Raw genomic sequence first — 115,343 nt, forward strand, 5'->3', positions numbered from 1 at the left:
CTGACAACTGACAACTGACATTTAACTTCCTATTTTTAAGGCAACATCTACCTGTTTCAGCAGTGTTTCTAGGTTGTAAGTGTTATCTAACACCACATCTGCACGAGAGACTTTTTCTTCAATGGATAACTGGCTGTTGATGCGGGCTTGTGCTTGTTCTGTAGTTAAATTATTGCGCTGTATCAATCTTTGCAATTGCTGTGACTTAGAACAATACACAACCCAGATTTCTGTAACTAAATGAGTCATCTGGGCTTCAAACAGCAGAGGGATAACTAATACCAGTATTTGCGAAGATGATTGACCGATCGCATCAAGAAAGCGATCGCCTACATAAGGATGAATCAAGCTTTCTACCCAGTTACGTTCATCTGGATGCTGAAAAATAACTTCACCTAGCTTTTGACGGTTGAGGCTGCCATCTGGTAGTAGAGTTTGTTCACCATAACGTTGAGCGATCGCGTCAAGAATGGGCGAACCTACACTGACTGCATCCCTAGCATAGATATCTGCATCAAAAACTGGCAAATTGTAAGTATTAGCCAAATAATTGGCAACGGTAGTTTTGCCTGTGGCAATACCACCAGTTAAACCGATAATACGTTTAGTCATTTGTCAGTTGTCAGTTGTCAAGGACTTCTAAATAAAAAGACTAATTACGAATTAATAGAAGTTGCCCATTTGATTAGTGCTTGGGTTAACCCATCTAAAGTATATTCTTCAGCTTCTACATCTACGCGCCCGAATAAAGAATGACAGGTTTTTGAGGTTTGAGGGCCTATAGAAGCAATACAAATTCCTTCTAATTTCTTAGCCACTACAGCAGATTGATTTCCATCAACGTTATTGGCAAGTATACTACTTGCAAGTTGATAGAAAAATTGTACAGTTTTAGAACTGGCAAAAGTAATTACATCTACTGTACGATTTTGTAGAGCTAATTTTGCTGATGACGGAACAGTAGTTGGACAACAAGATTGATATGCTGCAACTTCAATTACTTCTGCACCTTTTGCAGTTAATTCTTTAACTAAAATCTCTCGTCCACCGCTTTCGACTCTGGGAAATAAAACCTTTTTCCCTGGTAGTTCTGCTGATAAATTTTCCACTAAAGAATCAGCGACAAAGTTGGGGGGAGTAAAATCTGGTTGGATTCCATATTGTTTGAGACTTTGGGCTGTTTTCTCACCAACAACAGCAATTTTGACATCAGTCAATGCAGAAGTGTCTTTACCTTGAACCTGCAATCTGTCTAAAAAATAGTCTACGCCATTAGTAGAAGTGAGAATTAACCAGTCAAAGTCAGATAAATTAGCGATCGCATGATCCAAAGCTTCCCAACTCGCAGGCGGGCCAATTTCTAAAGTCGGCATTTCAATGACTGTAGCACCACAAGCAGTCAGGCGATCGCTAAATTGACTCGATTGTCCAACTGAACGTGTCACTAAGATTGTTTTACCTGTGAGGGGGAGGTGGGGAGATGGGGGAGATGAGGGGGATGAGGAGGATGAGGGAGATGGGGAGAAGTTGGTTGACATGGTTATACTGATTTTAAAAATGATTGTGACATATAGAAGGCTGAAAAGCTCATTCAGTAGATGTTTCACAATCTAAAATCCAAAATCCGTCTTGAAAAGCTTTGATCGGAGGAAACCTCCGCTCAAACTTTTCGCAAAATCTCAAAATCCAAAATCTAAAATGGTTTCAGCTTATATTTTCTCAGGTTGTAAGTAATTGGAGAACCTGACAACTTCGCCAATTACAATTACCACCGGGGAAAGAGATAAGCCAGCAGTTTGTTCGAGAATATTGTCTAGTTGACCTGTCCAAACTTGTTGATTTGCGGTTCCAGCCCAGCGGATAATGGCAATGGGTGTTAAACGCGATCGTCCATACCGCAGCAACTGATGTAAAATCTCTGGCAGATTTTGCCCACCCATCAATATTACTAGTGTCTCTAACCTTGACAGCGTCTCCCAATCTAAAGCTTCTACTTCATGGGCGGTAAATACTGCAAAACAACGACTGAGTACGGGATCTGTCAGCGGAATTCCCGCAAGCAAAGGTGCTGCTAGGGCTGAGGAAATTCCTGGTACTACTTCAAATTCACAATTTGATGCTTTCAAAGCTTCAATTTCAGAAGTACAACGCCCAAAAATAAACGGATCGCCTGATTTCAGCCTCACGATTTGTTTACCTTGCTGGCAATATTTCACCAGTAAATTATTAATCTCTACTTGCGGTGTACTCGGTTTACCACCACGTTTGCCTACATCTAACTTCAAACAATCAGGTGGTACACAGTTTAACAATTGCTCATCTACTAAAGCATCGTAAACTAACACTTGAGCTTGACCCAACAAATTATAAGCTTTTACCGTCAGGTATGCTACATCTCCCGGCCCTGCACCTACGAGGTAAACCTTGCCCTTTGCTTCAGTCATCATTTAAATTTATGCGAATGTGTACTTATGCTGCTACGCCCAGCTATCAAAGATTTTAGACTTCAGCCAATAACTATAAATTAGAGCTAAGCATGAAATTAACCAAAATGAAAAACTAACTTGAGTTACTGCGGTGAGGTATAGTTTTATATGTGGGTAATTCCACCCCTAGTTCTTCATATTGCAAGCCCTGAGTTATTTAAAGGCAATTGATATCGTGTCAAAAGATACGCCTTCAAACTTTTTCCAACGCTGGATTTTAGTAAATGCACAAGCCAATCCTCCTCAAGAATGGCGTGACAGTTTTAAATTGATTGTCTCAGCTGCTCTAGCACTGTCTCTATGGATATTTTTAGGTGGAATTGCTGTGTTACATTTTCAGGTTTCTCGTGAATTTTCTCGTAAAATCGCTGACTTACCAGTTCAGGATAATGCCAAAGTCAACCAAATTGAAAAGGCAGCTTTAAGCGTAAATGACACAGCTAAAACACTGTATGCTCTAATCACTCCACTAGCAACAGCAGTGACAGGATATTTTTTTGCTGCTTCAAGTTCTGCAACTTCACTGATTAAGAGTGAGAAAAATACAGAGGATAATACTACGAATAGTACCGCCTCTTTAGAAAAGGAGAATAAGAAGTGACTAAGCTATTCCTGAAGTTTTTAATATCAGTTTGACTTGGCGTTGATTTGCTCTAAAAGTTGAGTAATCTTCTTGGCTTGTTCTGGTTGACGTTGTTTTTGCAATAGTTCTTGAGCTTTTTGGAGATTAATTTTAGCTTCTTCTTTTTGGTTTTCCTGCATTAAAATGTTCGCCAAACGCAAATAAGCATCTGCATTTTTGGGACTACGTTGAATTACTTCACTGAATAATGCCTTTGCTTGTTCAACTTTGCCCTGCTGATTTAAAACATCTCCTAACAACAAGCGAACGACATCATTTGTAGAGTTGATAGAAATAACTTTGCGAAAAGCTGCTTCTGCACCTTGATAGTCTTTTTGTTGATAAAGTTCAATTCCTTTTTGATAATAATCTGAGGTAATTAAGGTTTTCCAACCGAAATAACCAAGCAGGATGATACTGGAAATGACTATAGCGATCGCAACAATATCAGTTGCTGGAAATGTTTCTAGCATTGTGTTAAACCAAAAGACAAGCAATAGGGAACATCAGATATTCGAGAAAAAATAGTTTCCAAATAAATTGGTAAAATTGAGCGATCGCTCTTTTATCTTGCAAATCCACTGCGAAACTCCGCATCCACATCCAACACAGCACCAATAGATGGGTAATTACCAGAAATAGCGAATTCACTGAAGCCAGATGTAATGCACCAATTAAAATCATTGCTAGGTAGCAGATAGTTAACACCCAAAGAGCTAGATTAAACACAGCTTGTGACCCTAATTGGAGCGTGAAAGTAGTGATATTATATAAGCGATCGCCTTCCATATCAGGGATATCTTTAAAAATAGCGATCGCAAAGGTAAATACCAAAATAAATAATGTCAACACCCAAACTGTAAAAGGAATTGCTTGGTTACTTTGTAGTACCCAACTAAAGTGCAAAAATAAACCTAAATTCACAATTGTGCCACGTACTGAAAAAATACATAAAGCTGCCCAAAATGGAAACTGCTTCAAACGAATCGGTGGTAATGAATAAGCGGTACCAATCACCAAACTCAAAGCTACCATACCAAATAAAAAAGGGCCGTTTAAAAATGCTATAACTAGTGCTAAAATACCAGTTATAATCACAATTAATTGCCCTTGCGCTCTCGAAAATTCTCCTGATGCAACTGGTAAATGAGGTTTATTAATTTTGTCAATCTCAACATCTTCCAGTTGATTTAAACCGACAATATAAACGTTGCCACACAGACAGGAAATCCATGTACCCAAAAGTGAACTGAGTTGAATATAAGAAAATTCTGTAGAGCTAAGAGCAATGGCAACTAAATATAAACCCAACACACTCAGACTTGTGCCAATAATAGTGTGAGGGCGGGAGAACTTCCAAAAAGCATAAAGTGATTGAAAGGGTTTGCGTGATAAAGAACTGTTTTGAGAATGACTCATGATTAGCTGAGATGACTATTCCGGCTTGCTGTTAATCATTGTCACAGAATTTGTACCATTCATTAAATCTATACGTCTGAACGTATCTTTTATAACTTTATATAGAACAATATTCTGATCTGGTGATGACATGCGATCGCCCAAACTGGTAAAATTTGAAAGTGATATCTGTTATACTGCGTTATCCTGTGGCTCGGAACCGTTACCAAACTTCTCAAGGAATTCAGGATAATTTTTCAAGTCCTCTAAAGACTGTAATGGTGGCATTTCAATCCAGCTTGCTTCTGTGTATAACTTGTCCACATAAGCATAAAATGCTTCTTGATCTTCTCGATGTGCCAAAACATAGGCATGTAGCTCTTTTCTACTCATTGTCTGAAAGTTAGGCTGACTCATACTACATACCTCCATTTGCCATTGGGATATATTTCTATAATATTTTCTTCACCTGCCAAGAGAAACACATTTCCTGTACGTTCATCTAAGCGTACAAGGTTTATAGGCAAATACATCTTCGTCAGCCAATAACATAAGATAAAGTACTGTGTTCTTTGTTCCAGTGTGGGAATAATCTGCAAGCCTCATTATTGCTCATCGAGTCAAGCATAACATTCTCGCCTAATCTCGGTAAAATTTAAAAGCGATCGCCATTTTTAACACCCCATCATGAGCAACATTCCCCAAGCTGGACAAAAAGCACCTGATTTCTCTACTCCTAACCAAAATGACAACCTAGTCAGTTTGAATGATTTTAGTGGTCAGTGGGTTATCCTTTATTTTTACCCCAAAGATGACACCCCTGGCTGTACTACGGAAGCGAAAGACTTTACCGAGTTGTATTCAGAATTCAGCGCACTAGGAGCGACAATTTTAGGCGTAAGTCCAGATTCGGGTAAATCCCATTGTAAATTTATTGACAAGCATAACTTATCAATCACGCTCTTGAGTGACCCGGAACATGTGTTAACAGAAAGTTACGGTGCTTGGCGACTGAAGAAGTTTATGGGAAAAGAATATATGGGTGTTGTTCGTTCAACTTTTTTGATTTCACCTGATAGAATCATCGCCTATGCTTGGCCTAATGTGAAAGCCAAAGGACATGCTCAAGCTGTTTTAACTAAATTACGAGAATTAATAACTGGATGAGTAGCTAATTGCTGCAATGCTACATCAAATATATTTTCAGCAATAAAAGACATATGACTAGCCAAATTTAACAGGCAATGATTGCTAGCGCTATCATCTAAGTAAGAATGAGACTTTTTGCTAGTTGAAATCAATATGGTTCAGGTCATCCAAGCCCAAAATGTGACTGTTTCTTATTTAAAGGAAAGATTTGCTCTACAAAAATCTGAAGATGAGCATTTTTTTTCAGAGTGGTTTGACTATTTACCTGAAATTTCAGAATTAGAAAAACAATACTTAGACCGAGTTATAACTAACTATCTCAGCGTACTTGAAAACGCTCCTCTTTTGGAAGAAGCTGTAAAATTGGTGGTGCTATCTCCTTTGCTAGATTTGGCTGGTTTTTATCGTCCTCCTTTTCACATTCTTACAGAATAAATTATTGAGATTAGTGAAAATATTATTAATAATAATGGAGACAATCCAGAAATTATTAAAGGTAAAATTGATGTACTGGTTCTGCAAAATCAGTTGCGGTTTTTAGTCATTGAATCTGAGAGATCAAGTTTTTCTATGGCTAAGTAAGGCAATTCCCCAAGCCCTCACTTATATGTTGGCAAATTCTCAACGCGATCGCCCTGCATATTCATTGGTAATAAATGGGGAAGATTTCCAATTTATCAAATTGATAAAACAGGATAATCCAATGTATGCTTTATCTGATAGATTCACTTTATATAGACGTAAGAATGAATTATATAAAGTTTTGAATATATTAAGGAAATTAGGAGAAATCCTGAACTAATTATGTCTATTTGTATAACGTTATTTTCAATAATAGAGTGTTAAAATAACGTGAGTTCGATGAACCTCTCCTAAAAGGTGAGGGAGGAGAAAGCAAAAAATCACAGTTTTACTCCCCTCTCCTTGTAGGAGAGGGGTTGGGGGAGAGGTCAAAACAGCACTTGTCGAACTCACGTTAAAATATTGATAGCGTTATTTTAAATAACCTATGATTCAAGTTATCCAAGCACAAAATATCGGGCTTGCCTATCTGGAAGAAAGATTTGGTCTACAGCAAGCTAAAGATGAGGAGTTTTTTCCAGAATGGTTTGAAAATTTACCAGAAATTCCAGATTTAGAAAAACAAGATTTAGACAAAATAAAAGTTAATTTTCTTCGTTTAGTCAAGCGTCCTCCTTTATCAGAAGAAACGGTAAAATTAGTAGTTGTATCTCCCTTACTGAATTTAGCTGGTTTTTATGATGATCCTTTTTATATTAGAGGAGAGCAATCAATAGAAATTTCGGCTGAAGACGAAGGAGAAATTATTAGAGGTAGAATTGATGTTTTAGTGATTCAAGAACAATTATGGTTGTTGGTCATTGAATCTAAAAGGTCTAGCTTTTCTCTTTTAGAAGCTATTCCTCAAGCACTTGTTTATATGCTGGCTAATCCTAATCCTGATAAACCTGTATTTGGATGTGTGACTAATGGGGAAGATTTTCAATTTATCAAGCTATTAAAGCAGGATAAGCCTGAGTATGCTTTGTCTGATAAATTTACTTTATCTAGGCGAAAAAATGAATTGTATCAGGTTCTAAGTATTTTCAAAAATTTAAGTCAAATATTGAGTTAATTTATGTCTATTCGCCCTATCTACCTAGATTGCCATGCTACCACACCTGTAGATGAACGGGTCGTTGCAGCAATGTTACCTTATTTTACAGAACACTTTGGCAATCCATCTAGTATTAGTCATGTTTATGGTTGGGAAGCAGAAGCTGCTGTTAAACAAACGCGAGAAATATTAGCAGCAGCAATTAATGCTACTCCAGAAGAGATAATTTTTACTAGCGGTGCAACAGAAGCTAATAATTTAGCTATTAAAGGTATTGCCGAAGCTTATTTTCAAAAAGGACAGCATATTATTACTGTTGCAACTGAACATAGCGCAGTTATTGACCCTTGTAAATATTTAAAAAGTCTCGGTTTTGAAATTACTATTCTTCCAGTTCAAAAAGATGGATTAATTGATTTAACCGAATTAGAAAAAGCTTTTCGGCCTGAGACAATTTTGGTGTCGGTGATGGCTGCAAATAACGAAATTGGTGTGTTGCAGCCATTGGCAGAAATTGGGGAAATGTGCCGCGATCGCAATATAATTTTTCACACAGATGCAGCTCAAGCGATCGCGAAAATTCCCCTGGATGTGCAAACAATGAAAATTGACTTAATGTCACTTACAGCACATAAAGTATACGGCCCCAAGGGTATCGGAGCGTTATACGTCCGCAGGCGCAACCCCAGAGTGCAACTTGCTCCCCAGCAACATGGAGGCGGACACGAGCGAGGGATGCGTTCTGGTACATTATATACACCGCAAATTGTCGGCTTTGGCAAAGCTGTAGAAATCGCTTTGGCAGAACAGACAATAGAAAACCAACGCCTCACCGAACTGAGACAAAGTTTGTGGTTACAGCTTTTTCAGTTAGAGGGAATTCACCTCAACGGACATCCAACCCAACGCCTAGCAGGAAATTTGAATATTAGTATTGAAGGCGTTGATGGAGCTGCACTATTGTTAGGATTACAGCCAGTAATGGCGGTATCTTCTGGTTCTGCTTGTTCCTCAGCCAACACATCACCCTCCCACGTCCTCACAGCACTCGGACATTCCCCACAGCTAGCTTATGCTTCAGTGCGGTTTGGCATAGGACGATTTAACACTCAACAGGAGATTGATATTGTAGCGAAACATGCGATCGCAACCATTCAAAGTTTACGCAAGCAGACAACATTGGTGTAGAAGAGATGGGGAGATGGGGAGATGAGGGAGATGGGGAGATGAGGGAGATGGGGAGATGAGGGAGATGAGGGAGATGGGGGGAAGATAAGTAAACCAATTCCCAATTACCAATTCCCCATTCCCAATTACCCATTACCAATTCCCCATTCCCAATTCCCAATTCCCCAATTCAATATGGATCTGAACTAAACCTTCCCCGCTGGACACTGCGGAAATAATAACCTCTATTTGGCAGGTTAGTTAAGTCGAAGGTATCGCCGCGGGGAACTCGCCAAATTTTATAGTCATAATAAGTCAGCGGAGTTCGGGGTTGACATACTTCTGGCGGATGGTCTCCCAGTACAAAATATGCTGCATTTCTCCCCACAACTTTCGCTAAACCATATTTATTGATTACAACGGATGTTTCCTCACTAATAGCTATTCCTAAAACGCTATTAGCAATACCATCCTGAATTTGACGCGCAATGAAAGCCATAATTCGACCCATTCTTTTACGAGTGTCAAAGTGGGTATCAATAATGGTTCCCCGCAAATAATTCCATTGGAAAAAATTGTAAGTAAAGGTAACATTTTGATACGGATCTGACAATGCATCTCTAGTTTCAACACTCTCTTCACAAGCGCAAGAATCATATACGTATTCGCTTTGAATCATTGCACCTGCACTAGTGCCACCAATGGCACCACCTCTGGCGTAAACTGACCTAACAGCAGCCTCCAAATTGGTACTTTTCCAACTGCGAATGTATTGACATTGGTCGCCTCCAGCAAAAAAAATTACCTCAGCATTTCTGACTTTCTCAACAATCTCAGCTTTGTTTGCATCTTGTCGATTGCTAACAATTAGCGTCTCCACAGAATTAACGCCCTTCATGTCAGAAATTACCTGATTGTAATCATGATTACCATAAGTGCGGAGAACTACAACATCAACTTTAGTAGTGCTGTTATGACCTCCCCGAACTTGGTTAATCATCCATTGAATACCTTCTTCAACATCCGGGCCACCCCCACCCAAGCTAATCACAGGCCCAGCTAAGACGGGATAGACAGTCTCAGGTATGGGAGAAGGAAAATCGGCAGTGTCGCCCAGGAAGTAGCGTTTCAAGTCTGCTATAAAATCGCCTATAAAGAAAACTACCATCCTCAACAACTTAGTTCCGACGGCCTTCAAGCGCTTGGCTACATTTGGTAATGCGTTTGTCATACTAAACTTCTGGTGCAAACTGCAATTATTGCTAACTTTCGCACCAGATAAGGTAAAATTTCCAGCGTATAGAGCTTGTACTGTTTTTTAACGCAAAATAACGCAGAGTAATCATTAATTCTCTGCGTTATTTGCTAAAATATCCACATTTTTTGTGGCGTTTAATTTGATAAATTGTTTTTTACTGAAGTTACTGATTACACAATATTAATCACCAGCCAACTTGCGATCGCTCTTGCACCACTCGGTGATAAACTTTATCTGTTTGCTCAGCTAATTTCGGCCAGCTAAAGCGCTGTCCTAAATCCTCATAAGCATTGTCAACCAGCCATTGTCGATAACCGGGATTTTTCAAAACCTCCAAAATTCCCCAAGCGAGGGAATCAGGATTATTCACCCAAGTAACAATACCTGTTTTCGTGTGTTGCACAACTTCTGGGAAACCCCCTGTATTGGAAACGACCACAGGGACGCGAGAAGCAAAGCTTTCTAAAGCAACAATCCCAAAAGGTTCGTAAAGACTGGGAAAAACGGCACAGTCAGCCACAGTTTGGAATTTATCTAAATATTCATCGGAGAGAAAACCAGTAAAATAGCACTTATGCCAAATTCCTAAATCCCAAGCTTGACGCTTGAGATGATCGGTATTTCCACCACCCACAATCACAAATTTAACGTACCCCCCCATTTCCCAAAGTACTTTGGGAGCAGCATTCAGTAATAGAGTTACACCTTTTTCGTAGGTCATGCGACCAACATAGTAAACGATTTTTTCCCCATCCTCAGCAAATTGGCGGCGAAAATCTAGAGCGTGAAAATCTTCGTGGTGCTTTTTCTTTTCAGCACGGATACCGTTATAAATCACATCAATTTTGTCCCCAGGACTGTGCAGCGCTCGTTGTACTTCCTGCCGCATATAATCGCTGCAAACGATAATCCGCCAAGCGTCGTAAGCGAGTAAGTTTTCTTTATTACTGATATAATGTTGGGTATCAGTGTGAATACCGTTATAACGCCCATATTCAGTGGCGTGGATGGTGGCGATTAAAGGTATTTTAAAATTATGCTTGAGAGCGATCGCAGCATCCCCAACTAACCAATCATGAGCATGGATTAAATCAAACGGCCCTTCCTCCTGAATTAACTTACCACCGTGATGTCCCATGCTTTGGTTGAAATTGACTACCCAGTGAAAGAAATCGTTACTATGTCCCACTGGCACCCGATGCACATGTATTCCTTCGACTACCTCATACATCGATGCTTGACCACACTCCACCGTAATCAAGTGGATTTCATGCCCTAGTTTTACTAGTTCCGGGTACAGTTCCGCCACATGACGCGCAATTCCGCCAACTATTCTCGGTGGAAACTCCCAACTCAGTACCAGTACTTTCATATACAAGATTCTCCGCTGTTTTTATAAATATCTAAAAAACTAGATTTATCTCAAAATACAAGGGTGGCGATTACAGTGGGTATGTTTACGAAAACTTTTAGATTTTTTAACAATTTTTTGTTGAAAAAGCTGTTTAAAGGTTATCAAGGCTGAGGAAATCAGCAAAGGCCATATGAAACATCCTCAGAAGATTAACCTAAAAAAGCCACACTATAAAGATGTATGTTACCCCTACCCTCCTTTCTACTAAAGGATGGCAGAGATAACTAACCAATGACAAGAATCACGCAGATTAAACAGATTGCTAATCTTTGAATTTTTTCTGCGACTTACTTAACAGCATCATTAATGTGGCATTTATTTCGTATTTTTTTTTACAAAAAATAATAGAAAATTACGTATTAAGTAGACTTGTAAACTTTAATGCGGACTATGATGTAATTTATGCTATCTAACTTATATAACCCATAGCAGTCCTAAAATAATTTGTGAAATATTTGACTGTTGGCTGTCATTAGTCATTAGTCTTTGTAATTATATAGGCACTTTGACACTGACCATTTTGAACTTTTCCTATCGTGATGGTTCTGGGAAAACTCAACGTCTTAAATAACTCAGCAATCAAATCACCGTTAAAGAGGCTCTTGCACCACCACCAAAAGTAGAAATTGATGTCAAACTAAACCCCACAGAATTGAACTTCAAAGAATGGGGAAAATTAGAAGGACAAGTCACCAATATTGGTCAAATAGCTTTAAGTAGTATTAAAGTTAGAGCCACGGGTGAAGTTGAATATAATGAGGATGTATCTTTAGGTCACTTATTAACAGGTGAAACTGTCAGATTTTCTCTTCAAGTATGTCCTATGGCAAGTGGTACTGACGTACCTATTTCCATAGAAATTAATTATATTGACCAAGTTAAACGAACTTACAATCGTAGTATTTCTACATCTTTGCGAGTTATTAACAAAGAAAAAACTGTATCAACAACCACCTTTCATAATGTTTCATTGCTTTTGAAAGCGTCACGTATCGAAAAAGCACATCAACAAAAGTACGTTAGGAAAGTAACGTACTCTAGTAGGGCGACCGGATTAAAATAGTTGATTATAACTTTCTTGTAGAAGAGGCAATATGCCTTTCTGGGGCGGGCTTCTAGCCCGCCCCAGAAGAGTTATATTTATGCACCAATCTTCATTTTATCTCTGTGTTCTCTGCGCCTCTGTGGTTTATCATTAATGCATTATTTTAATCCAGTCACGCTAGTAGTTCGTGTTGCTACCTTGAAATCAACTAAATAAATACGAAGTGAGGTAGAAAAATTCCTACTCACGACGAGTTAGCTGTAAACAATGCTTGCTGTAAAACTAACTTTGATCTAAACGCAGTACTGCCATAAAAGCTTCTTGAGGAACATCCACAGTACCTACAGATTTCATCCGCTTTTTACCTTTAGCCTGCTTCTGCAAAAGTTTCTTCTTGCGGCTGATGTCGCCGCCGTAGCACTTAGCAAGCACGTCTTTGCGTAAGGCGGGGATGTGTTCACTGGCAATCACTTTACTACCAATAGATGCCTGAATTGGCACCTTAAATTGATGACGGGGAATCAATTCTTTAAGTTTTTCCGCCATTGACCGCCCAACGTTGTAAGCTTTATCGCGGTGGACAATCATCGCCAGAGAATCAACGGGATCGCCGTTAATCATGATATCCAGCTTCACCAGCGGATTTTCGCGGTAGCCAATGAGGTGATATTCCATACTGGCATAACCGCGTGATCGCGATTTCATTTGGTCAAAAAAGTCGGTGACGACTTCCGCCAAAGGAAGCTCATACGTCAGTGTGGTACGTCCTTGGGTAAGATATTTCATATCTTTGAACACACCACGCCGATTCTGTGACAACTCCATCAATGTGCCGACGTATGTTTCCGGCGTAATCATTTCTACCTGGACGTAGGGTTCTTCGATTCTTTCGCGATCGTTAGGTGCGGGTAGATGGCTAGGATTATCGATATACAGTTCTTCACCCTTGGTAGTTATGACTTTATAAACCACTGAAGGGGCTGTAATAATCAAATCCAGGTCGTACTCTCGTTCTAAGCGTTCCTGAACAATTTCCATGTGCAGCAAGCCTAAGAACCCACAGCGGAAGCCGAACCCCATAGCGCTAGAAGTCTCCGGTTCGTATTGCAGCGCCGCGTCGTTGAGTCTTAACTTTTCTAAAGCTTCCCGCAAGTCTTCAAATTGGTCGGCATCAATGGGGAACATACCGCAAAATACCATTGGGTTGGCTTCTGCGTAACCGGGTAAAGGTTCAGCTGCTTTGGCGTTGGCGAGAGTAATGGTATCCCCCACCCGTGCGTCAGCCACAGCTTTAATTGCTGCTGCTAAATAACCCACTTCCCCGGCGTGGAGTTCTTCTACTTGCTTTTGGGTGGGAGAAAGAACGCCTAACTCGTCGATTTCATATTCCTTCCCTGATGCCATTAAATAGACGCGATCGCCTTTTTTCAATGTGCCATCCATCACCCGAAAATAGACAATCACTCCCCGGTAGCTGTCGTAGTAGCTATCAAAAATTAACGCCCGTAAGCGTTCATTTATGGTGTTTTTGGGCGGTGGTACGCGCTCCACAACAGCTTCTAAAATCTCATCAATACCGATTCCCTCTTTAGCAGAAGCCAGAATTGCACCACTGCAATCTAAACCGATAATTTCTTCAATTTCGCCGATTACTCGGTCTGGTTCAGCCCCAGGCAAATCGATTTTATTTAAAACTGGAATAATTTCCAGATTATGCTCAAGAGCTAAATATACATTCGCCAAAGTTTGCGCCTCGACACCTTGAGACGCATCTACTACTAATAATGCTCCTTCGCAAGCGACCAGACTACGCGATACTTCGTAAGAAAAGTCCACATGCCCAGGCGTATCAATTAGGTTCAATACATACTGCTGACCATCTTTGGCTTGATAATTCATCCGGGCAGCTTGCAGCTTAATTGTAATGCCGCGCTCCCGTTCCAAATCCATGTTGTCGAGAAACTGTTCCTTCATCTGCCGCTCGTCAACAGTGCCAGTGGCTTGCAGTAAGCGATCGGCCAAGGTTGATTTCCCATGATCGATGTGAGCAATAATACAAAAATTGCGAATGCGAACTGCGGGAACGTCAGTCATATACTATCTTTGCTGAAGCAGCAACCAAGGTTAAAAGAGCAAATTACTTAATGTATTTTAATGCTTTATTAGCCAAGATGCTGCTATTAGGGAATTGGGAATTGGGAATTGGGCATGGGGAATGGGGCATGGGGCATTGGGAAATAGGGGATGAAGGGCATGAGGGAGAAATAACTCTTAACTCCTAACTCCTAACTCCTAACTTCTGCCTCCTGCCTCCTGCCTTTTAATAAAAATATAAAGTCTATTTTTACCTGATGGTATTGCTCAAGCAGGAGCGTACAATAAATATATATGTAAGTACATAGTTAAACATCGTGGGTAGTTACACCCCGTAATTGCCCATAACTACTGATTTACTGACAAAACTTCCAAAAGCTATTGAAAGAGTGAGTTCTATGAAAATTAAAAATTAAAACCTGACTCTGTTATTTTGGTCGGATTTCGGGGAACTATGTAACTGTGACCTTTAAAACTTGTCAGTAAACAAACCCGAACCATGAATAGAACTACTTTACAAAGCTTTTGACAAAGCAACCTCTGAGTATATAAACCTATGAATATGAAAGAGAAAGCTACCAATGCGGATCAAAGACGAACCGAAAAGGTAGAAATCGCTGTCCGCCTAGATTCGGAGTTAGTGGAGCAAATTCAACATTTGACCAATGACCCCAGCAAAGTGATTGAGGTAGCGATCCGTCAATGGTTACGAGGTGATGTTCCCAGAGATGACGAACTGACACGCACCCCCCACCGTACACCTATTCCACCTAGGGGTGAATGGAATGATTGACAGCAATAAATAAGCTGTAAAAAAAAAATAAAATAAATGTAAAGTTTGTCTATCTGGATTCTAAATCAGCCAAAATACCCAATGTAGGTCTGCCAAAGCTGTAACATTTTATGCCAAAATTTGAGCAGCTTTAGAAAAACTGTTTTGAGTTGCTATCTATCTATCCAACTCGATTAATGACTATTACTGCCAATTCTCAATTGCCAAACTTATTTCCCCAAAATCTGGAATATATCAACAAGACCGATAGTTCATTACCAACTCTAGGAGCCGAGCTGGTATACACCCAAGATGGGGCAGGGCGCTATCTGACCTTTTATTGGCAGCAAAGCGAACTGTTAGGGTTAAATCCTGAGGAAATAGTCAATCAAGGGGATGAAAATCAAATTTTTGCCCCTGTAGATCAACTTGCCTACTTGGAACAATTGCGCCGAATTCTAACCAATTTAGTGCCAGAAAAGTTTCAGTGTTGGTTTAGCTACCACAAAGAATTATTCGAGTTGGAGTTGGTGATTTGCCCGATCATGCCGCAATTGGGAACTGCGGCTACTACAGTTTTAGTTATGGGGCGGCTATTGCAAGCAAAAGTCAACAAACAACAAGTGAATGTGGCATCAAAACCACCTACACAGATAGAGCTGGCTTTGCGTTCACAGCAACATCATAAACTGGTAAATCTGATTACCAGAAATATTCGGCGGACATTAGATTTAGATATTATTTGGCAACAAACAGTAGACAGTTTGGGGAAAGCGCTGCGGCTAGAACGTTGTATTATTTGTCCCTACCAGCCTTCTAGCTCAAGAGTGCGGGTGATAGCAGAGTATCATCAGCCAGAACGCAGTTCAATGCTTGGCTTAGAAATAGATATAGCTTCTGAGCCAGCCTTTGCTCAGGCATTAGCAACGCTAGAACCAGTTGTGATGGAGGTGTCAGAATATACTCTATCTCAGCGGCAGAAAGTTTTAGTAGTAGCAACATGCTATCAAGACCAAGCAAATGGATTAATTGCCATCAGTTTGCGGGATGAATGCTGCCCGTTGACAGATACAGAACGTGAGCTAGCAAAAGAAGTCGCAGATCAGTTGGGAACTGCGATCGCTCATGCTACTTTATACAAAGAATTAGAAGCAGCACGTCAAAAAGCCGAAGAAGCCTCACGCTTAAAGAGCGAATTTTTGGCTAATGTATCCCATGAAATTCGCACGCCTCTTAACGGCATGATCGGATTTTTGAAGCTGATATTAGAGGGTATGGCAGATGACCCAGAAGAACAAAATCAATTTTTGCAGGAAGCTCACCAGTTATCAATACACCTGCTGAACATCATCAACGATATCTTAGACATAGCCAAAATCGAAGCAGGTAAAATGGAGCTAACTTGCGCTCCAGTCAAGCTAGATGAGCTATTTGGTGATGTAGAAAATTTTATGCGTCCCCAAGCAGAGATGAAAAACCTCAGCTTCCGGATGCAATTGCCTCACACCTGCGATGAAATCATTGTCCAAGGCAATTACCAAAGGCTGCTACAAGTGATGCTCAACTTGGTGAACAATGCCATCAAATTTACCCAAGAAGGCGGCATCACCATCAGCGCTGATTTAGTACTGAAAAAAGCGAAATTCCAAGACCAGCAATTTCCAGGGATGGTGAGAGTTAGAGTAGCAGACACTGGTATCGGCGTTTCCTTAGACAAACAAGATAAACTCTTTCAATTATTCTCTCAGGTAGATGGCTCTCGCACTCGGCAATACGGCGGTACAGGTTTAGGACTGGCAATATCCCAGAAGCTAGTAGAAGCAATGGGTGGTGAAGTGCATTTTTACAGTCTCGGTGAAGGACTTGGTTCAACAGTCACATTCACAGTACCTTTGTATCAACAACCAGTAATGCTTTTATCTTTTGACAGCGACTCATCAAGCAGTGGTGAGTGGTGAGGTGCAAAGTTAGAAGTTATGAGTTATGAGTTATGAGTGATGAGTTATTTCTCCGTCATCCCCTCATCCCCTCATCCCCCTATCTCCCCACCTCCCCATCTCCCCTGCTGGGTAGACTAAACTATTCATGAGTCATCAACACATGACCTCACGCTCGTAAACTTGGCACAGAACACAATCTAGCAGCAATTAGATCTAGGATTGAGTTAACAAGCTATTGAATATAAAGTTTTTTCAGTCGCAAGAGGTCTCAAACAATGGAACTGACACTTGAAAACGTCGAAACAGTCTTAGATGAAATGCGCCCTTATCTCATGTCTGATGGCGGCAATGTGGAAGTTGTAGAACTTGATGGGCCTATAGTCAAACTACGGTTGCAAGGTGCCTGTGGTTCTTGCCCTAGTTCCACTATGACCCTGAGAATGGGCATTGAACGCCGCCTGAAGGAAATGATTCCTGAAATTGGAGAAGTTGAGCAAGTAATCTAAAACTTAGGAGTTAGGAGTTTATGAGTTAACTTATAACTCATAACTCATAACTCATCGCTCCTCACTATAACTATGTCCCATCCACTCTACGTCGCCTTCATCTGGCATCAACATCAGCCGCTGTACAAATCTCCTGACAGCGGCGTTTCGCTTTCTTCTAGCCAGCATTACCGCCTGCCTTGGGTGCGATTGCATGGCACTAAGGATTATTTGGATTTAATATTAATTCTGGAACGGTATCCCAAGTTACACCAAACGGTGAATTTGGTACCGTCCTTGATATTGCAAATAGAAGATTATATTGCTGGTACTGCTTTTGACCCTTATCTTACAGCTAGTTTGACACCCGTTGAACAATTAACTCAACAACAACGGGAATTTATTATCCAACACTTTTTTGATGCTAATCACCACACCTTGATTGATCCTCATCCCCGCTATGCCGAGTTGTATCAGCAAAGGCAGGAAAAAGGGCAATCTTGGTGTTTAGCAAATTGGCAATTGTCAGATTACAGTGATTTACTGGCTTGGCACAATCTGGCGTGGATCGACCCTCTATTTTGGGATGACCCAGAAATTGGTGCTTGGATAAAACAGGGTCGAAATTTTACTTTAAGCGATCGCCAGCGGATTTATTCTAAACAGCGCCAAATCCTCAGCCGCATCATCCCCCAACACCGCAAAATGCAAGCAGCAGGGCAGTTGGAAGTTACAACCACTCCCTATACCCACCCGATTTTGCCTTTGCTAGCTGATACTAACTCTGGTCGGGTAGCTGTGCCGAATATGACGTTACCTAAGTACCGATTCCAGTGGGCAGAAGACATTCCCCGCCACTTGCGGAAAGCTTGGGATTTATATATAGACCGCTTTGGGCAAGAGCCGCGGGGAATGTGGCCTTCAGAACAGTCAGTCAGCCCTGAGATATTACCGTATATTATTAAACAAGGATTTAAATGGATTTGCTCAGATGAAGCCGTCTTGGGGTGGACGCTAAAACACTTCTTCCACCGGGATGGGGCGGGAAACGTCCAAGAGCCAGAATTACTATATCGACCGTACCGCCTGGAAACACCAGCGGGTGATTTGGCAATTGTATTTCGTGACCACAGATTATCTGATTTGATTGGCTTTACCTATGGGTCAATGCCGCCAAAACAGGCAGCAGCAGACTTAGTAGGACACCTGCAAGCGATCGCGAAAATGCAAAGAGAACGCCAAAGTGAACAACCTTGGTTAGTTACCATCGCTTTAGATGGCGAGAATTGCTGGGAATTTTATCCCCAAGACGGCAAACCTTTCCTAGAAGCTTTGTATCAAAGCTTAAGCAACGAACCCCACCTAGAACTCGTCACCGTCTCCGAATTTCTTGAAAAATTTCCAGCCACAGCCACCATCCCCGGAGGACAACTGCACAGCGGGTCTTGGGTGGATGGTAGCTTCACTACCTGGATTGGCGACCCTGCCAAAAATCGTGCTTGGGACTACCTGACACAAGCTAGGATCACCCTGGCAAATCATCCTGAAGCCACGGAAGAAAACAACCCAGCTGCTTGGGAAGCTTTATACGCCGCAGAAGGTTCCGACTGGTTCTGGTGGTTTGGTGAAGGTCATTCCTCAAATCAAGATGCCATCTTTGATCAGTTATTTCGGGAACATCTGTTTGGCATTTACAAAGCTTTAAATGAACCTATACCATCCTATCTCAGGCAAGAAGTGGAGGTTCACGAAGCACGAGCCGACCATACACCCCAAGGATTTATTCATCCTGTGATTGATGGTAAAGGTGATGAGCAAGATTGGGACAAAGCCGGACGCCTAGAAATTGGCGGGGCGCGGGGGACGATGCACAACAGCAGTGTCATCCAGCGACTTTGGTATGGGGTAGACCACCTCAATTTCTATTTGCGAGTGGATTTTAAAAGCGGCGTTGCGCCAGGAAAAGATTTGCCCCCAGAGTTAAATTTGCTGTGGTTTTATCCCAATAAAACAATGCACAACAGCCCAGTTCCACTAGCAGATGTGCCCGATACAGCGCCAGTTAATTATTTATTCCACCATCATCTGGAGATTAATTTGCTGACACAATCGTTGCAATTTCGAGAAGCTGGCGACAGTTATCAATGGCATTCACGTTTTAGCCGCGCTCAAGTAGCTTTAAACAGTTGTTTGGAAATAGCGGTGCCGTGGGCAGATTTGCAAGTTCCACCAGATTATCCCCTACGTTTAATTTTGATTCTCTCTGATGAAGGGCGTTTTCGCAACTATTTGCCGGAAAACACTTTGATTCCCATAGAAGTACCTTAGATAACTGATGACTGATGAACGCCAGTCGCCTCAAGTCGGGAAACCATGCGCGGCAGTTGCTCATGGGGGACTCGGGGCCCCCACGACCGAAAGGGAGTGGGGATTGGGGGAGAACCCCCAAGACCGCACTGCCGACGCTCGTTCGCGTAGCGTCTCCGACAGGAGAAGACTCGCTAACGCTGCGCTAACGCTAACACCACGGCGCTGGCTCCTGATGACTGATGACAGATAACAGTTATCAGTCATCAGTCAACACATCTTTGAATGCAACTTGGTATTACGCAAAACTACGCGCTCTGTAGGGGCAATTTATAAATGTTTTCTAAGTAAAAATACGTTTATAGCAGGTGTTCATGTAAAATTTGATGTAATTAGTTTCAGACTTTATACTTCGTCCTTGAGCTTTTCTTTGCAAAGGTCAGGATTTGGCAAAATGCAGTAATCCTACTGGCGTTGGAGAATATTTATTGTTAAATTGAGGACAATATATAGTGCTGCGCTTGACTGATGAATGGCTTTCCTAAAAAAATCACTAATTTACGCGAGTACAATTTAGAACACAATCAACTGGCACAAATGTGTGGTTCCAAGCAGCTATTTCGCGATCGCTATCAAATATTGCGAATTTTAGGCAGAGGTGGTTTTGGCATCACTTTTTTAGCGAGAAATGCTGTATTACCCGGAAATCCCCTGTGTGTCATTAAACAGCTTTCTCCCAAGGTGACTAATCCCAAAACTTGGCCAAGTATATGCCAGCGTTTTGAGAAAGAAGCAAAAACTTTGGCTCAACTCGGTAGCCATTCCCAAATTCCCCTGCTGCTAGACTACTTTCAAGGCAATGGAGAATTTTATTTAGTTCAAGAATACATCAAGGGTAATACTTTATCCCAAGAAGTCAGGCAAAACGGCCCCAAGAGTGAAGCTGCTGTTAAACAGTTTTTGCAGGAATTACTGCCAATTTTGCAGTATATTCATCAAAATCATGTGATTCATCGGGATATTAAACCCCAAAATCTATTGCGGTGTCAAGATGACGGACGGTTAGTGCTGATAGATTTTGGTGCAGTGAAAGAGAAATTAGCTGACGCTTGTGAAAACTCACTGAGTAAACCTACAACTACCAACTTTGTAGGAACAATCGGCTTTGCACCTCCAGAACAGATTTCTCTACGTCCAGTTTATGCCAGTGATATTTATGCTGTGGGGGTGACTTGTCTTTATCTGCTGACTGGTAAAGCACCTTCAGAATTTGCACATGATCATTACACCGGTGAAATATGTTGGCACAAACAGGTAGATGTCAGCGATAGTTTTGCTCGAATTTTGGCAAAAATGCTGAAAATCTCTTTAAAAGAACGCTTTCATACCGTTGAGGATGTGATTAAAGCTTTGGGTACTCCAAACTATTCACCATCTTTGAGTAACTGTTTAGCTACCCAACCACTGACGAGTAATTCTCTTTCCAAAGCAGAAACTCCTCAGACATATATGCCACCCTTAGCAAGAACAGCGATCGCTATTCGCGCACGCAAAGCCAAACTCCAAGACAATAAGTAGCACATCATCAACTGCCTACACTAGCACCAATGAAAACCTTTGTGCCTTGGTGTCTTTTGTGAGGCAGCCCCCGTCTTGGTTCGGCAGTTGCTCCACTTGGGGAAACCCCAAGTGGAGCAACTGCCGAACCCGTAAGGGCGCCCTGCGTCGTTAGCGCAGCTAAGCTGTGTCTTCTCCCAAAGGGAGACGCCAAAGGCGAACGAGCGTCTGGGGGACTGCCGAACCCGTTCGCTCGAAGAGCGTTCCCGAAGGGTAGGGTGGTTCAATATTTTTTACCACTAAGACACAAAGACACAAAGTAAGTATTTTAAGTCACTATTTAAATAATATTATTAATTAGGAAATAACATTTTTTACTGGTGAAGATGTATTTTTTTATTCTTGACAAAACAAGAAAATCTACCCGAATTTAAAAAATTAAAAGACAGTTAATTTAAAATAATATATAATCAATGAAATAAGTCGTTTCAAAGCTCTCGTAGTTTTCTGGATTCAGGAAAACTGACTAGGGACTGACAAATAAAAAATATCTCATAATAATTGTTCGTTGCTGGTAGTCAACAATCAATAAGTTCAAATGAGATAATTTTTTTGTTATGGTCACTCTAGCATTTACCAGCATTGATTCTATAAGTAACTCCCCAATTTTCAACACCAGTGCTTTCTACCAACATCAAGCGAGAGCTAATTATATCAGGGAAAATGTTGGGGTAAACTTAGCATATTTTGTCGTGCAGTCGCGTCTGTCAGATTATGATCTGCTGCTTAAATCCCGATTGCCCAAATCCCCTAAATCCCAATGGAAAGAAGTTGTGCCAAACTTGTAGCACCCCCTTGGTGCAACTGTTGAGAAATCGCTTCCGCGTCATTCAAGTGCTTTCTGATGAGGGGGGATTTGGCAGAACTTATCTATCAGAAGATACAGATAAACTCAATGAACGTTGTGTCATCAAACAACTAGCGCCGAAATTCCAAGGAACTTGGTCACAGAAGAAAGCGATGGATTTGTTTGCTGAAGAAGCAAAGCGACTGCAAGAACTCGGAGAACATCCACAAATACCAACTCTGTTAGCTTATTTTCGGCAAGACAACTGTTTGTATTTAGTGCAACAGTTTATTAATGGGGAAAACTTGTTAAAAGAGTTACAGCAACGCAAAGCTTATAGACCTGGAGAAATTCAAGCAATTTTGCTCGATTTACTACCTGTGCTTCAGTTTATTCACGATCGCGGAGTGATTCACCGAGACATTAAACCAGAAAATATTATCCGCAATCGCAAAGATGGACGATTAAGTTTGATAGATTTTGGTTCCTCTAAGCAGTTAACTGCAAAAGTACAGAAGAAAATTGGCACATCCATTGGTTCACATGGCTATTCACCCCTCGAACAAATTAGAGATGGTAAGGCTTGTCCAGCAAGTGATTTGTTCGCTTTGGGCGCGACTTGCTTTCACCTATTAACTGGAACTTCCCCGTTTCAATTGTGGATGGAATATGGCTACGGTTGGGTGAATAATTGGCGGGAATATTTGCGGAGTCCATTGAATCCTGAATTGGATTTGATTCTCGATAAACTGTTACAAAAAGATATTCAGCAACGCTATCAATCAGCCGATGAAGTGATTGCACAATTGACTCCAAAACAACCACTCGCCCTACCACCCGCTGGTCAATCTTCTGGAAAACTACCAGTCACTCAGACACCATTATTACCAGCTAAATCTGCACTATTGAGAAATATAGTCTTGGTAAGTGCTGTCTTACTGTTGTTTGGATTCGGCGGATCTTGGTATCAGCAATATCGCCGTGTACAGACGATTTTATTGTCTAGGCTGAATCAATATCACAATAATTCAGACAAGAGTGAAGCATTGGTTCAGCCGCAAAATATGACCTTAAATAATACCATTGCCTTAGCTAACACTATTCAAGGTCATGAAAAATCGGTTGTATCCATCGCTATCAGCCCAGATGGTACTACCATTGCTAGCAGTGGCGATCGCGACCCCTTAGAGAAGCCACCCCAAGAAGGTCTACGCACAATCAAATTGTGGAATGCAGCCACAGGAGAGGAAATCCGCACACTGGAGGGACATTCTCAAAAGGTAAATGTCGTAGCTATCACCCCCGATGGTACAACTTTGGTAAGCGGCAGCGATGACAAAACTATCAAACTGTGGAATCTGGCAACAGCAAAGGAAATCCGCACGCTGGAGGGGCATTCTGACTCAATTCAAGCGCTAGCCATCAGCCCAGATGGTAAAACTCTGGTAAGTGGTAGTGATGACAACACTATTAAAGTGTGGAATTTAGCAACAGGACGGTTAATGCGGACATTGATAGGGCACACATTTTGGGTACGGTCAGTTGCCATTAGCCCTGATGGTCGTACCCTGGCTAGCGGCAGTTTTGACAAGACGATTAAAATTTGGGACTTAGCCAAGGGAAAAGCAATCCGTACATTTAGCGGGAACGCCAACACTATCACATCCATTGCTTTTAGTCCCGATGGTATGATTCTTGCCAGTGCTAGCCGTGATCGCACCATCAAACTCTGGAATTTAGCAACAGGAGAGGAAATTCGCACACTTGTAGGTCACGCCAACACCGTCACATCCATAGCCTTTAGTCCAAATGGTAAGACCCTCGCCACTGCTAGCCGCGATCGCACTATCAAACTGTGGAATCTCTCTACAGGAGAAGAAATTCGCACACTCGTAGGTCATGCCGATACTGTGACATCTGTTGCTTTCAGTTCCGATGGTAAGACCCTCGTTAGTGGTAGCGAAGATAATACAATCAAGATTTGGCGTTTGTCTGGTCAATAATATTACACAAAGGCAACTCTAGATGTAATTAATTTTCCTTAATCAGTTTATAGCTATACATAGCGGTTTGCTAAGATTCTTGGCGAACCATCTATACTTTTTGTCTCAAATCCTCAAATAATATCAAGTTCGGCTAATTACTTAGGATATAGTCGGTTTGCCTGGTAATAGGTAATAGGTAATAGGTAAAAAAAATACAGTTTACCAATCACCAATTCCCCTTCGGGTGACGCTCCTTCTCCCAAGGGGAGACGCTACGCGAACGTCGCTAACGCTCTTGAGATCGCCAGTCGCTCATGGGGGACTCGGGGCCCCCACGACCGAAAGGGAGTGGGTCTTGGGGGTTCTCCCCCAAGACCCTTACGGGTACTCTTCGAGAATCCCTTCGGGGAACGGCAGTTACTCCACTTGGGGAGACCCCAAGACCGTACTGCCTCACCGCGCTGGCTCACCAATTCCCAATTCCCAATTCCCGACCTCCAAAAGTCTATTTGTTAAATAAATTAGATTTTTTTGAAAAATGCATAAATTTTACTGTATTGAGTCTATCTAAAGGCTGAAAAAATAGCTAGCCTAAATAAACTAAAACGTCTTGATTCTTCACAATTTCCTCCAATTTTTTTGATAAGTTTAAGATAAAGCCAAAACAATAACGCTTTGGCTTTTAATTCCTCGATCAAAAACGAAGGAACGAGATATGGATACTGCTGTTAAATATGACATTGAAGTTATCAAGGACGAAGTACGCCAACTAGTTAAAAAGGGACTTGTGAACCGTCAGCAACCAATTTATACACTCTGTAAATATATTCCCAATCGTGACTGGGTGTGTTTTGAGCTAGAACTAGAAAAAAACGAATTTTTGCTCAGAGATAGGGTTATTGACCTATTGGGTTGTGAAACCTGGGAAGAAGATTGAAGCTACCAGTAGAAATTACTTTTTCTCAATAGCATCCCATTTAATAAAAATTAAAAATAAAAGCAAAATATAAAACCCTCGAAAAATTCGAGGGTTTTAAGCAATAACTTGTGAAATTTGATTTTTTGGCATTTTAGTATCAAATATTTTTAAATACAGCAAATTGCAGGTTTATGTCCTACAGTAACAGCAGTTTGTAAACCAGTTTTTTAGATATTTAGGATTGATTAAATCGAGTGCTATAGCAATAAGAATATCAATCATTTTTCATGAAATTATTATCATTATTTATAAATGTATTCATTGAGATGCTCAAGCATTTTTACCTTTATTGAGTGTCCAAAATAACTTTATTTTTAGTAAATATATTTTGAATGTTGTTTTTATAACGTTAAATAATATACGTATTCAGTGTTTAACCTGGTAGGTGTGATATGGAAGGCACTCACAGGCGCGATTGATTAACGCTGTAGCAAAATATGAAAAAAGCACATTTTATGATATTTTTTAAAGCCTTACTGTATAACGGTTCTAAAATGTGCAAATTAAGAAATCATGAATTGCTATAAACCTGTTGCATATCAGTTGTAATTGAGCATCAAAAAGGTTATGTTATGCTATAAATCATGTCAATCCATACTGTTAGATGGAAAAATAACATAAATATAAAAATAAAAGTATACAAAATATGATTGATATTGCAGTTATTAATTTAAGGTGATTTTTAGACTAAAAAATAAATAGTTATTGAATTGTAAAATTGCCAAGAGGTTATATGAATGGATATCCAAAGGTGATTGTTTTTGGCGCGGGAGGTTTTCTTGGTGAACATATTATTCAGCAATTGGTAAACAACAATTTTAATGTTTATGCAGCTCTAAGAACTAAGCCTAAATATTCTACAGATAGCTTTAGCCATAAAATAACCTATTATGAAGGAGACCTAGAAGACTATCAATATATCCAGAAATGTTTGGAGGGGATGGATGCAATCATCTTTGCAGCAGGATGTAACTGGAAACCTGGTTTAGCTATTTCAGAATATTTTCGAGGTAATGTTAAAATTACCAAGAAATTTTTTACAGCCCTCGATAATCATCAAGATGTGCGTGTAGTGTATACCTCTTCTATGTCTGCTATTGCAGGTAGCAAGACCCCGTTAATCTTTTCTGAAATCTCTGACCGCAGTCATGTTAGTAAAAGTTATTTGAGTCCTTATGATTGGGCGAAAATTGAGTGTGAACAAATAGTACTCGACTACGCCAGAAAAAATCATAACATTGTAATACTCAATCCAGGTTTTATGTTGGGGCCGGGGGCTTTTAGCTGTTCAAAGATTACTACATCAGGCCTGGTTTTGAGGTTCTGTCAGAAGAATTTCCCATTTTATGTAAATGGAGGACATTCATTTTGCGATGTACGGGATGTTGCAAAAGCTCATGTTGCAGCACTTACTCGTAGACATAGTGGCCACTATATTGTTGCTGGACATAATCTCAGCATGGCAGAAATTTATCGTCTCATGGTGATGATAACTAGCTTCAGCAGTCCTAGGCAGTTACCTGTTAGCATAGCCTATTCATTGTCGTTGCTGCTTGATAAATTATCTTGGCTGTTTCCCAATATATTGAAAACCTCATATCATCCAGATTTTGTTAAATCTTCTTGCCTTTATTATTATGGTGAATCTCAAAAAAGCATCAGTGATCTTGGCTATAATATAACTCCAATTGCAACGACTCTTTTAGATACAATTAAATACTTTGACCGCCAAGGTCTGATATCTGAAGATATGCTATTTTTAGAAGCCATGAATAATAGTAATATCGAAGCGATCGCTTATCTCCGAGAGATGGCAATGTGTCATGCGTTCTCGGATTTTCTCCTACCAAGAGTTCCTGAAATTTATAAAATTTGTGAATCTAACTGTTATTTAAATAACCTGTTGCTAGATTTATTATCCAATAGCAGCTTTAACTCCAAAAAAGTTAAATTTCAGTTGAATCAAGCTAACTTTAAAAAGTACCAGAAAACTCTTAACAAGCTTTTTGAATATATCTATTTTGCGTCAGATGATTTTCTTACAGAAGTATTATGAGTGTGGATATGAGTCTAGATAATAATTTTTTGGGCAAAAAATGGGACATTTGCATTGTCGGTACTGGTGCAGCAGGAGGCATATTAGCACATACATTAGCTATAAATAATTTTTCAGTACTTTCCTTAGAGCAAGGAGACACAATTGATAACAACTACTTCTCAAACCAATTAAATCCTCAACATGAGCATAATTTCGGAATTGCTGCCGATATGCCTTGGCCTTTACAACAATCAGAATCATTTCACTATGACAATTTTCAAGCAAACCAGCTCTATGCTAAAAATGACATATTATCGACTTCATCCCGTTCCGCAGCAGTTTTTCATAACCATCAGATTTTTCGACTTAATGGCAAGCAGAATCTATGGAATGGTGTTTGCCTAAGATATTCAGAAAGAGATTTTCGTGGTCAAGATTACGGAGATTCTGATTCAAACTGGCCAATTAGCTATGCAGATATTGAAAGTCACTACACAGCAGTTGAAAGATTAATAGGTGTTTGTGGTACTAAAGAAGGTCTCGATAGTTTACCTGATGGAGAATTTATTCCAGCCAAACCACTTCGTCCTGCTGACAAAATTATCATGGAAGGAGTAAAGAAAATCAGTGGAGTAAATATTAAAGCTATTCCCAATCGGAAAGCGGTCGAAACACGTTCAGAATTCGCCCATCACTGTCAAAGTTGTGGTGGTTGTTATTATGGCTGTAGTTCTGGAAGTATTTATAAGTTTTCTAGTCATTTATTACCACGAATAATTAGCCTAAGTAATTACCAAATTATATCTAACTGTAAAGTCATACGTTTGCACAGAAAAAAAGATTCCAACCAAATTGATGCTGTCGAATGTATAGACACCAAAACACACAATAAGTTCCAAGTTGAGGCTAAGATTTTTATCCTGGCGGCTGGCGCTCTTGAGACACCACGAATACTATTTAATTCCAAGGATGATTTTTACCCACAAGGATATGCAAATAGTTCCAAAACTTTAGGATGTTACCTACAAGATAATATTAAAGCCAACGTAGGTACCTCTTTACTGAAGTTGGTTCATAGGCGTGAAAAATACGATGTTGGCTTTGGAGACAACATATTAATACCTCGATTTTTGTTCGACAATCAAGACTTTCGTGGTGGGTATATGGCGCAATATCATAATGCCTACCCTAAACGCCCTTACTACCTAGATGGATTTGATAATTTCCCAGGATGGAGTAAAAAGTGGCTAGCAAAATTACTGTTTAACAGCTATGCTGTACTACTTTTTCAAGGGAAACCTGATGTTAAGAAATCAAACCGCGTTGTCCCCAGCCAAGAGCAAGATATTTATGGAATTCCCAAAATTGATGTTTATTATGAAATGACAGAAAATGATCGACGTATGCAGCAAAGTATGATTCTATACGGTAAGCAGATCCTACACAAATGCTCAGGAACTTTAATTTTTACATACACATCACAGCCAGGAAACTCAATTCACTATGCTGGTACGTGTCGCATGGCAAAAAATAGTTATGAGGGAGTTGTGGATAAAAATTTAAGGTCGTTCGACCACGAAAATCTTTACATTTGCGATGGTAGTGTCATACCTGAAATATCTGAAAAGAACTATACATTGACAATTATGGCTTTAGCTCATCGTCTGGCATCATATTTATCTAAAAATTGCAGCTATTTGGCTGTAAATTTGTACAAATAGTATAGCGAAAATCTTCGTCAAATCTTGTTTCTTCTTCTTCAAGTGATACTCATATTTGTCTTGTAAATAGTGGTATTGCTGTTAGCACGGGGCATTATACTATTTCTCTATAAAATTGAGCTTAATTCGACCCTCCTATAGTCCCACCTTGCCAACGGTAGGTAATTATTAAGCGCATTTTTGCAGAAAATTAGTATTAGTGAAGTTATGATTTTAGCCCTACCTCAAAATACAAAGTAATTTAGGTATCATGATCATGAATAAGCAACGTCTTCGTATTGCGATTATTACAGGATTATACGCGCCTTTTTTATCTGGAATTTCGATAGGAGTACATCAACGGGTTAAATGGTTATTACAACAGGGTCATGAAGTCTTTCTTATCCATCCTGGAGTTAATGAATTATATTCCCAAGAGATTTTTAAGCGTTCCATACCGGGTATTGAAGAAGTTCAATCATTCTCCAATTTTTCTTCTTATACTTATCCAACTCAACCACTAATTTTTTATAAGTCTCTTCCTGTACCATTGCACTATTCCTACTGGAATGATACAAAGTTACTCTTAAATTTTGAGCCTGATATTGTGGTTGTTGAAGAAGCACCACAAATGATCGGTTATTATTCATTTTTTTTTCAAGGTTATGGTCGTCTCATTGGTAGTGAATATGCAAAGCTAACTGGTACTCCTACGATAACTCTCTTCCATACAGATATAATTGCCTATATTAAATATTACTTAGGCGATCTATTTTTCTGTTTGATTAGTCCTATTATTCCTACTCTGATCAAACATTTTAGTGAAGCTTATGATGTCAATTACTTTTCTTCTCAAGAACAGCTTGCTCGATATAGAAAAATGAAACTCCAGCGTGGAGAATATCTTCCTTATCAGGGGGTCGATTGCAACAAATTTCATCCCCAAAACATTTGTTATGATCCAATTCCTGATGATCATCGACCAACCCTGTTATTTGTTGGGCGCATTAGTGCAGAAAAAAATGTCAGCCTACTTTTACAAGCATATCCACTCATTGCTGCTAGAATTCCTGATGTTCATTTAGTCATGGTCGGTAGTGGCCCCCTATACTCCAAAATCCAGCGACACGCTCAAAAATTTGGTTCTGGTATTACTATGTGGGGTGAGTCTTACGGTAAACAACTGTTAGGTTGGTTTGCTCGTGCTGATGTCTTTGTGAATCCCTCTGTGAGTGAAAACTTCTGCACTACAAATAACGAAGCACTTGCTTCTGGTACTCCTGTAGTTGCAGCACTCGCCCCATCAACCGCAGAACAAGTAACTCCCGGTTACAACGGTTTTTTAGCTGAACCTAATAACCCAAAAGATTTTGCTCAAAAGGTGATTACTATTCTGGAGAATCCTGACTTGAAAGCAAAGATGACTCAACAAGCTCGTCCTTCCATACTCAAGTTTGATTGGTCAGCATGTATGGAAAAGTTTGAAGACAAGCTTTACCAGCATATTAACTCCCGTTTGCCCAGATTTGCCCGCACTGCTGACTCAATTCGCCAGGATGATAGTCGCAAGTATCACAATAAATAAACTGGCTGAATGAGACCACATAGGTATCAGAGACGGGGGAATAGCTTATTCCCCCGTCTCTTTCGTAGCGAATATGGTACTCAGACAGTAAATTCTTCCTAGTGTAGGTACTTAGTTCCATCTGCCGAGGCAATTTTAGCATCACCCCAAACTGACGGAAGATTTAAAGCATTGTAGCGGTTAATAAGTAGATCAACTTTGAAAAACGTAAAATAGAGTTTTTGCGATTACTTCGCTACACTTCGTTGCGCTAGTAATGACATTTCACGTTTAATTAGGTTGAGCTACTTATGTACAACAGTTGCTTGAATGCATTTACGATTCATTTTGATGAAAACTAGGGTTTGATGACTGATGACTGTGATTATTCATCGGTCAACTACTCTGACAGATGATTATGCAATTTAGATGTGTTTGAGCTTTGTTGAGCAATAACCCGATTTTGTCGTCTTATGCTGGCACATTTTGTACCCCGATCCAGCCAGTTACAGTTTTGCGCTTGGTATTGTAATTTCTGGTATTGGTATTTTCCACTTTCTCAAGATTTGTAGATAATTCATTTACCACAACCTCTGCCAATGAACCAGAATGAATTGCACTAAATACTGGCATATCTTGCCAACAATGACGGCAAAACCAGGAGATTTCGGAACCACGTACATGTTGTAGAAGTAATCCAGAACAGCAAGGACAGTAATTCATATTTTTTGAAACCCTGATTGTAAAAAAGTGTGTTGGATATGAAAGCGGTCAGTTGACAAGCCAGCAGTAATTCAAAGAACTATTTATACTTCGAGGATAGCTATCAAATATGAGGAAGTTGTGAAGAAAATCATATTATTCAATTTATTTTAATATTTATACATAATTGATTAAGTAATCACCCTTAAATAGCGTTTTAAAGTTTTACATCTACGGTTAACAGTAGTGATGTTTTAGACTTAGCGTATGCTTGATGCTTAGTTGCTAGACTCAATTTCAAGCAGTTCACAAGACATTAGCTCTTCAACACCAAATGATCCCAAGATTTCTGGTCTCTCCTACATGCCAAATGTGAATGTAAGTTCCTACTAGCTTTATCCTCACAAGATCCTCAAATTAACTCCCTATAAAGATGAAGGGTGAAACTTAGAAGTAAATTAAATTACTACACAGCTTTTAAGTATTTTGATTCTTATGGAACTCACAGGGATGTTAGAAATACTTGTACATTCAAACAATAAAAATCCAATCTCTAAAGAACAAGCCTTGGTTTTACCTTTGAGCAATGTAGGGATTGCAGACATCCCATTAGTAGGCAGTAAAAACGCTTCTCTCGGTGAAATGATGCAGCAATTGCGGCGCAAAGGAGTGAAAGTTCCTACAGGCTTTGCCACAACTGCTCATGCTTATAGGTGTTTTATTTCTTCAACAGGGTTAGAAGCAAAACTGAAAGAGATATTTGTAAACTTAGATGTCGAGAATCTCACAAATCTAAGGCAGTGTGGCAAAAAAGCCAGACTACTGATGCTGCAAACTCCCTTGCCTCAAAAATTACAGCAAGCGATCGCTCTTGCTTACCACAAACTCTGCCAAAATTATGGTGCTGATACTGATGTCGCAGTCCGTTCTAGTGCCATAGCTCAAGATTTACCCGATGTTAACTTTGACAGTCAGCAAGAAACTTTCTTAAATGTCCGTGGATTAGAAGCTGTCTTAGAATCCTGCCACAAATGTTTTGCTTCAATATTTACAGACCGTGCCATTTTCTACCGACAAATCAAAGGCTTAGACCACTTTAACATCGCCCTATCGGTAGGCGTGCAAAAAATGGTGCGTGCTGACTTAGCAACTGCTGGTGTCATGTTCTCCATCGACACAGAGACAGGTTTTAAAGATGCTGCCCTGATTACCGCAGCTTACGGTTTAGGTGAAAATGTTGTCCAGGGAACAGTTAACCCCGATGAATATTTAGTATTTAAACCTACCTTACAACAGGGATACCGCCCAATTATTAAAAAGGGCTTGGGTACTAAAGAAATTAAAATGGTCTATGACCTGGAAGGCTTCAAATTAACTAAAAATATCTCCGTTCCAACAAATGAACGTATTCTATTTGCACTTAACGATGACGAAATTTTACAACTGGCAAACTGGGCTTGCATCATTGAAGAACACTATTCCCAAGTGTATGGTACTTACACACCTATGGATATTGAGTGGGCAAAAGACGGCTTAACTAATGAATTGTTTATCGTCCAAGCACGGAAAGAAACGGTGCAATCACAGAAGAAGGAAAACGTGCTGCGTAGCTATTGGCTTGTAGGGGAAGCAGGGGAGAAGGGGTGCAGGGAAGCAAGGGTGCAGGGGTGCAGGGGTGCAGAGGTGCAGGGGAGCGAATTCTTGAATAATTTCTCCTCATCCCCCCATCCTCTTGTGACTGGTAGTAGCGTTGGTGAAACGATCGCCCAAGGCAAAGCTAGAGTCATTCTAGATATACATCAACTCCACCAGTTTCAATCAGGAGAGGTGTTAGTAACAAATCATATCGACGCTAATTGGGAACCGATTATGAAACGCGCCAGTGCTATTGTTACCAATTTTGGCGGGCGAACTTGTGACGGGGCAATTCTTGCTAGGAAAATGGGAATTCCGGCGATCGTTGGTTGCGGTAATGCTACTAATATTTTAAAGACAGGGCAAGAAATCACCGTTAGTTGTGCCGAAGGTCAAACTGGAAAGGTTTACCAAGGTTTATTGCCCTACGAAGTCCAAGAAGTGCCATTGGAGAAACTACCCCGCACCCAAACCCAAATCATGCTCAATGTCAGTAATCCAGAAGAAGTCTTTGGCTTGACTAATATTCCCAATAATGGGGTAGGATTAGTGCGGATGGAATTGATCATTGCTAACCAAATTAAAGTACATCCTCTGGCGTTGATTCACTTCGATGAATTAGAAGACCAACTTGCCAAATACAAAATTACTGAATTAACTGCTCAATATGCAGACAAAGCACAATTGTTTGTAGATAAATTAGCACAAAGTGTAGGTGCGATCGCTGCTGCTTTTTACCCCAAACCTGTAATTGTCCGCTTCTCAGACTTCAAAAACAACGAATACGCCCATCTCTTGGGTGGTAAGCAGTTTGAACCCACAGAAAAAAACCCCATAATTGGCTGGCGTGGTGCTTCTCGCTACTACGATCAACGCTATCGTGAAGGTTTTGCCTTGGAATGCCAAGCAATGAAGCTAGTACGCAATCAAATGGGCTTAACCAACGTCATTTTAATGATTCCCTTCTGCCGTACTCCCCAAGAAGGTCGGCGCGTGCTAGCAGAAATGGCAAAATGTGGTTTGGTGCGGCGAGAAAATAACTTGCAAGTTTATGTGATGTGCGAGTTACCTAGTAACGTGCAACTAGCAGATGAATTTAGTCAAATATTTGATGGCTTCTCCATTGGCTCAAATGACTTGACACAATTAACACTAGGAATAGATCGGAATTCTGAGTTAGTAGCCCATCTGTTTGATGAACGGGATGAAGCAGTGCAGCGAAGTATTGCTTGTGCGATCGCTACTGTCAAACAGTACGGACGTAAAATTGGTATCTGCGGTCAAGCAGCTAACGATTATCCAGAATTTGCTCGCTTTCTAGTAGAACAAGGCATTGATTCCATCAGTCTTAACCCGGACACGGCACTCAAAATACTACTAGAAATTGCCGCCACGGAAGAACGCGCTCATTAATTATAGTAGAAAAGTTGCAGGTCGATACATTAATTGACTCTCCGGGGCGTACAGCTGTACGCCCCAAAGAGGTATCGGTTGGATTCTTTTTTCAAATTGCGATGATGTTAAATTTAATTCTTAACTTTTGACTTGATCTTTTCTAACTTTAGTCAGAGGGTAATATTTTAGAACTCATCACAATAGGTAGTTATCTTCTACACTCTACTCAAAGTTAGCAGATTATTTGACAAGCAATTTATTTACTTTGGCAACTATCAAGGTACAGTTGCCAAAAATTACTTCACCAGTTTCGCTAAATAAATTGTAGTTGTATTTACAAGTGAGGAAGTGCAATTACCGTGTCTTCGTCAGAAACTTTTGAACAACAGCAACCACAAATCCAGACTTCACCTAGTTTCGAGTTTTGGAGACAAGTAGGACAAATTACTGGTGGTACTCTCTTAACAATCGCGATGTTGACAACTTCTGTTGTCGCTGGAGGATTGGTTGGTTTAGCCATTAGTTTCCGTAATTTACCACAGGTTGGACAAATGCGGAACTTCACACCCGCAGAAACAACTTACATTTATGACATCAAAGGCAAACTTTTAGTTGGTTTACATGGAGAAGCCAACAGAAAAAATGTTCCTCTAGATCAAATTTCCCCAAATTTAAAACGCGCAGTCTTAGCCAGTGAAGATAGTTATTTCTACCACCACCACGGTATTGATCCAGGAGGTATCGGACGTGCTGCGATAGTGAACTGGACAGCAGGTGGTGTGCATGAAGGTGGTTCTACCATCACCATGCAATTGGTGAAAAATATCTTTTTATCTCAAAAACGTGCTTTTACCCGCAAAATAGCAGAAGCGGTACTAGCAATTCGCCTAGAGCAAATTCTCAGTAAAGACCGGATTTTAGAAATGTACCTCAATCAGGTTTATTGGGGTCATAATAACTATGGTGCAGAAACAGCAGCACAGACTTATTTTAATAAATCAGCTGTTGATTTAACTTTGGCCGAATCAGCAATGATGGCGGGTTTAATTCAGGCCCCAGAAGAATTTAGTCCTTTTGTGAATAAGAATTTGGCTATAGAAAAGCAAAGGCAAGTATTGGGACGGATGCTAGAATTGCAATGGATTAGCAAGCAAGAATATGATGATGCTCTCCGGCAAGAAATTAAACTTGGTAAAATTAAGTCATTTCAAGCTAGTCTCTTTCCTTATGTTACCAATGCAGTGTCGCAGGAATTAATTAAAAAGTTTGGGCGTGATGCAGTGCTTAAAGGGGGAATGCGGGTACAAACTACCGTAGCCACCGATTTGCAAATGCTGGCAGAACAAACTATCAAAAAATGGCATAAAACTCTTGAAGAGCAAGGGTTAAATAACAATCAAATGGCTTTAGTGGCTATTGACCCACGTACCCACTTTGTCAAAGCATTGGTAGGTGGTGTGGACTCAAAAAAGAGCGAATTTAACCGCGCAACTCAAGCGCAGCGTCAGCCAGGCTCTTCTTTTAAGCCGTTTGTTTATTACACTGCCTTTGCTAGCGGCAAGTTTACACCAGATACAACGGTGCTTGATACCCCAGTCAGCTACCCTGATATTGATGGTTTGTACTCTCCACACAACTACGATAATACCTTTAAGGGTGAAATATCGATTCGTACTGCTTTAGCACAGTCTCGGAATGTGCCAGCAGTGAAGATTGGCAAAGCGGTAGGAATAGATAAAGTTATAAAAACTTGCCGTACTTTGGGAATTATGAGTCCGATGGAACCCGTGAGTTCTTTGCCATTAGGTGCCATCGGTGTTACTCCATTGGAAATGGCTAGTGCTTATGCTACCTTTGCTAATTATGGCTGGCGATCGCCCCCAACGCTCATTGCTCGTGTTAAAGATAGCAGTGGTAATGTCTTACTAGATAATACTCCTAAGCCTAAGCTAGTTCTTAACCCTTGGGCATCAGCCACAATTTTAGATGTGATGCAGTCGGTAGTTAAAGAAGGAACTGGTAGAGGTGCTGCTATAGAAGGTCGTCCAGTCGCAGGCAAAACTGGCACAACTTCTTCAGAGAAGGATATCTGGTTTATAGGTACAGTACCACAATTAACAACTGCCATCTGGGTAGGAAGAGATGACAACAAACAATTAGCTCACGGTGCCACAGGCGGAGGTATGGTTACTCCCATCTGGCAAGATTTTATGCAGAAGGCACTTAAAAATGTACCAGTCAACAACTTTAAGCCACCTTCTCAGTTTTCTCGCCCCAAATCAATTAAAAAGGCTCAAAATTAACTGTTGTTAGGTAAAACACAATTAATACCATTTTGGATTTTGGATTTTGCGGAAAGTTGTCAGGAGGGTTTCCCTCCTGACAACTTTCCAAGACGGATTTTAGATTGTGAATCCCCTTGTGCATTCGGGTTTTATAAATCAATCTGTCGCAATTATTTTTAAAATTGGTATAAGTTGCATAACTTATCTAGTTGTTTTTTGTCATTAGTCATTAGTCCTGTGTCTTTTGTAAATACAAATGCATAATGACAGTCTTAACCAGATAATTTGCAATTGAAATGCACATTAACTCGTAGATTTTACCAATTTGAAAAATGATTGGAACAGATGGATAGCTGGTAGGGGCGGGTTCACCCAGATCATCATTAAATTAATATTGATAATATTTTTAAACCCGCCCCTACTGAGTTTTACAATCCAAAATCTAAAATCTAAAATCCAAAATAGTATTAGGGTGGAGTCAAAGTCATAGACACACCTGCTGAGTGTTTTTTCCAAACAGGAACGCTGCTGCACATTTTTTCCACAATGTACTCTGCAAGAATAGTTTCGGAGCATTTATTATTCCACCAATCCAACGACTTTTCGTGCATTTCTTGCATAAGTTGCTCGTTGTCCAGCAGATTTATTAATATTCCTTCCAAATCTTGCCAATCCTTGATTTGAATAATAGGCGACCCATCCAAATACCACCGTGAAGGCAAAGCTTCTGCTACCACAATGCATCCATATTTCATCGCCTCAAACAAACGAGTTGTTTCAAAAGACGTGCCTCTAGGAACTAGACATATTTTTGTATCCATCATGATTTCGCAATAGCTACGTTCATCTTCAATTGTTCTATTACGAAAACCACCAGTGATTGATAATTCAACTTTAAAATCTGGATTTTTTCTCTTGAACTTATTTACACTCGCTATCATGAGTTTTCTAGCAAGACTTTTTGGAGTTCCTAACCAGTACTTCAAAGACCATAAAGGATAAGGTACGTGTACTACGCTGCCAGAAAAATAAGTATTATAGAGACGCTCTTGAATATTCTTAATTGGCATATCCTTGGAATTGTTGTAACCCAAGGGAATATCGTAGATAGGAGTTATTGGATTTTTACCTAATAGCAAACTTTTGAAGTTGTGCCAATGATAATTTAGGAAACCAGGTACGCAAACAACTAAGATTCTGATAAATTGAATCAGTGTCAACAAGTTGAGAAGAGAAGGCTTGAGAAGAGGATTACATCCAAGGATAGGGCGTGTACCTATACATTTAAATACTGCCCTTACTTTGTGAGCATATTTGGGGATGCGATACCACTCGTCTCCTAATACAAAAACAACAACATTTTGTCCATATGATGGCAGTTCATCAATCTCATCCCAGGTTACATAAAATATTAAACCACTGACTTTCAGACTTTTCTCTATAGACTGAAATACTTTACCAAAATAAGTAGTTAAGCCAAAGTTAATCGGTGGATGAGTGTCGTATATATTCCAAGGAATCGGTTGTTGTCCTCGTCTGACATAGAGATAATATTGATTGGCAAGTGCAGTAATTACGGACATATCAGTGATTTCTTCTTCAAGATATGGATTGATTTGTTGAGTTAACAAAAACTGCTACAGGTTTCTTAAAGAGGATATGAACAATTGGATGTCTAAGATATACATAAAACAGAGCATCTTTGTTCACAACTCTAATAGGATTTATCTCATACCAATTCTCAGTGAAGCTGCACATTATTTTGACCACTCCCAACCTTCCACCCCCCTTTCATCCCCCCTTGGCAAGGCAGGAGGACAGAGGGGGTTGCTGCAAGCGGTAGGGTTATTTTTATGGGTCTTCGTATAGAAATGGTATAAGCTGTTTTATTTTTGTTGAAATTTTCGGAATGATGATGCACATGGCTAGAGAAAATTTTTTTAAATTATTTCTCTCAGTAGAATAATTTAACGGCAATTATTTAACCTTTTTATAAAGAAAGGGTAAATTCAAATATTTAATGTATGAAATTTTTATAAATATCGATTTTGTTAATATTGATTGAGTTTCATAAATTTAATATTGGAGAAATATAAAGTATTTTTTATACAAAAAAAGTTTGTACTTGGTATACCTTGAAATATTGATAATTCTATAGTTATAGGGCAGTTATCTTATAGATGAATTGTTATGTAAAAAACAATTATCAAGTAAAGTAAATTACTAAATGTAGAGTAATTTAAAATACACTACTGAATTATACTCAAACAGCATTCTTGATATGTGGCAATTCTAGTTAAGTTGTGCCATATTCATTTTTATTGAAAGAAGGAACCCAGGAAACTAATTATCCAAATCTCCTTTTTCATGAATAATTTAGAATTGCTATAGGTAATTAATGTTAATTGACGCACGTACACTACCTCTAGATGAAACTATTGAAACTGAAGTTTGCATTGTTGGTGCTGGGCCAGCAGGTATTACTTTGGCACGAGAATTAGCCTTTGCAGACTTCCGGGTTTGTCTTTTAGAAAGTGGTGGAATAGATTTTGACAAAAATGCTCAATCACTTTCTCAAGGTGAAAGTGTAGGGAATCTTTTTGGCAGACTAGACGAACAACGTCGTTTTCAGTTTGGTGGTACAGCCAACTCTTGGAAAATTCGATTGGGTAACAATCAAATTGGTGTTAGGTACGTACCTCTAGACAAGATAGATTTTGAGAAACGCGACTGGCTACCATACAGTGGCTGGCCTTTTGAAAAATCTCACCTCGATCCATTCTACGATCGCGCCCAAGCAATTTGTAAACTCGGAGCTTTTGCTTATCATGCTGAGGCTTGGGAAGATGCTGAAACTCCTCAGTTACCCTTGGCTGGTAATGTCGTCACCAGCATGTTTCAGTTTGGCCCTCGTGCTGTCTTCACCCATGAGTACCGTGAAGAAATTAATCAAGCGAGTAATATTACTACCTATCTCAACGCTAACTTGATGGAAATTGAAACTGATGAAACAGCCAAAACTGTAACTCGCTTACGAGTAGGTTGTTTATCAGGTAATCAATTTTGGGTTCGTACCAAAGTTGTAATTTTAGCTGCCGGTGGCATTGAAACCGCACGTTTACTATTGCTATCAAACAAGACACAAACAGTTGGTTTAGGCAATCAAAACGATTTGGTGGGTAGATTCTTTATGGATCATCCTTTAGTTGGTTGTGGTAAATTAATTCCTGCTAATTCAGACCTTTTCAAACGTACAGCTTTATATGATTTACGGCGGGTAAATAATGTACCTGTAATGGGTAAGCTAACTCTCACTGAAGAAGTGATGCGGCGTGAACAAATATTAAATAATAGTACATTGCTATTTCCCATCCCTAAACCATATCAATTAAAAGCTATTAATTCGCTGAAAACATTGCTTTCTGTAAGACATAATTCAGATGCCCGTAAAGATGTACTGAAACACTTAACAAATCTCATGATTGGTCTTGATTATATCTTACCTGCTGCTATTGGGGCAGTTAGCAAACAGCAACCATTTATTCCTAGTCTGGCTTGGGGTGGTTGGTCGTATATTCGAGGTCATGAAAAGCGATTTGTTGAGTTTGAAGCCCTGCATCAAACAGAACAAGTACCAGACCCAGACAATAGAATAACGCTAATTAGCGATCGCGATCGCCTCGGTCGTCAGCAAGTCAAGTTACACTGGCGTTGGAACGATATTGATATCCACAACATTAAGCGAACACAGGATATCCTCACTGAAGAAATTGCTCGTGCTGGAATCGGTCAATTACAAGTTGAACGAGATGGCAACCTACCAAACTTAATTCATCCTGGTACACATCATCACATGGGAACGACACGTATGCATGATGATCCAAAACAGGGTGTTGTAGATAAAAATTGCCAAGTCCACGGCGTTTCTAATCTTTTCATCGCCAGCAGTTCAGTTTTTCCTACAGGAGGCTATGCTAATCCCACACTCACCATTGTGGCTTTAGCAATTAGGCTCGCAGACCATGTGAAAACAATTATGGCATCAAAGCCAATAGCGGAAATTATCAGCTAATGGACATTTAAATTGTATAAGCACTCGTGTAAGCGTAGCGTCTAGGTCAAAAGAAAGCTGTTGACTGATGACAGTCATCAGTGAAGGTATTTCCAACAAATAAATTATCCTCTATTGTGGGGTGGGCATCCTGCCCGCCCTTCAGACAAAGGACGGGTGGGGACACTTTGAAGTTTGCAAGGGCGGGTGGAACTTCTTTCCATTCCACAAGAAAATTTAGGATATTTTTGAGAATGGAAGTCCCCAACACAATCTCTTAATTTTAAACCCTACGTTGTGGCGAATTTTTGACTAAAAAACGCCGCTTAGTAGCACCCAAAGCCAACAGCATCCCTAAACCCAAAACTGTAGTAGGTTCAGGAACAGTTTCGATTCTAGCGTTAGTCACTTCCAAAGCAGATGTCGTGTCAAAACCATCCACATCCACCACACCGAAAGCAAAGGTGTAAGTTCCAGCATTACTAAAAGTATAAGAACGCAACCCTGTTTTTTGCCCAAAAGGACTGTCAGCTTGAGTTGCGTTAGTGAAGTCTGCCAACTTAATCAGTGTGTTGTCCACTAACAAAAAAGCAAAATCCTTATTTTGCGTTTCATTAGTGCGGAAATTCCAATCAAAACGCAATACATCACCAGCTGCAACAGTCACAGTATTTTTAATCGCAGACCCTTCCACAGCTTCGCCTTCAACATCCAGTGCTTCGGGTTGCAAACCGAGAAAATCTTGTAAATCTGGAAAAGGACGTGCAGAACCAGCAGCATTGCCAGAGTAATTAAAATTAGTATCTGCTAAAAAATCTTCATCTTGTAAAGCATTATTAGACAACTTAGCTTCACCCAAAGCTGTTGTAGTTACATCTCCAAATTGTTGCCAACTGCCCAAGTCAAGCAAAGCAGCATCAGCAGCACTAGGAGTCATTGCCAAACCACAGAAACTGCCAAAGCTGACAAGACTGATTTGAAAAATTGAATTTTTGCTCAAAGTGCAGAATTTCATGATGTTTTATGTGGAATAGTAATGAGTGTCCAGTGAAACAGAATAGAGTCGCAGCAAAAAGGGCAAGCAATCTTGCCACTACAAATTAGAAAATATTAGAAAACAAAGTTATCAGCATTGGCTAAAGTATTTGATGATACATCCAATACTGTTAACAAATTCATCGCTACAGCGCGACCAGTTAAGCCATCTGGGTCAATCAAGACAGCGGTATTATTGCCCTGAGATCTAAAACTCAAGTAACCTTGTGCAGTAGCAGTTTCATAATTGAGACTGCCTAAGTTAAAACTGGCAAATAAATCAGTCAAAACAATCTTGTCTGCACCAGGCGAAAAATCAGTGATTTTGTCTTTGGCATCGCGGATACTGTTATAGACAAACAAGTCATTGCCAGCGCCACCAGTGAGAACATCACTACCAGTGCCACCAATGAGAATATCATTACCAGCACCACCAGAAAGCTCATCATTACCACCAACACCATCAATAATGTTATTGCTGGCTGTTCCGATGAGGACATCTCTACCTCTAGTTCCGGTGAAGTTGAGAGGAGTAACTGTTAAATCAAAGCTTTCACTCACACTTGCATTGCTGCTATCAGTAGCAATTACTTTCAGGCTAATGGTGCCCACATCTGTATCATCAGGTGTGCCGCTAAAAGTGCGGGTGTTAGCGTTGAAGGCTAGCCAGTCGGGTAGAGGGCTATCATCAACTAGGGTAGCAGTGTAGGTGAGAGTGTCACCTGCATCGACATCACTAAAAGTATCAGCATCAAAGGTGAAACTGAAAGCGCTGTTTTCAGTGGTAGTGATATCTGCAATGGCATTGGCAACAATGGGGGCATCATTGACTGGTTTAATGTTGATGTTAAAACTACCATCAATACTGCCGCCATTACCATCGCTGACAGTGAACGAGAAGCTGTCAGTGCCGCTGTAGTTGGCATTGGGGGTGTAGGTGAAGTAGTCGTCATCGGTGACGCTGGGTGTACCGTTGTCGTTAAGTGTGAGTGTGCCATTGCTGGCGTTAGTAAAGGCACTAATGCTTAAAGTATCACCATCATTAATATCTGTGTATCTACGTAGAATGTTGTTGGCAAGGATGTTAATGGGCGTATCTTCGTTAGTAGTAGCCGCAGTCGCAAAGCCAAACACTACGTAACTCTTACCAGCATTGTACTGCCCGTTGGGGGAGGCATTTGGTGCGCCAATAATCAAGTCGTCGATACCGTCATCATTGATGTCTCCTGCACCGCTGATTGAGAGGTTTCTCCTGTCAAACCCATCAATGCCTCTAATCACGAAGCCGTTGCTGCCGTCCAGGGATGAGAGGTTGAAACTGGCACTAAAGCCACTACTCTTGCCAAACACCACGTAGGCTTGGTCAGAATCTAATGCCCCAACAATCAGGTCATCGAAGCTATCACCATTGATGTCCCCCACACCGGTGACGGAAAAGCCTAATCGGTCATAGGCATAAATGCCTCTAATCACGAAGCCGTTGCTGCCGTCCAGGGATGAGAGGTCGAAACTGGCACTAAAGCCACTACTCTTGCCAAACACCACGTAGCTCTCCCCAGCATAAGGCTGATCGGTGGGGTTGACACTTGGTGCGCCAATAATCAGGTCGTCGAAGCCGTCACCGTTAATGTCCCCCCCATTGCTGGCAGATCTGCCTGAGTTGTCAAACACATCAACGCCGTTAATCACGAAGCCGTTAGTACCATCCAGGGATGAGAGGTTAAAAGTGGCACTAAACCCGCTACTCTTGCCAAACACTACGTAGCTCTCTCCAGCAAAAGGCTGACCGTTGGAGTCGGCATAAGGTGCGCCGATAATTAGGTCGTCAATGCCGTCGCCGTTGATGTCCCCTGCACTGCTGACAAAGCGGCCTGAGCGATCCGCATCAACGCCGTTAATCACGAAGCCGTTGCTACCATCCAGGGATGAGAGGTCGAAACTGGCACTAAACCCGCTACTCTTGCCAAACACTACGTAGCTCTCTCCAGCAAAAGGCTGACCGTTGGAGTCGGCATAAGGTGCGCCGATAATTAGGTCATCGATGCCATCGCCGTTAATGTCCCCTGCACTGCTGACAGATTTGCCTAAGCTATCATCCGCCTCAATGCCGTTAATCACGAAGCCGTTGCTACCATCCAGGGATGAGAGGTCAAAACTGCCATTAAAGCCACTGCTACTGCCAAACACTACGTAGCTTTTCCCAGCACTAGACTGACCGTTGGGGTCGGCATAAGGTGCCCCGATAATTAAGTCGCCGATGCCGTCGCCGTTGATGTCTCCGGCATTACTGACGGAGAAGCCTGAGTTGTCAAACGCATCAATGCCGTTAATCACGAAGCCGTTGCTACCATCAAGGTCAGATAAGTCTAGGCTGGCACTAAAGCCACTGCTACTGCCAAACACTACGTAGCTCTCTCCAGCAAGAAATTGTCCGTTGGGGTCGGCATTTGGTGCGCCAATAATTAGGTCGTCGATGCCGTCACCGTTGATGTCTCCGGCATTGCTGACTGAAAAACCTGAATAGTCACCCGCATTAATGCCGTTAATCACGAAGCCGTTGTTGCCGTTAAGGGTGGAGAGAAAGAAATTTGAAATAACTGCTGTGGGTGCGTCATTCACTCCGTTGATGGTCAGGTTAACCGTAGCTGTACTAGTAAAGCTGCCATCACTGACAGTGTAGGTGAAGCTGTCGCTGCCGTTTTCACCGACACCCAAAGTGTCAAATTGACCATTAGGGTTGTAAGTGAAAGTGCCATCAGCATTGAGGGTGAGAAAGGCACCCGAACTTAAGAAAATGGAAGTGCCAACAGCGATCGTATTACCGTTGACAGCCGTTACTGTTAGAGGATCATTGTCCGGGTCGCTGTCGTTAGCTAAGACCGAAATGTTAACAGCAGTGTCTTCATCGGTAGTAGCCGTGTCATTAACCCCGACTGGAGTTTGATTAGTAGTGGGAGTCGCAAAGCCAAACACTACGAAGCTTCGCTCAAAACGTGAGTTGACAATCACGTCGTCAAAGCCGTCGCCGTTGATGTCTCCAGCACCGCTGTAAGAGTAGACATCGTAGTTGCCTGTGCCACTGATCACCAATCCATTAGTTCCGTTGAGGTCGGAGAGGTTGAATTCGGCTCCAAAGCTACTGCTGCTGCCAAACACCACGTAGGTCTTCTGAGAACCGTAGACACCAGTATCAATACCCATATAAGATGAGCCGATAATCAGGTCGTCAAAGCCGTCGCCGTTGAAATCCCCTGCGCTGCCTACAAAGGAGCCTGACAGACCAGACGTATCATTGCCGTTGATCGCAAAGCCATTGCTGCCATCCAGGTCAGATACATTGAGGCTGGCACTAAAACCACTGCTACTGCCAAACACCACGTAGCTCTGACCTGCAGCAGACTGTCCGTTGGGGGAGGCAAAGGGTGCTCCGACAATCAAGTCGTCTATGCCGTCGCCGTTGAAATCCCCAGCATTAGCGACGGAGAAACCTGCACCGCTGATCGTGAAGCCGTTGCTGCCATCCAGGTCAGATACGTTGAGGCTGGCACTAAAACCACTACTCTTGCCAAACACCACATAGCTTCGCTGAGCAAACGGTGCCTTAATAATCACGTCGTTAAAGCCGTCGCCATTGATGTCCCCACCATTGTTGACGGACAAGCCTATAATGTCATAGCTTACTCGGTCATAGCCATCAATGCCATTGATGACGAAGCCGTTACTGCCGTTAAGAGTTGAGAGGTCGAATCCAGCACTAAGGTCATCGCTGCTGCCAAACACCACGTAGGTTTCTTCTGGGTCATAAGTATTGGCGTTGGCACCTGGAATTATAGCGCCACGATTTATCCTGATAATTAGGTCGTCGAAGCCGTCACCGTTGATGTCACCCCCACTGCTCACGTCATTGCGTGCGAAACTATACCTATCAATGTCGTTGATCACGATGCCGTTGATCGTAAAGCCGTTGCTGCCATTCAGGTCGGAGAGGTTGAATTCGGCTCCAAAGCCACTGGTGTTGCCAAACACCACGTAGCTAGTTCCAACATTTAAATTGTTAGTGTTGTAGGCACTACTATTAGCCCCGATAATCAGGTCGTCGATGCCGTCGCCGTTGATGTCCCCCGCACTGCTGAAGGAGGAGCTTGTGCCGTTGATTACAAAACCGTTACTGCCATTCAGAGACGATAAGTCGAAGCTGGCACCAAAGCCACTACTGTTGCCAAAGACCACATAGCTTTTACTACCATTAGCCTTGATAATCAGGTCGTCAATGCCGTCGCCATTGATGTCCCCAGCACTCCTAACAATGCGGCTTGTGCCGTAAATCACAAAGCCATTGCTGCCGTCTAGGTCAGAGAAGTTAATATTAGCCACTTTTGTTGATTCTCCAAGTTGTTTTGGTTGTCTTGTTTGTAAGGTGTGGAGAGGTGAAATTTGAAGTTTCTATAGGGTTGAATTGCTGCTCATCCCACTGTCACCATCCGCCGAATTTCGTCATTACGAAACCCGATCGCCATCGGACAACGCACCTGTGGCAGTACTACCACATCGTATAATTCCAGCACCACCCCCTCTAGTCTTAAACTATGAACAATATCTCCACTTCGTAGGTCAATCACTAGCAATCCACAACGAGGTTCGGCTTTCTTTTGCTGCAATTTTTCATCCAAAGGCAAGCCGCTGAAGGTTTTGTTATGTCTGGGTTGGGAAATTCCCACGATCGCAAAGTCTCCGTGAAAAGCACAGCCACGCATGTATCCTGGGCAAAAGGTCACGGGTTGAAATTCTCCCCGTTCTAAATCAGCAAAGCCAAACTCGCCGGTGCCAGAGTTGAGTATCCAGAGTTTTTCTTGATACCACCTAGGAGAATGGGGCATGGACAATCCTCTAAGTATGATTTCATTGCTCTGTACATCGATGACACAACCCCCATCCACCCGATGCTCCCGCCAGCCTTCTGCTACGTCTGACTCGCTGACAGCAGTAACATATCGAGGTTTGCCGTCACGCATAGCTAAGCCATTGAGGTGACATCTGTCTTCTGCCCCCAGTTTGCTAATAAATGGCGGCTGCCACAAAGGCACGAAACTATGGGTTTCGCTGACTGTGGCTAAACAACTAAATAAGGTATTGACAAAAATGATTTGTCGTGTATCTAAGGTTTTTGGGGAATTGCTTAAAACTATGTCATGAATATCTAAATCGGCAGTGACATAACCTACCTGGGGTAAATATACAGCATCGTAGTTTTGGTAGGTTTGTCCTGGTTCGAGGATGTTTTCAAACCGCCACAGTTGATACAGCGAACTCATGTATAGGCTGTTACCCTCAGCATATAATCCCATGCACCGCTCAAAGGTGCGTTCAAAGACTGACAGTTTGCCATTGGGTTGCAACCCGATGAAAAACAGTTTCCCCGCTTGATAGGTGGTAAATGCCAAACTCAGATTTTGCTCGTTCAGCCAAGGGGTAAACTGGCGGGAAGCATTGATTTCTAAGGCAGGAACCGCAGCCTGAGATGATCCAGAGGTAGGGGAAATTGCATTGTGTGAAGAATCGAGCAAGGTAACTATTCCACTTAGTTTTTCTCAGTAATTACCCTACAACAATTCTTTTTTATTCCATCGCTCTTCTTCAACTCTTTTTATTATGGCCGCTCTTCTTCAACTGCGCTTTACTATTAGTAAGTTAAGATACAGAGTTTTTCCCCTTCTGTGGTTCTGTTCCTGCTCGCTGTCGTGCCAAACTATCAATAGCATCACCCAAAGCGGTGGTCAGGCTTTTACGAGTTTGGGCGTGGTTTTCTTGCTCAGTTTTTAAAGCTTGCAATAAGCGATCGCGTTCTTTGGTGACTGCAATCAATTTAGCTTGTAATTCTTGTACAGATTGGATTTGCTCGATTTCTTGAGTAATTGCTGTGGTTGTTTGACCATCAACAAGTATTGTGCCATCAATGCCTTTGAGTTTGTGAAGTTCTTTCTTCAACGATGCGATCGCCTTTTGGGATAGATCAGCATCTGTACGGCGTTGCTCTGCTTCTGTATTATAGAGTTTGCGCCATTTCTCAGCACTTTCCCAAGCGGCATCGCGATCGCGTTGCTGTTCTATCAACTGCTGTTTGAGTGCCTGAATTTCCGCTAACCACTTTTGTGTTAAAACTGCGGTATTATCATTAATTTCAGCCATTTTAATACTCTTTATCTACTAATTTAGGATTTTTATCAGTCGAAAACCTCAAGAAAAAGAAATTTGTAATGGCAACAAATATACTACCTGTGTACCAAAGACATACCATAGCATCTTTACATGAAAGTTTATTACTTCTAAAAATTATGGGACAGCCTCGTTTTGTCCGTTTCTTTCGCCATCTCAATTGGCGCACAGTCAAGAAAACTATCACCAGAACCATCGAAAGGCGACTTTTGGGGCTTGCCTCGGAAATTGCTTTCAATGCTATGTTATCGTTGTTTCCAGCGATTCTTGCTGTCATTACAGCCATAGGCTTGTTTGAACAATCCTTGCAAGACACTTTTAAACAACTGGCAATTCAACTGAGTCAAGTTGTACCAGAAGAAGCCTTGAAGCTGATTCGAGATTTTGCCACAAAAGAAATTACCAACCCGAAAAATAAAGGTTTGTTTTCTTTAAGTTTTGCGATCGCGATTTGGACTGCTTCAGGTGCAATAAGTACCGCCATGACAGCCTTAGATCAAATTCATCAAATTCCCCCACAACGCACGCGTCCCTTTTGGCAAGCCAAACTTGTCTCTCTTGGATTAACAATTGGGACTATTTTGCTGTTAATGCTGGCTTGTTTTTTGGTATTTATGAGTGACTTACTATTAAAAATGGTGGTGAATGAAAATGCTTCTTTGGTCTTTTTGTTACATCTTTGGCAGTTACTACGGTGGCCTTTAGCTTTAGGCATAGTTGCAACCGCCTTTGGCTTTGTCTATCGCTATGGCCCTAGTGTGTGGAATTCTGGTACACCGATGATGCCTGGGGCAATCTTAGCAGCTGTCTTCTGGGCGATTCTGTCTGGTTTGTTTCGGACTTATGTGGCAAATTTTGGTAACTACAACAAAGTCTATGGTGCAGTGGGAACTGTGATCGTTTTAATGCTGTGGCTGTGGATGAGTGCTGCTGTGATGCTAGTGGGCGATCAATTAAATGTATCTGTTGCTGAGGATATGCGCTCAAAAGGAACTAGTGACAAATGACTAATGACTAGTAAAATATTAGACTATTCTACTTAAAATGAGCGATCGCCTTATGCCTGATTCTTATTCACGATTTTCTGATATTGATCCCAAGCTTCATGCACCTACTTTACAAAGGCTACGTCAGCTTAGCCGCCTCCTTGATAAAGTGATTGCTGTTCCCGGAACACCAATTGCTATTGGTCTAGATCCTCTTATAGGATTTATACCTATTGGTGGCGATGTTTTAGGATTGTTACTTTCTAGTTACATTATCTGGGAAGCATCTCGATTAGGTGTACCTAAAGCTACTTTAGGTAGAATGCTCTTAAATGTGATCATCGATAGCTTGGTAGGCACTATTCCTGTATTCGGAGATTTGTTTGATTTTGCTTGGACAGCAAACGAGTATAATCTTAAGCTATTGGAAGAATACTTAAAGTTTCGTCGTTAACAACAAACTGTAGACGCTATATTTTTACTAATTGTTATTGTCTTATTAGCATTATCATGCTAATAATTATAATGCTGTATTGTGCCAAAACTGGCGCAGAAATTAGTCATTGATAAACGAATGAAAGATTGGTGGCAAGCCACTTTTCCTAAAGGGCGGCAAAGTCTAGTTATTACCGATGCTAAGGGGTATCCTGTACAAATTGCCTATGGTGAAAAAGGTACAGGTAAGCCACTAATTTTATTACATGGTATAGGTAGTTGGAGTTACAATTGGCGTTACAGCGTTGCCCCCCTATCTAAATATTTTCGGGTTATTTGTTTTGATGCTAAGGGCTATGGTTTTTCAGAAAAACCCTTGTCTCGTCACGAACATCAAGGTCATCAACTGATTGAATTTGAGAGAATTATTCAAGCATTATGTGATGAACCCGCAGTAGTAGTAGGTGAATCTTTGGGTGGATTAATTGCTCTTGGTCTTGCTCAAAAAAATCCTGAATTAATCGAGCGTTTAGTAGTAGTAAATGTACCTATTTTCACTGAAGGTCTACCCAGTTTACCTATGTGGTTGCTGGCCCAAACGCCCATAGAAGTAATTCAAACAATTGACTTTTTGCGTTTAGCATATCTGTTTGCACCTATATTCAGACAAATGATGGCTTTAGAAAGGCGGGCGGTGCTTTTTGATCCTTCAATATTGACTGAGGAAGATATCTATTGGATATCTTACCCCTTTATTGAACTGCCTGGTACTTTTGCCAAAGTCGCTGAAGAGTTACGAATAGCAGCACGAGAAATTGAGAATTACCAAGCCAATAAGCCAAATATGCTCAGTGACATTCAAAAGAATTTGAGTAATATTAAGTGTCCGACTTTAATTTTATGGGGTGAACAAGATACTTGGTTTCCAGTTGCTCATGGTCAAAAATTGCATCAACATATCCCTCATTCTCAGTTAAAAATTTTACCTAACTGTTGTCATGATGCTTCGACTGGTGCTTTCAAATTGGTGAATGCAACTATTGTTGAGTTTCTCCAGAAGACAAATTTTTTGTAATTTACAGCAGTTTTCATATTTTTAACGTGAGTCTCCAACGGAGGCGAAGTTGCAACAAGAGCGAAAGAAACATATTTTGTTTCTTAGAAGTTCGACAAGCGCTGTTTTGACCTCTCCCCCGACCCCTCTCCTACGAGGAGAGGGGAGTAATATCAAGTTCGGATGAATACTTATACAGATCTACAGCAGTTTGCAAGTAAATGAAGTACACATCTTAATATGATAAGTCTTGTGGGGGAGCCACTGCGTTGGGCGGGTTTCCCGACTTGAAGCATGTGGCGTTGGGCAGGAAAGCCCGCCCTGGTGTACCTCATTCAGATGGAATGCGCTGTAAATAATCTTTGCGACACATAGATTAACTGTGGAGGCGTACAGCTGTATGCCCTTACAAGATATCTGTTGCATTCTTTTTTCAAATTGTTATTATAATTAACATGATCGCACTTTGCGACATTATTTAGGCATAAAACGCATTAGCATTCGCCTTCCTAATTCACTAATAATTTCCTGTCCTAATCGCTGGGCTTCTGGTCGCACAAACACTTGAGATAATTCATAGAAAGAGTTGAGGTTTAAAGGCTTAGTCACTAATACTTTATTAATCACTTCTTGCATATTCTGCAAAGTTGAATTTAACTTTGTCGTTGTAGGGAAAGGAGTAATTATTGATCTTGACCAAGCCATAACATCATCGAAAGTTTCTTGTGAGAGACTTTCTATATTTGTAGCAATTTCATTAACCAAAGCGGAACGTAATGAGTTTCCTTGAGGAGAATATAAAAACTCTAACAGCAGTTCTAATGTATAATTGAGATTAAAATCATCACTTTGATAAATATTCTCTAATACATCTGAGACTTGTTCCCACTCGATAGTCTGATTGCTTAACCAAAAACTTTTTAGGGCATCCCACAATACAGGCGATCGCTTGGTCAATAACCATTCTGTAACATAAGGATATCCTACCTTGTAAACCTGAAAATCAGGATTAACTTTCAAAGCTACTCCTTCTAAGGTGGCAAAGCAGCGGAAAATCATCACATAGTATGTGGGTGTTTGCCAAGAATATTCGTAGATCAAATCAAATAGCTTACTAAAACTTTGCTTGAAGCCAAATTCAGCGACACTAGCTTCCCGGATATTACCAAATATCTCAGCTAGTTTAGGAACTAAGTAAGTTAAGTCAGTTTCTGGAGGCAGAAATTCTAATAAAATATAGTCTTCAGCAAGTGCGGCAAAATCACCAGTAATCATATGTAACAAGGAGATAATCAACAGGTCACATACCTCTGGTGGAACTTCGCTCATCATGCCAAAGTCCAGGTAAGCTAATTTTCCATCCGAGGTGACTAGCACATTACCTGGGTGGGGATCAGCATGAAAAAAACCCCCTTGCAGTAGTTGGCGTAGAGAACACTTGAAACCTACGCCAACGAAGTCAGCAGGTTCTAATCCTTGGGCGCGAATAGCTTCTGTTGAAGTTAATTTAATGCCATTGACCCACTCCATTGTTAGAACTCGATGGCTGGTATATTGAAAGTAGATGCGTGGCACATGAATCTGTTCCAATTTACCGTAAAGTTGGGCAAATTTTTCAGCATTAAAAGCTTCTTGTACATAGTCCATCTCTGCGAACAGGCGAGTAGCGAGTTCATCACTCAAAGCTACAAGGTCGCTATGAATTAATGAAATATTTTTTTGCGCCCAAGCCGCTAATTGACGCAACAAGTATATATCCAGGGTTATTTGTTCTATGATTCCAGGGCGTTGAATCTTTACAGCTACGATTTCACCCGTCTGGAGTTTTCCCTTGTAAACTTGTCCTAACGAAGCAGCGGCTACAGGTTCAGGAATCAGTTCAGCATAAATTTGGTCATGGGGATATCCCAGTTCTTCTTCAATTATTTGATAAGCTTGCTGATTGGGAAAGGGAGGCAATTTATCTTGCAGATTTGCCAGTTCGTCCAAATAAATAGTTGGAATAATATCAGGACGGCAGGAAAGAAATTGCCCCAACTTGATGAATGTAGGGCCCAACTCAATCAGCTTTTGGCGCAAAATGCTGGCTCGTAGCCGCTGATTTTGTAACAAGCGACGCGTTAACCAATCCCATGCTAGAAGTATACTAAAGGAGAGAAACGATTTCAAAATAGTCAGCCTACGCGCCCAAAGTTTCCCCGGCTGCTTTTTATAGTAGGACAGATTGATCGCTACATTATTTTGTAAGGGTATTGACCTAGCTTTCATATATGACTATTCTCGTACAAATGATTCAATCTGAACCTATTAATTTACCAAGACAAAATTGGGCTTGTGTAGCCTGGGAAAAGGTTAAAGGGAAAAGAGAAAGGGATAAAATACCTTAACCCTTTACCCCTTTCCCTTGACCTCGCCGAACTTGGCGAACTACTGGTTTAGGCAGCTTTGAAATTGGCTCATCGCTCTTTACTGCTAGAAGCCTTCAATTTCAGCAACTAAAACTCCATTTTCATCAAATATAAATGCATCAGAAGTTGCAGTATCCTGATTACTAATGTTTTGGTGCGATGTTCTAACTTGACTCCACAAGTGAGGACTATAACAACGATGTAGTTTTAAGCGCTTTATCTCTATCTTAATTGGCAGATACGTATTTATGGAACTACCTTGCTCAAGGTCTAGGGTAAGATTATAGGCAGAATGCAAGCAGGCATCTAGTAAAATAGGATGTATTTTGTATTTTTTTGCTTCTTGCGAAAGTTCTGGTGATAACTCAATGAAACTGAGGCTTTTTTCTCTACTTCTCCATAGGTTTTTAACAGCTTGTAAGTTGGGCCCATAGATGATACCTTCTTTTTCAAGTTCTTGATAAAAAGTTTTAATAGCAACTTGCTCAGTATACTGTTTTTGCAGAATAGACAAGTCTATAAAACCGGGTTCAGGTGTTTCCTGACCCTTCATTACCTTACCAGAAGCGTGGAGCGTAGAAAAGATATTTTCTTGATCTGTACTAAAGCTGAAAATTTCAAATGTATAAGTATCGGTTTCTAAAGGTTCTAAAACGACTTGGACTGTCTTGACTTCATCCTCTGAAAAGATTAAAACTTCATGAATAGTTATATCTTCCAGAATTAAATTATCTGTTTTAAAAGTAGCAGAACCTGCGGCTAAAGCCATTTCTAAATAAGCACTTATAGGTAGTACTGGTTGTCCAAAAAGCCTATGATGGCTGAGATAAGCGAGTTCAGAAATACTTAACTGAGATTCAAAACGCTGCTGTTTTTCTAAGCCTGCCAAGTTAAGTTTTTTACCCAGTAAAGGATGGAGATTTTTATCTTTTGGCAGATATTGCTTTTGAGTGGGAATGGTGTCCACCTCCAGCCAATAGCGTTGTCTTTGAAACGGATAAGTGGGTAATACCACTTTTTGACGCCTATACTCTCGGTCAAATTCTGACCAATCTACTTTGACTCCAGCTACATACAACTGTCCTAAACTAGAAAGTATCACCTGCCATTCGTCTACACCAGAACGCACAGAAGGCAACCAAAGTCCTGGATTTTTTGCCCGATATTGACGCCCCATGCCCAATAAAATCGGCTTAGGGCCAATCTCTAAGAAAATTTCATACCCAAGCTGATGCAAGGTTTCTATACTAGTAGCAAATCGCACTGCTTGGCGTACATGATTCACCCAGTATTGTGCTGTGGTGATGGACTGATCAGCAAGTTGTCCAGTGACATTGGATATAAGTGAAATTTGGGGCTGATTATAGGTAACTTGATTGGCTATGTCTGCAAATGTACCCAACATTGGTTCCATCAACGGGGAATGGAAAGCATGGGATACTTGCAATCGTCTGGTTTTCACTCTCTGTGCTTCGAGTGTGTGACAAATTGCAGCAACATCTTCACTAACTCCAGAAATTACCACACTTTCGGGGCCATTTATGGCAGCGATCGCTACTGTTTGATGATATGGTGCAATCGCTTCTCTCACCAATTCTTCTGTTGCCATCAATGCAACCATCTCACCACCAGATGGTAACTGCTGCATCAATCTTCCCCGATGGGCAATGAGTTTGAGTCCATCTTCTAGGCTAAAAACCCCTGCCACACAAGCAGCTACATACTCACCAACACTATGCCCCATGACTACATCTGGTTGAATACCCCAGGATTTCCACACCAGATACAAGGCATATTCAAAGGCAAATAACGCTGGTTGCGTATAGGCAGTTTGATCTAATAATGATGCAACTTGTTCTGTTGCTTGTTCAGGATATAATACCTCTAATAAAGAATATTGCAGATATGGGCGTAAAATTTCATTGCATCGGTCAATTGTTTGGCGGAAAATTGGCTCTTGTTCGTACAGCTGACGCCCCATGTTAATATACTGGGAGCCTTGACCAGTGAACAAAAAGGCTATCTTTTGCTCATTTTTGTCAATTTGAGAACTGTTTAATCCGGTGGCATCTTTCCCAGTTGTAAAAGCAGCGAGTTGCTCGATTAATTGCTCTTTTGAGTCAGCTACAACTGCTAGACGGTGGTTAAAATGCGTTAGCGAAGCGGCTCCTTTGGAGCTTCGCCCTGTATTGGCAGTAAAGCAAATATCTGCTAGTGCTTGCTTGGGATTAGCCTCTAAATGACTTTGGTAACGACTAACCAATGCTTGCAGAGCTGGTTCTGTTTGTGCCGATAAAGTTAATAAATGAAAAGAACGCTCCGGTAAATTTTGACTTTTGACTTGAGGGGGCGCTTCTTCTAAAATTACATGGGCATTAGTACCGCCAAAACTAAAGGCACTAACCCCCGCTAATCTGGGTTGTCCTTGGGACGGCCATTCCTGGAGTTCTGTGGGAATTTGAATAGGAGTATTTTTAATTCTAATATAAGGATTTAACTGCTTGAGGTGGAGGTGAGGCGGAATCTGACGATGTTGTAGTGATAATACCACTTTGATGATGCCGACAATGCCCGCAGCAGCTTCTAAATGACCAATATTTGATTTAACTGAACCAATCCAACAAGGCTGATTTGCTTCCCTACCTTCCATCAGCACTGTTTTTAGGGAATTCACCTCTATGGGATCTCCCAAAGGTGTGCCTGTACCGTGAGCCTCAACATAACTAATCTGCGCTGGTTTCACCCCAGCATTTGCTAAGGCTTGGCGGATAACTGCTTGTTGAGCAGGGCCATTGGGGGCTGTCAGTCCATTACTTAAACCATCTTGGTTAATTGCTGAACCTCTAATTATTGCCTGGATATTGTCTCCATCTCTAATTGCATCAGCAAGACGCTTGAGAACAACTATTCCACATCCTTCTCCTCTAACATAACCATCGGCAGCAGCATCAAAGGTTTTGCAACGACCATCTGCTGCCATCATCCTGGCATGAGAAAAGGTAATTGTCATTTCTGGAGAAAGAATCAGGTTCACTCCTCCAGCAAGACATACATCAGACTCTCTAGTTTTCAAACTCTGGCAAGCATAGTGAAGTGCTACTAAAGAGGAGGAACAAGCTGTATCTAAGGCAACACATGGCCCACGCAGATTGAGCAGATAAGATAATCGACCAGGAATAATAGATGGATGGGTACCAGTGCCGCTGTATGCTCCTATGTCAGAAATATCTCTATAAATTAATGTATGATAATCGATGTTTGTAAATCCAATGAAAACCCCCGTCTGACTACCAGCTAATCTTTCTGGAACTATTCCAGCATTTTCCAATGCTTCCCAAGCCACCTCCAGCACCAGTCTTTGCTGAGGATCTATATACTCAGCTTCGCGGGGGGCAATACCAAAAAAGCTAGGGTCAAATTCATCTACTTTTTCTAGAAAACTGCCCCAGCGAGTGTTCATTTTTCCTGTGGTAGCGGCATTGGGGTCATAAAATGCATCAATATCCCATCGGTCTTTGGGTACTTCTGTGATTCCATCTTTGCCATCATGCAGAAATTCCCAGAAAGCTTGTGGTGTCTCTGCTTGGGGAAAACGGCAACCCATGCCAACAATTGCTATATGTGTTGATTCTAAGTTCATCAAACAATTAGTATTTAATTTATATTATTAAGACTATATTTTATTTTTGAGATAGACCTAGGGTGAATTTCATCCACCGAAATTGAGTAGTATTTTACACAGCATTTATAATTACCATAATTAGTTTTGTTAATTTATGTTTAAAGCAGGGTGACAATTACTTGCACCCCTACTTAGTTTACATTTAGCTAATTGCTACTTTTCAATCGTACTAGAAAATTTCTTAAAAGCTTTGATGTTATTGTTCAGAGCTTTTTTGATTGAACCTGCGGAAGCCATCAAACGCATTTCCCGATTTACAGACCACAAGTAGTCAATATCTTCTGCAAATCTCTGCATATTTGCTAGTAGATGATTATGCACTTTTAAATTGTTATGAAAACCTTCGTGTTCATAACATAAGCACTTTTCTAGCCAGTGAATTGCTTCTTTTTGAGACATGTCAAACACAGGACTCTGCAAGAGTTTCATAATAAAGCTGATGGCATTACTATCACTCACAAAGCGGTTGGGTATCATTCCAGAAAGACCATTAAGGTTTTCACGTTGTGTCTGTAATACAGCTAAATTCGCCATTAATTTCTCAAAATTTGAGGGTTTCGGCAAAGATTTATAAAAGTCTCTAGCAAGATACAGAGAAGTGGTTGTATGAAAAGCCTCGTCTAAGAAATGATAGTGAGATATAGCTGTTGGAGCCGGGATAAAATCCTTAGCTTTTTGCAATTTTCTACAGTATTTATGTATCTCAAATTCATTATTCTTGACCACTAGATTTGCCATGTAACGCACGACATAAAAATTAGCAGCCAAAAATGGATAACTTCCCCAGCTCAAAGGAAAGAATTTTCTAACCGATGTATCGGTATTTCCTAAATAGCCATTGAAAAAGCCACTAGTAGGAGTAGGACTGGTAGGATTAACAGGAGTTGAAGATGCAATAGATTTATTCAAATCTTGCAAATCTTGCAATTCTATCAGTTTTTGAGAATAATTTTGTTCTTTATCTCTGAGTAAAATCTTACCAATAAAGTTTGCAGTATTTAATAAATAATCTATGACATGAAAACTTTTTGGTTCAAAGGAAGTAGAATTATCGGAAGCAGAATTAATTAAAGCTTTAGTACCTAGCAAAGCTTTGATTGTTTGGTAGTTGATTTTAGCAAAAGAATGAATGTGCTTACGCTCTTGATAAGTTTCATGATTGAGCATGTCTGCAATAAATGCATAATCTTTATTTGCAGCTAGCAAGCAATCTGCTGTGATTGTGTTGTAGAAAGTCAGTTCTGTTTCACTATCAGCAACTACTTTGTAAAAGCCTACCCAATGGAGATGATTGAGAGCGATTTTTTGAGATGGAGAAGCTTGTTCATAGAGTGGTGTGCCATAAAGCACTGACTGTTCTGGCTCACTCCAATAATGATTGCTGTTACTTTTATAATTAAAGTTTTTATCTAACTCTTCTATCTTTTCAGTGTAGTCAGATTCCAGATTATTGTCGTAGTTCTTTTCTAAAAACGGAAGAATTCTGTTGACTTTGGATGTTAGGGAATCTTTAACAATAGTCTTCATGACAGGTTATTCTTTTCAGGTGTAGCTTCATTCTGGTCATAGAGGATATCTGAACACTGGTGCAACTCAGACATCCTCTGAAAGTTTTTCTTAGCTTGCTTCAGCTAAATGTTCTGCAAGAGCAGCTATTGTGGGGTAATCGTAAACTAAGGTTGGATCTAGTTCTTTTCCTAGCCAATCTCCTAAATCTCCAGTTAGAACCATCGCTGCCGATGAATCTAAACCATAACGCTCAAAAGTATTTTTGGCATCTATTTTATCAGCTGAAATTTCTAGTAGCTCTGATAAATACTGAACTAACCACTCTTTAATTTTTGCTGCTGTTACTTGAGTGCCTTGTTCATTTACTGTTTGGCTTGTGAATAATTGAGTCATTTTACCAACCTCTATTTGGGGATATGATGTACTGCTTTAACCGGAAGAAAGCCGAGTATTTTTTTACTTAATCTTGACACACTTACAAGATTATTCAAAGGGGATTTGTCAGAGAAAATTGAATTATTTACTTTTTCTCATGGGGAATAAATATTCGTTGAGTTCTCATAGTTAAAATCAAACTTTAATGATTGAATTATCTTAACTTATGCACTCTCTTTAACATTCAGTTCCCTAAAAGTAGAATCACCTGCCTGCACTTTTGCTAAGAGTGAGTTGACATCAGCTTCTAACTGTTGAAACTTGGCTTTCTCTTCAGGACTTTCACTCCAATCTTCCACTACATTCAAACTGTGGTCTAAAAATCCACGCTTACAGGCTTGACGTTGAATCTTGCCACTAGATGTCTTTGGAATACTGCCAGGTCTAATTAAAACTGTGGCATACACTTGTAACCCGTGATTAGCTGCCACTGCCTCTGTGATATTTCCCACCACTTCGGCAACATTCAACCGTCTGAGGTAAACTCGTTCTACTTCTTGAACAATAACTAATCGTTGTTGTCCTTTTTGCTCGATTGTGAAAGCTGCACCACAATTTGGTCGTAGTGCTGGATGACTTTTTTGCACTGTTAATTCAATATCCTGGGGATAATGATTTTGTCCTCGGATAATAATCACATCTTTGAGTCGTCCGGTGATGAACAACTCGCCATCTTGCAAAAAGCCTAAGTCTCCAGTGCGGAGAAAGGGCCCCTCGCGTGTATCTGTTAGATAAGCTTGGAAAGTTTCTTGGGTTTGTTCAGGTCGTTGCCAATAGCCAGCAGCTACAGAAGTACCATGAACCCAAATCTCTCCTACTTTGCCATCTGGACATTTAGTTAAAGTTGTGGGGTCAGCGATCGCAATTTTTTCATCTAACCAGGTCTGACCACAGCTAACTATTACTTTAGTCCCTTCTTTTGGTTTGGCAACTCCTACCACCCGATTTTCCTCAAGGGCTGCACCGTCAACTGGATATAAGACAGGCGGATCATTTTTCAAACCGCCAGTAATAAATAAAGTTGCTTCGGCCATCCCGTAACAAGGGTAAAAGGCTTCGCGGCGAAAACCACAACAAGCGAAATAGTTGGCAAAGTTTTCTAGTGTCTCTGCACGCACTGGTTCCGCGCCGTTAAAAGCCACGTCCCAACTACTTAAGTCGAGAGTTGCACGCTGTTCTGGTGTAATCTTGCTGACGCACAGATCGTAGGCAAAATTCGGGCCGCCACTGGTAGTAGCTTGGTAACGAGAAATCGCTTGCAACCACCGCAAAGGTCTTTGCAGGAAAGCCACTGGTGACATGAGAATCGATGGTGTACCCAAATACAAGGACTGCAAAACATTGCCAATCAGTCCCATATCGTGGAATAAGGGTAACCAAATCACATGACTGGTTTTTTGGGTGTGTTTAAAACCTCTGGCGATCGCTATTTGGTTGCACAGCAAATTACCGTGAGAAACCATTACTCCCTTGGGTGTTCCTGTAGAACCGGAGGTGTATTGCAAAAATGCAAGGCTGTCACCTGAAAGCCTCGGTTGTTGCCAATCTAAACTGAGGTTGTTGTCAATGTCATCAGTACTTAAGCACCTCATAGTCGCCAATTCTGCATCTTCAACAAAGCGATTCTCCAGATTGGCTAACAAGGACTTGGTAGTCAATACAAACATTGCCTCGGCATCTTTGACAATCGCCAGCAACCTAGAAAGTTTCATATTGGGCCTTGGTGGATAAGCGGGAACCGCTACCACACCGGCATACAAGCAACCCAGAAAAGCGGTAATAAATTCTAAGCCTGGTGGATATAACAGTAAGGCTCGTTGGTTAGTAGCTCCAACTGACTGAAGATTGGTGGCGATCGCCCGCGCTTTTTGGTCTAATTCTTGAAAAGTCAGGCTGGTTTCTTCAATTTCTCCATCTCGCAGAAAAGTATATGCTTTCTGCTGTGGCTGATTTTCCGCTCTGTAGCTTAGGAGTTCCACAAATGTGGAAAATGTCTCTAGAGGGTTTTGCAAATCGTTCAAAGGAACATTCATAAGCCAAGGTTTTACAGGTTAGGGAGTAATGCAAGCAGATCAATTGATTTTCAGCCTTCAGCCTCGAGCCTCAGCAACTCTATTTCTCTTAGCTTCTTTCATACCTTTTGTGGGCACTTTCACATCCCAAATTAGACCGACTTTTTCTAAGGTACGAATAAACCAGGCACCTAAATCAAGTTGCCACCATTCCAAACCAAACATGGCAGAGTTGGGGAAAGCATGGTGGTTGTTGTGCCACATTTCTCCACCGGTGGGGATAGCAAATAAAAAATTGTTCCGACTGTAGTCGCCTGTATTATAGGGACGACTACCCCACACATGAGCCAAGGAACCGATAATCCAAAACCCGAAATGGTGTTGTAGGCACATCCGCAGACAACCTCCCCACAAAAAGCCTGACAAAACTCCCATCCAAGTTTGTGTCAGCAAGCCTCCCACAATACCGGGAATCACCAGACCCAATACAACCCAAAAGTAGTACAACTGGCTGATCTTGGACATTAATGGGTCTTTGATCATGTCTTTGGCAAATAAGAAACTATTGGTAATTTCGTGGTTATATGTCCAACCTGCGTGAGAGTGCCATAACCCTTCTAGAAAACCAAATTTTTTGTCTTCTTTCACATAAGGAGAATGGGGGTCTCCATAGGAATCTGCGTACTTATGATGCCGTCTGTGGGTAGCTACCCAATAGTTGAGAGGCCCTTGTGCAGCCATAGACCCAAAGATAGCTAGAATCACACGCACAGATGTGTGGGCTTGGAAGGCACAGTGGGCAAAGTGTCGGTGAAATCCTACAGTTACACCCATGAGGGTTAGATAGTACATCACCAGGAATAACCAAATATCCACGGCACTAACGCCTACTGTAAAAGCCATGACGATGGCGCCTACTGAACCGACAAAAGGAAGAATGACGTTAGTTATGCCATGAATGCGCTGGTGAGTTGTGAGGCGATCACTTTTGATTGTGATGTTCTTGATTGCCGCTACGTTCATATTGTCGTGATATTACTTTATGATTGCGTTTGATCTAAGACAGTGACCGAGCTTGGAGTTTTCTTTGACAGTTTAGCCTCGATCATCTTGGCTGAGGGAACATTTACATCCCAAACCCAGCCAAATTTTTCTAAAACACAAATGATCCAATATCCCAAATCAATCTGCCACCATTTCAAGCCAGCACTGGCTGAAGTAGGAAAAGCATGATGATTGTTGTGCCAAGACTCGCCTAGAAATGGGATAGCCATCCAGAAGTTATTTCTACTTTGATCGCCAGTCTCAAAGGGGCGAGTTCCATATATATGAAGAATCCAGTTATTGCTCAAGATTAGGCAATCTACCAGGAACATGCGAACAATTCCACCCCAGAGGAAGCCTTTAACAGCTCCTATCCAAGAAGCTTCTAAAACTCCTCCCAAGACAGCAGGTATCACTAGACCTAAGATGATCCAACTGACATAGTATCGGTTAACTTTGGCTATGGTTTTATCCCGTAGAAGATCGAGTGCATAGAAGGCAGGATTGGGGTACTCGTGATTCACCAGCCAGCCGTAGTGTGAGTGCCACACTCCTCGAATCATTCCTAAAATTCCATTTCCGTGGAGATTTGGAGAGTGGGGATCACCAAGTTCATCACTGCACTCATGATGCCGGCGATGTACAGCTACCCAGGAAATCACAGACCCTTGAGCTGCCATAGAACCAAGGATTCCCAAAGTTACACGCACAGCCTCGTTAGCCTTGAACGCGTGGTGTGAAAAGTATCGGTGGCATCCTACACTTAGTCCTGTCATGGTCAAAGCCCACATCCCAATCAGCAAGCCCACTTCTACAGGGCCGATGGGGAACCACCACAGGGAAACCATTGCAATTATGAATCCCACCAAGGGAATCATGTTGTACAACAGAAAATGACTGATTTGCAGACCTTTGATGCGGTCATTCGCTATTGTTTTTGTCTTCCGAGTTGAATTTATAGGGAAGTCTGTTTGCATGTTTTCATCCAACTGCACTAGCCCAAAATTGCTTGTAGTCATCAAATTGACCACTGAAAAAAGGTTTTATCTGGTCATCATATTCCCGTAAACTATACATGTTAGGGTTGGATGATTTCGTCGATAAGCCCCATGTTATAAAAACTTTTTGGATAGAAGGTTGCAGTATAGCGCTCTGCTCTTTAATTAATACTCTTGCAAAGTCAAAAATAAAATTTCTGCTACACAAGATTTTTACGTAAAAGAGTTGGCTATAACCATATGCTGAAAGCGCCAAACCCAGTTAATGCCTAATTTTCAGATGATTTAAGATAGATAGGTTTGGTTAAAGCAGATAATAACTTTTGGCTGTCGCCCAGCAAGCTCTTCTGCACCTAAACACTATTGTTCAAAAATTTAGACTGAGATTGGAATGGTTTTACTAGAGTGATCAATTTCCTGAAGGAATGGCTTTTCCAGAATTAAACCTAATATTCGGTTAGTGTTTAAAATTTACATCACTGACGATAACAGTGTTTGCTTGATCAGGCAAGTAGTTTTCAGTAGTTTTACTTTAAATTTATGAACAATTATAGCAATTCATCAAGCTACCTCAATGTTTTACAAGACTTACTTTTACGTATTGTCTGGGTTTCGCCCAAAAAATGCAAGGACAGATAAGACAGTTAAGACAGTTTACATATATTTTTACAAAACTTTACATTTCGCAATATTAACCTTATCATAAGTTAAAGCAATTGCTAGGCATGACTTATTATAAGTAGAATCACCAAAAGCGATGGCACACAGAGTAGAGTTTGAGCAACATCAGGATTCTAAAAAAAATTTACCCCCCAGCTAAGGCCGTCCCTCTTTACCAAGCAGGGACTATGGGGGGTTATACTCAAATACTTATGAATGGTTTAGGACTGTAATAACAAGATTACTTTTTTGTATATGAGAAGATCATATAATTTAGCAATCCTAATCGACTGAGCCATTCAGTGTTGAAAGTTTGGACAAATGCCGCGGGACTGTTCGACATCCAAGTTTGTGCAAGAGTCCAGAGAAATTTGTAGGTCGGTAGCGTATTAGCCGTAATATTGCGTTCTACGAGTGGAGCAAAACCTGTTTCGGCAGCAAGTTGACGGTAACGACTGGTTGTGTAACGCATATCAAAGTCGCCGTAAAAACTTGATTTGAAAAAGTTGAATTTAGAATTAAACCACATAAAAAGTATAGACAAATCTATAGGAACAAAATCGCAAAGAGCAAGATGGCCACCTGGTTTCAGCACGCGAAAGGCTTCCTCGAAGAACTGCCGACGATCCGGAAAGTGAAAGATGCATTCGACAGCTAACACTACATCGAAAGACTCATCAGCAAACGGTAATGCACAGGCATTACCTTGTTCAAATCGTAGGGTGTTGACATCCCGTGCTACTACTTTTTTGCGTGCTTGTATTAATTGCCGTTCATCGATATTCAGCCCCACAAGATTCATTTGTGAAAACTGTTCATTTAAACTAGCGATCGTGCCACCAAAACCACAACCTACATCCAAGACAGATTGACCATCCTTCACATTTGCAGCAGAATAAACTTCGTAAGTCAGCTGCTCGGCTGCCTTCCTAAAATCTTCTGGTGTATTTAATGCTTTTTCTGGATTCGGCCAATAGCCCCAATGTACATGACGCCCAAACGCTAGATCGATTTCAGGATGGCCATTGTCAAGCAATGTAAAAAGGGTGTCAAAATATGGCAGATTTATCTGTTGGTCAATCATGGTAATCCTCTTTTTTAAAATTAATGCAGCATAATTCACAGTTATGCAGAATTTCTCTATCTATTTACTGCTGCTCTCTAAACCAGATAGAAATTTTCCTGATTTCAATTCTTCAAGCCTTTGGCTTGAGACATGAACAAGCGCAAAAGTCGCCAACTTACCAAAGCATCCCCTTTTTGAGGCATCAGAGTTATGTTTGGTAGGTGCTTAAATTTACAGTCTTGACAATAGCAAATATTTTCCTGATTAGGCAAGTAATTTTTCCTAGGGTAAGGTAGCAACGCACTGCTGTAATTTAATAAGAGTTTGCTTGGACATTGGTAAGGGGCTTCCAAATAAAAAACATACAATTTTTATTGTGGGGTGGGCGTCTCGCCCGCCCAAGGCCCGGGACGGACAAGATGTCCACCCCACAAGACTGGTTTATTTATTTCTTGGTAATCTCTAACTATCAACCGAATTAACTTGACGTGAGTTCGACGAATTTAAAAAACCCTTCTCCAAACCTCTCTCCTTATAGGGGAGAAGCTTTTAAAACTTGATTTTTCTTCCTTAGCAAGGATCTTAAAGCCCTTCTTTGATACAGAGAGGGGTTGGGGAGAGGTTCATCGAACTCACGTTAACTGAGTACTCACAGATTTTTCCCATGTAAATTAGTCAGCAGGAATAAATCTAACTATCTTAAGTAATATAAATATAATTAAATAGTTTCTTAATAAGTGAGCCTAGCCTAAAAGAGCTAGACCATTTACTATCAATTACCTCTACAACCCAACACCTTGGTAATAAACTGTCTTAACTGTCTTAACTGTCTTAACTGTCTTAACTGTCTTAACTGTCTTAACTGTCTTAACTGTCTTAACTGTCTTAACTGTCTTAACTGTCCAAAATTCATATTTTATAATATTTATAAACTGTCTTATTTGGGATTGCTTTTTCCAGAAAAGTTTGCGAATATAGTTACGGCAATCGTTAGTGTATTTATTACCACGTCAAAACCTACGGTTTTTGCTCGTGTGTCAGATATTCTCTACTGACTCAACACTCAAGAATTTTAGTAATAAGGTTTCGGTGTACTGAAACCTTCAAGCTTGTAAACTTTATTCCATTTACTAGTGAAGCCCATGAGTATACTGCCCCTTAAGATCAAGAAAGGCTTCTCAATTGATGAAGCTATAGCCTTAACAAGGTTTTGTACACAGATATATGAACTCTATCAATATGATGATGGGGGAATCGACGACGAGGAACTAAGAGGTATCTACAACTCGATTCATCATCAACAAGATTGGAAATTTGTCCACAGTATCCGCAACGATCGCACCGCTGTCAGAGGTGTGATACTCAAAAGAGACACTGGTAATCAGTATGTAGTGCTTTTTCGAGGAACAGTTGTCACAGAACGAGGTGCGCTAGAACTGACTAACTTCATCAGTGATTTTGATTGGGAATTGGTTAGCTACGGTTCTAACACCGATGCGCGAGTGAAGGTAGCTAAAGGATTTTATGAAGCGTTTGAATCAGTTGCCGATCAGATTAAACTCTTCTTTAAGACCATCCTTGGTAAACTAACACCTAAAGATTTTCGAGAAATTGAACTGTTACCTGTCGATAGACAATTTGCTTGTTTAACAGCACTAGCAGACGCTGGCAGAATCAGATTAGATACTGAATTTCAGCAAGAATCAAGAAAGCTGATTGAGCAAGCGATCGCAGATGAAGAAATTGGTAACAATGACGAACTCAAGGGTATTTTAGAGTTTCAAGAACAGAAGTTATCAGAACTGACACCTTTGGATGGGCCTCTAGACATTTATATCACAGGTCATAGTTTAGGAGGGTCACTCGCTAAATTTGCCGCCCTTGCATTGCGACGCTTCTTTGGGCCTGAAGCGGTTTCAGGCGTAACACTCAAAGCTTACGCTTTAGGATCTCCCAAAATCGGTAATAAAGCATTTGCTGATTACTACAATAGGCAATTGGAAGAGGGAACCGTCTACCGCATCGAAAACACACTTGACTTTTTGATGTTGATTCCCTTTGCACCTCCATTTCCGTTAAATGCTTTAGCTGGTGATGCGGGCTTGCGACTAGGAAATATATATGTTGGGAACTATGCAAATGTGGGTCAATTGCACACAATTACAGGCATCGGTTCCCAAAGCATATCTTTAGGTACTGGCGGGGTTATAGACTTAGGGTTTGGAGTCCCATATCCCCACAGTTATGAAGCTTATCTACAGTTACTACAAGAACAAAAGCAATTCTGGCAAACAATATCTCAACCCTTGAGATCTATTTTCAGTCCCTTCCTCAAGGAACTGCTGCAAGAGCAATTTGAGGATTTCTTAGAGAAAACTGAGAATGATAGAAAATTGAACAAAGAAGTGAGTTCCAATGGCAGCGCTGCTACCCCAATAGAGTCTTATACTACTACAGAGGATAAAATTATCGCTTAAGCCATAACTCCAAACAATCAGCAAATCAAGAAAAGTTTGTTCAATACTGGAAAACAGCGATGTCCAAATTAACTTTCAGGCGTTGATGAAACCTCTTGTAACAGAAGTTTATAATGGATTCTACAGAAAAGATAAAATTGTTGCCCAAGCATCTGTTTGCTTTGATTAAGCAGTATCAACAACAAACATTAGGCCATGCCATCAAAGATTGGTTCTACAACTATGAATGGCAAATCAAGCCACGTCAGTTGCAGGCAATTGCAAACAACATGCAATTGCCGCAACAGGGCAAATGGTTGATATTAGCTGACCAAGGGGGAATAGGCGAAGCCCTAGCAGAGCTTTTACAACAACGAGGTCACAAGTGTATTTTGGTCTATGCTGGGGATAGTTATCAAGTAGATCAAACAAAGTCCAAGGAAAAATATTACCTCAACCCAGTAAACCTTGGAGACTTCCAGAGTCTTTTCCAACAGATTGTAGAGCCTCTTAAACTTCCTTTACATGGGGCAATTGACCTATGGAGTTTAGACGCGCAATTAACACCAGAATTGACAATTTCTGCTTTAGAAGCAGCCCAGAGATTAAGTTGTGCTAGCGTGCTGCACTTACTACAAACCATAGTCCAGCGAAGTTGGTCAGTCTGGCCGCGTTTGTGGGTAGTAACACGCGCTGCCGTAGGAGTATTAGATACAGATACTCTAGCAGTGGCTCAGTCCTCCGTGTGGGGGCTGGGAAAAGTCATTGCTTTAGAACACCCTGAAATCTGGGGAGGAATGTTAGATTTGCCTGCTAGTGGGGTGATGGATGAAGCCGCCACCTTGCTAGCAGAAATTGAGCATCCAGAAAACGAAGGACTTATAGCCTTTCGCAACCAAAAGCGATATGTAGCTCGCTTAGTGCCAACCATTCCCCCCCAACCTCAGAAAGTGTTGTTTCGTACAGACAGCACTTATTTAATTACTGGTGGTTTGGGAGATCTAGGATTGTGGTTAGCCCGCTGGATGGTAGAGATGGGGGCGCGGCATCTGATTTTAACCGGACGCCGAGGAGCATCTGCTCAAACTCAGGAAACCTTGAACCAACTAAAACACAAAGGAGCCGACATCAAAGTAGCTCAGGCTGATGTGTCTAAAATGGATGACATGGCGCGAGTGTTTGAGCAGGTGCAAACCTCCATGCCACCACTGCGAGGAATTTTTCATGCAGCTGGCGTTTTGGATGATGGCATTTTGCTTAGACAAAATTGGGAACGCTTCACCCGCGTTATGGCTCCCAAAGTTCAAGGAGCGTGGAATCTCCACATTTTGTCACAGAATCAGCAGCTAGATTTTTTCGTGTGTTTCTCCTCGTTCACTGCTTTGACCGGCAACTTGGGTCAAGGAAACTACGCTGCGGCGAACACTTTCCTGGATGCCTTGGTGCATTATCGGCACAAGTCAGGATTACCCGCCTCAAGCATCAATTGGGGCAGATGGGCTGATACGGGTATGGCACTGACAGCCCAGAGTCAGTTGGAGCAAATGGGAGTGCAGGGAATGCCGCCAGAGCAAGCCCTGGCTATCTTGGGATATCTACTAGCAGCCGGTGTCACCCAAGCAGCAGTGGCAAAAGTCAACTGGGTTTTAGAACGGGAAACCCACAAAGCCAGACAACAGCAGCCTTTGTTAGAGCGAATTTGGACGAACTTACCAGTAACACAAGTAGCTAGCCAAACCTCTATTCAACCTCCAGAAATTTTACATCAATTGCAGGCAGCCATGCCTAGCCAGCGTCGAGAGATGTTAATGGCTCATATTCAAAATCGAATAGCTAAAATTCTCGGACTCAATGACTCGCAATTACCATCTGTAGAGCAAGGTTTTTTAGAACTGGGCATGGATTCCTTAATGTCAGTAGAGCTAAAAAATCAACTGGAGAAAGATTTAGAAACTGCCCTTCATGCCAGCTTACTATTTAACTACTCGACAATCACCGCACTGGTTGATTATTTAACTTCTCAAGTACTGACTTTAGACTTTGGTACAGACCCAGTAAAATCAGAGCCAGACCAAGACAACTCTGTAACTTCTGGTGACTCTATAATTTCTACAACTGATGCAACTGACTTAGAGGAAATGTCACAGATGGAAATCGCTGAGCTACTGGCTCAAAAATTAGCCAATATATAGGAAAGTAAACTTAAACACCCACATGAGTAATGCTTCAGAAAGCCAAAATTATCGGGAATTGATGAAAAATGCGCTGCTGGGGCTGGAAAAACTGCAATCCAAGCTCAACGCCATCGAGCAGGCAAAAACCGAACCAATTGCTGTCATTGGCATGAGTTGCCGATTTCCAGGAGGGGCAAACACTCCCGAACAGTTCTGGCAACTATTGTCCAACGGAGTGGATGCGATCGCCGAAGTTCCTAGCGATCGCTGGGACGCTGACGCCTACTTCGACCCCGATTTAAGTAGCCCCGACAAAATGAATACCCGTTGGGGTGGCTTTCTGAACGACATAGACATGTTCGATTCCTTCTTTTTTGGCATTTCCTCCCAGGAAGCCGCAGCCATTGACCCCCAGCAGCGGCTGCTACTAGAGGTAGCTTGGGAAGCATTAGAAGATGCGGGTTTATCTATCCCAAAACTAGCCGGCAGCCAAACCGGAGTCTTTGTGGGCATTAGCAGCATGGACTACTTCCAAATCATCCCAGGCTCACAGCCACGAGCGGGTACTGGGGTGGCACACACCATTGCAGCCAATCGCCTATCGCATTTTTTTAATTTCCAAGGGCCAAGCATCGCCATCGATACAGCTTGCTCATCGTCCCTAGTGGCCGTTCATCAAGCCTGCACCAGCCTGAGATCAGGAGAATCCAACCTCGCACTAGCTGGGGGAGTGAATATCACCCTCGTACCAGAGACAACTATTACAGTAGCCCAGGCAGGAATGATGGCATCCGATGGACGATGTAAAACCTTCGATGCCGCCGCAGACGGCTATGTACGAGCAGAAGGGTGCGGTTTAGTACTACTCAAGCGGCTCTCAGATGCTCAAAAAGATGGCGATCGCATCCTCGCACTGCTACGAGGTTCGGCAGTCAATCACAACGGTCGTAGCAGTGTACTTACAGCCCCCAATGGCACAGCACAACAAGCACTGATTCGTCAAGCACTAACCAACAGTGGAGTAGCCCCCACTGAAATTAGCTATATAGAAGCTCATGGCACCGGCACCCCTCTGGGCGACCCAATTGAAATTCAGTCTCTCAAAGAAGTGCTGTTACCGGAGCGTTCACCAGAACAATTGTGCTGGATTAGCTCAGTTAAAACCAATATCGGTCATGTGGAAGCAGGCGCTGGCATTGCTGGACTAATGAAAGTGATTCTCTCCTTGCAGCACCAGCAGATCCCCCCCCACCTGCATTTACAACAGCTAAATCCACAAATTGACTTAGCAAACACTCCCTTAAAAATTCCGACTCGGCTAGAACCTTGGTTGACAACCCAGGTAAATCAAAAACGTCTGGCTGGCGTCAGTTCCTTTGGTTATGGAGGCACAAACGCTCATGTGATAGTTGAGGAGTACCCCCAAACCAACCAAATCACACAACAAAAAGACCAAGTGGATCGTCCGTTGCATGTGTTGGTACTGTCAGCGAAAAATGAGCAGGCCCTGAGAGAACTGGCCAGCGACTACGAGCAACACCCTTCACTACAACCAGCCGAATTACTGCCACATGTTTGCTTTAGCGGCAACACCGGGCGGTCTCATTTTGACCATCGTTTAGCAATTGTGGCCGAATCTTCTGATTTTCTGCGTCAACAATTAGCTGATTTTGCCAATGGCAAAGAGACACCCGGCACTTTATGGGGTAAAATGCCCAGCAAGAATCCGCCCAAACCGGTATTTCTGTTCACAGGACAGGGGTCTCAGTTCATAGGCATGGCACGCCAGTTGTACGACACCCAACCCAGCTTCCGCACTACCCTAGACAGCTGTGCAGAAATTCTGCGTCCCTATTTAGACAAGCCCCTGCTGGAAGTGATTTATCCCAACAGTGGAGAATATTCTCTCCTGGAAGAAACTGCATACGCCCAACCGGCTTTGTTTGCTCTAGAGTACTCCTTGGCTCAATTATGGAGAACTTGGGGCATCAAACCAGATGCCGTCATGGGGCATAGTGTAGGAGAGTATGTAGCTGCCTGCATTGCTGGAGTATTCAGTCTAGAGGATGGATTACGCCTGATTGCCGAACGTGGGCGGCTCATGGGTTCATTGCCCCCTGGCGGCAAAATGGCCGCCGTATTTGCCGAAGAAGACTTGGTACGAGAAGCGATCGCACCATACCACAACAGCGTTTCCATCGCCGCCATTAACGGTTCTCAACAAACAGTCATTTCTGGCAGTGAACAAGCACTACAGGAAGTACTAGATAACTTAGAGGCTGATTTCATTACCAGTCGTCCCTTGACTGTATCCCATGCCTTCCACTCTCACTTCATGGAACCAATTCTCGATGAATTTGAGCAAACAGCTTCTCAAATACAGTTTCATGCCCCACGGTTGCCATTAGTTTCCAACCTGACAGGCAAAATTTTCACTTCCCAGGAAACCCCCAAAGCTGATTACTGGTGTCGCCATATTCGACAACCCGTATGTTTTTATCAAGGAATGCAGACATTAGCAGGAGCAGGATATGAATTATTTTTAGAAATTGGGCCCACAGATACCTTAATCAACATGGGCCGACGTTGCCTACCCAAAGGAGTAGGTACTTGGTTAGCTTCTCTGAAAAAAGATGAAGATGACTGGCGATCGCTCCTCAGTTGTCTACAAACCCTCTATGTGAGCCGTCAAGACGTGGATTGGTCTGGATTTGATCAAGACTACCCTCGTCGGAAAGTACCATTGCCTACCTATCGTTTCCAGAAAAAACGTTGTTGGCCTGTTACCACCTAAATCAAATATCATACAAAAAACTAATTTTACAAAACAGTAATTTAAATGCCTGTAGGAATAGAAAAAATTAATCTCTATGCTGGACGACTTTATCTTGATATTGCCGAACTGGCCAAGGTAAGAGGTCTAGATGAACAGTACATAGCTAACCATTTAATGTGTACCACTCGGTCAGTTTATCCCAATTGGGAAGATGCGGTGACTCTAGCAGTGAATGCAGCCAAAAGGCTGTTGACACCAGAAGACATTCAAGATATCGAATTAGTAATTGTCAGCACCGAATCAGCTGTTGATCGGGGTAAACCTGTATCCACTTGGGTACGTCATTTTTGCAATCTCAGCCCCAATTGCCGCAACTTCGAGGTGAAATTCGCTTGTTACGGTTGTACTGGTGCTTTGAAAATGGCAGCTTCCTGGGTAGCTTCGGGAATTCGACCAGGAAAAAAAGCTTTGGTAATTAATGCCGACTCCAGCCTCAGCGATTTGCATCACCCTGCTGAACCCATAGGTGGAGGAGCAGCTGTGGCCATGTTAGTGAGCGATCGCCCCGAAATTCTAGAAATTGAACTAGACAAGGCTGGTTATTGGACAACTGAGATTTATGATACCTTTCGTCCCACAGCCAAAACAGAAATTATTAACGACCAAATCAGCCTTTATTCCTATCTAGATGCTTTGGATGGAGCTTATGAACATTATGAACAAATAGTTGGTGAAATCGATTACGATCGCCAATTCAAAAAGCACATCTATCATGCTCCGTTTCCAGGGATGACTTATCAGGCTCACCGCACAATGCTGAACCGATTTGGCGTTACAGACAAAAAAAGCATTCAGTCGAATTTCCAAACAAAAGTCGGTGAAAGCCTCTACTTTGGCAAACGCATCGGTACAGTATATGGTAGCTCTACTTTCGTCAGTTTGATGGGTTTGTTGCACTCGGCTAGTGATTTGCAACCGGGAGACCCCATATCAATATTTGCTTATGGTTCCGGTTGCCAGAGTGAATTTTATAGCGGCTTTATTGGTACCACAGCCAGCGCCAAAGTGCGATCGCTCAACCTTGACCAACATCTCAATGAGCGATTACAACTATCGGTAGCAGAATACGAAGCAATAGAATCTAGCCGCCAACAAGTAATTGAATGCCCTACTTATGAACCCGATTTATTAAACGGGTTTTATGACAAAGTTTATGCAGGTCAAAAGTTACTCGTACTGAAACAAGTAGAAAACTACCACAGGAGATACGAGTGGAGTTAACGTCAAATGTCGTGGAATATCAAATGGATTCGGGGGTGGCTTGGGTGAAATTAGCATCACCCAAGACAGGCAATGCTCTGAATGCTACCTTGATTTCCCAGCTAAGTCAATCAATTCAACAAGCGATCGCTGATCCATCTTGTCGAGTAATTGTCATCTCAGCCCTAGGTTCTGACTTTTGCAAAGGACTCCAATTTGAAGAAGCCGTTATTAATCAAAATAGTCCCAATCCCAAATCATTCGATATATTTCTTGATTGTTTAAATCTCATTTCTCGTGCTAGCCAGGTGACAATTGCCTGCGTAGAAGGTAACGTCACAGGAGGTGGCGTTGGTCTTGTAGCAGCTTGCGATTTGGTATTAGCAAAAGAAGACGTAGTATTTATGTTACCGGAAGTGATTGTTGGCATGATTCCTGCCCTCATTTCACCATTTATACTGCGTCGTCTTCCTCTTGCACGACTCAGATATATTACTCTTAGCGCTCGCGGTATTCCAGCAATAGAAGCACAAGTCTTTGGGCTAGTAGATGAAGTCGTCACAGAAGAAATATCCCACAGTTTAAACAGACAAATCCAACGACTGTTTCGGGCTTCTCCCCTGGCTATAGCTGAGAGCAAAAAATATTTTGAGCAGCTTGATTCTCTGGCTTTGCCTCAACAAAAAGAAATAGCTAGAGAACGCATCAAAACCTGGTTACAACAGCCAGATATAGTCGAGGAAATTAAAAATTTTGCTGAAGGATTCTCTCCAGCTTGGTTTCAAAAATACAAAGGTAAAATACATGTCTAAAATTTTTGTCACTAGCTTGGAAGAAGGGATTTTTCAATTAACAATTGACGACCCAGAAAACCAGAATCGAGCTACTCATGAACTTTTTCAAGAGTTGACAAACGCCTTAACAGATTTGGCTAAGGAACCGACAATTAAAGTCTTGATCATCAAGGGACGTAAGGATGTTTTCTTTGCTGGTGGAACCGTAGATGTTATCAAAGAAGTTGCCAGCAGTAATATAGATGTTAAAGATTTTTTCCTGCCCCACCAAGTTCTCAGCTTTCCTGTACCAGTGATCGGTGCATTAGAAGGTCATGCTGTGGGAGGCGGGCTATTTTTAGCCCTCTGCTGTGACATATTGATAGCTTCTGAAAGTAGTCGATATGGTGTGCATTGTACCAACATGGGATTCACCCCAGGTATGGGTACAACATCCCTTTTACCAGCATTAGTTGGATATAGCTTTGCTAGTGAAATGATTTTAACTGGCAAGTCCTACAAAGGTAGAGAACTTCGGGATAAAAATTTATTCAACTATGTGGTGAAATCAGAAGAAGTGATGGACATAGCTTTAGATATAGCTAGCCGCATAGCCGAAAAACCCAGAGTGGTTATCGAAATGCTCAAAGAGACTCTTTCTCTTCCGCGGCGACAACTGCTACAACAAGCTATTTCCCGCGAACATCTCATGCACAAAATTTGTTTTAGCAAACCAGAAATAGCGGCTCAAGTTGAGTTAACATATTTAAAATAGTTGAAAATTCCAGAGGAGAAAATATCAAATGGATAGGAAAATAATTCTCGACACAGTTATCAACAATATCAAGCTGAATGTAGATGGGATTGAAGATGTTGAAATTTCTGCAGATAAATCTATGAAAGATTATGGAGCCAGCAGTTTAGATATTGTAGAAATTGTTTCTAGCTCCATGCGCCAATTAAAAATTAAAGTCCCAAGAACACAACTTGCTGAACTCAAGAACATCGATGAATTAGTAGACGTGTTCTTTCAAGCCAAAAATCAAGCCGCCTGAAAAATCAGTAGTCATCAATAAATTCAAATTTCATAACAAACCCAATTCACACTCAAAGTAAAAAAATATGATCATAGCAGTTGCCAAAATTAAACCAGAAGCTGCAATGGAAAGTGTATATGCACTACTACCAGCAGAAGCGAAGAAAGTTTGGGAATTCCATAAAAACGAAAGTATTCGCCAAATTTTTCTCCGCAAAGACGTACCTGGCGCCGTCATTTTGCTGGAAGGTAATGATATTGAGCAAGCAAAAGCAACTGTTGCAACCCTGCCAATGGTAGAAGCCAATGTGCTAGATGTTGAGTTTATTCCTGTGGCTCCCTACACCAACTGGGAATTCTTATTCGCTAAAGAATAGGAATAAGCATTTTATCTTGATTAATTTATTCTAGTTACTGAAAAACATTCTTCAGTTAATCAAAAAGAACAAGCTAAGCGAACTATGACTGAAAACAGAGAACAAGGGAGGTGGCAAAAAGGACAAAAAGAGCCAATAGCAATCATTGGCATTGGCTGTCGATTGCCTGGTGGTGCTAACAGTCCAGAAGAATTCTGGAAACTGCTGCAAGATGGGGTAGATACTATTACTGAAGTACCAGCAGAACGGTGGAATCTAGATTTATTCTATGACTCAGACCCAGCAGAACCAGGAAAAATGTACACCCGCTGGGGAGGATTCATTGAACAGATAGATTATTTCGACGCTAAATTCTTTGGCATTTCCCGCCAAGAAGCAGCGCGAATGGATCCCCAGCATCGCTTGCTGTTGGAAGTAGTCTGGGAAGCGCTAGAAGATGCTGGACAGCCACCAGAAAGTTTGGCTAGTACCAAGACTGGTGTGTTCATGGGGATTTGCTCCAGCGACTACGGACAAATCCAAGCCAGCAGCCTCAATAGTGACTTGATCAATGCTTACTCAGCTATTGGCATAGTCAGCAGCATGGTTACTAACCGTCTGTGCTACCACTTTGACTTCAATGGCCCCAGTATTCCTGTTGACACCGCTTGTTCTTCTTCATTGGTAGCAGTCCACTTAGCTTGTTCAAGTCTCTGGAATGGAGAATGTACCCTAGCCTTGGCTGGAGGGGTAAATGCAATTTTCAGACCGGAAATATCAGTAGCCTTGAGTAAAGCATTTTTGCTTTCTGCTGATGGTCGTTGTAAAACCTTTGATGCGGAAGCCGACGGTTTTGTTCGGTCGGAAGGAGCAGGTGTGGTTGTTCTCAAACCACTATCCAGCGCTTTAGCCGACGGCGATCCGATTTATGCAGTCATCCGAGCCAGCGCCATCAGCCAAGATGGCCACAAAGATTCCATCGCGGCTTCCAAGGGTGAGGCTCAAGAAAGAGTCATGCGCGAAGCTTATCGCCAAGCTGGAATTTCCTCTCATGAAGTGCAGTATATCGAAGCTCAGGGTACGGGTACAGTAGTCGGAGATGTAACTGAAGCAAATGCCGTAGGATCTGTAGTTGGAATTAATCGTCTTCCAGAAGACCAATGCCTCATTGGTTCGGTTAAATCTAATATTGGACATTTAGAAGCAGCCGCAGGTGTTGCAGGACTCATCAAGACAGCTTTGGCTCTGAAGCATGGTTACATACCACAAAATCTGCATCTTAAAACACCAAATCCCAAAATTAACTTTGAACAATTGCGGTTGCGAGTACCACAAACTCTAGAACCTTGGCCGAATCATGGTCAAAAATCACGCCTAGCGGGAGTTAATTCCTTTGGAGTTGGTGGAACTAACGTCCACGTCATTTTAGAGGGTGCAGAAACATTTGGTGTATCCTCGAAAGAAGCATTAGCTGACAACCAACAAGAAGATGAAGCTTCAGCCGACCAGTTACAACTGTTCTTGTTATCGGCTCGTAGCCTGGAAGCGCTATCGGCTTTTGCATTGGCTTACCTGAAGTTTTTGACCACTGAAGGTGCAAATGCTAGCATTTCATTATCAGATATTTGCTACACTGTCAGCTTACGTCGAAGTCATCATCATCATCGGCTAGCAGCGATCGCCTCATCTAAAGAAGAGCTAGCAAAACTTCTACGTAGCTTTGTTGACAGTGCAGAAAGTCAGATCAAGGTGCTTTGTTCTCCAACCCTAGAGAAAAACGAGCGATCGCTTATCTTGCAATCTCTGGGTCAGCGCTATATCCAAGGAGAATCGATTGATTGGAACGTCCTCTATCCAAAACCAGGTCGTTTTGTCCGGCTACCATCATATCCTTGGCAACGACAACGTTATTGGCAAGAATCTGAAGCATCACGGCAAACAAGACTAGGACAGTTGCGATCGTCCCAAGTCAGCGAACTGCTTCCAGTCGCACAACTCGAATTGACCAGTGAATCAGAAAATAAAACTACAGGTAATAATTCTGTACAGATACCTGATGTCCAAGACAAGCACACCAAGCAGAACTTAAACCATAGAACAGCAGGTGAATTATACTCCCGTGTCATTACTTACATTCAACAGCAAGTAGCCATTACTCTAGACCTGAATGTATCTCAACTAGATCTGAAGATGCCACTACAGGATTTAGGATTCAGTTCCTTAATGGCTTTGGAATTAAAAAATCAGGTCAAAACTGATTGGGATGTAGATATTCCTCTTGTCAAACTTATAGAAAGGCCTAGTGTTGTTGAATTAGCAAAGTTCGTCAGTGACCGCCTCTCAGGAATAGTCGCCAATTCCACACTTCCATCTTGCATAGTTCCCCTTCAGCTAGAGGGAACTAATCCACCCTTTTTCTGCTTACCTCCCCTTGCTGGCGTCTCTTTTCCCTATTACGAACTAGCTTGTCTTCTGGGTAAGAAACGCCCTTTTTACGCGTTGCATTCCCTAGGAATTGATAAATCAGAACGACCTTTAACTCGAATTGAAGACATAGCACGTTACAACATTGAAGCTATACGATTAGTTCAGCGACAGGGGCCTTATTATATCGGTGGTTGGTCTTTGGGTGCTATTGTTGCTTTTGAAATGGCCAGACAATTACACCAGCAGGGACAACAGGTAGCAAAGGTAATTTTAATAGATACAGCCCCGCCTACAGCTAATAAAATTACCAATTTTTGGGTATCGTGCAATTTTTTCTTAACCTCTGCAATGCCAAACATTTGGCCTTATATCTACGATTATTTTGCTCTATCATTTGTCAACAATCAGCAGTTGAGAAAAAAACTTGGTAAAAGAGGGGTTGTACCAGGGGTAGAAAAATTATCTGGGTTAGTAGCTAGTTTGTCGAAATTATTAAACTTGCGCCAACTAGCTGCACTGCGTGTAGTTCAGGTGATCTTGACTAATAGCCAAGCCACTATTGATTACACTCCATCAACTTATCCAGGTAAAGTTTCTCTATTTCGTACTTCTAGACCACCCTATGCAACTCTCAATTTACCAGACGAAACCTGGAATTGGGGCGACCTCACGTCAGGACAAGTAGAAGTTCATCATATTCCTGGCAGCCACTTTAGCATATTGAGACCACCCCATGTCCAGGTACTAGCCGAAAAGTTGAAAGCCTGCCTTGACCAAGAATAAGCTGTTACATAACCTGAGTTCGGATAAGCTCAAACCATCATTATATCGTTGACTGAAACTCCTATTCCTTCCTATAACTAGCAGCAAAATCGTCTTAACCCTAACTGAGGTTAATTACGAATTACGAATTGGTATCAGGAACATTTACACAGATAGGACTTACGCACACTCTACGAATTCTTGGCGTTCTTGGTGCCTTGGTGAGTCCACTTGCCGTCTTGGACGCCACATCCTCCACTTGGGGAGACCCCAAGACCGGAGTGGCTCCGCTTTGCGTCGTTAGCGCAGCGTTAGCGAGTCTTCGAGCGTCTGGCAAAGTGGCGTTAGCAAAGCGGTAGCGAGGAACGAGCGTCACCCGGAGGGCGGTTCGATAAATTAAGCTTAGGAGCAATTTTTGCGTAAGTTCTGACAGATCTTGATCTGCGATCTTCCCGACAAGAAAGATAAAAAAAGAGTGGAAGAAGGCATACCAATAGCCTATAGTCTCCCACTCTGGCATTTGCCGCTGTAGCGTTCAGGAATATATGCAGACGTTGCCCGTTATTTAGGGGGCTAATGTGTATGTCAACGACAACGCCGATACATATTTCTTATTCCCGTTGCGGCAAATGTCAAGCCTGATTATTCATGTTTATTTGCTCAGATAAATAGACTTTCATTTATTATTAAAGATTTGTTGTTTATTGGATAAAAATTTTCTTAAACAGTTTTCAAAAGGTATGTTTTTCAGTTAACACATAATGTCAATCGCTCAACAATTAAATGTGCAATTTTTATGTGAAACAGTTGATTTTGGTAGCCCCTGATAACAAAACCCTTGAAGTCGTTTATCTTCTACAATTTAACTTGGAGAATCTCAGCTTGGTTGCCATTTTGGCAGGTTTTTAAATTACAAAAAGTGGGGAGTAACAAAGATGGGGAGATGAGGGGGATGAGGGAGAAATAATACCAATTCTCTAAAATGAGGCAACAGATGTGAGTCAAGAGAGCAACATATAGGTGGGGTAGGGGCGTACAGATCATTCATGTGTTGCCAAGATTTTGAGAATTGGTATAACAACTGACAACTGACTTATGACTTTAGCTACTAATAAGGGTACGCAATAAACGTACCCCTAAAAGTCAAAGGCTTCATATTAAAGCTTTTTGTGTTGCACCGATATTAAGAACTACGTAAAATTGAAGACAAAGACTTCTGTTTACGAATATCCATTAAGTCTGCCAGAGATTCTTGGTTTTTATCGAGGGGATGTGTGTGTTCTGGCGGCAGAACTGTAACTAGAGGCTTTGTTTTAGCTTGCATTGACACCATAGGCTTGATTGGTTGCAATGGCACAAAAACTGGCGGATTCTTGGGTGTCTGTGGTTCCAATCTTTGGTGACGGCTTGGTGTCACAGATGCCGGATGGTGGTTGATATGTTTGCGGACTTTTTGAGTTGGTAATGGACGGTTAAGTAATCGCAGAATTATAAAGCAACCACTCGCACAACTGAGAGCGATCGCAGCTACCATCCATAAAGGTGTAGGATTGCTAGTCTCAGAGGGTGTTTTGATTGGTTTTTCAACTACAGCTGGGATTTCTTCTGGTTGTGCTTGTTCTCCACTACCTCCAGCATAACCCAGGCTGTACAAGGCCAATGCAGCAGTCCCCAGAAACATTGTTAATAACCCAGTTAACAATAGCAAAGGATGCTGTGTAAGCAGATAAATAAAAATGTTCGAGCCGCCTACTAGTCCCGACTTACTGTTTGGCAGTTCTGGCTTTAGTTTTGTTACTTGGGTTGACTCACGCTGTACGCTCTGACTATTTTCCATGATTACTTTCAGATTTGTACCCCTCTAGACCATGATTGTACTAAAAGAGCTATCTATGAAGTATCCGTAGCTAGATTTTTGATTCTAGTAGCTTTTCTGTGCAACATATGATACAGAAAAGTGCTGAGCAGGGGAGCAGGGGAGCAGTGGAGCAGGGGAGATGGGGAGATGAGGGGGATGAGGGAGAAATAAATTTTATCTAAAACTCCTAACTCCTAACTCCTAACTCCCATTCCCCATGCCCCAATTACTGAGAATGTCTTTCTAAAGCCAGTTGAATTAATCGATCTACTAATTCTGGAAAGGATATGCCACTGTGGGCCCAGAGTTGAGGGTACATACTGGTAGCGGTAAAGCCTGGTAAAGTGTTGATTTCGTTAATTAATATTTCTCCTGTGGCTTCTACGTAGAAAAAGTCTACTCTTGCTAAGCCAGCAGCATCAACAGCTGCAAAGGCTTGCAACGCCATATCCTGAATTTGACGGCTAACAGCATCTGGTATTGCTGCTGGAATCACTAAATCTGCTTTTCCTTCAGTATATTTAGTTTCGTAATCATAAAAATCACTGTCAAAAGTAATTTCGCCAACTACAGAAGCTTGGGCTGGCTCGTTGCCCAAAACAGCACATTCTACTTCTCTAGCGACAACTCCGGCTTCTACAATGATTCTGCGGTCATAACCAGCAGCATTATCCAATGCTGCTTCTAATTCTTGGCGCGATCGCACTTTGGCAATACCCACTGATGAACCTAAGTTAGCAGGCTTGACAAAACAGGGATAGCCCAATGTTTCCTCAATTTCATCACACAATTTGGGAAATACACAAGGATTTGACCAAATTTGCGCTCTCGTTAACGCTTTGTATTTCACCTGCGGTAGTCCGGCTTGTTCAAAGGCCATTTTCATGGCAATCTTATCCATACCCATTGCCGAACCTAGCACCCCAGAACCAACAAAGGGAACTTGCATCAAGGTGAGTAATCCCTGAATTGTACCATCTTCACCATTGGGGCCGTGGAGTATGGGAAACCAAACATCGACTTCAGCGACTTGCGAGGGTGATTGCCAGCGGTTTATGGTTTGAGTTTGGGGGTTAGATACCAGATGATTTTGCTCTTCGGGTGTTGAATTTTGGGATTCCAGATGCCCAATGCCAGACCCTAGTACCTGTTGCGGAACTTCTCCGGCTAACCAACGTCCATCTTTTTGGATGTAAAAAGGTAGGATTTCGTACTTACTAGCATTTTGCTCTGCACTTAAGGCAAGTGCGATCGCCCGTGCTGAACTAATGGAAACTTCATGCTCCCCAGAACGACCGCCAAATAACAATCCCACCCTCAGCTTACTCATCTTCAGTACCTCTTGATTCTTCAAGCAGTTAGCGTATCACAAGCTGCTAAAGTTGCTATATTTTTACCTGAACTCAGGTACTTTCAATAGTATGGGATATATGGGAATGGGGCATGGGGCATAGGGCATGGGGAAAATAACTAATAACAACTGACAACTGACCACTGACAACTGACACAATTTATAAACTTTTACTAAATTCAATTAAGATATATGAATGTTACAAAAGCAGCACAAAACTCTCCCTCAACCTGGTTGGTCTTTGGATGAACGAGATCCAGAGTTCATTAAATCTATCATGCCCCTTTTGGGCTTTTTCTATCACTACTATTTTCGAGTGCAAACTAGTGGCTGGCATCATATCCCACCAAAGGAAAAAGTCTTATTTGTCGGCTCTCACAATGGAGGAATTGCAGCTCCTGATATGGTGATGGTGATGTACGACTGGTTCCGACGATTTGGTGTAGAGCGACCAGTTTACGGTCTGATGCATCCCAAGGTTTGGCAGGTTAGCCCCCCATTGGCACAACTAGGTGTTAAGGCTGGAGCAATTATGGCTCATCCTAAAATGGCTTACGCTGCTTTGCGTTCTGGAGCGAGTGTGCTGGTATATCCCGGTGGAGTAGAAGATCTGTTTCGGCCATATCATTTGCGTCACAAAATTTATTTTGCCGGACGGCAAGGATTTATCAAGCTAGCGCTGCGGGAGAATTTACCGATTGTGCCTGTGATTTCAGCCGGTGCCCACGACACGCTAATTGTGCTGGCAGATTTATACAAAGTAGCACGGCAACTTCATGAGTGGGGGATGCCTTGGCTGTTTGGCATTGATCCGGAAGTTTTTCCCATTTATCTAGGGCTACCTTGGGGATTAGCAATTGGGCCACTCCCTGATATTCCATTGCCTGTGTCTATACACACGCGGGTTTGTCCTCCAATTGTATTTGAACGCTACGGTCGGCAAGCTGCTAGCGATCGCGAGTATGTGCGTGAATGTTACGAGCTTGTCGTCAATCAGATGCAGCAAGAATTAGACAACTTGGAGCAATTAAGGTTTCAGGGTCGTCCTTCGCTCCTCCCCTAAAAACCGTAATGTATCAATCTGAAAGTGAAACGGTATTACTACACCCCACACCAAAGCTCCTTTTCCACGTACCGTGAAAAGTTAGGGTGGTCATCGAGTTTAACACTAGTCAACACTTAATGAGCGCTTGTTAATGTGACTTTTAATCACATTTTCTAAATTTTTTCCCTAAATACTGGATTTTTATGTCATCCTGGGAGATGAGAATTAATTCGGCGACAGCGTTTGTTTTTAGTATTGATGGGCTTTTTCCTTTTGGTATTTACAGACTTTTCTCCGAAATCTAAATCTCTGCACTCTCGTATGATTCTCGGAGATAATCTATGTCAGTTTATGTAGGCAATCTTTCCTACGAAGTTACAGAAGATGCGCTCAGCGCTGTTTTTGCAGAATATGGTTCTGTAAAGCGAGTTCAGCTACCCACTGACCGTGAAACAGGTCGGCTGCGCGGTTTTGCTTTTGTGGAAATGGGTACAGAAGCAGAAGAAACCGCTGCTATTGAAGCTCTTGATGGTGCTGAGTGGATGGGTCGCGACCTCAAAGTGAATAAGGCTAAGCCCAAGGAAAACAGAGGTTCCTTTGGTGGTAACCGTGGGGGATACGGCGGACGTAACCGCTACTAAGCTAAAGAGACTCAACTGTTTTAAGTGTTGTTTCTCAACTCAAAAGTTTCACTAAGTTAATTAAATTTAGCAAAGACTCAAGTAGCAATGCTTGAGTCTTTTACTTAATGATCTTTTTGACAGGTGCAATTAAAAAACTAAGAGAAATGCTTCGCTTCATTTCAATTTACCCTTTGAAAGGGCTAGAAATAGGACTTACGCATTGACAGTAAATACTAAATATGCAGTATATGTTTCAGGCATTCAAGCTAGATTTTTTGACAATTTTTAAGCGATGCCTGCGGCGGGCTACGCCTTCGCTACTAATCAAAAGATGATTGAAAAACACCTGAAACAACCTTTTATAGCGAATCCACAAAATTAGCAATTTGTACAGTGCGTAAGTCCTAATAAAATACATTCTTTCTATTCTCTGGCAATGACAATATCGTTAGACTTGATCACTGCATAGGCTTCTGTTCCCTCAGAAAGTTGTAATTCCTCTGCTGACATTCTGGTAATAATTGAGGTTAACTCAACTCTATGAACCACCTCTATTGTCACCTCACTATTTACAGCTCCAGTAACAACTCGTTTGACAACACCCTTAAGGATATTGCGGGAGCTAACTTTTAGTGGTCTCTTGGGACTAGTAATTTCTAACTCAGGCTGAACATCTTCTTTTTCCTCCTGCGTGGTTGGTAGTGATGTAGGTGCTGTTTGCTGCTTGTTGAGACCACGCACCAATTCCCGCAGAATCTCAGTTTTCGTCCGCTGAGACTGCTGACAGAACTCCTCTAGAAGCTTTCGCTCCTCTTCTGATGTTTGAAATGTGATCCATCCTTGTTCTTTTCTTGGCATAATGTTACCAATTAGGTTGGTACATATTGAATTGACGCATCGTATGATCCTACCAAGCGTCAATGGTTTGAAGAAGAATCTATCTCAGTGCGATTTTCTTATGAAAAGACGACAAATTTTTGCCTTCTTCGGCACAGTAATTGCTAGCTGGTTTTTAGCAATTGCCTTGCCATTAGTTACACCCTCTCCTGTGGTAGCGCAATCAGACACAAATCTACTTGTGTCTGCCGCTGCTAGTTTGAAAGATGCAATGGAAGAAATTAAGCTTCTCTATCAACAGAGTAAACCTAACGTCAATATTAATTATAATTTTGGCGCTTCTGGTGCTTTACAGCAACAGATTGAACAGGGCGCACCAGCAGATATTTTCATTTCTGCTGGTAAGAAGCAAGTAGATGCTTTAGAGCAAAAACAGTTATTGGTTGCGGGTACTCGCTCTATCCTGGCAAAAAACCGCTTAGTCTTAATTGTGCCCAAGGGCGTGGCTGGTGTCACAAGTTTCTACAACCTCAAAGATAGCAAAATTAAAAAAATTGCGATCGGTGAACCTAGGAGTGTTCCAGCAGGACAATATGCTGAGCAAGTACTCGATAAATTGAAAATTTTGCCGCAGGTGAAGTCGAAATTAGTTTACGCTAATAATGTGCGTCAAGTCTTAGCATCGGTAGAAAGTGGCAACGCTGATGCAGGTTTGGTTTACGCCACTGATGCTAAAATTTCTGACAAGGTGAAAGCTGTAGTTGCTGCCGACGAAAAATATCACTCCCCGATTGTTTATCCTCTGGCAGTAGTTAAAAGTAGTAAGAATGTTAGTGCTGCTAAAGAGTTTGTCCAATTTTTATCAAGCGGTCAAGCCAAACTGGTACTGAAAAAATACGGGTTTATTCTGCCTTAAGAATAGGGAGTAGGGAGTGGGGAGTAGGGAGTTAGGAGTTAGGAGTTAGGAGTTAGGAGTTAGGGGTTAGGAGTTAGGAGTTAGGAGTTAGGAGTTAGGAGTTAGGAGTTAGGAGTTAGGGGTTAGTTGTCAGTTGTTATTCTCCCCTGCACCCTCTGCTCCCCTGTACCGAAAGCACCCCATCTCCTCATCCCCCATAGTCTGATGGATAATAAAAGCAGGTGTTATCTTCTCTTTGGCTATGTATTTAACTTGGTTAGACAGCAATAGTTGGCTGATTGAAATCGGTAGCCAACGGATACTACTTGACCCTTGGCTGGTTGGCCCTTTAACTTTTGCAAATTCGGATTGGTTCTTTAAAGGCTCCCGATCGCAAGAACGCCCAATACCAGAAAATATTGATCTGATTCTGCTGTCTCAGGGTTTGGAAGACCATGCTCACACACCGACCCTCAAGCAACTTGACCGCAAAATTACGGTTGTGGCTTCTCCCAATGCGGCAAAAGTAGCACAAGGATTAGGTTATGCCTCTGTGACATCCCTGGCTCATGGGCAAACTTTCACCTTGAACAATCAAGTAGAAATCACAGCTTTTCCCGGTTCGCAAATTGGCCCTACTCTTGTAGAGAATGGTTATTTGCTCAAAGAGTTGGCGACTGGCTTAACGCTCTATTATGAGCCTCATGGCTATCATTCGCCACAACTGAAACAATTTGCACCAGTAGATGTGATCATTACGCCAATTATAGACTTGGGACTGCCTTTGATTGGGCCGATTCTGAAAGGAACGAACAGTGCATTGGAAGTGGCTAAGTGGTTGCAACCGCAAGTAATGCTACATACTGCGGCTGGGGGAGATGTGATCTTTGAGGGATTGCTGACGAAATTCCTCAAGACTGGCGGAAGTTTTGCAGAGTTTCGTTCTTCACTAGAAAAGAATAACTTGGCAACACGAGTAATTGAACCTAAAGCTGGCGATCGCTTTGAATTACAACTAGAGAAGCGAGCATTGGCAATTTAGTTAAGGGTAGTAGGGGAGCAGGGGTGCAGGGGAGAATAACAACTGACCCTTACGGGTGACGCTCCTGCGTCGAAGATCGCTGCGCTAACGCCAGTCGCTCATGGGGGGAACCCCCAAGACCCTTACGGGTTCGGCAGTTGCTTCAAGTCGGGGAACCCGCCCAACGCACTGCCTCACCGCGCTGGCTCACAACTGACAACTGACAACTGACAACTAACTCCCCACTCCCTACTCTCTACTCTTAACTTTCCAAAGTTTCTTGCGAGAACTTTTTGTGGATGGTTTTAGTTTGTTCGCTGTTAGCAGCAACTGCTGTGATGAGATAGTCGATTAAGTTGTCCGAGAAGGGGATACGGAAGTGGAAACTACCATCTGATTTGAGTGTGAGAGGATTACCTGCAATCGTCACGGTTGCACCTGGCTGTGTTGCTCCGTGGATAATTAGCTCAGCATCGGCTAGAAACCAGAAGTCTCCATCAGGAGGGCTGAACACGCGAACAATGGCTGAACGTGCTAGTTTTACCCAATGATCGCCATCTGTGACATAGCCGAGTTCTATGATGTAATCGCGATCGCTTTTAGGAATCGCCACGAAGCGCTGATGTGTTGCTTCTTCGCAGGTATACTGCTGTAATAATTGGGGAGTTTGATAACTCAAATCTAAGTCAGTCACATCATATAGTCGCAGTGCTAATGGTGAACCTGCACCGTGCAGTGCTTGCTTGTCAGTTTCAGAAATCTGCCATGAAACTTCAGCCCACAGAGGAGTCCTGGGTGTCAGTACAACACTGCTGTGTTCATCTTCTGCGGGTAGTTCATTAGCCACAGTGTCATCTGTGTGGGGAGGACTAAAAACGCGAACAATGGCTGAACGCGCTATTGTTACCCAATGATCGCCATCAGTGACATAGCCGATTTCTGCAATGTAATCGCGATCGCTTTGAGGAATCGCCACGTAGGGCTGATGTGTTGCTGCTTCGCAGGTATACTGCTGTAATAGTTGGGGAGTTTGATAACTCAAATCTAGCCCAGTCACATCATATAGTCGCAGTGCCAATTGGGAGCCAGATGCTTGCAGTGTTTGCTTGTCAGTTGCAGAAATCTGCCATGAGACATCAGCCCACAAAGAAGTCTTGGGTGTTAGCACAACACTGCTGTGTTCATCTTCTGCGGGTGGTTCATGAGTTACAGTGTCATCTATTTGGGTCAGACTGAAAACGCGAACAATGGCTGAACGTGCTATTGTTACCCAATTATCGCCATCAGTGGCATAGCCGATTTCTGCAATGTAATCGCGATCGTTTTGAGGAATCGTGACTGAGCGATCGTGTGTTGCTTCTTCGCAGGTATACTGCTGTAATAATAGGGGAGTTTGATAACTCAAATCTAGCCCAGTCACATCATACAGTAGCAGTGCTAATTGGGAGCCTGATGCTTGCAGTGCTTGCTTGTCAGTTGCAGAAATCTGCCATGAAACATCAGCCAACTGGGGATTGCGGGGTGTCAGCACAACACTGCTGTGTTCATCTTCTGTGGGTATGTCTTCATTGCTAGAATTTTGTGCCTGTACCTCTGGTTCAGTGCTGTCCTGAATGCCATAAATACTAGTCCATGCCCCAATTCCTACTCCTGTGATGGCTGCACCTTCTGCAAAATCTGCTAAGTCAGCTTGAGTAAAATCTTCTGTTTCTTCTTTTAAGTTAGAGATTGTTTCATCATCTGTAAGTTCAGCCTCGTCTGCTACCACATTGAACGCTTCTTCTGTTAGATCTGGCAGTTCAGGCAGTGGAGTTGTCACTTCTGCCGTGGGCCATTCTATTTCTGATGTTGGTTGACCAAATTCAGTTAACGGTAGTTCAGCAACATTTCCAAATTCTGTAGTCTCTCCAAATTCAGACCAAACACTTGCCGCGCCTGTGGTTGCACTTTCAGTTGCGGTAATCTCATCTAGCCGATGCAATTCTGCTTGGAGTTGTTCCGCTATCGGGTCATTTGACGCTGCAATAGCTTCATCTTGATTATCAGATGCCGCTGGCGCTATATTTGATTCTTCAGGAATTACATCCGAAAATACTTGTGTGGGCCATTCTAAATCCGGCGTGACTTCGGCAGATTCACTTGAGAAGATTTCAGCAGGATTGACTTGTGTGGTATTGTCAGTTTCTTCGGTAGTAGATGAGATATTTGCTGTTGCTGGGGTTGCACTTGCATTTGAGGTGATATCTTCTAGCCAATTCGATTCTGCCTGGGGTTGTTCTGCTGTCGGTTCTCGCGGCACTTCAATATCCCGATTTTCATCAGTTGATGCCGCTGTTGAAACATCTAGTTGATCAGAAATTGTATTTGTGTCTTCCACTGTAGACGGCTGGACATTAAACGTATTTTTAGATACATCTAATATTTGTGGATATGAAGTATTGACAACAGCCGCTGGTGCTTCTATGTCCCACGGAGACTCTCCAATGTCGTAAGGATCTACAGGATTTACTTCAGTAGCAGTATTTAAACTATCTGTAGTTTTTATTTCTTGATTAACAGCTTCTGCGTTGGGAACTGTAGTCGAGATGGCTGCTACGGCAGCACCTCCTGCTAAAGCTGCGGCTCCAGCGGTGGTAATATTTTCTCCTGTGTTAGATACGGCTGGGCTGATGGTTTGACTCAAGTTAGAGTCCGTGGCCATTTCTTTTGATGCCGAATCTGATGTTGTTTGGTTGGATGGGGTTTCAGTTAAAGCCTCAGTGACGGGAGGAGCAACGCCCGTGTTATCTGTTGGCGTGGGGGAATTGGGAGTTGAGTCTGGTGTGTTGTTTGTTTGCCTTGTATCCGATGGAATTCTTCTGAGAAGCCATGTTACCAATCCAGTGATCACAGCCAAAGGCAACAGCAACCACCAAAATTGCCCTTGGGCTATTGGATTAGAGACGGCAGGAGTTACAGGTTGCTGTTGGGTAGGTTGAAGTTCTGTGCTGGGTGTGGCAGTTGCCACTGGTGTTGCCTCGGCGCTGGGTGTAGCAGTTGCCACTGGTGTTGCCTCGGCGCTGGGTGTAGCAGTTGCCGCCGATGTTGCCTCGGCGCTGGGTGTAGGATTTGCAGCTGTCAATAATGCTTGGGAATCACCGCTAGCGATCGCATTGGCTTCGGCGGCTCTAGCTTCTTCCATAGCCTGTTGTCCTGGCTTGGCCAAGGTAAAGCCGAGAAAACCTGCTATGGCTGGGCTGGGATTTTTCTTATAAACGTAAACTATCGGTTGTGAAAAAGGATACTTAGGATCGTCTGGCAATGTTTGATGTAGCTGAAGAACTCGCAAACCAGGGTTCTTCGACACCTGACTTGCTATTGCATAGCTGATGCCGTCTTTACCTAATTGTTTGATGATTTCTGCGGTGTTATCTTCGGCGATTTGGGTAGCATTAGCACCTGTAGCAAATTGAGCAGCTTTAAAAACTGGGTAGTTGCTTAACGTTTTGCGAATCTCGCTGGTTGTGGGGCGGTCTATGAATCTAATTTTACCCGCAGCTCCTCCCAGTTGCGACCAGTCTGTAATTCTCCCCCGGAAAATCCTCGCGAATTGCCTATCAGTCAAGCTTCCCTTAAAAGGATTTTCTGCACCAACCATGAGCGCAATTTTTTCTCGGCGTAGGACGACTTGTTCTAAACCTTGTGCTTTTTCTTCAGGAGTTAAGCCGCGACTCATCCCCACTAAATCAACTTGTCCATCGACTAAAGCTTTCAGTGCGGCTTCCGTGCTGTTAGTAGCAACTTCTACCTTAGTGCCAGCAAACTGTTTCTCAAAACTTTGTTTTAAATTTTGGTTGAGTGTAGCCAAATCACTGGAACCATCAATCCGCACCGTAGTCCCATTGTCAACTGTTTGCGGCAGTGGGAAAGAGGGAGTATCAGCAGATTGTGCCAGCAGCGGTGCAGACACAAGGAGATTCGCTGCCATAGGGGTGGTAGCTAACGCCACCAATAATGCCAGATTCGCGATCGCACTATCTTTTTTTTCTTGTTGCCACATATGTCATTTATCAGGTTTAGAAACCCAGCCAGCCTTAAATTTTATTTATAAAGGAGTAGACGCGCTAATTATACATTCCTTGTCAAGTGTCTTCTCAGTTTGAGAATATACTTATGTGAATCTATATTGCGGCTGTGACTTACATCCAGCATTTTCTATAATTTTGAATTCCACGCAGCAGCTACACCCCTGGTCAAGAGCAGTTTTTATGTATAAATTAAAGCAAAGATAGTTGAATTATTACCGTAATGCAACCAACTCACCATTTTTGATCTCTAGTAAAATTGGCTTGCTTTGCGGCTTTCGTTGCGAATAAAAGAGTGGATATCTGGAATTTTTATACAGCGATAAATTGGTATTTTTCAACCTTTCAAGAATCGTGGTGCGATCGGCATTAGCAGTTAAAGCTTTAATAAAAGTTTGTGCAGCATTATAGCTGCTAGAACTACTATTTCTATTGGTAGGTATAACAGGCATTCCTGCATTTTGATATTCTGTTAAAGCTCCTTGTATCGACTCACTATAAAGCTGTCCAATTACTGCTAATACAGATTTATCTTTGACTAACTCAGCAGCCACTTCTTTTGCTATTTCTGGTTTTCTCCCATTACCATCATTAGCAATAATAATATAGAGTAATTTACCATTTAAGCCATTATTATCATTAAATTCTCGTTGCGCCTGTGCTACACCGCGCAATATTTCTTGAGCAATTTTAACATTGTTATCTGCGGGGACAACTACTGCTAAAGTAAAGAAATTGCCTTGTTGTTTAGCACGAGCATTATTATAGTAAATTAACACTTCTGGGTCTTGAGGATTATCTGCTACTGCTTTTGCAAATGATTGCATAGCAGCTTGATAATCATTGCTTTTAAAACTTTGGATACCTTGGTCACGAAAGATGTTACCTTTTATCGGAAAAAAGGTGCGATCGCCACTACTAAAATTAATACTTGGATTATTTACACAAAAAACACCAAATACTTTACTTTCACTTGCAAAGCATGGTTTTGATAAGTGGCTAATACCTACACCTGCAATGGCAGAAATTCCCATAGCCCCTGCAATTATCCCAACATTAAGACTTTTGGATAACCTCTTTTTTGCTGGGGTAAAATATACTGGTGGTTGAGACCCAACTTGTTTCGATAAATTATAATTTTGTCCAATAACTGTAGTAGCATTGGTAAAATCAACTAAATTATTCTGTTTATTTCCCTGATCAGTTAACTCTGTTGGAGCTTCGTAGCTGAAATAATTTTCTTCTTCATTGAATTTTTCTAATTCTTTAATTTCTTGCCGCAATGGATGACGTTGTAGTAACCAGCGACGAACTAATTCAATTTTGATTTTGTCACCGGTGTGATGCAGAAAATTATAGTCAACAAGCTCTTGAACTGCTTTTTCTATAACTTCAGTTTTCACTACTCCATATTTCTTTAGTAAATTTAATGGCTTCTCTGGAATCTTTTGATTTTTTTCAATAGCTATTTTTTGAGATTCTGCAACAGCAGAAAACACAACTTTTTCAGGAATAGTCAGTTGATCCCAATACCATGCTAGTCCTGCTTCTGCATTTTCAATTGCTTTATCAACAATATGATTTATATCGTGAAGATTAATATGCCATTTATCTAATTCTCTAGCTCTGACAAAAATAGCAAAGCAGATTACTTGAATAAAATAAGGATGTCCTGCTGAAAGTTCAATAATTGCTTGAATAGCTGCTGGCTCATATTCTAAAATTCCCTGGGCGGGTTGGGTAATTAGTTCTGTAGCACTATTTTGATTTAAAAAACCAATTTCACGGCTAGAAGCATCCTGAAAATAATTCAGTAGATTCGGCATATTTGCTGATTGTCTACCTGTAAAGATAATCAGAAATAATTTATGTTCTACTGCAATTAGAGAATGTAAGTAATTGAAAAATTCATCTAGCACTGAAGCAGAATCTTGCTCAATTAATGCTTCAATTTCATCAATCAATAAAACTATTTTTCTGCCTCGTAAGTAATCATAAATTTTAGTCAAAAATTTACTGTAAAAAATATATACTTCTTGTTCTAAATCTTGAATAGTAGGCAGCTTGATTTTATTTGTGTCTATTTGCAGATATTCTTGAATATCTTTAGCCAGTCCTGCTAAAATTTCATAGAGATTATTATGAGTATAATCTTCTAAATTTAAAGGAATAAAAACAAAACTGTCAATTTTAACAAATTTTGGGACATTACGAATGATAGAAGATTTACCAATACGTCTTTGACCATGCAACAAAGTGACTTTGACACCTTGCTTAAGATTACCCTCAATAAACCAAAACAAATCTTGTCGTCCAAAAAGTAGTTTTGGTTCATCGATTGGACGACCGATAATATAAGGATTTCTCCTAGATATTGATTGTGCCATACTAATAGTAGTAGTTTGATACATAATATTGTATTGTATTTTACAAAATGACAATTATTGTTGCTGTAACATAACCCACGTTCCGCCTTTTATTTGAACCAAAATTGGTTCTGTTTGTCGCTCCCCTTCGGGATTAAATTGGAGTGGATCTCCAGAAGTATTACTTGAGGAAAGGTTAACTTTTCTTAAGTTTTCAATCACTGTTGTCCGATCAGAATTATCGGACAAAGCTTGAATAAAAGCCTGTGTAGCATCGTAACTAGTTGCTGTTCGCCAACTCACTTGTTTTCCCCATTGTTTGAAAGCTTTTTGGGCAAAGTTTTGTGCTTCTGGTGCTTCTCGAAACCAAGGAACGACTATAGTTAAACCTTCTACTGCATTTCCACCTTTATCTAAGGTTTCCTGGCTGTAAAGAATATCACCACCTAAAAGCTTCAGTCCTGGTCTGGGTCGATTTTGAGATTGGGATCTCTCAACTACTTCCTGGTTTACTTTAGCAATTTTCACAGCAACATCTTTATGTAGTGCATCTGGAATCAATACAGCTGCTTGTGCTTTGTCTTCATCTCTATAAATAGTTCTGTAAACTTCTGCACTCATATCTAGTGAGGGGTCAGCTAAATTAATTTGTGGCTTGCGAAGCACCTCACCTCCCAGCTTTTCAAATTGATTTTTAAATTCTTCTCTCATGCTGTTACTGTATGAGCTATCGGGGTTAGAAAAGATCACCACTCTTCTTAACTTCAAGTTCTGGAATGCGTATTCCGCTAATTTTTTCCCTCCCGCAGCATCAGAAGGTAAACTCCTAAAAAAATTCTTACCTTGTAGTTGTGTACTGGTAGCACTGGGAGAGATAATCGCAATATCTGCTCTGTTATACTCTTCTAAGGCTGCTCTGGTAGAATCTGAACTGTAGTGACCAATAACACCTAATACAGATTTGTCTGTCACCAACTTGGCAGCTACTTGCTTTGCTTGTTGCGGTTGACTTGCATCGTTAGCAATTTTAATTTGCAACAATCGACCTTTTATGCCATTTTTGCTATTAAACTCATTCTGCGCTTGTGATACACCGCGTAACATTTCTTGAGCAAAATTAGTATTGTTATCTGCGGGAACAACTACTGCTAAAGTGATGGGATTTCCCTTGTCACGAGCCAGGGAATTATTATAGTAAATTAGTACTTCAGGGTCATTGCGATTAGCTGCTACAGCTTGTGCAAATAGCTTGATTGCTTCAGGATATTTTTTTTGTTTAAAGGCTTGAATACCACGATCGCGATCGCTATTTTTCAGTTCAGGGAAAAAAGTGCGATCGCCGCTACTTATCATACTATTATCTTCTTTGCAGAAAAAAGCAAATTCTTTTTCTTGACCTGGAGGACAGTCAGATGAGATTTGATAAGTACCATAACCTACTGTTCCCAGAATTGCTAGTACTGCTAGGATTTTTATTAAAGTTGGTGTAATAATTATTCTACTTTCAATACTTTTTATCTCTAAAAGTCTTTGTTCGGCTGGTTTGTTTTTAGGATCAACTTTTAAAATTCGATTATACTGTTCCTTTGAGAGTGTGTATACTTTTTGGATGAATAAATGATGTCCATATTCTGACAGCACCTCTAAATATCTTTCTTTATAACTAGAAGAATCAGCTTCATAAAGTTGTTTGTAAAGTTCTAAAGAATTTTCAAAATCTTTTACTTTGAAGTATTGTTCAGCCAAGAATAATTTAATATTAAAATTGTCGGGGTTAATTGCTAGTGCCTGCTGGTAATGCTGTATTGCTAGCTCGTGTTTTCCCTGTTCAGACCAAAAATTAGCTACTGCAATCAGGTTATTAACAAGATGCTCAACAGTTTCATTTTTTTGTGTTTGTAATTCCTGCATTTTTAAACTTTGTATTTCATCTTGTAAGGAATGATATTGTAGTAACCAACGACGGATTAATTCTACTCTGACTTTGCGCCCTGCATCATATAAATAACCGTTTTCTATTAGTCTTTCCCATGCTTGAGATAGCTGTTCTGTCTGTTTTATACCTTTTTTACTAAGCAAATTTAATGGCTCTTCTGGAGATTTTATTCCTTGCTCAATAGCTATCTGTTGTGCCTCTGCTACAGTTGAAATAATAATTCTTTCTGGGATAGTCAGTATCTCCCAGAAACTTTGCATGAAAGCATCAGCCTTTTCAATTGCCTTATCAAGAATAAGTTTTACATCAGTACCTTCAATACTCCATTTATCCTCATTTCTTGCTTGTTCAAAAAGAGTAGAGCAAATAACTTGAGTAAAACACGGGTGTCCTGCTGAAAGTTGTATAATTTCCTGTATTGCTTCATTTCGATATGTCAAAATACCTTGAGCAGGTTTAGTGATCATCTGTTTAGCGCTAGTATTATCTAGCAAACCTATTTCTTCAAAAGGTGCATCTTTAAATAAACTCCGTAAGTTTGGTAAATCATTAAAATATCTTCCAATTACTGGAATAATAAATAATTTATCTTGCTCTTTTGATAACTTTTTAATATATGAATAAAATGTTTGTTCTTCAACTATTTTTTCATTATTGGCAACGTCAAATTCATCAAAAAGTAATACTATTTTTCTAAAATTTATTTGTTCATAAATTATAGGTAAGAATACTTGCGAAAATAAATTTATATTTTCTTCTAATTGTGCTTGTGTCGGTATTTTTAAGTTATTCGCATCTATGTCAAATTGATAGGTAACTTGATCAGTAATCGCTATAGCTAAGTTACCTATAATATTACTTAAACTTGAGTTACTTTGATGTTGCAGGTCAAATTGTACAAAAATAAACTCATGGGATTGAATAAAATTTGAAACCTGTTGAAGTACTGAAGACTTGCCAATTCTTCTTTGACCATGTAACAAGATGACTTTTACACCTTGGTTCAAGTTATCCTCAATAAAAGCGAATAAACTTTCACGGCCAAAAAACTTGCTTCTTTCACGTATTGGACGACCAATAATATAAGGGTTTCTCAGACCATTTACTCTATTCATATTAATATTATTAACAAGTAGTTAAATTACTTTAAAATTTTATATTTCCTTTCATAGTGAGTAAATGAATGATATTGTAACAACCAATGTCGAATTAATTCAACTTTGATTTTGCGTCCTTCTTGATATAAATAACCCTTTACTCTCAGTTTTTCCCATGCTTGACGTAGCTGTTCCCTCTGTTTTGTATTATTAATGTCAAGCAAATATAATGGTTCTTCAGGAACTTTTTTTTGTTGTTCAATGGCTCTCTTTTCAGCTTCTGCTACAGTTGTAATAATAATTTTTTCTTCAATAGTCAGTGTGTCCCAAAAACTTTGCAAGAATGAATCAGCTTTTTTAATCGCTTGATTTAAAATATTTTTGACATCAGCCGCTTCAATATTAGATTTATTCTCATTTCTTGCTTTCTCAAAAAGAGTAAAACAAATAACTTGAATAAAACATGGATGTCTTGCTGAAAGTTGTAATATTTTCTTGATTGCTTCTGGTTGATATATCAAGCTATCTTTAGCAGGATTAACAATTATATTCTCAGCGCTAATATCATCTAGCACATCAATTTCTTGGTTAGGCGCACATCTAAATAACGTCGGTAGGTTGTGCAAATCATGAAGATGCGTTCCACTTACTGGAATCACAAATAAATTGGGTTGTTCATTTATCAGTTTTTCTAAAAAAAGAATAAAGTTTTCTTGTTCAACAATATTATTGTTTTTATCAGAATTATTTATAACATCAAATTCATCAAGAAGTAAAACTATTTTCTTATATTTGATTGTTTTATAAAGATGCGGTAAAAATTTTTTAGTAAACAAATTGATATCTTGTTCTAATTCTGCCTTTGTTAGCCTTTGTAATTTCTTATCATCTAACTTCAGCTGCTTAGTAACTTGTTCAATAATTGCTGTAGCTAAGTCATGTATAATACTACTTAAACTTGATCTCCTTTGATGCTCAAGGTCAAATTGTACAAAAATAAACTCATTAGATTTAATAAAATTTGGAATTTGTTGCAATACAGAAGACTTACCAATGCGTCTTTGACCATGTAATAAAATAACTTTTACATCGCCAAGAAGTTGATCCTCGATAAAACAAAATAAACTTTCACGACCATAAAATTGACTTCTTTCACGTATTGGTATACCAATAATATAAGGATTATTTCTGCGACCATTTACTCCATTCATATTACTTACCCCTACTAATTACCTGGGAAGATTAATCCTTTGGGGAAAGCAGACACGAACCTACCAAAAACCTCCAAAATTTTGGGAATTTTATCTTGATTATCCCATAGCCATTTAATCGCTTTAGTAAATTTATCCATTTGCTGACGACTCATTAAATTGAGAAAAACTTTTTCTCGTGCTTGTAACCACTCTTCATTTGTTTGCCGGAGTACTTGGATTACCCACCGCTCCATTGTTGATGAAGTGAAAGAGTAAATTTTTTTTCCTTCATTAACAGTGTGAGTCACTACACCTTGTTCTTCTAGTTTAATTAGATCCTTCTCATTTTGGCTAAAGATTAACTCAATACCACTAACATCAAATTGTTGTTGTGGTTGCTGTGTATGCAGACGACCTTTTAAACTAGAAAGAGCCATGAGCATGAGTAAAGTTTGTTCTACTTCACTACACCCTTCCCAAATATTTTGAAAAATCTGTTGCGTACCAGCTTCAAAATCTCTAACAAATTCATCTTCAGTTGGTGCATTTGCAATGACTAAATCTCTGTACAGTAGAAAACAAGATATTTGTAATAAATATGGGTGTCCGCCTGTATTGTCTTTAATTGCTTCCCGTAAATATGGGATTCTTAACATCTGAAGGAACTGGTCAATTTCCTTGTTCTTAAATGTCTCTAGTTGTACAAATAGATAGTGGTTATACCACGGGGAAGCATTGGGATTGAGCTTTGGCCCTAGTTCATTGAGACGCTTCAGGGAAGTAACAATCATTGACAGATGTTGTGCTTCCGTAGAGTGAACAGCCAAATTACGACACTCACCCAAAAATCTTTGCATTGCATCTTCATCATATTGCTCGTTCGTATCGAGTGCTACATGAAAGTCGTCTATGAGCAATACGAGATATTTATCTTGTCCTCCAAGCTTTCGTAATAGCTGTCGCAGGCTATCCTTAGTCTTATCTTCTGCAAGCTGAAATTTATCAATTTCAGCTTGCAATGCAGATTCATCTGGTAATTTATCCTTCATCAGGCTCAATATTTCTCCCCAAAAATTCGAGGGAGTAAAAGGAGTTATACTTTCGCAACTAAAACGAACTATCACCGCTTGGGAGAAATCCATATTGTGGTCTTCCCAAGCTTGGGGTGATTCTAATTTCTGCAAGAAGGAAGTTTTGCCCATACCAGCACCACCCCATATTGCTAAGTGACTGCGGTTATGAATTTGATCAAACGCAGCTGCAATTTCAGATTCTCGTCCGACGAAGCGCTCTGGAGGTACCGGTTTCCCGACAATAAAAGGATTTGCTTGCATGTAATATTGTTAAGCACGCATTTAAGTGAAATTAAGTAAATAGTATCATTTAGGTGTTAGGGGTTAGTTGTCAGTTATCAGGCAGTCCCGTGAGGTAGCCCTCGTCTTGGACGCCACTGGCTTGATGCTGGGGAACCCTTTCGGCAGTTCCCAATTCCCCATTCGCAATTGCCCCTAATCCCCACTCCCTTCAGTCGTGGGGGCCCCGAGTTCCCCATTCCCAATTCCTACATATCTAGCCATTGCTAGATGCTAAATTGATCTCGGAACCCATAATCTACAACTGTTGAACCGAGAGATTTACTTGTGGATGCCATACTAGAACGATCGCACGCCCTCAAACAAGCTATAGTTGATTTTGTCCTTGATGCTGAAGGTAAACTGGCACAAGCACTAGAAACCTATGCAGCAGAACAGTTACGCCGTGGCAGTGGCGATACTACACAGCAGGATTTAATTATCGATAGCTTTCTCACAGAAGGAAGAGTAGGTGAAAAATCACCACTAGAATTATTTATAGATAACCATCCTGATTTATCATCAAGCGATCGCAACCTGATTCACAGCTGGCATCATAGTTTTATTGGGTTATTTGCTATTACTCAAATCCTTGGTGATGGCTTTGAGTTAACTAACTGGCTGACAGATAAACATTACCTCGTCAAGCCAAACAATGCCCAAACATTACAAGCATTGTCTCGCTTGAAAGCCGGAGAAATCTTATTAACTCGCATCTCTCCGGTTACTGATAGCTACTGGACATTTTCTGGCCCCTACACACTCATGGGCAAATTAGGTAAACCAAAACTTGCTGTAGCCATTGGTAATTTCAAAGACAACTATAAAAATCAACTTTACAGCGATGCACCAGAATTACTAGAGGCAGCTTGGGAATCTGTAGCTACATATCATCAGCAGTTTGTTGACTTTTTTGGCAGTGATGAAATCACCTTACCTGGATACCAACTGAATAAAAAAATCGCTGAATTCCAAGAAATCATCACTGAGAAACACTTAGCAGCAGCAGGACTTGATACTTCCAAATCTCTCAGTGAAGTCGCAGCAGAAGCCGATATTGACGAAGAAGAAATTAAAGCAGCAGTTGCAGAAATTGGTGGTGATTCAAAAGTCGTTTCTCAGATATTGAATGCTAAAAGTGGCAACAGCAAAATGATGATGCCAAAAGTTGATTTACCTGCGGAACTGAAGAAAGCAGAACAGGTGACAGCTATTTCTCATCCCCGTTGGGGACAAATGTTTTTACCAACGTACAGTAAAATCCAAACAATTTTGTCAGCTGAAGATTGGCAAAGCGTTGAAGGGGCTGAAAAACTAATTCGCTTTTACCTCACAGACAAAAGTATTAACGCCTTTATTTGGCATCGCTTAGCCCAACAGTACCCAACTCAATTAGAAAAGGTATTGCAAACTGTTTTGCAACGTCCAGAATTTAGCCTAGAAAGTGACTTAGATACACTTTTACAAGAATTCGGCAAACCTATCCAGCCAGAGTTACCAGAAATTGCCAGTGTCCCCATACATCTGCACAACTTATTTCAAGAGGCTGTTGCAGAAGTTAACAAATCCAAGCCCAAGGGTAAAGGGCAAAAAAAGGCCGCAAAGGGTTTTCAATAGTGGGTCAGGGTCAGTCAAAGCTCAATCAAGTGTGCGATCGCTCCCAATTGGGTCGAGTGGATGGGGTGAGTTGTGGGGGAGCGATCGCCCCCAACACCTGCTACCCGAATACAAAGACACCATCAACGCTGATTAAAAAAACCAAGATTTCTGCAATTTAGTAATTAGACTACAATTTCCAGCGATCGCTATTGTTTATAGTCTGCTTTTTTCCTTTAAAATTAAGGCGGCAGCTTCGAGAGCTTGGGTGTTGTTCATCGCACTGGCCAGATTGACCAATGCGATATCCATATCGAAATTCTTTTAGTTCGGTTCCACTCTCAGATAAAATTGTGTAGCCACAAACTTAGTATCTCTCTTGGTCGGATCTAAGTTGTTCACTACCTCAGTTTTACCTACAGTAATCAAACCTTTACCGAAAATTTCTCTTGTTGCTGCTTCAATTTGTTCTGGTGTTGCACCCGTTAGACTCAAATCGATTGACGAAACTTGAGAAATCTTAGGCTTATTCAAAACAAGCTTATCTGTGGAGAAGCAAGGAGTGGTGATGCAGACAATGCCATTGTTTTTTAGTCCCACAAAAGTACCTTTCGCTGGGGTATCTGTAGCGGCTATGAAGGCTTCTTTAACTCTCAAATTCCCAAACTCACCGAATCCAGGAAATTCCACTGGAACTATGCTACCTCTGAGAATCACACGGCTACCATCATCATTTTGGATTTTTGCCAGTTCGTCAGGTGCTACTTTCAGGGAACTCCAATCAATTGCAGACACATAGCATTCCTCGCGAAAAACACCATCGATGCAAGGAGTAGCTTTCAAGTTGACCTGCTTGATGAAATATCCCCCACATATAGGAGAAATACATTTGCGAAAATCCCTTCGCACTGTGTAATATCCCCACTGAGGAAACTCTTGATTTTTGACAGTGACTGCAACAGAATCAGTAGTGTCTGGAGCAGAAATGTCTTGAGCAGATACTTTCAAGAAAAATCCGAAGCTAGCAATTAAAGCACCTAATAGGAGAATGAATGGGTATTTGTAGTCAAGTAATCTTTTGTTCATGGGATGTTTAAATTTTGTTTCCGGGTTCAATACCTTTGTCAAAATCAGACTCTAGAAAAACTGGCAAAATTCCCCATACACTAAGCGTTTAATTAACAAGGTAGGTTGGAATGTCAGAACTTTTACACTGCTGACAATACGTTAAAAAAACCTTGCAGGAAACCTGAAAGGAGTTTTTAGGACTTATTGTTTTTGCCAAACCTTACAGAGAAGGGAGTTAAATCATGAAAGCATCATCAACTCACCCTGGTAAATTGGCAGAGGTCTTGAAGGTTATAAAGGCTTTTAATAGTCAAATACAAAAAAATAATACCACCATCATCTATGTATATCTTTTGCGAATTGTTACAATTTTCAGAATGAGTAATTTGCCAGATGCAATTCAGACTAGTAGTTCACCACGCAAATTTTGACAGGTGAAGACCGGGGAAAGGGAAAAGGGAAAGAAATTAAAAACCTTTCCCCTTTTCCCCTTACCCAATCCCTGTGCCTGTCAAAATCTTTTTGGCAGACTACTAGTACTCGACCAACCCTTGCATTGCCAGGTGAGGGTAAGCAGGGGGAGCGGGCTATGCGTGATATTTTAGTTACCTTATTTTCGTATGCTCTCTTAAAATTGAGGTTACACGCTGGTGCTGTCTTAACCAGTCTTGACACACTTCTTTGCTAAGTCGAATCTCTTCCTCGGTCAGAAAGTCATCAGGGCAACCAGATGCTACGATTCTGGCGACTTTGGCGGCTTTTTGGTAATTTACGCCATATTTAACCAGTTGTGTATGAAAGAATCTTTCTCTTTCCTTAGATGAAAACATGGCTACAAGTCAACAGAAGTCAGGAACAGGTTTTGTTAAGATTTATTACTATTATTGACATTTTAATAGTCAATGTCTTCTTTCATGAGATTGATTAAGGGTTTTTTAATATTATCTAGAGAATCAGAAACAATATCATGTTCGCGCTTATCAGTTCTAAAAAGTCAGTAGACCGAAAAGTACTGCGTTCACCGAAGGTGTTGGCGAAGCCATCGCCTGTCAACCTTCTTCCTTCTGCCCTCTGCCCTCTGCGTTCTGCCTAAACCAACCCACTATTGATCACCAAAAGCTGACAAGACCCCAAATAATTAGTTGATGTACAGCTATAGCTGGGGACTGGGTGAAAAGTCTTTTTGTGTCTAGGTTTTATCATCTGTTGATGTCCTAACACTACTGGCGACAGCTATATTTGAAATCACCCTTTCAGAAAAAAGTCGTGAAACACAGTGTTTCACGACTTTTTGTGTGGTGTGAGGAGCTTAACTACATATCATGATAAAGCAACTGCAGACAGGCAATACTCTTGTAACAATTTTGGTAACAGCTTAAAAACATGGAAACTTCTAGCTTCCTGAAAAAGCATTGCTAAACAGAAGTTTCAGGTTTTCAGTGCGTCAGTTCTACTAGATACTGTGCAGGAGCAAGTGCTATGCGGTGGCGACTGCTGGAAGTGAAGCGATCGCTCTTAAGAGCAACAACCGCCTATCCCTCATTCACCCTCACCACCTCACCCAGTGCCAAGTCTGGTTATCTAGTGGACAGTTTTACATGCAGCGATCGCTCTAATTAGATGATACAAGTTGGTTACGTCCTGTAGGAAATGTTTGGACACGCAATGCACAGCCGTGGATAATTATTTCTGACTAGATGCTCAATTATCAGGGGCAACCAGAGGATATGCATTCTCTGTGGGAAAAAAGGACACAACAATCAACAAATTAAGAATTATGACTCAAGCTAAAATTGGGATTATTGGTGGCAGCGGTTTATACAAAATGGATGCCCTCAAAGATGTAAAAGAGGTGCATGTAGAAACACCTTTTGGTTCGCCTTCTGATGCTTTAATTTTGGGAACTTTAGATGAGACTAGGGTAGCTTTTTTAGCACGTCATGGGCGTAATCATACTTTATTGCCTTCAGAGTTACCGTTTCGTGCCAACATATATGCAATGAAGCAACTTGGTGTGGAGTATTTAATCTCAGCCAGTGCTGTAGGTTCTTTGCAGGAAGAGGCTAAACCACTCGATATGGTGGTGCCAGATCAATTTATTGATAGAACGAAAAATCGAGTTTCCACCTTTTTTGGTGAAGGCATTGTGGCTCATATTGCTTTTGGCGAACCGATTTGTCAAAATTTGGCTGGGGTGCTAGGGGATGCGATCGCTTCTCTGAATTTACCAGAAGTGACTCTCCATCGCGGTGGCACTTATGTATGCATGGAAGGCCCGGCATTTTCCACTAAGGCGGAATCGCATCTTTACCGCAGTTGGGGCGCAAAAATAATTGGGATGACGAACTTACCAGAGGCGAAGTTAGCCAGGGAAGCAGAAATTGCCTATGCAACTTTGGCGCTGGTGACAGATTACGATTGTTGGCATCCAGATCACGATAGTGTGACAGTGGAAATGGTGATTGGTAATTTGCAGCGCAATGCAGTGAATGCTCAAAAGGTGATTCAAGAAACTGTACGGCGTTTAAGTGAAAATCTACCCCCTAGTGATGCACATTCAGCTTTAAAGTATGCAATTTTAACTCAGTTGGATAAAGCACCGACACAGACGAAGGAAAAGTTGGGGTTGTTGTTGCAGAAGTATTTGTGAGTATCTTATATCATGTCCGGCAAATTGCCCATAATTCTTGCGTTACCCCTGCCCAACCTTCCCCTTACTAAGGCAGGGCTGTTTCATTCGCTGATGATGGGGATTTGTACTGAGGATAATCTCACGCAAAGACGAGGCAGCGCGTTGCAGGGGTTCCCACGGCAGTCCGTTCAAGTCGGGAAACCCGCCTACACGGCTGCCTTCCCGTTGTAGCGACTGCCGTCGCAAAGACGCAAAGAAAAATCGCGTATTTTTGGTTAAAAGCGCAAAAATTTTTTACTAAAATTGTGCGCTTGCTCTCAATTTTTATCTGTTTGAATCTTGCAATTTTACCTATTTTAGGGAACGAAACAGCCCTGCCTTTTTAAAGGGGGAATACTGCTCAAAGTCCCCCTTTTTAAGGGGGATTTAGGGGGATCTAAAATATTTGGCTACTAATAACAGGACTTTTAAAACATCCTCTAACGCACCACCACGCCAATACGGTGCGTTATACCATTTCACGAAAAATCTGATACAAATTTTTTCACCCCTGCTCCCCCTTTTTGTAAGGATAAAATAATGTCACACTCTCCTAAAGAAGGATGATACTCTTCCTGGGCTGATAGATATTGTTGTAGATGTACTCAAGAATCAAAACATCAATTTATGTGTGGCATAGTGGCATTATTTTCAGGACAAACGCCAATTTCTGAGTCATCTTTGAAATTAGGAATGGATTGCTTAAAACATCGAGGCCCAGACGGACACAAATTTTGGATTTCTCCTGACCGACGAGTTGCTTTAGGGCATAGAAGACTCAGTATTATCGACTTAATAGGTGGCGAACAGCCAATGAGTAATCAAGATGGAAGTCTGCATTTGATTGCTAATAACGAGTTTTATGACTTTGAACGGATACAACGTGATTTAAAGCAACGCGGTTATCACCTACAAACTAAGTGTGACAGTGAAATTGCCCTTCATTTATATGATGAATTTGGTACACAATGCCTACATTATTTACGAGGTGAATTTGCTTTTATAATTTGGGATCAACGCAATGAAGTGCTATTTGCTGCGCGCGATCGCTTTGGTATTAAGCCGTTGTATTACACCATTTATGGCAATACTCTTTATGTAGCTTCCGAAGTCAAAGCTTTGTTTGCCGCAGGTGTACCAGCTTGTTGGGATCACGAAGCCTTCTGGCAAGATTCATGGGGTGTTTTATCTTCAGGTCGAACTCTATACGCTAATGTATATCAAGTGCCTCCTGGGTATTTTTTACTAGCATCTGATGCTGGTATGAGACTACATCGTTACTGGGACTTTGATTATCCCCAAAGTGATAATTATTTATCCCAACAATGTACACAAGAAGATTACATTCAACAACTGCGCCAGACATTAGATGAAGCAATACAATTACGTTTAAGAGCTGATGTGCCAGTTGGCTGCTATCTCAGCGGTGGTCTTGATTCGTCTACAGTGTTAGGAATAGCAGCATCTCATAGTTCGGAACCCCTGAAGGCTTTTACGATCGCTTTTGAACATGAAGCTTATGATGAAGAAGCGATCGCTCGTGAAACAGCAGCATATTGTAGAGCTGATATCGAGGTTATTCCTGTTAATCAAAAAGACATCGCTGATCATTTTGCTGATACAATTTGGCATTGTGAAATGTTAAGTCTAAATGCCAATACTACTGCCAAGTATTTATTAAGTCGTGCTGCCAGAGATGCAGGCTATAAAGTTGTATTAACTGGAGAAGGTTCAGACGAAATTTTTGGAGGATATGTTCATTTTCGCCAAGATAAATTACTCTATAACCAGCAACAAGAAGATGAAGATACTATAAAATATTTATTAAAAGAATTGAGAGATAAAAATCAAGTTTCAGTTAGTTTTTTATTTGCTGAAGATCAATCAATTCCAGATTTAAATACTATTGAGCGATTGTTAGGCTTTATCCCATCTTGGATGCTAGCTGCGGCACAAAGACATCTCGATTCTATTCGGTTCTACTCACCAGAAGTGATTGACCAATTTCAAGGACAGGATGTATATCGAATGTTTTTCAATCACCTAGATGTACAAGGACAACTCAAAGGCAGAGAAATTATAAATCAATCTCTCTATTTGTGGTCAAAAACAAGTTTAGCCAATTACCTTTTGCGGATGTTGGGTGATGGCGTGGAAATGGCACATTCCATTGAAGGACGACTACCATTTTTGGATCACAAAGTTGTTGAATTAGTTCGCAATATGCCCGTTTCACTAAAAATTAGTGGCCTGACTGAGAAATATGTTTTGCGAGAAGCAGCAAAGCCATTCATCACAGATACAGTATACAAACGCCAAAAACATCCATTTATAGCTCCACCTTCAACATATAATCCCAACGAAGCATTACAGCAACTAATACAAGACTCTCTACGGAGTTCAGCAATGTCTTGTGTACCTTTTTATAATCAAGCTGCAATTATTCAATTGCTTGAAAAACTACCGACAATCAACGAAAGTCAACGTGCAGCCACAGACTTTTTCTTGTTAAGGGTACTCAGTACTTACTTTCTACAAGAAAAGTTTGCATTGACGTAAATATATAGCAAAGTGCGCTCGTGCTGTGACGCTGTTTGGTTTTAGTCCACTTTAGTGGAGTTAAGCTATTAGCCAAGAAATTAATTTCTTGGCGGGAGTTAGGGCAAATGCAAGATTTGAGTTAACCTACCTGATAACTAAAGCTGAGACTTGCCCAATTATTCACATCCAAGATATATGAGTCAGCAGCTGTACCGTTCATTTCAGCTTTGACTGTACTGGCGTTATGCAAGTCTTGTAACAAGGCTTGGGCAATTTCTAAGGGATTCACCAATGCACCAATTGGCTGTTCTCCTGCGGGATACTTAGCAGTTTCTAAGGCTTTGAGGGTTTCGCTGAAGGGGGAAGTGCTGAAAATCAGTTGATGTTCGGACTCATAAGCTGGGCCGGAAATTACCCATTCCGATGCAGTAATATTCTGTGGTAAAATTAGAGTTTCGCCTGGGGCGATGACTACTTGTTTGAGTAAAGGTTTAGTTGCTGTGTTTGCATCCTGGGAAGTTTGCCAAGGATAAAAAGCGATCGCTGTACTACTGTTTTTTAATCCCAACAGCATTAAATATACTGCGCGATCGCTATTATTTTGCACTCTATATTGCATCTTACTACCAATAGACACAGTGGGAGTGCTGAGTGCTGAGTAGAGACGATTCGCCGAATCGTCTCTACTGCTGAGTGATTTTTTTAGCGAAGTTCCTGTGTTGAGAGTTCGGACTGTTTCTCGCTGCAATACTATGCGAGGCGATATACCACTAATGATCTCTAAGGTTGCCTTGACTTGCAAGTGAGAAGAACCTTGGTTTTCTGTGAGTTGCCATAACTTAGCTGCTAGCAAGGTTGGTAACTTCGGCCCTAACCGCTGTACTGCTATTTTCACAGCTTCCTCAATTTCTCCGACAGTATTGGGAATTAGCTCACCACCTAGAGAAAATAGACCATAGCGACTAGAAGTTTGCGGTAGTTTGCCAAATACGTAATCAGCAGGTTGTTCTCCCGCCACTACCACCGAAATGCGACCAACTCCAGCAAAGGCGCTTGTAGCATCTACTCGTTCAATTCTTTCTAGTCTAGTATCCAGGGCAACTGTTAAATTAATACTTCGGGGTAATACCCTGACTGATTCTTGGAAAAGTTGTCCAGCCTGTGGGGAATTTGCTGCTTCAATTTGAGAAATTTGGGCTTTTGCAGTTAACCCAGTACGCGATCGCAATATTAACTCTTCTCCAGTTAATAATTTCAGTCGAGAATTAACTCCATAGTATTCCAATACTTTTGGAGGTAGTCCCCCCAACCACAAATTAGCTTTGCCTTCTTCTTTAATTGCAATTATTGCTCCTTCTGCACCAATATTACTATCTAATAGCAAATTCTCAATAGTTAATGCTGCCTGTTGATTTTTCTGTTCGTTCGCTAAATTGGGGTACTGTTTGTTACCCAACTGCTGCATAGAATTTCTTACATGATCAAGGCTAACTTGAATTGTTGTTGCTGGGGTGGTTTCCCAAAAGTATTGTGTCAAGGCGTAGGTAAATAACCCTGCACTAAATCCCGAAAATAGTACTTCTCTGGCTACCTGTTTGGGGTTTGAGGTAGCTGATAGCACAATGGGATGGCTGAGTGATTTCTGAGTTTTCAGTTGTTGGAGAAAGTCGAGTTCTGGTGCTGCTAGCTGTGCTTCTGGGAGTTCTGGGCGGGCGCGAATTCGTGATCCTGCTAGCTGGGCTGTGGTAGGAGCATAATAGCTAGTATCTAATACTGCTGTGACATGCTCAGTGGGGAGCGATCGCAACAACAATAATAAAGTTTCTTCTAATACATAGTTGACTATTGTCTCGCTTTGATATCCATTAGCTGGAACTAATGCATTTTGCAGCGTATCTGACGATGTTTCTAATTGAATCCGAGTACCGTAGCCGCTAAAGTGGAAAACAACTACATCTGTTGATTTAACCTGCTTACCTAAATGTTCTAAAAAAGCAGCTTCAATGGATTCCCTACTAGCTTGTTCATCAGTTAAAGTCAGAATGTCTGAGGCTAGGAAGCCAAAGCGATGCATCAACAGTTCTGTTTGCAGTTCCACATCGGTGAGACAACCACTCAAATATGGACTTTGGGGGTATTGATTAATACCTATCAATAATGCTAATTTCCGGGGATTGGGTTGTGCTAAAGCTTGATAATAGCGATCGCCTAAAGTCAACCACTCAGTTTCAGTTATACCCAACACCGCGAGTATTGAGCCAATCCGTTGTAAAAAACTCCGCCGCTTCATAATTAGCCATCAGTCCTCAGCCCTTCAGCTAACAGCTTAAAGGGCTAAAGTCTGCACTGTAAAGTTAAAGTTTATACTATTTCCCAACTCACATGTCCTAAGCCAATACTTCGATTTGCATGGCCCGCGCCAGTTCTGCTGCGACTTCAGGACGAGAAAATTCTGGTGGGGGTAATTCACCGCGACGCAGCATTTCTCTAACTTTTGTTCCCGACAGGTGAATACGTTCTTCTGGCTTGCTGGGACTAGTTTTAGTTGTCGCCATCTGCTTAGTACGCGTGCAGTAGAAAGCGTGTTCAAATTTCATTGGCACAATGCCTAATTCACTTGGCTCAAATTCATCAAAAATGTATTGAGCATCATAAGTGCCATAGTAGTTACCAACACCTGCATGATCTCGTCCGACGATAAAGTGGGTACAACCGTAGTTTTTGCGGATTAAAGCATGGAAGATGGCCTCACGAGGGCCAGCGTAACGCATCGCTGAAGGATTAATTGCCAAAATCACGCGATCGTGGGGGTAATAGTGTTCTAGCAAAATTTCATAACAGCGCATCCGCACATCGGCGGGAATGTCATCATCTTTGGTTGCCCCTACCAATGGGTGCAAAAATAAAGCATCTACTGTTTCCAAAGCGCACTTTTGGATATATTCATGGGCGCGGTGGATGGGGTTGCGAGTTTGGAACCCAACAATGGTTTTCCAACCATTTTCTCGGAATATCTGCCGTGAGGCGGCTGGATCTATTTGATAAGCTGGGAATTGAGGATGGGGATCGCGTTGCAATAGCCAGATATCACCAGCAAGGTGTATAGCACCTTGGTTGTACACTACTTGCACACCAGGATGGTTAGGATCATCGGTGCGGTAGACATTGATCGCCTCGCGGGTTTTGTCGTAACGATATTTTTGCGTGAGTTGCAAAACCCCGATAAAGTGACCTGTGGAGTTATCTAGCCGAATTAAGCCGCCTTCCTTTAATGGAGTTGCAACTTCTTCAGCTACCGACAGGGTAATGGGAATTGACCATACAAGACCGTTAGCCAATCGCATTTCTGTCACCACGCGATCGTAGTCTTCTTGGTTCATAAAACCTGTGAGTGGACTAAAACCGCCGATCGCAATCATTTCTAAATCAGAAACCGCCCGTTCATCAAGTTGCACTCGCGGCAAAAATTCCGCCTTCGAGAGAAATTCTGCCTGTTGTTCAGGTGTGGCGATGCGATTAACCAACTGTCCACCGTGGGGGGCAATGGCATCTGGATGTTGACTCAACGTAATCCCCTCTTTACTTTTACTGCTATTGTTTCAGATTATGTACATCATATGCAAAACCAGGTGCATCAAGAACTGACACTGAAAAATTGCTATTTTCTAGTACATCCATAGTCAATTGCCTGTTTACCTTGCTTTTAAGCCTCGGTTTTGCAACTAATTTTCTAGTCAAGTTTTTTATTATCTCACTAGAAGTCGCTGGACGAAAATAAAAGCGTTGGGCATGGGGCATAGGGCATTGGGCATCGTGCAAGCATAAAAAAAGAGGGAAAGTCCCTCTCAACTCACTTAATTATTAATTGCTTATCGCATTCCTAGGAAGTCTATGGCCTGTTCCAGTGCGAGTTTCGCTTTGTAAATCATCAGTAGCCTTTCTTGATCATACCTATCAGGGATATTCATCCGTCTACCCTCTAGTGAAATTCTAATCAACGCTATCTGCTCATCAGTGGGTGAATTTATCTCATCAACTGTTGTAGCAATATTCTCGAAGCTGGCGAAACTAGGAGTCCTCAAACCTCTACTTTCTTGGAATTGTTGAATCCCTAACGCGGGGAATGCCATTAAGGTAGTAATGTAGCTGACTTTGTAGCCAGCATTCCCTGTTGGTCTAACGCCGTACCTTTGGCACAATTGGCGTAACTCCTGGATGGTTTTGATTTCCAGTTCTGACCTTGTGAACATAAAATAGAAGTGTCTCGTTTCTAATGGGATATTGGTGGGTATCTCGTTCGTCAAACTTAGTACCCACCAATTAAAATTTAATGTCATGCCTACCAGAAATTCAAATTATATTTATATTTCTATACAATGCCCAATCCTAAAGGAAAGCCAGAAAATTTACAGCCGTTCACTACAGATAGAGAAGAACCCTTAACTGAAAGACTAAACTTGCGTATCACGAAAACGATGAAAGAAGAAGTCCAGCAGCAGGAAGACCCTCCTGAATTTTGCCGTCGTGCAATTCAAGAAGCATTAGACAAGAATAAGCAAAAATAGTGTTTACATTTCTATACAATGCCAAACCCCAAAGGGAATCCAGAAAGTTTAAAGCCTTTTACTACGGATAGAGAAGAACCCTTAACTGAAAGACTAAACTTGCGTATCACGAAAACGATGAAAGAAGAAGTCCAGCAGCAGGAAGACCCTCCTGAATTTTGCCGTCGTGCAATTCAGAAAGCATTAGATGAGATTAAGCAAAAGTAATCAATAGTTTTTAATTTGGAATTGCTGACGATTGCTGTATCTTTTGCTGTTAAGCCTGTTAGCCAAATACAGTTAGTGCCTGATAGTGTAGTGACTATCCAGAATATGAATTGGGAAGAATTTGAGGCGATTTTGCAAGAACTAGGAGAAAAGTGATCGCTACTTTGTTGGTTATGGCAATTCTACATCATAAATTATGATTCCTTGACACCTTGCATCAAGTATGTTTGACCCTATAGAATACGCTGATGAACGAATGGACTTAAAACAGGAAAATGAGTTAGTCAAGTGGCTTCGTCAACTTGAAGAAGAGCAGAAATTTACCTTTGTTTGGCGTGTGTTAAATGCAAACACTTGGAAAGGTTGTCAATTAACCAAGCGATCTCAACTCAAGCCCATTTTTTTGGAAGTGATTCTTGAAAAAGGGCTTGTCTACGGTGATGCAAGTACAGTGGAATGGTGGATTAAAGCAGTTTTACAAGGTTTAGGCCATAAACGAGTACTTGAGATTATTAAAGCTCATATGGACATTGCACCATTATGTGTATATAAAACCCTGTATTGGCTACCTTGGTTGTATCGTAACCAATCGAAAAAACTTAAAAATGAGATACTGGCGCTGCAAGTAGAATTCAATCAAAAATACCCAAACTATCAACCACGTAGAAGTATAGGCACTCATGCTTAACAGATGATTTACCACAAACTCAACTGATTAGGAGGATGATCTAGGTGATTCCAAGGTAGAGGTGGAACTGCTACATCACTTTGTTCTAATAGCTTTTGGAAATAACGCGCCGTATTGGGCGATCGCTCTTCTACAGGACAATGAACAAAGAAATAAATCCGTCTTCCCGTCTGCAACCACTGTTGAATTTGCCTGACCCACTCTTCCATAAAAGGCTGATTCACAGATAAATTCGGATGAGAAATAAACCGAATCAGGCTAAAAGGCGCTGTCACACTAAATTGCACTGGTAATTTAGGTTTGCGCCGTTCTGATTGTAACTGGGGGTCATCATCTCCAGTGTAGATAGGACGCGAATCTAACAGTACTCGTCCCACACCAAGCTTTTCTAGAAGTTCTGTTAAATGACTATTGTGAGGTTCATTAAACCAAGCGCGATGCCTAACCTCTAGCGCCAACGGTGCTTCTGTGCGCGGCCAAGCTTCCAGAAAGGCAGCCAAATCTTCTAGTAATACAGGTGCATAACTTGGCGGCAATTGGGCAAATATTGGCCCAAGATGTTTACCTAAAGGACGCATTCCTTCCAGAAAATTTAAAGCAGCCGGAATATTGGGTTGTAGTAAACCTTTATGGGTGATATCTCGCGGTAATTTCAGACAAAATTCAAAACCTGGGGGTGTTTCCGATGCCCAACGGGTTACAGTTTCTTGATTAGGTACAGCGTAGAAAGTGGTATTCCCTTCAACTGTAGTCAAGCGACGGCTGTAGAGGTAGAGAAAATCGGTAGTGCGAGTACCTTGAGGATAAAATTCACCCACCCAACCTTTATATGCCCAAACTGCACACCCAATAAAAAAGTTCACAAGCTTTTGTACAAACAATTTAATTAATTGTACAAGTAGGTTTAGGGGATGAGTCGATGTCAGTGGTCAGTTGTCAGTTGTCAGTTGTTATTCACCCTATCTCCCTCATCCCCCTCATCTCCCCATCCCCCTATCTTCCCATCCCCTTGTCCTTTAAAATTCCCTTGTTGACTCAAAAAGCGTTTATTGACCTATGACAAATCAAGCGCCTATCCCAGTTATTATTAATGGTGCTGCTGGTAAAATGGGACGCGAGGTAATTAAAGCGGTGTCCCAAGCACCAGACTTGAATTTAATGGGTGCAATTGACACCAGCCCCGAACATCAAGGTAAAGATGCTGGAGAACTGGCGGGTTTAAGTGAACCGCTGGAAGTTCCCATCACTAATCAATTGGAACCCATGTTGGGCTATGTGGCTGGCGAAAGACAGCTACCACCTGGGGTAATTGTAGATTTTACTCATCCCGATTCAGTTTATGATAATGTTCGCAGTGCGATCGCCTACGGTATTCGCCCTGTAGTTGGCACTACTGGCTTAAGTCCAGAACAAATTCAAGATTTGGCAGATTTTGCTGAAAAAGCTAGTACTGGCTGTCTGATTATTCCCAACTTTTCCATTGGTATGGTGCTGTTGCAACAAGCCGCAGTCACAGCATCTCAATATTTTGACCATGTAGAAATTATTGAACTACATCACAACCAAAAAGCAGATGCTCCCAGCGGTACAGCCATTCAAACCGCGCAATTACTAGCTGAATTTGGTAAAACTTTTAACCCTCCTCTTGTAGAAGAAACTGAAAAGTTAGCTGGTGCAAGGGGCAGTTTAGCTGATGAAGGCATCAGAATTCATAGTGTACGTTTGCCAGGACTCATAGCCCATCAGGAAGTGATTTTTGGCGCACCTGGTCAAATTTATACATTACGGCATGATACAAGCGATCGCTCTTGTTATATGCCAGGAGTTTTACTAGCAATTCGCAAAGTCTTGCAGTTAAAGTCGTTAGTATATGGATTAGAAAAAATACTCTAAGTTCGGGCGCAAAGTCTTGCGCCTCTTCAAACTTACTACACAGCACACTGCACTTATGATAGTCCCCCTGACTCGCCAGAAATTTGACCAACTCGTCCCCTTAATTGCCACTGGCCCGCAGTACAAGTACTATTGGGGAAAATTTTCAAATTTTTTGCAGCGGCTGTTAGTTTCTGTAGTTGCTGTATCTGTAATTCTACTTATAAGAGCCGTGTTTGGGCTACAGTTTGGGCCAATCATGTTTTTTCTTGGGGTGATCGGCGCGCTTTTTTGGCTATGGTATCCAGTGTTTCAGGCAAGTGTGCGGAATGCAAAAAGCCGCCGTTACAAGTACAGCGGCTTTTTTCGTGGCCGAATACTCGATTGGTGGATCACAGACCGATTGATTGGCAAACAAGAAACCGTCAACAGCAAAGGCGAGTTGGTGATTATTGAAAATCGAGAAAAACGCATTAACTTAGAGGTGGGTGATGACACAGGATTTAGCGTAGAGTTAGAAGCACCACTACGTCCTGCTCACAAAGTTATTGCTCGTGGTCAAATTGCAGAAATGATAGTGATGTCAAATCGTCCAGATTTAAGCAGTATTGATGACTTCACTGAAGTATACATTCCCAGCCACGACCTGTGGGTAAATGATTATCCTTATGTCCGCCAAGATTTCTTTAATGAAGTCAGTCGCCGCTTGCGTCAAGACCGACAGGAAAGACCACCTCGCCGTCGCCGCCGTCAGTATGACGAGTGAAGAGTGAGGAGTTAAGAGTTAGGAGTTGGGAGTTGGGAGTTAGGAGTTGGGAGTTAGGAGTTATGAGTTGGGAGTTAGGAGTTATTTCTCCCTCATCTCCCTCATCTCCCTCATCTCCCTCACTCCTAACTTTGTATCATTTCCTATCTTGCCCATAAGCTTGCCAAGCCAAGTCTACCAACCCATCAACGATCGCAGCGGCTACTACTGCATTGCCTTTGCGACTGTTAATAGTAATGTGAGGCACTAGCGAGTCTTCCAAGATGTCTTTTGCAGCATCTACACTGACAAATTCCACAGGAGTAGCAATGATCAAAGCGGGTCGAATTTCCTCGGCTGCAATTAAATCAAGCAATGCTGTCAGTGCTGTTTGCGCTTGACCCACCACAAAGATACCCTCTGGGTAACGCTTGGCTAGGGTTTCCATTCCCCAAGCTGCACGAGTTTTTTCTTTTTGGGGGCGCGTCAAAGCTTCCATGCTGCAATACACTGGATTCGCGAAAGTGTTTTGAATGTCGTAGGCAATACCTACTTGTACCAATGGTACATCTACTACAATCGTTGTACGCGCTGCTAATGCTGCTGCACCAGCTTGTAAGGCACGCTCAGAAAAACGAATTAAGGACTTATACTCAAAGTCAGCAGTAGCATATATCACCCGCCGAACAATTTCATACTCTGCGGGCGAAAAAACATGATCGCCGATTTCGCTATCAATGATTGCTAGACTTTGAGCATCAGTTACATGCCATTCCATTGTAATTTAGCTCTGAGATACCAGCTTTCAGCTTATCAGCTCACGAGAGTTAGGAGTTAGGAGTTGAAAGTTAGGAGTGAGGAGTTATGAGTTGAAAGTTAGGAGTTAGGAGTGAGGAGTTAATTAAAAATTCGTAACTTCTAACTCAGTTGTGAGTACAAACAAATAAGGAGTTAAAAGGAGTCAGCTTTGTAGACGGGTTTCTGACCCAGGTAGGCGAATGGAAACTGGGGACTCGCCACAAAGAGTGTTAAAAATTCCTAACTCCAAACTCCTAAATTGGAATTTAGGACTCAGCACTAGAAGAGGGCCGACTGAAAATAGGAGATAGGTAAGCAACCAAAGCGCCGATGAAAAAACCGGAGATATTACGAACTAGTGGTAACCAGTCAGTTGTGCGCGTCACTACTGGCCCAATACCGAAGGCAATAAACAATATTCCCCATAAAGGAGAGAAAATTAAAGCCCATTGCCAAGCTATAACTTGTTTTTCATTACGGGGTTGAGCTGCAAATCCACAAATTATCCCACCAATGACTGAGGTAATGAGGGTGAGAATCCATTGTTCTCGTGGCAGTCCGGGAACAACGTTGCAACCACCTTTGAGCAAACAGCTTTTAACTGAATCTAAGGCTTGGAGGATGGCTTGGTCTTCGCCTTGTTCTCGCACAAAATATAAATTGCCGAAGCGAGTTTGCAGTTCTATCCAAAAAGTACGGGGTAGAAGTTCATACACAGCGTCGCCAACACTGAAACTGAGAATATTACCGCCACGAGAATCGGCTACCAATAAAATACTCTTGTCATCCAAACCCCAATATTTTATTACTGCCCGACCTGGGGTGCGATCGTACTGGGTGAGTACTCGCAATTTCCAGCCAGTATCGGTTTCAAATTGCTCTAAATCTTTAACCAGTTTTTCTT

General features: G+C 41.3%; 86 protein-coding genes and 1 pseudogene (1 of these 87 cut by a window edge). 48 read left to right on the plus strand and 39 right to left on the minus strand.

Translation table 11 applies throughout. The features are described 5' to 3' along the window. Positions 1 to 21: 21 nt before the first annotated feature. The gene (gene coaE / locus I8748_RS03995) at positions 22 to 612 is read right to left on the minus strand and encodes a dephospho-CoA kinase (protein ID WP_198123375.1); all 591 of its coding nucleotides are present in this window, start codon (positions 610 to 612) and stop codon (positions 22 to 24) included. 62 nt (positions 613 to 674) lie between these two features. After that, positions 675 to 2,444: pseudogene (gene cobA / locus I8748_RS36225) on the minus strand (uroporphyrinogen-III C-methyltransferase); the annotation flags it as partial. A gap of 217 nt (positions 2,445 to 2,661) precedes the next feature. Here cobA and I8748_RS04010 point away from each other — a divergent pair. After that, positions 2,662 to 3,087, plus strand: a complete 426-nt coding sequence (locus I8748_RS04010) for a hypothetical protein (protein WP_198123377.1) — start codon at positions 2,662 to 2,664, stop codon at positions 3,085 to 3,087. 26 nt (positions 3,088 to 3,113) lie between these two features. On the opposite strand, the gene I8748_RS04015 is transcribed toward I8748_RS04010, so the two are convergent. The 4 genes from I8748_RS04015 to I8748_RS36230 all read right to left on the minus strand — a co-directional run bounded on the left by I8748_RS04015 (position 3,114) and on the right by I8748_RS36230 (position 5,105). Further along, positions 3,114 to 3,581 carry a tetratricopeptide repeat protein gene (locus I8748_RS04015; RefSeq protein WP_198123378.1) on the minus strand — a complete coding sequence of 156 codons (468 nt, stop codon included), beginning with the start codon at positions 3,579 to 3,581 and terminating at the stop codon, positions 3,114 to 3,116. Positions 3,582 to 3,585: 4 nt separating this feature from the next. Then, positions 3,586 to 4,527 carry a homogentisate phytyltransferase gene (locus tag I8748_RS04020; RefSeq protein WP_198123379.1) on the minus strand — a complete coding sequence of 314 codons (942 nt, stop codon included), beginning with the start codon at positions 4,525 to 4,527 and terminating at the stop codon, positions 3,586 to 3,588. 171 nt (positions 4,528 to 4,698) lie between these two features. Beyond that, complete coding sequence (locus tag I8748_RS04025) at positions 4,699 to 4,923, minus strand: DUF6887 family protein (RefSeq protein ID WP_198123380.1); 225 nt, start codon at positions 4,921 to 4,923, stop codon at positions 4,699 to 4,701. Then, complete coding sequence (locus I8748_RS36230; RefSeq protein ID WP_225896302.1) at positions 4,920 to 5,105, minus strand: DUF6888 family protein; 186 nt, start codon at positions 5,103 to 5,105, stop codon at positions 4,920 to 4,922. The genes I8748_RS04025 and I8748_RS36230 overlap by 4 nt, the downstream gene beginning before the upstream one ends. 88 nt (positions 5,106 to 5,193) lie before the next feature. On the opposite strand from I8748_RS36230, the gene bcp reads away from it, so the two are divergent. The 4 genes from bcp (at position 5,194) to I8748_RS04045 (ending at position 8,461) form a co-directional block, all read left to right on the plus strand. After that, a complete protein-coding gene (gene bcp, locus I8748_RS04030; protein WP_198123381.1) occupies positions 5,194 to 5,673 on the plus strand; it encodes a thioredoxin-dependent thiol peroxidase in 480 nt (159 codons plus the stop codon). A gap of 117 nt (positions 5,674 to 5,790) precedes the next feature. Then, entirely contained in the window at positions 5,791 to 6,090 is a 300-nt protein-coding gene (locus I8748_RS35985; RefSeq protein ID WP_318781189.1) for a hypothetical protein, read from the plus strand. Between the two features lie 574 nt (positions 6,091 to 6,664). Continuing rightward, a complete protein-coding gene (locus I8748_RS04040) occupies positions 6,665 to 7,291 on the plus strand; it encodes a type I restriction endonuclease (protein WP_198123382.1) in 627 nt (208 codons plus the stop codon). A 3-nt stretch (positions 7,292 to 7,294) separates the two neighbouring features. Next, positions 7,295 to 8,461 carry a cysteine desulfurase family protein gene (locus I8748_RS04045; protein ID WP_198123383.1) on the plus strand — a complete coding sequence of 389 codons (1,167 nt, stop codon included), beginning with the start codon at positions 7,295 to 7,297 and terminating at the stop codon, positions 8,459 to 8,461. 169 nt (positions 8,462 to 8,630) lie between these two features. On the opposite strand, the gene I8748_RS04050 is transcribed toward I8748_RS04045, so the two are convergent. Together I8748_RS04050 and I8748_RS04055 are read right to left on the minus strand one after the other, a co-directional pair. Next, complete coding sequence (locus tag I8748_RS04050) at positions 8,631 to 9,671, minus strand: cyanophycinase (protein ID WP_198123384.1); 1,041 nt, start codon at positions 9,669 to 9,671, stop codon at positions 8,631 to 8,633. A gap of 211 nt (positions 9,672 to 9,882) precedes the next feature. After that, a complete protein-coding gene (locus tag I8748_RS04055) occupies positions 9,883 to 11,070 on the minus strand; it encodes a glycosyltransferase family 4 protein (RefSeq protein ID WP_198123385.1) in 1,188 nt (395 codons plus the stop codon). Positions 11,071 to 11,764: 694 nt separating this feature from the next. On the opposite strand from I8748_RS04055, the gene I8748_RS04060 reads away from it, so the two are divergent. Next, positions 11,765 to 12,175 (plus strand): hypothetical protein, encoded by a 411-nt coding sequence (locus I8748_RS04060; RefSeq protein WP_198123386.1) that lies wholly within the window; start codon positions 11,765 to 11,767, stop codon positions 12,173 to 12,175. A 264-nt stretch (positions 12,176 to 12,439) separates the two neighbouring features. Here I8748_RS04060 and lepA read toward each other — a convergent pair whose 3' ends face one another. Next, the gene (gene lepA / locus I8748_RS04065; protein ID WP_198123387.1) at positions 12,440 to 14,251 is read right to left on the minus strand and encodes a translation elongation factor 4; all 1,812 of its coding nucleotides are present in this window, start codon (positions 14,249 to 14,251) and stop codon (positions 12,440 to 12,442) included. Between the two features lie 50 nt (positions 14,252 to 14,301). Between lepA and I8748_RS04070 the strand changes: the two genes are divergently transcribed. The 11 genes from I8748_RS04070 (at position 14,302) to I8748_RS04120 (ending at position 30,446) form a co-directional block, all read left to right on the plus strand. Next, a complete protein-coding gene (locus I8748_RS04070; RefSeq protein WP_198123468.1) occupies positions 14,302 to 14,439 on the plus strand; it encodes a hypothetical protein in 138 nt (45 codons plus the stop codon). 368 nt (positions 14,440 to 14,807) lie between these two features. Further along, positions 14,808 to 15,044, plus strand: a complete 237-nt coding sequence (locus I8748_RS04075) for a hypothetical protein (protein ID WP_198123388.1) — start codon at positions 14,808 to 14,810, stop codon at positions 15,042 to 15,044. A gap of 176 nt (positions 15,045 to 15,220) precedes the next feature. Continuing rightward, positions 15,221 to 16,981, plus strand: a complete 1,761-nt coding sequence (locus tag I8748_RS04080; RefSeq protein ID WP_198123389.1) for a sensor histidine kinase — start codon at positions 15,221 to 15,223, stop codon at positions 16,979 to 16,981. 257 nt (positions 16,982 to 17,238) lie between these two features. Next, positions 17,239 to 17,469, plus strand: coding sequence for a NifU family protein (locus tag I8748_RS04085; protein ID WP_198123390.1), 231 nt, complete (start codon positions 17,239 to 17,241; stop codon positions 17,467 to 17,469). Positions 17,470 to 17,541: 72 nt separating this feature from the next. Then, complete coding sequence (locus I8748_RS04090) at positions 17,542 to 19,776, plus strand: glycoside hydrolase (RefSeq protein WP_198123391.1); 2,235 nt, start codon at positions 17,542 to 17,544, stop codon at positions 19,774 to 19,776. A gap of 507 nt (positions 19,777 to 20,283) precedes the next feature. Beyond that, on the plus strand, positions 20,284 to 21,333 hold the full coding sequence (locus tag I8748_RS04095) for a serine/threonine-protein kinase (protein WP_198123392.1): 1,050 nt from the start codon (positions 20,284 to 20,286) through the stop codon (positions 21,331 to 21,333). A 753-nt stretch (positions 21,334 to 22,086) separates the two neighbouring features. Continuing rightward, positions 22,087 to 24,162, plus strand: a complete 2,076-nt coding sequence (locus tag I8748_RS04100; RefSeq protein WP_198123393.1) for a serine/threonine-protein kinase — start codon at positions 22,087 to 22,089, stop codon at positions 24,160 to 24,162. Positions 24,163 to 24,859: 697 nt separating this feature from the next. After that, positions 24,860 to 25,081, plus strand: a complete 222-nt coding sequence (locus I8748_RS04105; protein ID WP_096553471.1) for a DUF4327 family protein — start codon at positions 24,860 to 24,862, stop codon at positions 25,079 to 25,081. Positions 25,082 to 25,856: 775 nt separating this feature from the next. Further along, entirely contained in the window at positions 25,857 to 27,179 is a 1,323-nt protein-coding gene (locus I8748_RS04110; protein ID WP_198123394.1) for an NAD-dependent epimerase/dehydratase family protein, read from the plus strand. 8 nt (positions 27,180 to 27,187) lie between these two features. Further along, on the plus strand, positions 27,188 to 28,882 hold the full coding sequence (locus tag I8748_RS04115; protein WP_198123395.1) for a GMC oxidoreductase: 1,695 nt from the start codon (positions 27,188 to 27,190) through the stop codon (positions 28,880 to 28,882). A 256-nt stretch (positions 28,883 to 29,138) separates the two neighbouring features. Beyond that, on the plus strand, positions 29,139 to 30,446 hold the full coding sequence (locus I8748_RS04120; protein ID WP_198123396.1) for a glycosyltransferase: 1,308 nt from the start codon (positions 29,139 to 29,141) through the stop codon (positions 30,444 to 30,446). On the opposite strand, the gene I8748_RS04125 is transcribed toward I8748_RS04120, so the two are convergent. Together I8748_RS04125 and I8748_RS04130 are read right to left on the minus strand one after the other, a co-directional pair. Beyond that, the gene (locus I8748_RS04125; RefSeq protein ID WP_198123397.1) at positions 30,367 to 30,588 is read right to left on the minus strand and encodes a Tn3 family transposase; all 222 of its coding nucleotides are present in this window, start codon (positions 30,586 to 30,588) and stop codon (positions 30,367 to 30,369) included. The two genes, I8748_RS04120 and I8748_RS04125, sit on opposite strands and share 80 nt — an antisense overlap. A 308-nt stretch (positions 30,589 to 30,896) precedes the next feature. Continuing rightward, on the minus strand, positions 30,897 to 31,148 hold the full coding sequence (locus I8748_RS04130; RefSeq protein WP_198123398.1) for a hypothetical protein: 252 nt from the start codon (positions 31,146 to 31,148) through the stop codon (positions 30,897 to 30,899). Positions 31,149 to 31,637: 489 nt separating this feature from the next. Here I8748_RS04130 and ppsA point away from each other — a divergent pair, with 489 nt between their 5' ends. Both ppsA and I8748_RS04140 read left to right on the plus strand, forming a co-directional pair. After that, positions 31,638 to 34,175, plus strand: coding sequence for a phosphoenolpyruvate synthase (gene ppsA, locus I8748_RS04135; RefSeq protein ID WP_198123399.1), 2,538 nt, complete (start codon positions 31,638 to 31,640; stop codon positions 34,173 to 34,175). A 341-nt stretch (positions 34,176 to 34,516) separates the two neighbouring features. Next, entirely contained in the window at positions 34,517 to 36,460 is a 1,944-nt protein-coding gene (locus I8748_RS04140) for a transglycosylase domain-containing protein (RefSeq protein ID WP_198123400.1), read from the plus strand. Positions 36,461 to 36,909: 449 nt separating this feature from the next. On the opposite strand, the gene I8748_RS04145 is transcribed toward I8748_RS04140, so the two are convergent. Further along, positions 36,910 to 38,073: a glycosyltransferase family 47 protein gene (locus I8748_RS04145; protein WP_225896303.1), complete on the minus strand. Its 1,164-nt coding sequence runs from the start codon at positions 38,071 to 38,073 to the stop codon at positions 36,910 to 36,912. 767 nt (positions 38,074 to 38,840) lie between these two features. Between I8748_RS04145 and I8748_RS04150 the strand changes: the two genes are divergently transcribed. Then, positions 38,841 to 40,514, plus strand: coding sequence for a GMC oxidoreductase (locus tag I8748_RS04150; RefSeq protein ID WP_198123401.1), 1,674 nt, complete (start codon positions 38,841 to 38,843; stop codon positions 40,512 to 40,514). Between the two features lie 262 nt (positions 40,515 to 40,776). Here the strand turns inward: I8748_RS04150 and I8748_RS04155 are convergent, their stop codons facing one another. The 4 genes from I8748_RS04155 to I8748_RS04170 all read right to left on the minus strand — a co-directional run bounded on the left by I8748_RS04155 (position 40,777) and on the right by I8748_RS04170 (position 47,714). Then, positions 40,777 to 41,508 carry a PEP-CTERM sorting domain-containing protein gene (locus I8748_RS04155; RefSeq protein ID WP_214662416.1) on the minus strand — a complete coding sequence of 244 codons (732 nt, stop codon included), beginning with the start codon at positions 41,506 to 41,508 and terminating at the stop codon, positions 40,777 to 40,779. A gap of 95 nt (positions 41,509 to 41,603) precedes the next feature. Next, positions 41,604 to 45,902 carry a tandem-95 repeat protein gene (locus I8748_RS04160; RefSeq protein WP_198123403.1) on the minus strand — a complete coding sequence of 1,433 codons (4,299 nt, stop codon included), beginning with the start codon at positions 45,900 to 45,902 and terminating at the stop codon, positions 41,604 to 41,606. Between the two features lie 89 nt (positions 45,903 to 45,991). Then, a complete protein-coding gene (locus I8748_RS04165) occupies positions 45,992 to 47,092 on the minus strand; it encodes a TIGR03032 family protein (protein WP_214662417.1) in 1,101 nt (366 codons plus the stop codon). Positions 47,093 to 47,216: 124 nt separating this feature from the next. Next, positions 47,217 to 47,714 carry a hypothetical protein gene (locus I8748_RS04170; protein ID WP_198123404.1) on the minus strand — a complete coding sequence of 166 codons (498 nt, stop codon included), beginning with the start codon at positions 47,712 to 47,714 and terminating at the stop codon, positions 47,217 to 47,219. 146 nt (positions 47,715 to 47,860) lie between these two features. Here I8748_RS04170 and I8748_RS04175 point away from each other — a divergent pair, with 146 nt between their 5' ends. The 3 genes from I8748_RS04175 to I8748_RS04185 all read left to right on the plus strand — a co-directional run bounded on the left by I8748_RS04175 (position 47,861) and on the right by I8748_RS04185 (position 50,237). Continuing rightward, positions 47,861 to 48,748, plus strand: coding sequence for a YihY/virulence factor BrkB family protein (locus I8748_RS04175; protein ID WP_198123463.1), 888 nt, complete (start codon positions 47,861 to 47,863; stop codon positions 48,746 to 48,748). 37 nt (positions 48,749 to 48,785) lie between these two features. Then, positions 48,786 to 49,181, plus strand: coding sequence for a DUF4112 domain-containing protein (locus I8748_RS04180; RefSeq protein WP_225896304.1), 396 nt, complete (start codon positions 48,786 to 48,788; stop codon positions 49,179 to 49,181). 120 nt (positions 49,182 to 49,301) lie between these two features. After that, on the plus strand, positions 49,302 to 50,237 hold the full coding sequence (locus I8748_RS04185) for an alpha/beta fold hydrolase (protein WP_198123406.1): 936 nt from the start codon (positions 49,302 to 49,304) through the stop codon (positions 50,235 to 50,237). A 453-nt stretch (positions 50,238 to 50,690) separates the two neighbouring features. On the opposite strand, the gene I8748_RS04190 is transcribed toward I8748_RS04185, so the two are convergent. The 8 genes from I8748_RS04190 to I8748_RS04225 form a co-directional block, all read right to left on the minus strand. Beyond that, positions 50,691 to 52,484 (minus strand): ABC1 kinase family protein, encoded by a 1,794-nt coding sequence (locus I8748_RS04190; protein WP_198123407.1) that lies wholly within the window; start codon positions 52,482 to 52,484, stop codon positions 50,691 to 50,693. A gap of 204 nt (positions 52,485 to 52,688) precedes the next feature. Further along, positions 52,689 to 56,264 (minus strand): type I polyketide synthase, encoded by a 3,576-nt coding sequence (locus tag I8748_RS04195; RefSeq protein WP_198123408.1) that lies wholly within the window; start codon positions 56,262 to 56,264, stop codon positions 52,689 to 52,691. 195 nt (positions 56,265 to 56,459) lie between these two features. Continuing rightward, complete coding sequence (locus tag I8748_RS04200; protein WP_198123409.1) at positions 56,460 to 57,833, minus strand: diiron oxygenase; 1,374 nt, start codon at positions 57,831 to 57,833, stop codon at positions 56,460 to 56,462. Positions 57,834 to 57,923: 90 nt separating this feature from the next. Further along, positions 57,924 to 58,208, minus strand: a complete 285-nt coding sequence (locus I8748_RS04205; protein WP_198123410.1) for an acyl carrier protein — start codon at positions 58,206 to 58,208, stop codon at positions 57,924 to 57,926. Between the two features lie 206 nt (positions 58,209 to 58,414). Continuing rightward, positions 58,415 to 60,283 carry a fatty acyl-AMP ligase gene (locus I8748_RS04210; protein WP_198123411.1) on the minus strand — a complete coding sequence of 623 codons (1,869 nt, stop codon included), beginning with the start codon at positions 60,281 to 60,283 and terminating at the stop codon, positions 58,415 to 58,417. 57 nt (positions 60,284 to 60,340) lie between these two features. Continuing rightward, positions 60,341 to 61,285, minus strand: coding sequence for an acyl-CoA desaturase (locus tag I8748_RS04215; RefSeq protein WP_198123412.1), 945 nt, complete (start codon positions 61,283 to 61,285; stop codon positions 60,341 to 60,343). A gap of 17 nt (positions 61,286 to 61,302) precedes the next feature. Next, positions 61,303 to 62,325 carry an acyl-CoA desaturase gene (locus I8748_RS04220; RefSeq protein WP_225896305.1) on the minus strand — a complete coding sequence of 341 codons (1,023 nt, stop codon included), beginning with the start codon at positions 62,323 to 62,325 and terminating at the stop codon, positions 61,303 to 61,305. Positions 62,326 to 63,205: 880 nt separating this feature from the next. Further along, positions 63,206 to 64,000 (minus strand): class I SAM-dependent methyltransferase, encoded by a 795-nt coding sequence (locus I8748_RS04225; RefSeq protein WP_225896306.1) that lies wholly within the window; start codon positions 63,998 to 64,000, stop codon positions 63,206 to 63,208. Between the two features lie 1,172 nt (positions 64,001 to 65,172). Between I8748_RS04225 and I8748_RS04230 the strand changes: the two genes are divergently transcribed. From I8748_RS04230 to I8748_RS04270, 9 genes are all read left to right on the plus strand, one after another. Next, positions 65,173 to 66,507: a lipase family protein gene (locus I8748_RS04230; RefSeq protein ID WP_198123414.1), complete on the plus strand. Its 1,335-nt coding sequence runs from the start codon at positions 65,173 to 65,175 to the stop codon at positions 66,505 to 66,507. A 113-nt stretch (positions 66,508 to 66,620) separates the two neighbouring features. Further along, positions 66,621 to 68,678 carry a beta-ketoacyl reductase gene (locus tag I8748_RS04235; RefSeq protein ID WP_198123415.1) on the plus strand — a complete coding sequence of 686 codons (2,058 nt, stop codon included), beginning with the start codon at positions 66,621 to 66,623 and terminating at the stop codon, positions 68,676 to 68,678. Positions 68,679 to 68,700: 22 nt separating this feature from the next. Beyond that, positions 68,701 to 71,454, plus strand: a complete 2,754-nt coding sequence (locus I8748_RS04240) for a type I polyketide synthase (RefSeq protein ID WP_198123416.1) — start codon at positions 68,701 to 68,703, stop codon at positions 71,452 to 71,454. 45 nt (positions 71,455 to 71,499) lie between these two features. After that, the gene (locus I8748_RS04245; protein WP_198123417.1) at positions 71,500 to 72,717 is read left to right on the plus strand and encodes a hydroxymethylglutaryl-CoA synthase family protein; all 1,218 of its coding nucleotides are present in this window, start codon (positions 71,500 to 71,502) and stop codon (positions 72,715 to 72,717) included. After that, positions 72,708 to 73,508, plus strand: a complete 801-nt coding sequence (locus tag I8748_RS04250) for an enoyl-CoA hydratase/isomerase family protein (protein WP_198123418.1) — start codon at positions 72,708 to 72,710, stop codon at positions 73,506 to 73,508. Before I8748_RS04245 ends, I8748_RS04250 begins: the two co-directional genes overlap by 10 nt. Beyond that, on the plus strand, positions 73,501 to 74,244 hold the full coding sequence (locus I8748_RS04255) for a polyketide synthase (protein ID WP_198123419.1): 744 nt from the start codon (positions 73,501 to 73,503) through the stop codon (positions 74,242 to 74,244). The genes I8748_RS04250 and I8748_RS04255 overlap by 8 nt, the downstream gene beginning before the upstream one ends. 28 nt (positions 74,245 to 74,272) lie before the next feature. Further along, a complete protein-coding gene (locus tag I8748_RS04260; protein ID WP_198123420.1) occupies positions 74,273 to 74,524 on the plus strand; it encodes a phosphopantetheine-binding protein in 252 nt (83 codons plus the stop codon). A 67-nt stretch (positions 74,525 to 74,591) separates the two neighbouring features. Next, positions 74,592 to 74,882 (plus strand): hypothetical protein, encoded by a 291-nt coding sequence (locus I8748_RS04265; protein WP_198123421.1) that lies wholly within the window; start codon positions 74,592 to 74,594, stop codon positions 74,880 to 74,882. An 84-nt stretch (positions 74,883 to 74,966) separates the two neighbouring features. Beyond that, positions 74,967 to 78,071: a type I polyketide synthase gene (locus I8748_RS04270; protein ID WP_198123422.1), complete on the plus strand. Its 3,105-nt coding sequence runs from the start codon at positions 74,967 to 74,969 to the stop codon at positions 78,069 to 78,071. Positions 78,072 to 79,233: 1,162 nt separating this feature from the next. On the opposite strand, the gene I8748_RS04275 is transcribed toward I8748_RS04270, so the two are convergent. Both I8748_RS04275 and I8748_RS04280 read right to left on the minus strand, forming a co-directional pair. Continuing rightward, complete coding sequence (locus I8748_RS04275; protein WP_198123423.1) at positions 79,234 to 79,887, minus strand: hypothetical protein; 654 nt, start codon at positions 79,885 to 79,887, stop codon at positions 79,234 to 79,236. Between the two features lie 247 nt (positions 79,888 to 80,134). Next, positions 80,135 to 81,238, minus strand: coding sequence for a D-alanine--D-alanine ligase family protein (locus I8748_RS04280; protein WP_198123424.1), 1,104 nt, complete (start codon positions 81,236 to 81,238; stop codon positions 80,135 to 80,137). A gap of 217 nt (positions 81,239 to 81,455) precedes the next feature. Between I8748_RS04280 and I8748_RS04285 the strand changes: the two genes are divergently transcribed. After that, positions 81,456 to 82,322, plus strand: a complete 867-nt coding sequence (locus tag I8748_RS04285) for a lysophospholipid acyltransferase family protein (RefSeq protein ID WP_198123425.1) — start codon at positions 81,456 to 81,458, stop codon at positions 82,320 to 82,322. 323 nt (positions 82,323 to 82,645) lie between these two features. After that, positions 82,646 to 82,945: an RNA recognition motif domain-containing protein gene (locus I8748_RS04290; protein ID WP_198123426.1), complete on the plus strand. Its 300-nt coding sequence runs from the start codon at positions 82,646 to 82,648 to the stop codon at positions 82,943 to 82,945. 405 nt (positions 82,946 to 83,350) lie between these two features. On the opposite strand, the gene I8748_RS04295 is transcribed toward I8748_RS04290, so the two are convergent. After that, positions 83,351 to 83,785, minus strand: coding sequence for a TOBE domain-containing protein (locus I8748_RS04295; protein WP_198123427.1), 435 nt, complete (start codon positions 83,783 to 83,785; stop codon positions 83,351 to 83,353). A gap of 100 nt (positions 83,786 to 83,885) precedes the next feature. On the opposite strand from I8748_RS04295, the gene modA reads away from it, so the two are divergent. After that, positions 83,886 to 84,680 (plus strand): molybdate ABC transporter substrate-binding protein, encoded by a 795-nt coding sequence (modA, locus tag I8748_RS04300; protein ID WP_198123428.1) that lies wholly within the window; start codon positions 83,886 to 83,888, stop codon positions 84,678 to 84,680. Between the two features lie 241 nt (positions 84,681 to 84,921). Further along, entirely contained in the window at positions 84,922 to 85,701 is a 780-nt protein-coding gene (locus tag I8748_RS04305; RefSeq protein WP_198123465.1) for an MBL fold metallo-hydrolase, read from the plus strand. A gap of 241 nt (positions 85,702 to 85,942) precedes the next feature. Here the strand turns inward: I8748_RS04305 and I8748_RS34925 are convergent, their stop codons facing one another. From I8748_RS34925 to I8748_RS04330, 5 genes are all read right to left on the minus strand, one after another. Continuing rightward, entirely contained in the window at positions 85,943 to 89,719 is a 3,777-nt protein-coding gene (locus I8748_RS34925; protein ID WP_198123429.1) for a DUF4912 domain-containing protein, read from the minus strand. Positions 89,720 to 89,959: 240 nt separating this feature from the next. Continuing rightward, entirely contained in the window at positions 89,960 to 92,185 is a 2,226-nt protein-coding gene (locus I8748_RS04315; protein ID WP_198123430.1) for an ATP-binding protein, read from the minus strand. Continuing rightward, positions 92,186 to 95,161 (minus strand): ABC transporter substrate-binding protein, encoded by a 2,976-nt coding sequence (locus I8748_RS04320; protein WP_198123431.1) that lies wholly within the window; start codon positions 95,159 to 95,161, stop codon positions 92,186 to 92,188. A 26-nt stretch (positions 95,162 to 95,187) separates the two neighbouring features. After that, on the minus strand, positions 95,188 to 96,354 hold the full coding sequence (locus I8748_RS04325) for an ATP-binding protein (protein WP_198123432.1): 1,167 nt from the start codon (positions 96,352 to 96,354) through the stop codon (positions 95,188 to 95,190). 14 nt (positions 96,355 to 96,368) lie between these two features. Continuing rightward, on the minus strand, positions 96,369 to 97,670 hold the full coding sequence (locus tag I8748_RS04330; protein WP_198123433.1) for an ATP-binding protein: 1,302 nt from the start codon (positions 97,668 to 97,670) through the stop codon (positions 96,369 to 96,371). Positions 97,671 to 97,976: 306 nt separating this feature from the next. Between I8748_RS04330 and I8748_RS04335 the strand changes: the two genes are divergently transcribed. Both I8748_RS04335 and I8748_RS04340 read left to right on the plus strand, forming a co-directional pair. Continuing rightward, positions 97,977 to 99,305: a hypothetical protein gene (locus tag I8748_RS04335; protein WP_198123434.1), complete on the plus strand. Its 1,329-nt coding sequence runs from the start codon at positions 97,977 to 97,979 to the stop codon at positions 99,303 to 99,305. Continuing rightward, positions 99,305 to 99,466, plus strand: coding sequence for a hypothetical protein (locus tag I8748_RS04340; protein ID WP_198123435.1), 162 nt, complete (start codon positions 99,305 to 99,307; stop codon positions 99,464 to 99,466). The genes I8748_RS04335 and I8748_RS04340 overlap by 1 nt, the downstream gene beginning before the upstream one ends. Positions 99,467 to 99,608: 142 nt before the next feature. On the opposite strand, the gene I8748_RS04345 is transcribed toward I8748_RS04340, so the two are convergent. Then, positions 99,609 to 100,370 carry a DUF6748 domain-containing protein gene (locus I8748_RS04345; protein ID WP_198123436.1) on the minus strand — a complete coding sequence of 254 codons (762 nt, stop codon included), beginning with the start codon at positions 100,368 to 100,370 and terminating at the stop codon, positions 99,609 to 99,611. A 224-nt stretch (positions 100,371 to 100,594) separates the two neighbouring features. Between I8748_RS04345 and I8748_RS04350 the strand changes: the two genes are divergently transcribed. From I8748_RS04350 to asnB, 4 genes are all read left to right on the plus strand, one after another. Next, positions 100,595 to 100,783: a hypothetical protein gene (locus I8748_RS04350; RefSeq protein WP_198123437.1), complete on the plus strand. Its 189-nt coding sequence runs from the start codon at positions 100,595 to 100,597 to the stop codon at positions 100,781 to 100,783. Positions 100,784 to 101,831: 1,048 nt separating this feature from the next. Further along, positions 101,832 to 101,972 carry a hypothetical protein gene (locus I8748_RS04355; protein WP_198123438.1) on the plus strand — a complete coding sequence of 47 codons (141 nt, stop codon included), beginning with the start codon at positions 101,832 to 101,834 and terminating at the stop codon, positions 101,970 to 101,972. 157 nt (positions 101,973 to 102,129) lie between these two features. Next, a complete protein-coding gene (locus I8748_RS04360; protein ID WP_198123439.1) occupies positions 102,130 to 103,002 on the plus strand; it encodes an S-methyl-5'-thioadenosine phosphorylase in 873 nt (290 codons plus the stop codon). Between the two features lie 660 nt (positions 103,003 to 103,662). After that, positions 103,663 to 105,582: an asparagine synthase (glutamine-hydrolyzing) gene (asnB, locus tag I8748_RS04365; protein WP_318781190.1), complete on the plus strand. Its 1,920-nt coding sequence runs from the start codon at positions 103,663 to 103,665 to the stop codon at positions 105,580 to 105,582. A gap of 121 nt (positions 105,583 to 105,703) precedes the next feature. On the opposite strand, the gene I8748_RS04370 is transcribed toward asnB, so the two are convergent. From I8748_RS04370 to I8748_RS04380, 3 genes are all read right to left on the minus strand, one after another. Further along, complete coding sequence (locus I8748_RS04370; protein ID WP_198123441.1) at positions 105,704 to 107,854, minus strand: caspase family protein; 2,151 nt, start codon at positions 107,852 to 107,854, stop codon at positions 105,704 to 105,706. A 97-nt stretch (positions 107,855 to 107,951) separates the two neighbouring features. Beyond that, positions 107,952 to 109,130 carry a sulfate adenylyltransferase gene (sat, locus tag I8748_RS04375; RefSeq protein WP_198123442.1) on the minus strand — a complete coding sequence of 393 codons (1,179 nt, stop codon included), beginning with the start codon at positions 109,128 to 109,130 and terminating at the stop codon, positions 107,952 to 107,954. A 303-nt stretch (positions 109,131 to 109,433) separates the two neighbouring features. After that, a complete protein-coding gene (locus I8748_RS04380; RefSeq protein WP_198123443.1) occupies positions 109,434 to 109,814 on the minus strand; it encodes a hypothetical protein in 381 nt (126 codons plus the stop codon). Positions 109,815 to 109,940: 126 nt separating this feature from the next. Between I8748_RS04380 and I8748_RS04385 the strand changes: the two genes are divergently transcribed. From I8748_RS04385 to I8748_RS04400, 4 genes are all read left to right on the plus strand, one after another. After that, entirely contained in the window at positions 109,941 to 110,129 is a 189-nt protein-coding gene (locus I8748_RS04385) for a hypothetical protein (RefSeq protein WP_198123444.1), read from the plus strand. An 18-nt stretch (positions 110,130 to 110,147) separates the two neighbouring features. After that, positions 110,148 to 110,336 (plus strand): hypothetical protein, encoded by a 189-nt coding sequence (locus I8748_RS04390; RefSeq protein WP_198123445.1) that lies wholly within the window; start codon positions 110,148 to 110,150, stop codon positions 110,334 to 110,336. A gap of 15 nt (positions 110,337 to 110,351) precedes the next feature. Further along, positions 110,352 to 110,492: a hypothetical protein gene (locus I8748_RS04395; RefSeq protein WP_198123446.1), complete on the plus strand. Its 141-nt coding sequence runs from the start codon at positions 110,352 to 110,354 to the stop codon at positions 110,490 to 110,492. Between the two features lie 67 nt (positions 110,493 to 110,559). Continuing rightward, positions 110,560 to 111,024 (plus strand): hypothetical protein, encoded by a 465-nt coding sequence (locus I8748_RS04400; RefSeq protein WP_198123447.1) that lies wholly within the window; start codon positions 110,560 to 110,562, stop codon positions 111,022 to 111,024. An 8-nt stretch (positions 111,025 to 111,032) separates the two neighbouring features. Here the strand turns inward: I8748_RS04400 and I8748_RS04405 are convergent, their stop codons facing one another. Beyond that, positions 111,033 to 111,887 carry a DUF72 domain-containing protein gene (locus tag I8748_RS04405; RefSeq protein WP_198123448.1) on the minus strand — a complete coding sequence of 285 codons (855 nt, stop codon included), beginning with the start codon at positions 111,885 to 111,887 and terminating at the stop codon, positions 111,033 to 111,035. 193 nt (positions 111,888 to 112,080) lie between these two features. On the opposite strand from I8748_RS04405, the gene dapB reads away from it, so the two are divergent. Both dapB and I8748_RS04415 read left to right on the plus strand, forming a co-directional pair. After that, positions 112,081 to 112,917, plus strand: coding sequence for a 4-hydroxy-tetrahydrodipicolinate reductase (dapB, locus tag I8748_RS04410; RefSeq protein WP_198123449.1), 837 nt, complete (start codon positions 112,081 to 112,083; stop codon positions 112,915 to 112,917). A gap of 55 nt (positions 112,918 to 112,972) precedes the next feature. Next, positions 112,973 to 113,662 (plus strand): phosphate ABC transporter permease, encoded by a 690-nt coding sequence (locus I8748_RS04415; protein WP_198123450.1) that lies wholly within the window; start codon positions 112,973 to 112,975, stop codon positions 113,660 to 113,662. Between the two features lie 136 nt (positions 113,663 to 113,798). Here the strand turns inward: I8748_RS04415 and I8748_RS04420 are convergent, their stop codons facing one another. Together I8748_RS04420 and I8748_RS04425 are read right to left on the minus strand one after the other, a co-directional pair. Then, on the minus strand, positions 113,799 to 114,419 hold the full coding sequence (locus I8748_RS04420; RefSeq protein WP_198123451.1) for a precorrin-8X methylmutase: 621 nt from the start codon (positions 114,417 to 114,419) through the stop codon (positions 113,799 to 113,801). Between the two features lie 286 nt (positions 114,420 to 114,705). Beyond that, positions 114,706 to 115,343 carry the 3' portion of a TPM domain-containing protein gene (locus I8748_RS04425; protein WP_198123452.1) on the minus strand. It continues 172 nt past the right edge of the window, so the window shows 638 of its 810 coding nt (coding positions 173–810); its start codon lies beyond the right edge, outside the window; the stop codon is at positions 114,706 to 114,708.

This window comes from Amazonocrinis nigriterrae CENA67 (genome assembly GCF_016056305.1).
Classification (GTDB): Bacteria; Cyanobacteriota; Cyanobacteriia; order Cyanobacteriales; family Nostocaceae; genus Amazonocrinis; species Amazonocrinis nigriterrae.

Excerpts from the sequence above, each read along its gene's own strand:
- coaE (WP_198123375.1), bottom strand. The coding sequence starts at position 612 with ATGACTAAACGTATTATCGGTTTAACTGGTGGTATTGCCACAGGCAAA.
- I8748_RS04015 (WP_198123378.1), bottom strand. The coding sequence starts at position 3,581 with ATGCTAGAAACATTTCCAGCAACTGATATTGTTGCGATCGCTATAGTC.
- I8748_RS04020 (WP_198123379.1), bottom strand. The coding sequence starts at position 4,527 with ATGAGTCATTCTCAAAACAGTTCTTTATCACGCAAACCCTTTCAATCA.
- I8748_RS04025 (WP_198123380.1), bottom strand. The coding sequence starts at position 4,923 with ATGAGTCAGCCTAACTTTCAGACAATGAGTAGAAAAGAGCTACATGCC.
- bcp (WP_198123381.1), top strand. The coding sequence starts at position 5,194 with ATGAGCAACATTCCCCAAGCTGGACAAAAAGCACCTGATTTCTCTACT.
- I8748_RS04040 (WP_198123382.1), top strand. The coding sequence starts at position 6,665 with ATGATTCAAGTTATCCAAGCACAAAATATCGGGCTTGCCTATCTGGAA.
- I8748_RS04045 (WP_198123383.1), top strand. The coding sequence starts at position 7,295 with ATGTCTATTCGCCCTATCTACCTAGATTGCCATGCTACCACACCTGTA.
- I8748_RS04050 (WP_198123384.1), bottom strand. The coding sequence starts at position 9,671 with ATGACAAACGCATTACCAAATGTAGCCAAGCGCTTGAAGGCCGTCGGA.
- I8748_RS04055 (WP_198123385.1), bottom strand. The coding sequence starts at position 11,070 with ATGAAAGTACTGGTACTGAGTTGGGAGTTTCCACCGAGAATAGTTGGC.
- lepA (WP_198123387.1), bottom strand. The coding sequence starts at position 14,251 with ATGACTGACGTTCCCGCAGTTCGCATTCGCAATTTTTGTATTATTGCT.
- I8748_RS04070 (WP_198123468.1), top strand. The coding sequence starts at position 14,302 with ATGTATTTTAATGCTTTATTAGCCAAGATGCTGCTATTAGGGAATTGG.
- I8748_RS04075 (WP_198123388.1), top strand. The coding sequence starts at position 14,808 with ATGAATATGAAAGAGAAAGCTACCAATGCGGATCAAAGACGAACCGAA.
- I8748_RS04080 (WP_198123389.1), top strand. The coding sequence starts at position 15,221 with ATGACTATTACTGCCAATTCTCAATTGCCAAACTTATTTCCCCAAAAT.
- I8748_RS04085 (WP_198123390.1), top strand. The coding sequence starts at position 17,239 with ATGGAACTGACACTTGAAAACGTCGAAACAGTCTTAGATGAAATGCGC.
- I8748_RS04090 (WP_198123391.1), top strand. The coding sequence starts at position 17,542 with ATGTCCCATCCACTCTACGTCGCCTTCATCTGGCATCAACATCAGCCG.
- I8748_RS04095 (WP_198123392.1), top strand. The coding sequence starts at position 20,284 with ATGAATGGCTTTCCTAAAAAAATCACTAATTTACGCGAGTACAATTTA.
- I8748_RS04100 (WP_198123393.1), top strand. The coding sequence starts at position 22,087 with ATGATCTGCTGCTTAAATCCCGATTGCCCAAATCCCCTAAATCCCAAT.
- I8748_RS04105 (WP_096553471.1), top strand. The coding sequence starts at position 24,860 with ATGGATACTGCTGTTAAATATGACATTGAAGTTATCAAGGACGAAGTA.
- I8748_RS04110 (WP_198123394.1), top strand. The coding sequence starts at position 25,857 with ATGAATGGATATCCAAAGGTGATTGTTTTTGGCGCGGGAGGTTTTCTT.
- I8748_RS04115 (WP_198123395.1), top strand. The coding sequence starts at position 27,188 with ATGAGTCTAGATAATAATTTTTTGGGCAAAAAATGGGACATTTGCATT.
- I8748_RS04120 (WP_198123396.1), top strand. The coding sequence starts at position 29,139 with ATGAATAAGCAACGTCTTCGTATTGCGATTATTACAGGATTATACGCG.
- I8748_RS04125 (WP_198123397.1), bottom strand. The coding sequence starts at position 30,588 with ATGCTAAAATTGCCTCGGCAGATGGAACTAAGTACCTACACTAGGAAG.
- I8748_RS04130 (WP_198123398.1), bottom strand. The coding sequence starts at position 31,148 with ATGAATTACTGTCCTTGCTGTTCTGGATTACTTCTACAACATGTACGT.
- ppsA (WP_198123399.1), top strand. The coding sequence starts at position 31,638 with ATGTTAGAAATACTTGTACATTCAAACAATAAAAATCCAATCTCTAAA.
- I8748_RS04150 (WP_198123401.1), top strand. The coding sequence starts at position 38,841 with ATGTTAATTGACGCACGTACACTACCTCTAGATGAAACTATTGAAACT.
- I8748_RS04155 (WP_214662416.1), bottom strand. The coding sequence starts at position 41,508 with ATGAAATTCTGCACTTTGAGCAAAAATTCAATTTTTCAAATCAGTCTT.
- I8748_RS04170 (WP_198123404.1), bottom strand. The coding sequence starts at position 47,714 with ATGGCTGAAATTAATGATAATACCGCAGTTTTAACACAAAAGTGGTTA.
- I8748_RS04175 (WP_198123463.1), top strand. The coding sequence starts at position 47,861 with ATGGGACAGCCTCGTTTTGTCCGTTTCTTTCGCCATCTCAATTGGCGC.
- I8748_RS04180 (WP_225896304.1), top strand. The coding sequence starts at position 48,786 with ATGAGCGATCGCCTTATGCCTGATTCTTATTCACGATTTTCTGATATT.
- I8748_RS04185 (WP_198123406.1), top strand. The coding sequence starts at position 49,302 with ATGAAAGATTGGTGGCAAGCCACTTTTCCTAAAGGGCGGCAAAGTCTA.
- I8748_RS04190 (WP_198123407.1), bottom strand. The coding sequence starts at position 52,484 with ATGAAAGCTAGGTCAATACCCTTACAAAATAATGTAGCGATCAATCTG.
- I8748_RS04195 (WP_198123408.1), bottom strand. The coding sequence starts at position 56,264 with ATGAACTTAGAATCAACACATATAGCAATTGTTGGCATGGGTTGCCGT.
- I8748_RS04200 (WP_198123409.1), bottom strand. The coding sequence starts at position 57,833 with ATGAAGACTATTGTTAAAGATTCCCTAACATCCAAAGTCAACAGAATT.
- I8748_RS04205 (WP_198123410.1), bottom strand. The coding sequence starts at position 58,208 with ATGACTCAATTATTCACAAGCCAAACAGTAAATGAACAAGGCACTCAA.
- I8748_RS04210 (WP_198123411.1), bottom strand. The coding sequence starts at position 60,283 with ATGAATGTTCCTTTGAACGATTTGCAAAACCCTCTAGAGACATTTTCC.
- I8748_RS04215 (WP_198123412.1), bottom strand. The coding sequence starts at position 61,285 with ATGAACGTAGCGGCAATCAAGAACATCACAATCAAAAGTGATCGCCTC.
- I8748_RS04220 (WP_225896305.1), bottom strand. The coding sequence starts at position 62,325 with ATGACTACAAGCAATTTTGGGCTAGTGCAGTTGGATGAAAACATGCAA.
- I8748_RS04230 (WP_198123414.1), top strand. The coding sequence starts at position 65,173 with ATGAGTATACTGCCCCTTAAGATCAAGAAAGGCTTCTCAATTGATGAA.
- I8748_RS04235 (WP_198123415.1), top strand. The coding sequence starts at position 66,621 with ATGGATTCTACAGAAAAGATAAAATTGTTGCCCAAGCATCTGTTTGCT.
- I8748_RS04240 (WP_198123416.1), top strand. The coding sequence starts at position 68,701 with ATGAGTAATGCTTCAGAAAGCCAAAATTATCGGGAATTGATGAAAAAT.
- I8748_RS04245 (WP_198123417.1), top strand. The coding sequence starts at position 71,500 with ATGCCTGTAGGAATAGAAAAAATTAATCTCTATGCTGGACGACTTTAT.
- I8748_RS04255 (WP_198123419.1), top strand. The coding sequence starts at position 73,501 with ATGTCTAAAATTTTTGTCACTAGCTTGGAAGAAGGGATTTTTCAATTA.
- I8748_RS04260 (WP_198123420.1), top strand. The coding sequence starts at position 74,273 with ATGGATAGGAAAATAATTCTCGACACAGTTATCAACAATATCAAGCTG.
- I8748_RS04265 (WP_198123421.1), top strand. The coding sequence starts at position 74,592 with ATGATCATAGCAGTTGCCAAAATTAAACCAGAAGCTGCAATGGAAAGT.
- I8748_RS04270 (WP_198123422.1), top strand. The coding sequence starts at position 74,967 with ATGACTGAAAACAGAGAACAAGGGAGGTGGCAAAAAGGACAAAAAGAG.
- I8748_RS04275 (WP_198123423.1), bottom strand. The coding sequence starts at position 79,887 with ATGGAAAATAGTCAGAGCGTACAGCGTGAGTCAACCCAAGTAACAAAA.
- I8748_RS04280 (WP_198123424.1), bottom strand. The coding sequence starts at position 81,238 with ATGAGTAAGCTGAGGGTGGGATTGTTATTTGGCGGTCGTTCTGGGGAG.
- I8748_RS04285 (WP_198123425.1), top strand. The coding sequence starts at position 81,456 with ATGTTACAAAAGCAGCACAAAACTCTCCCTCAACCTGGTTGGTCTTTG.
- I8748_RS04290 (WP_198123426.1), top strand. The coding sequence starts at position 82,646 with ATGTCAGTTTATGTAGGCAATCTTTCCTACGAAGTTACAGAAGATGCG.
- I8748_RS04295 (WP_198123427.1), bottom strand. The coding sequence starts at position 83,785 with ATGCCAAGAAAAGAACAAGGATGGATCACATTTCAAACATCAGAAGAG.
- modA (WP_198123428.1), top strand. The coding sequence starts at position 83,886 with ATGAAAAGACGACAAATTTTTGCCTTCTTCGGCACAGTAATTGCTAGC.
- I8748_RS04305 (WP_198123465.1), top strand. The coding sequence starts at position 84,922 with ATGTATTTAACTTGGTTAGACAGCAATAGTTGGCTGATTGAAATCGGT.
- I8748_RS34925 (WP_198123429.1), bottom strand. The coding sequence starts at position 89,719 with ATGTGGCAACAAGAAAAAAAAGATAGTGCGATCGCGAATCTGGCATTA.
- I8748_RS04320 (WP_198123431.1), bottom strand. The coding sequence starts at position 95,161 with ATGAATAGAGTAAATGGTCTGAGAAACCCTTATATTATTGGTCGTCCA.
- I8748_RS04325 (WP_198123432.1), bottom strand. The coding sequence starts at position 96,354 with ATGAATGGAGTAAATGGTCGCAGAAATAATCCTTATATTATTGGTATA.
- I8748_RS04330 (WP_198123433.1), bottom strand. The coding sequence starts at position 97,670 with ATGCAAGCAAATCCTTTTATTGTCGGGAAACCGGTACCTCCAGAGCGC.
- I8748_RS04345 (WP_198123436.1), bottom strand. The coding sequence starts at position 100,370 with ATGAACAAAAGATTACTTGACTACAAATACCCATTCATTCTCCTATTA.
- I8748_RS04350 (WP_198123437.1), top strand. The coding sequence starts at position 100,595 with ATGAAAGCATCATCAACTCACCCTGGTAAATTGGCAGAGGTCTTGAAG.
- I8748_RS04355 (WP_198123438.1), top strand. The coding sequence starts at position 101,832 with ATGCGGTGGCGACTGCTGGAAGTGAAGCGATCGCTCTTAAGAGCAACA.
- I8748_RS04360 (WP_198123439.1), top strand. The coding sequence starts at position 102,130 with ATGACTCAAGCTAAAATTGGGATTATTGGTGGCAGCGGTTTATACAAA.
- I8748_RS04370 (WP_198123441.1), bottom strand. The coding sequence starts at position 107,854 with ATGAAGCGGCGGAGTTTTTTACAACGGATTGGCTCAATACTCGCGGTG.
- I8748_RS04380 (WP_198123443.1), bottom strand. The coding sequence starts at position 109,814 with ATGTTCACAAGGTCAGAACTGGAAATCAAAACCATCCAGGAGTTACGC.
- I8748_RS04385 (WP_198123444.1), top strand. The coding sequence starts at position 109,941 with ATGCCCAATCCTAAAGGAAAGCCAGAAAATTTACAGCCGTTCACTACA.
- I8748_RS04390 (WP_198123445.1), top strand. The coding sequence starts at position 110,148 with ATGCCAAACCCCAAAGGGAATCCAGAAAGTTTAAAGCCTTTTACTACG.
- I8748_RS04400 (WP_198123447.1), top strand. The coding sequence starts at position 110,560 with ATGTTTGACCCTATAGAATACGCTGATGAACGAATGGACTTAAAACAG.
- dapB (WP_198123449.1), top strand. The coding sequence starts at position 112,081 with ATGACAAATCAAGCGCCTATCCCAGTTATTATTAATGGTGCTGCTGGT.
- I8748_RS04415 (WP_198123450.1), top strand. The coding sequence starts at position 112,973 with ATGATAGTCCCCCTGACTCGCCAGAAATTTGACCAACTCGTCCCCTTA.
- I8748_RS04420 (WP_198123451.1), bottom strand. The coding sequence starts at position 114,419 with ATGGAATGGCATGTAACTGATGCTCAAAGTCTAGCAATCATTGATAGC.